This is a genomic window from Streptomyces sp. JLBJ103, assembly GCF_058215575.1.
Genome location: NZ_CM177089.1, coordinates 1,765,206 through 1,880,235, shown reverse-complemented (window position 1 = coordinate 1,880,235; position 115,030 = coordinate 1,765,206). Strand labels below are relative to the sequence as shown.

Here is a 115,030-nt window from a genome sequence, read left to right as displayed (position 1 = left end):
GGAGCCGCGCCGCGAGGACGGCTGACCCGGCGGCCCGTCGTGGTGGGTCGAAGGATGTAGTCCGCTTTCCCCCTTGCGTAGGACCCCGCGCTCCGCAGCGCCGGTGAGGATGAACGGGTGCGGCACTCGGTACGGGTGCCGCGTCCGGGTCGGATACGGGGGAGTGGACAGATGACGGAATCCAGGCGCGGTATGCCCGGCGCCTCACGCATGGGGGCGCTGGGCCGGGCGCTGACCGGCGGGCTCATCATGGCGACGGCGCTGGGCGCCGGTACCGGGCTGGGCCCGGCCGCCGCCGACGCCGTGGGGGCGTCGGGACTGGTGGCGCGACTGATACCGGCGGCGCTCGTCACGGCCGTCGCGCTTTCGCTGGTGGCCGTGGCGCACCGGGGGTTGTCGCCGCGGCGGCTCGGGTTCGGCGGGCCGTGGGCGAGCGCGGGCGCCCTCCTGACCGGGGTGGGCGCCACGGCGGCAGCGGCGGCGCTCGTCCTGGGCACGGCGACGGCCGGGGGTCTGCTGCGCTGGTCGGACCCGGATCCCGGTGCGCTGGCCGGGTTCCTCGCCTCGAACGCGGTGGTCGCGTTCCTGCTGGAGGCGCTGCCGGAGGAGACGACCCTGCGCGGCTACACCTGGACCTCGCTGCGCGGACGGTTCGGCGGTACGGTCACCGCGCTGGCCACCACGGCGGTCTTCCTGCTGGTCCCGGGGGCGTCAACGGTCGTGGCGGCCGGGGCGGCGCGGCTGGTCGGCGAGGACGCGGGGCCGATCGGCATCGCGCCCGACGGGCAGAACCCGGTCGACTACCTGATTCTGATGGTGGTGTTCGGGCTGACCCTGGTCGCGGCGCGGACGGCTCTCGCACGGGCTCCGCTGTGGACCTCCATCGGTGTCCATCTGACCTTTCTGACCGTCAACCGGATCGCCCTGGAGGGCGACAAGCGCCACGCGGGCTGGTACGTCGAGCACGGCGCGGGGGCGGCGGGGCTGCTGGTGCCGGTGTATCTGCTGGTCGTCGCGGCCGGGTTCGCGCTGTGGGGACGGCGGACACGCCGTCGCCGCCGGGAGGGGACGGCGCACGCGGCGGACGTGCGTGGCCCGGCCAGGGTCGGCGCGGTGCGCTGACGGGCCGGGCGTCAGCCGGAGCTCGGTGCGTCGGGGCGCGCCCAGTCGGCGCGGACATGGCGCAGATGTTCCTGGAGCAGGACCGCCAGCCGGGCGGTGTCCCGTTCGGCGACGGCGGCCAGGATGGCGCGGTGCTCACCGGCCGCGCCCCCGAGGGAACCGCGGGCGGCGAGCGCCTCCAGACCGTACAGCCGGGTCCGGTCGCGCAGCGCCGCGACCGTGTCGACCAGGCGCTTGTTGCCGCCGAGGGCCAGCAGTTCGAGGTGGAAGCGGCGGTCGGCGTCGAGGAGCCGGGGGACGTCGCGCGCCTCGGCGGCGGCCTCGATGTCCTCCGCCATCGACTCCAGGCGGCGCAGATCCGCCGGTCCGGCGTGGGCGGCTGCCTTGAGGGTGCCGGGGATCTCCAGGAACAGCCGCATCTCGTGGATCTCGTCGAGGTCGTGCTCGCTCATCGGGACGACGCGGTAGCCGCGGTTGCGGACGGGCTCCATCAGGCCCTGGCTGACCAGGGTCAGCATGGCCTCGCGCACCGGACTGCTGGAGACGCCGAGCCGGGTCGCCAGGGCCGCCGCCGAGTAGATGTCGCCGGGGCGGATCTCACCGGAGACGAGGGCCTGCCGCACCATCGCGAGGATCTGGTCGCGCAGGCTGGTGCGGTGCAGCGGTGCGGATTCCCTGGTGCGGTGCAGCTGTGCGGATTCCGGCTCGGCCACCCTCTGCCTCTCCTCCGTCCCTGCCATCTGCCCGTATGCCACCGGCCCTTGACTTCGGGGCGAGCGGCTTGCATCGTACCCGGCACCAGTAGCCGGTAACCGATTACTCATAGGTAGCAGGCAGTATCATCCCGACCCCTCAGCCGCCTCACGTCAAGGACGCCATGCTGCACTTCACCGCCGAGGAAACCGTCCGTGCGCTGCCGTTCGACGCACTGGTCCCCGCGCTGCGCCAGGGATTCGCCCGTGGTGCGCACACGCCGGCCCGGCACCACCACACCCTGGACGAAGCGAGCAACGCCATCCTGCTTCTCATGCCGTCCTGGACGACCCGGGGAACCTGGGCCGAGGGCGACTTCGTGGGCGTCAAGCTGGTCAACGTCTTCCCCGGCAACGCCGACCGGGGGCGCCCGGCGCTGTCCTCCGCCTACCTCCTCGCCGGCGCCGAAACCGGTGAACACCTCGCGCTGATCGACGGCAACGAGCTGACCCGGCGCCGTACGGTGGCCACCTCCGCGCTCGCCGCCTCCTTTCTCGCCCGTCCGGACAGCGCGACCCATCTGGTCATCGGCGCGGGGCATGTCGGCAGCCTCGCGGCGGCCGCGTACCGCGGTGTGCTCGACATCCGGACCGTGCTGATCCATGACCGCACCCCCGCACGCGCCGAAGCGTTGGCCGAGCGGCTGCGCGCCGAGGGCATGGACGCGCGGGTGGCCCCGGACCTGGCCGAGGCCGCGGCGTCGGCCGACGTCATCAGCTGCGCGACCCTGGCCACCGAGCCGGTGGTGCGCGGCGCATGGCTGCGGCCGGGCACCCACCTCGATCTGATCGGCAGCTTCCGACCCACCATGCGGGAGGCGGACGACAGTTGTGTACGGCGGGGCTCGGTCTACATCGACACCCCTGTCGCTCTGGAGGAGTCCGGCGATCTGACCCAGCCGATCGCCTCCGGTGCGCTGAGCCGGGACGCCGTGGTGGGCACCCTGCCGCAGCTGTGCAGGGAGGAGGTACCCGGCCGCCGCGACAGCGAAGAGATCACCGTGTTCAAGTCCGTCGGCAGTGGGCTCGCCGATCTCGCGGCGGCGGCACTGGTCTACCGCGGCGCGGGGGCGTCGGCTGCGTGAGGCGCCCTGTGCGAGGTGCCGTTACACCTCGTGCAGGGCGGTCCGCGCGGTGTCGACGAACTCCGTGAGCGCCTGCCAGAACGGCCGGTAGGCGTCATCGAAGCGGCCCACCGCCTCCGCGTCGCCGGAGCGCATCGCGCCCAGGGCCCGGTGGAACGGACCGGTCGCCTTCTGGAGCGCGTTCGCCGCGGCGGCCACCGGCGCCGGGCCCTCCAGCTCCACCACCCGGACGCAGCGGCGCATTTTGCCGTACTCGTCGCGTTCGCGCTCGGCCAGTTCGTCGAGGACCTCGGGGCGGCGCCGGGCCTCACCGGTCCGGTCGGCCGCGGACACCTCCCAGTACAACTCGCAGATGCCATGGGCCCGTTCGATGAGATCGAGATAAGCCGTGCGCCTGCTGTCGCGCAGCCGCTCCGCCCGCTGCGTGAGCGCCGCGGTGTCCGCCTGTATCCGGGCCGCGCGGGTGTTGCCGCGGCTGGTGACCCAGCTGGCCACGACAGCGGTGCCACCGGTGAGGGCGGCGATCCAGAAGGTGCTGTCAGCCACGGCCGTCCCGCGCCGCGCCCTCGGTCAGCAGGGTGTCGAACCCGCCCTCGCGCGCGAGCCGTTCGAGGTCGTCGAGGGCGCCGCGGGCCCGCGCGGCGGCGACCGGGTCGCGCTCGGTGAGTCCGCTCTCCAGGAACTCGTCCTCGTCCAGCCGCAGCACGGCCGTCCGGTCCGCCGAGACCCACAGGTCCAGGTCGAGGTCGGTGACGACCAGGGTGTCCGGCTCGACGACGGTGGGCCGGGTGATGTCGCAGTACCAGCCCTTGAGCGCACCGGAGGCCGACCGGACCTCCTTGACCGCGTACCAGCGGTCGCGCCAGTAGTGCTCGGTGAAGACGTCACCGCTCTCGAAGCGGACGAAGCCGAAGTCGCGGACCGCCGCACCGGCCCAGGGGGCGCGCACGGTCACCCGGGTTCCGTCGTCGGCGACCACGGTCGCGGGGTAACGGACGTCGGGGCGGGGGTGTTTGACGAGTCTGACCGTGATCTCGCCGCCGGGTGCCAGGATGCCGGGCGCCGTCGTGATGTCCGTGCCGCTCATGGTGTGCTCGTTCTCCCCGTGCCGCTCGTCGCTGTTGCCGCCGCCGAGCATTCCGTACGCATGGTCACACCGGCCACTCCATTTCCTGGCGGATCTTCCTGCTCAGAGTCATCTTCAGCAACCGCCCTTATCCCCCGATGGTAGGAAGATACGGAAGGCGTAACGGTTCGCCGGTATATTCCAGGGATATGTTCCGGGCATGAGCGCATCGGGGCTGCTGCCCAGGACCGAACTGCGGCCCACTGTCTCCGAGTTGAGGCTGTCGGCCTTCAAGAGGCACCGCCGTGCCGCCTTCCCGCTGGGCCCGCTGACCCTGATCTCCGGTCCGAGCGGCAGCGGCAAGTCCGGTGTGCTGGAGGCGTACGCGGCGCTCGCGCGGCTCGCGGGCGGCGCCCGGCTCCCGGAGGTGTTCCGCGACCCGGCGGCGTACATCCCGCGCTGGGCCCGCCCGGACCGGCAGGGGCGGCGCGGCTTCCGGATCGGCTGCACGGTGGACGGCCCGGTCGGGCCGGTACGGCTGGACGTCGCCGTGCAGGCCGAGCCCGAGCTGCGGATCGTGGGCGAGCGGCTGACCGGCGCGGGGGAGACCCTGCTGGAGACGGCGCTGCGCGATCCGGGGCGGCGCTGCGTCCAGGCCGCCTGGCACACCGCGGGGGCGGTCGCGGTCACCCGCGCTCCGCTGCCCGACGACCGGCTGGCCACCTCGCTGCTGCCGCTGCGGGTGGCGGGCACCACGGAGGGGCAGCGGCTGGCGCTGTCCGCCGCCGAGCAGGTGGTCATCGCGCTGCGCTCGGTCTTCCCCTGCGATCCGAGGCCGGAGCGGATGCGGGCACCGGCGCCGCCGCGCGACGGCCGGTTACGCGGTGGCTGCGACAATCTGGCGGCGGTGCTGCGGCGGACCAGCCGGGAGTGTGGCAGCCGGCACGCGGCGCTGGTCGCGGCGGTCCGGGCGGGGTGCGCGGGACCGGTCGAGGGCCTGGTGACGGAGGGGCGCGCGGACGGGGTGGTGCGCGCCCTGCTGGAACAGGGCCCGCTGGGGGTCATGCCGGTGGAGCGGCTGGGGGACGGCGAGCTGCGGTACATCGCGCTCGCGCTGGTGCTGCTGACCGGACCGGGGGTGCTGGCGGTGGACCCCGCGACCGATGTGCTGCCCGCGCGTCAGGTGCTGACGGTGCTGGCCGACGGGTTCGACCGTTGTCTGGACCGGCGGCAGGCCCGGGAGCTGCTGGGGGTGGCGGCCCGGATGTGCGCACGGGGGCACATCCGGCTCGTGGGCACGGTGGGGGCGGTGGGGGATGTGACGGGGGCGCTGGGGGGCGCCCCCGTCACGGTGGTAAACCTGGGGCGTGAGCGAGTCTGCTGAGAGCCAGTCCCCTGGGAACCAGTCGCCGGGGAGTCAGTCTGCTGAGCGCCGGTTGCCCGAGCGCCGGTTCCCTGAGCGCCGGTTCCCTGAGCGCCGGTCCCCCGAGCGTGGGGATCGATCCGACGGCCTCGATGTGGCGGGGTTGCAGCGCAGGCTGGCCGCCTTCGCGGCGGCGCGCGACTGGCAGCAGTACCACACCCCCAAGAACCTCGCGGCGGCGCTGAGCGTCGAGGCGTCGGAGCTGGTGGAGATCTTCCAGTGGCTGACGCCGGAGCAGTCGGCACGGGTGATGGCGGACGCGGGGCAGGCGGCCCGGGTCGAGGACGAGGTCGCCGATGTGCTGGCCTATCTGCTCCAGTTCTGCGAGGTGTTGGGGATCGACGCGCTCAACGCGCTCTCCGCGAAGATCGACCGCAATGAGGCGAGGTTCCCGACGACGGCCCCCACAGGCCCCGTTCATCACTCTCAGTAGTGAGCAGGTTATCCACAACGCAACTGTTGTCAACAGATTCCTGAATTCCCCTAGCTTTTCGGCCTGTTAGTTATCACTCTGGGTAGTGGAGGAGTGACGGGTGCGAGAAGTCCGTTGAGAGGGGAACGGGGCATGGACGCGATGCGGCTGATCGGTGTCACGCGGCACGCCCTGGCCAAGGCCGGGAGCGTGCACGACATCGTGGCCGAAGCCTGGCAGGTCCAGGCACTGGCAGAAGCGGTCGGCGGATATTTCGTGGTCAGCGGCCCGGCGGCGGCACGGGCCGAGGCGCGAGGGCTGTGCGAGGCGGGCGGCAGGGCGCGGGGAGCCCTCTTCCACCCCGCGTTGCACCACCCCGCGCTGCACAGCGGCGGTTTACGGGCCGCGCAGCTGTCGGAAGTGAGGGATCCCAAAGCGGTGCTGCTCGCGCTGGGGGATCTGCTCGCGGAGGCGGGGTTCGCCTTGGTCGGAGTGGCCTCCAGCACCGAGGAGGAGGCGCTGTACTGGCAGTGCGTGGAGGCGATCGACGCGGCCGACGAGGCCAGGGACCGGGTGCACGGCATGCTCAGGCACCTCACGGTGCGGGAATGGGGTGGAGAGTGGGGCGGCGCGGCATGACGAGGCAGGATGGAGCGCATGGATCTCCGCATCTTCACCGAGCCCCAGCAGGGGGCGACCTACGACACCCTGCTGACCGTCGCCAAGGCCACCGAAGCCCTGGGCTTCGACGCCTTCTTCCGCTCGGACCACTATCTGCATATGGGCGATGTCGATGGGCTGCCGGGCCCGTCCGACGCGTGGATCACCCTGGCCGGGCTGGCCCGAGAGACCCGGCGGATCCGGCTCGGCACCCTGATGACCGCCGCCACCTTCCGGCTGCCGGGCGTGCTCGCGATCCAGGTGGCGCAGGTCGACCAGATGTCCGGCGGGCGGGTCGAGCTGGGGCTGGGCACGGGCTGGTTCGAGGAGGAGCACCGGGCCTACGGGATCCCGTTCCCGAAGGACAAGTTCGCCCGGCTGGAAGAGCAGCTGGAGATCGTCACCGGTCTGTGGGAGACACCGGTCGGCGAGACCTTCAGCTACGACGGAGCCCACTACCAGCTGGTCGACTCACCCGCGCTGCCCAAGCCCGCCCGGAACAGGCCGCCGGTGCTGATCGGTGGTCATGGGGCCACCCGCACCCCGCGGCTGGCCGCCCGGTTCGCAGATGAGTTCAATATCCCCTTCGCCTCGGTCGAGGACAGCGTGCGGCAGTTCGGGCGGGTGCGGGAGGCGGCCGAGGCCGCCGGCCGCAAGGGGGACGACCTGGTGTACTCCAATGCGCTGGTGGCCTGCGTCGGCAAGGACGACGCCGAGGTCGCGCGGCGGGCCGGGGCGATCGGCCGGGAGGTCGAGGAGCTGAAGGCGAACGGTCTGGCGGGCTCCCCGGCCGAGGTCGTCGACAAGATCGGCCGCTATGCGGAGGCCGGAGCGTCCCGGATCTACCTCCAGATCCTGGACCTTGACGACATCGACCACCTGGAGCTGATCTCCTCCCAGGTCCAGGCCCAGCTGGGCTGACCGGCCGACCGGCCAACCCCGCTGTCCGGCCGACCGGCCGACCGCACCACCAGGAGCACCTGTGATGTCCGCTCGTTCGACCACCTTCGCCGCCGCACTGGAAGGCCGCACACCGCTGATCCTCGACGGTGGGCTGTCCAACCAGCTGGAGGCGCAGGGCTGCGATCTGTCCAACGACCTCTGGTCGGCCCGGCTGCTCGCCGACGACCCCGGGCAGGTCGAGGCCGCACATCTGGCCTATGCGCGGGCGGGCGCACAGGTGCTGATCACCAGTAGCTATCAGGCGACTTACGAGGGGTTCGCGCGCAGGGGGGTGAGCCGGGAAGAAACGACGGAGCTGCTGCGGCGCAGTGTGCGACTGGCCCGGAGCGCGGCCGAGCGGGCGGGCGGTGGGGGGTCGGGTCCAGCCGGTGCCCCGGGGGCCGGTCCGGTGTGGGTGGCCGCGTCCGTCGGCCCGTACGGCGCGATGCTGGCGGACGGCAGTGAGTATCGCGGGCGCTATGGGCTGGGAGTGGAGGAGCTGGAGCGGTTCCACCGGCCCCGGATCGAGGCGCTGGCCGGGGCCGGACCGGATGTGCTGGCGCTGGAGACCGTGCCGGACCTGGACGAGGCAGGGGCGCTGCTGCGGGCCGCCGAGGGGTGCGGAGTGCCGGTCTGGCTGTCGTACACCATCGCCGGGGAAGCCACCCGGGCCGGACAGCCTCTGGGCGAGGCGTTCGCCCTGGCCGCCGGGAATGACCAAGTGATCGCTGTTGGCGTCAACTGCTGTGCACCGGAGGACGCCGACCGGGCCGTGGAGATCGCGGCCGACACCACCGGAAAGCCGGTGGTGGTCTATCCGAACAGCGGAGAGGAGTGGGATGCCGGAGCGCGTGGCTGGCAGGGACGGCCGACGTTCGGCGCGGCCCGGGTGCGGGCATGGCGGGAGGCCGGGGCGAGGCTCATCGGGGGCTGCTGCCGGGTGGGACCGGACCGGATCGCCGAGTTGAGCGCCGTGCTGGGTGAGCGGTGACGGCCGAGTTGAGCGCCGTGGGGGGCGCGCATGTATGCCGAGTTGGGCGCGGTGCGGGGCCGCCGGGTTGAGGACCATGGGGTGGGAGCCGTGGCCGTTTTGCTGAGAAACCATTAGCAGCCCGCCCGTCGCGCGGTGATACTCGGACGGGTGTTCTTGACAATAACCACCACCGGCACTGACGAGAGCCCCGCGACCGACCTCGGGTTTCTGCTGCACAAGCATCCCGACAAGGCGCAGCGGTTCTCCACCTCCCATGGCACGGCGCATGTCCTCTACCCCGAGGCGACCGCCCAGCGCTGCACCGCGGCGCTGATGCTGGAGGTGGATCCCGTGGCGCTGGTGCGGCGGGGCCGGGGCAAGGGCCGGGGCGGAGCGCCCGACTCCGCGCTGGCGCAGTACGTCAACGACCGTCCGTATGCCGCCTCCTCGCTGCTGGCGGTGGCACTGAGCAGTGTCTTCTCCAGCGCACTGCGGGGGCAGTGCAAGGCGCGGCCCGAGCTGCCGGAGCGGCCGCTGCCGCTGCGGATCGAGGTGCCCGCGCTGCCCGCCCGCGGGGGAGCCGAGCTGGTCCAGCGGCTGTTCGCGCCGCTGGGGTGGGCGGTGACGGCCGAACCGGTGGCGCTGGACGAGGAGTTCCCGGAGTGGGGCGACTCCCGGTATGTCCGGTTGGTGCTGGAGGGCGAACAGCGGCTGGCCGACGCGCTGCGCCATCTGTATGTGCTGCTGCCGGTGCTGGACGACGCCAAGCACTACTGGGTCGCCCCGGACGAGGTGGACAAGCTGCTGCGGTCCGGCGAGGGCTGGCTGGAGGGCCACCCCGAGCAGCGGCTGATCACCAGCCGCTATCTGACCCGCCGCTGGTCGCTGACGCGCACCGCGCTGGAGCGGCTGGAGCTGGCCCGGCTCGCCGAGGCGGATGACACCGAGGTGGAGGAGATCGACAACGCGGTGGCCGAGTCAACGGCCGAGTTCGAGGGCGAGTCCACGGGCGAGTCAGCGGGCGAGTCCGTGGCCGAGTCCGTGGAAGAGGAGGAGGGGACACAGAAGACCGCAGGAGGTGTGAGCGGGGAGACGGCGGAGGCCGCCGGGAAGCCGGTGCCGCTGGCCGTACAGCGGCGCGAGGCGATCCTCGACGCCCTGCACGGGACCGAGTCCGCCCGGGTGCTCGATCTCGGCTGTGGCCAGGGCCAGTTGCTGGCCGCTCTGCTGAAGGACGCACGGTTCACCGAGATCGTCGGTGTCGATGTCTCGATGCGCGCGCTGAACGAGGCGGCGCGGCGGCTGCGGCTGGACCGGATGTCCGAACGGCAGTCGGCCCGGCTGAAACTGATGCAGGGTTCGCTCGCATACACCGACGGCAGGCTGCGTGGCTATGACGCCGCGGTGCTCTGCGAGGTGATCGAGCATGTGGATCCGCCGCGACTGCCCGCCCTGGAGTACGCCGTGTTCGGTGCCGCGCGGCCCCGGGCCGTCCTGGTGACCACGCCCAACGTGGAGTACAACGTGCGCTGGGAGACCCTGCCCGCCGGGAAGTCGCGCCACCCCGACCACCGCTTCGAGTGGACCCGGGAGGAGTTCCGGAGCTGGGCCCACGAGGTCGCGGAACGCCACGGCTACACCGTGGAGTTCCGTCCCGTCGGCCCCGACGACCCCGAGGTGGGACCGCCCACCCAGCTCGCCCTGTTCCGCCTCGGCGCCGACGGCACGAAGACCGACCGCACGAGCACCGACGAACAGCGCACCGACCACAGCACCACCGAGACCACCAGCACCACGACCGCGAAGGAGGCGGCCGCATGACCGACGCCGACGTCACCACCGTCAAGCGCAGCCTCGCCGTGCCCGACCTGTCCCTCGTGGTCCTCGTCGGTACCACCGGCTCCGGCAAGTCCACGTTCGCCCGGCGCCACTTCCTGCCCACCCAGGTCGTCTCCTCCGACGTCTGCCGCGGGCTGGTCGCCGACGACGAGAACGACCAGAGCGCCACCCCCGACGCCTTCGACCTGCTCCACTACATCGCGGGCAAGCGGCTGGCGGCCGGGCGGCTGACCGTCGTGGACGCCACCAACGTCCAGTCCGAGGCCCGTCGCAGCCTCATCAGACTCGCGCGCGAGTACGACGTCCTCCCCGTCGCCATCGTCCTCGACATGCCCGAGGGCGAATGCGCCCGGCGCAACGCGGCGCGGCCCGACCGCGCGGAGATGCCCGCCCATGTCATTCCGCGCCAGCGGCGTGAGCTGCGCCGCTCCCTGAAGTCCCTGGAGCGCGAGGGCTTCCGCAAGGTGCACATCCTGCGCGGCCCCGAAGAGGTCGAGGCCGCCGAGATCACCACCGAGCGCCGCTACAACGATCTGCGCCACCTCACCGGTCCGTTCGACATCATCGGTGACATCCACGGCTGCCGTTCCGAGCTGGAGACTCTGCTCGGCAAGCTGGGCTACGCCCTGCGCCGTGACGAGCGCGGTCGCCCGGTCGACGCCACCCACCCCGAGGGCCGTACCGCGGTCTTCGTCGGCGACCTCGTCGACCGCGGGCCCGACAGCCCGGGGGTGTTGCGCCTGGTGATGGGGATGGTGGCCTCCGGCGCGGCGCTGTGCGTCCCCGGCAACCACGAGAACAAGCTCGGCCGCTATCTCAAGGGCCGCAAGGTCCAGGTCACCTACGGCCTTGCCGAGACCGTGGAGCAGCTGGAGCGGGAGCACACGGAGGACCCGGAGTTCGGCGACCGCGTCCGGGTCTTCATCGAGTCGCTGGTCAGTCACTACGTACTGGACGGCGGGGCGCTGGTGGTGTGCCACGCCGGGCTGCCCGAGAAGTACCACGGCCGCACCTCGGGCCGGGTCCGCTCGCATGCGCTGTACGGGGACACCACCGGTGAGACCGATGAGTTCGGTCTGCCGGTGCGTTACCCCTGGGCCCAGGACTACCGGGGCCGCGCCGCCGTCGTCTACGGCCACACCCCGACCCCCGTGGCCTCCTGGCTCAACAACACCATCTGCCTGGACACCGGCTGTGTCTTCGGCGGCCGGATGACCGCGCTGCGCTGGCCGGAGCGGGAGCTGGTGGACGTCCCGGCCGAGCGGATCTGGTACGAGCCGGTCAAGCCGCTGACCAACGAGGCCCCCGGCGGCGCCGAGGGCCGTCCGCTGGACCTGGGCGATGTGCAGGGCCGCCGGGTGGTGGAGACCCGGCACATGGGCCGGATCGCGGTGAAGGAGGAGAACGCCGCGGCGGCGCTGGAGGTCATGAGCCGCTTCGCGGTCGACCCGCGATTGCTCGGTTATCTCCCGCCCACCATGGCGCCGTGCGCCACCTCCTCGGAGGACGGCTATCTCGAGCACCCGGCAGAGGCGTTCGCCGCCTACCGCGCCGACGGGGTGCGCGAGGTGATCTGCGAGGAGAAGCACATGGGCTCCCGCGCGGTGGCCCTGGTCTGCCGTGACGAGGAGGTCGCACGGAAGCGTTTCGACGCGCCGGACGGGGTGTCCGGCATGGTGTACACCCGCACCGGGCGGCCGTTCTTCGACGACCCGCGGCTGACCGGGAAGATCCTGCGACGGCTGAGCCGCGCCATCGACAGCGCCGGTCTCTGGCAGGAGCTGGACACCGACTGGCTGCTGTTGGACGCCGAGCTGATGCCGTGGTCCCTCAAGGCCAAGGGGCTGCTGCGCAACCAGTACGCGGCGGTCGGCGCCGCCTCGCGCGCCGTTCTCCCCGGTGTGCTCACCGCGCTGGAGAACGCGGCGGCGCGCGGTGTCGAGGTGTCCGACCTGCTCGGCAAGCAGCGTGAACGAGCGGTGGACGCGGCCGCGTTCACCGAGGCGTATCGGCGCTACTGCTGGCCGGTCGGCGATCCGCAGCGCGGGTGGCCGGGCGAGGAGCGGGAGGCACCGAGGGGCCGCCGCACCGTCGGATCGCGGGGCACGGACGGTCTGGACGGCATCCGGCTGGCCCCGTTCCAGATCCTGGCGGTCCAGGGCCGCAGCCTCGCTGCGCTCCCGCACGACCAGCAGCTCGCGATGATCGACCGGATGATCGAGGCTGAGGGGCTGGACGCCGACGCGAACAACTCCATCTGCGCCTACGTCCCGAAATATGTGAACCGGCTGCTCGCTCCCACCCGCCGTCTGGTCGTCGACACCGAGGACGACGCGTCCATTGCCGCCGGTGTCCAGTGGTGGCTGGACCTCACGGCGGCGGGCGGCGAGGGCATGGTCGTCAAGCCGCTCCAGGGCTTTGTGCGCAAGGGCGACGGCCGACTGGTCCAGCCGGGCGTCAAGTGCCGTGGCCGCGAGTATCTGCGCATCATCTACGGCCCGGAGTACACCCGTCCGGAGAACCTGGACCGGCTGCGTGTGCGCCACCTCGGCCACAAGCGCTCGCTGGCGCTGCGGGAGTACGCGCTCGGCCTCGAGGCGCTGGACCGGCTGGCCGACGGTGAGCCGCTGTGGCGCGTCCACGAGGCGGTCTTCGCGGTGCTTGCGCTGGAGTCCGAGCCGGTGGACCCCCGCCTCTAGAGTCCCTTTTCAATGGGGGCGCCCGGCCTTGCCACCCGGGCGCCCGGCCTTGCCACCCGGGTGCCCGGCCAGACCGCCGGAGCTCGCCCGCCGCGGGCTCCGGCGGCCCTGGCGGCCCCCGCGTACTGCCGCCCGGAGCCCCGGGCGCGGACGCGGACCATTGACGTGACCGTGTCGGCTGCCTAGCGTGCTGCTCGATCCCATCGTTCTCCATCCCATCGTTCTTCATTCCACCGATCTCCATCCCACCGGTTCTCCGCGAGCGTGACGACCAACGAGCAGAGCGGGGAGGGCGGATGAGTCTCTTCGAGGACGGACGGCCGTTCCTCCACGCGCTTCCCGCCGACGACCGGCGTGCGCTGCTCGCCCTCGGCAGCCCCCGGGTCTACGACCCTTCCCAGGTCGTGCTGCGCGAGCACGACCGCACGACCTTCGTCGTCGCCATCACCTCCGGCTGGGCCACCGTCTCGGTGGAGACCGAGCGCGGCGTCCGGCTGATCCTGGCGCTGCGCGGAGCGGGCGAAGTCGTCGGGGACCAGGCCGCGGTGGACCACGGCTCGCGCAGCGCCACCGTCACCGCGCTCGGCCGGATGGAGGCGGTCGTGGTCTCCGGCGACCGGTTCCGCGCCTATCTGGCCGCCCGTCCGGTGGCCACCATGCTGATCATGCGTCAGTTCAGTTCCCGGCTGCGCAGCTCCGACGGTGAGCGCCGCTCGCTGGCCTCCGAGAAGGTGCTTCAGCGGCTCGCCGCCCGGCTGGTCGAACTCGCCGAGCGCACCGGACACTCCGGTCCCGGCGGCGCCATCACCGTCGATCTCCCGCTGCCGCAGCACGACATCGCCGCCGCGGTGGGCTCGACCCGGGAAGCGGTGGCCAAGGCGCTGCGGCTGCTGCGCGACCAGCGCGTCGTACAGACCGCCTCGCGCCGCTTCGTGGTGATGGACCTCGGACTGCTGCGGCTATTGGCCGAGGGGCGCGCGACGGGTGAGCAGATCCCGGCACGCCCCCGCGATTGAGCGCGGGCGCGTACGCCCCGCCCGTTTCCGCGACTGTGTAAACGGCTACAGCCCCCGCACCGCTCCCCGGGCACGCTGGACACGCACAGGGGAGCCGGACCGTGTGCGACGGGGGTGCACACGGCCCAGCGCCCGGCACCGGAGAGGGGCGGCGGGACGGGCAGGGGGAGAGAGTCCCGCCGCCCGCTTCGGGCCCCGGAGCCCAAACGGTCCGGCACCCAGGAGGGCTGACGCCCAGGGGTCCGGTGCCCCGGCAGGTCCGGTGCCCCGGCAGGTCCGGTGCCCTGGCAGGTCCGGTACCCCGCGCCGCGGCGCTCCCGCGCCCGGTGAGACGACAACGGGCCCGCTCCCGGCCATACGGGGGCCACGGCGGCGAAGGACGGCGGGCGATGAGCGGAACCGAGAACATCGACGTCACGGTGGACAACACCGGCATACGGCGGCTGGACATCCCGAAGGGCGGTCCGCTGAACGGCGCGGGCGAGGCGGGCGGCGCCCGCACCGCGCGCGAGGCCCGTGCGCATCTGCACCTCACCGACTGTCCGGCGCCGTTCCTCGCCGACGACGCCCGCTCCACCCTCGCCGAAGGGCTCGTTCCGCACGAGGAGTTGGCGCGGCTGCACCGGCTCTACCGCACCGGCCCCGGCCACCCGGGCTTGCGTGAGCAGCTGCGGCGCACCCGCCTTCTCGCGTTGTGCGGCGAACCGGGCACCGGCCGCGCCTGGACCGGGCTCGCGCTCCTGGCCGAACGCGCCGAGCTCGCCGGAGGCGGTGTCACCCGCCTCGCCCCCGGAATCCTCCTCGGTACCTCCGCCGTGCGGGAGCTGCAACGCGGCCACGGCTATCTCCTCGAACTGCCCACCGCGGCCGTCGTGTCCAGCGTCACCATGCCGCCCGGCACCCTGCTGGACCGGCTGCGCGCCCGGGTCGTCGAGTGTGGGGCGTTCGCCGTTGTCCTGATCCCCGGCGGACCGGTGGCCGAACGGCTGTTGGGCGACCGCCGTCACGCACTGCCCCATGAGCCGCCCGCCGCCGCCGACGTCCTCGAGGCCCATCTCGCCGAGCTGCTCGCCGACGCCCCCGCCGAACTGCTGGAGCTGGCCCGCACCACCGCCGCCCGGCCCGAGGTGGCCGAGGCCCTCGGCCTGGACGAGCTGCGCCCCGGCGAGGCGGCCCGGCTCGCGGGTCATCTCGCCGCCCACGCGCGGGGCGGGATGTCCGATGAACGGCTGCTGGCGCACTGCCGGTCGTTCGCCCCGCGCCAGGCCCGTGCGTGGTTCGCGGCGCCCGGCCGCGCGGACACCCTGCCGGCGGCCCTGCCCGAACTGCGCGCCGCCGCACTGCGGATCGCGCTCGCCGTCTTCAACGGCTCGGCGTACAGCCTCACCGCGGAGGCCGCCGAGCTGTTGACCTGGGAGCTGGCTGTCACCCTCGACCCCCAGCACGCCCCGGGTCGCCCGCTGTTCACCGCCCGCCCCGGGGTCGCGCCCGCCACGGCCCGCGCGGTGTGCGGGGACGGCGTGGAGGACCTTGCGGAAGCGTCCGTACCGGTCCGCGCCGTGTGGTTCCGGGGGCGGCGGCTGGCGCCCGCGGTGCTGTATGAGGTGTGGGACGGCCACCACAACCTCCGCGGCCCGACGGCCCGTTGGCTGCGCGCGCTGTGCGACGACCCGCGCCCGCAGGTGTGGGTGCGGGCCGCGGTCGCCGCGGGTGTGCTGTGCGCCCGCGACTATCTCTACGGTCTGACCGAGCTGCTGCTGCCGCTGGTGCGCACCGACAGCCCGGTGCAGCGGATGGCGGCCGCCACCGCGCTCGCCGAGGCCGCCCGCGCCCCGGAGGTGCGCCCCGTCGTGGACGGCCTGCTGCGCGCCTGGGCACGCGGCGACGACGAACGCGAGCGCGAGACGGCGGCGCTCGCCCACGGCTACGGCCTGGCGGCGGGTTCGGTCCCGGCGTCCCTGGCCGAGCTCGGCCGGATCGCCTGCGCCGACGGCGGCGTCACCACCTCCTACGGCGTACTGCGGCTGCTGGCCGGTACCGAGCCGGAAGTGGTACTGGACGGGCTCACCCACTGGCTGCGGGACACCCGGCGGCCCCGGCGCGACCTGGCACTGCTGACGGCGCTGCGCGCGGTCACCACCCGCACCTCGCATCTGTGGGGGCTGCGGGAGGTGCCGGAGCTGGAGCCGTACACCGCCTGGCCGTTGGCCACGGCGCTGCTGGCCGCCCGGCCCGGCTGCGCGCCCCAGCTGTCCGAACTGCTGCGGGCCGCGCTCACCTGGGCCCGGTCCGCCGGTGCCGCCGAGGACGCGCTCGTCGGCTGGATCCGGCGGGCGGCCCGCGACGAACGGCAGCTGGCGGTGTTGTGCGGCTTTCTGCCCCGGCTGGCGCAGGACGGTGACGAGCCGCTCGACGTCCGGGCGGCCACACGGATACGGGAGGTGCTGGAAGCGCTGTGAAGGAAGGAACGGGGATGGTGAAGGAGATGGACCGCACCACCGGTGCGGAGGAGGAGACCGGGCACCGCGCCCACACGGAGACCCGGAACACGGAGACCCGCGGCCGCACGGAGAGCGGGCACCGCGCCCACACGGAGACCGGGCAGCCGCCCGGCACGCACGGCGGCGAGCGGGGCGCCGCGCACCCCAGTACCCCCGCCCGCCGGTTCTCGGTGACCGGCGCCCGCCGGCTGCGCGAGGTGCTGCGCCACGGCGGGGACGCCCTGGCCGTCGCGCTGCGCGAAGCCGACGATGGCGTTCTGCTGAGCACGCTCGACGAGGGGCTGCCCGCCGAGCGGGTCACCCGGATCGTGGTCGAGCTGGTGCGCCGGGCGCCGGAGCGGGGGCCGGAGCTGGCGGACGCGGTCTGCGAGAAGGTGCTGCTGGCCCATCTCTATCTCGACGCCCCGGCCGGTCCGGCGGTGGGCGAGGCCGGACGGGGAGCCGCCGCGGATCCGGACACCCGGCTGCGGGTGCGGAACGCGCTGATGCTCTACGAGGGTCTGGTGCGCCCGTACGCGGACCGCGGGGCCGTGCCCGAGCTGATGGTGTGTGTCCTGCCCGGCCTGTGGAGCGCGGGCGACGGCGCGGGCCGCGAGGTGGTGCGCCGGGTCATCGGCACCCGGCAGCCCACCGGCTTCGGCGAGAAGGGCTGGAAGGCGCTGTTTGCCGGAGTCGCCGAGGAGTGCCGGGAGCTGGAGGACGCGGCGTGCCGGGCCACCCGACGGGAGGCGCGGCGGCGCCGGTGGCGGTCGCGGCGCGGGGACGACGACGGCGGCCGGATCGATCTGCAACCGGGCCAGCTGTGGGTTTCCGCCCTGCTGGGCTTCATCGCCGTCGCGCTGGTGCTGATCGTGGTGCTCGCCGCGGGCTGAGCCCGGCCGCCCCCGGCCCCCGGACGGCCCCCGGGCGGTCCGCGGCGGACCCGCGTACGGCGCCGTCGGCCGGGGCAGGTACCGGCCAAGATCGGAGATATGTGTGTCGCGGGACGTTCACCGTGGGCCCGCAGCGGCGAAGATGGGTGCATGGGATTCCATGTGGACTCCGAGGCCGGGCGGCTGCGCCGTGTCATCCTGCACCGCCCCGATCTGGAGCTGAAGCGGCTCACTCCGTCCAACAAGGACGCTCTGCTCTTCGACGACGTCCTGTGGGTGCGTCGGGCCCGCCAGGAGCACGACGGGTTCGCGGATGTGCTGCGCGACCGCGGTGTCGAGGTCCATCTCTTCGGTGATCTGCTCACCGAGAGCCTCGCGGTTCCGGCCGCGCGGTCACTGGTGCTGGACCGGGTCTTCGACGAGAAGGAGTACGGCCCGCTCGTCACCGACCATCTGCGCGCCGCCTTCGACGAGCTGACCGCCCCCGAGCTCACCGAGGCGCTGATCGGCGGGATGACCAAGCGGGAGTATCTGGCGCGGTACCCGGAGCCGGTCTCCGTCCGTTTCCACGCCATGGAGCCCGACGACTTCCTCGTCAATCCGCTGCCGAACCACCTCTTCACCCGGGACGCCTCCGCATGGGTCTACGACGGCGTCTCGATCAACGCGATGCGCTGGCCCGCCCGCTGGCACGAGACGGTGCACTACGAGGCCGTCTACCGCCATCACCCGCTCTTCGCCGACGAGGACTTCCACGTCTGGTCGGAGGGACAGGCGGCCTACCCCTCCACGATCGAGGGCGGCGATGTGCTGGTGATCGGCAAGGGCGCGGTGCTGATCGGCATGAGCGAGCGGACCACCCCGCAGGCGGTGGAGATGATCGCGCACCGGCTGTTCGCGGCCGGTTCGGCCCGCACCATCGTGGCCCTGGACATGCCCAAGGGGCGGGCCTTCATGCATCTCGACACCGTGATGACGATGGTCGACGGCGACACCTTCACCCAGTACGCGGGGCTCGGGATGCTCCGCTCGTACACCATCGAACCGGGTGCGGGCAGCCATGAGCTCAAGGTCACCGACCATCCGCCGGAGCATATGCACCGCGCGATAGCCGCCGCCCTCGGGCTGGATTCCATCCGGGTGCTCACCGCCACCCAGGACGTCCACGCGGCCGAGCGCGAGCAGTGGGACGACGGCTGCAATGTGCTCGCGGTCGAGCCGGGTGTGGTGGTCGCCTACGAGCGGAACGCCACGACCAACACCTTCCTGCGCAAGTGCGGGATCGAGGTCATCGACATCCCGGGCAGTGAGCTGGGGCGGGGCCGCGGCGGTCCGCGGTGCATGAGCTGTCCGGTCGAGCGCGCCCCCGTGGACGGGTAGGCCCTGTCCTGGCATCGCACCAACGAAGACCCCCCTCCGCATATATACGGCCCTTCGTATATGCTTCCATGGTTCCTGGCCGCGGTATCGCCGCCGCAGCCGTGATCCACCGTGACCGAGGAGCCCACCCCATGGCGATTGACCTCACCGGCCGCCATTTTCTGAAGGAGCTGGACTTCACCGCCGACGAGTTCCGCCGGCTGGTCGGCCTGGCCGCCGAACTGAAGGCGGCCAAGCACGCGGGCGCGGAGGTGCGGCGGCTCCAGGGCAGGAACATCGCCCTGATCTTCGAGAAGACCTCGACCCGCACCCGCTGCGCCTTCGAGATCGCGGCCGCCGACCAGGGCGCCTCGACGACCTATCTGGATCCGGTCGGCTCGCAGATCGGGCACAAGGAGTCGGTCAAGGACACGGCACGGGTGCTGGGCCGGATGTTCGACGCCATCGAGTACCGGGGCCATGGCCAGGGTGTGGTCGAGGAGCTGGCCGCCCACGCCGGGGTGCCCGTCTACAACGGCCTCACCGACGAGTGGCACCCCACCCAGATGCTCGCCGATGTGCTCACCATGAGCGAGCACAGCGACAAGCCGCTCCACGAGATCAGCTACGCCTACCTCGGCGACGCCCGCTACAACATGGGCAACTCCTACCTCGTCACGGGCGCCCTGCTGGGCATGGACGTCCGGATCGTGGCGCCCCGGCTGCTCTGGCCGGACAACACCATCGTGGAGCTGGCCCGTCAGCTGGCCGCCGCCTCCGGTGCCCGGGTCTCACTCACCGAGGACGTCGAGGAGGGCGTGCACGGGGCGGACTTCGTCGCCACCGATGTGTGGGTGTCGATGGGGGAGCCCAAGGAGGTGTGGGACGAGCGGATAGCGCTGCTGGGTCCGTACGCCGTGACGATGGACGTGCTGCGCGCGACCGGGAACGACGCGGTGAAGTTCCTGCACTGCCTCCCCGCCTACCACGACCTGGGCACCGACGTGGGCCGGGAGATCTACGAGCGGCACGGGCTGACCTCGCTGGAGGTCACCGAGGAGGTCTTCGAGTCGGCGCACTCCGTCGTCTTCGACGAGGCGGAGAACCGGATGCACACCATCAAGGCGGTGCTGGTCGCCACGCTCAGCACGCCCTGAGGCCCCCGGTGCGGAAGGTGCCGGGCCCGGCGGTCAGCGGGTCCGGGGCGGGAGGGTGAACCAGACGGCCTTGCCGAAGTCGGTGGGGCGGTAGCCCGCGTCCGCGCTGAGGGTGCGGATCAGCAGCAGTCCGCGGCCGCGTTCGGCCAGGCTCGGGGTGCCGTCGGGGAGGTCGGCGCCGTCGGGTCTCTTGGGGCCCTCGGGGCGGCCCGGACCGTCGAACCCACCGGGCGGGGTCGGGTCCTGGTCATGCACCTCGACCTGCCAGCCACCGGTCGGTACCAGCTCCACCACCAGCTCTATGGGCTCGTCGCCGTCGGTGTGCTGCACGGCGTTGGCGACCAGTTCGGCCGTCAGCAGCTCCGCGGTGTCCCCGTCCACGGGGGCACCGATGTCCGCCAGGGTGTTACGGATCAGCGCACGGGCCAGCGGAACGGCGGCCGTCGTGTGCGGCAGTGCGAAGCGCCAAGTGGCGGCACGGAGGGGTTCGGGCAACGTCCTGGTCCAGTCGTCAGCGGAGCCTTGCGGCCGGGCGCACGGCTCTCCCCCCGGGTGAGTCCGGGGGGAGATACCGCAGCCCTTGACGGTATGAAGCGGACGATAGTGCCGGAAGGGACCGTGGACCACTCTTGCCGGGACTTATGACCCGACGGGCGACGTCCGCACGACGCCGACTTATCGCGTACTCGTGACGACAGTCATGATGCGGTGATAGCTTCAACTGGCAGGCAGCAGCCGTCAGGCCGAAGGAGGCCAGGGCCCATGAGTCCGTTCACCGGCTCCGCGTCCCGCACCGACAAGTGGCGCCATCTGCGCCTCACGCTCGACGACGGCGTGGCGAACGTCACCCTCGCCCGCCCCGAGAAACTCAACGCGCTCACCTTCGGCGCCTACGCCGATCTCCGCGACCTCCTCGCCGAGCTGGCCCGCGAGGGCTCCGTCCGGGCCATGGTGCTCGGCGGCGAGGGCCGCGGCTTCTGCTCCGGCGGAGATGTCGACGACATCATCGGCGCCACCCTCGCCATGGACACCCGGCAGCTCCTGGACTTCAACCGGATGACCGGACAGGTGGTGCGCGCCCTGCGGGAGTGCCCCTTCCCCGTGGTGGCCGCGGTGCACGGGGCCGCGGCAGGTGCGGGCGCCGTTCTCGCGCTCGCCGCCGACTTCCGGGTCGCCGACCCCACGGCGCGCTTCTCCTTCCTCTTCACCAAGGTCGGGCTCTCCGGCGGTGACATGGGTGCCGCCTACCTGCTGCCGCGCGTCGTCGGGCTCGGCCACGCCACCCGGCTGCTGATGCTCGGCGAGCCGGTGCGCGCCGCCGAGGCCGAGCGCATCGGGCTGATCAGCGTGCTGGCGGACGAGGGTCAGGCACAGCAGCGGGCCGAGGCGCTGGCCCGGCGGCTCGCCGACGGGCCCTCCCTCGCCCTCGCCCAGACCAAGGCGCTGCTCACCTCCGAGCTGGACATGCCGCTGTCCGCGTCGATCGAGATGGACGCGGCGACCCAGGCGCTGCTGATGAACGGCGCGGACTACGCCGAGTTCCACGCCGCGTTCACCGCCCGCCGCGAGCCCCGGTGGCAGGGCCGGTGACCGCCGGACGACCGGCCCGGATCGCCGTCGTCGGCGGCGGGCCCGGCGGTCTGTACGCGGCGGTGCTGCTGGCCCGGCTGGATCCCCGGCGCGAGATCACCGTCTGGGAGCGCAACGCGCCCGACCGGACCTTCGGCTTCGGGGTGGTCCTCTCCGACGAGACCCTGGGCGGTATCGAGCACGCCGACCCGGCCGTCCATACCGAGCTGTGCCGTGAGTTCGTCCGCTGGGACGACATCGACGTCGTGCACCGCGGCCGGGTGCTCACCTCCGGTGGCCACGGCTTCGCCGCGCTCGGTCGGCGGCGGCTGCTGGAGATCCTCCACCAGCGCTGCCGCGAGCTCGGCGTCCGGCTCCACTTCCGGACCGCGGCGCCCTCCGCCGCGTCCCTCGCCCGCACCCACGATCTGGTGATCGCCGCGGACGGAGTGCACAGCGCCATCCGCCAGGCCCACGCCGACGCCTTCCGCCCGCGGCTCACCACCCACCGCTGCCGCTACATCTGGCTCGCCGCCGACTTCGCCCTGGACGCCTTCCGCTTCGAGACCGCCGAGACCGAGCACGGCGTGCTGCAACTCCACGGCTACCCCTATGCCCGCCCGTCACCCGACCGCCACCCCTCATCGATGCCCTCCGGGCAACCCTGCTCCACGGGCGCCAGCACCGTCATCGTCGAGGCCCGGGAGGAGGTTTGGCGCCGGGCCGGGCTCGACCGCTGCACCGAGCAGGAGTCCACGGAGATCTGCGCCAAGCTCTTCGCCGACGCCCTCGGCGGCCGCCCGCTGCGCGGCAACGGCTCGCCGTGGACCGCGTTCCGCACCGTGGTCAACGAGCGCTGGTCCCACGGCAATACGGTGCTGCTCGGCGACGCCGCCCACACCGCGCACTTCTCCATCGGCTCGGGCACCAAACTGGCCGTCGAGGACGCCCTCGCGCTCGCCGCCTGCCTCCAGGAGCACCCGGAACTGCCCGACGCGCTCGCCGCGTACGAGGCCGAGCGCCGCCCCGTCGTCGAGTCCACCCAGCGGGCGGCCCGCGCCAGTCTGGAGTGGTTCGAGAATCTGGGGCTCTATCTCGGCCAGCCGCCCCGCCAGTTCGCGTTCAACCTGCTCACCCGCAGCCGCCGGGTCACCCATGACAATCTGCGGCTGCGCGACACCGGCTTTGTCTCGGCGGTCGAGCGGGAGGCGGAGGTGCCGGACGGCACGCCGCCGATGTTCACCCCCTTCCGGCTGCGCGGACTCACCCTGCGCAACCGCGTGGTGGTGTCCCCGATGGACATGTACTCCGCGCAGGACGGCATCCCCGGCGACTTCCACCTCGTCCACCTCGGTGGGCGTGCCCTCGGCGGTGCGGGCCTGGTCATGACCGAGATGGTGTGTGTGAGTCCCGAGGGACGGATCACCCCCGGCTGCGCCGGACTGTACGAGGACGCCCAGGAGACGGCCTGGCGCCGGATCGTGGACTTCGCCCATGCCCAGTCCCCGGGCGTGGCCCTCGGCGTCCAGCTCGGCCACAGCGGACGCAAGGGCTCCACCCGGCTGATGTGGGAGGGCATCGACGACCCGCTGCCGGACGGCAACTGGCCGCTGGTGGCCGCCTCACCACTGCCCTACCGCCCCGGCGTCAGCCAGATACCGACGGCCCTGGACACCGCCGGACTCGCCGCCGTCCGCGACCAGTTCGTCTCGGCCGCGGAACGGGCCGCCCGCGCCGGATTCGACCTGCTCGAACTCCACTGCGCCCACGGCTATCTGCTCTCCGGCTTCCTCTCCCCGCTGACCAACCTGCGCACCGACGCCTACGGCGGCTCGCTTCGGGCCCGGCTGCGCTATCCGCTGGAGGTCTTCGACGCCGTCCGCGCCGTCTGGCCCCGCGATTCCCCCATGACGGTGCGCATCTCCGCCACCGACTGGGCCGAGGGCGGTACCACCGCCGAGGACGCGGTGGCCATCGCGTCGGCCTTCGCCGCCCATGGCGCCGACGCCATCGACGTCTCCACCGGTCAGGTGGTCGCCCACGAGCGCCCCGACTTCGGGCGCTCCTACCAGGCGCCGTTCGCCGACCGCATCCGCAACGAGCTCGGCGTTCCCGTCATCGCCGTCGGGGCCATTTCCTCCTGGGACGACGTCAACTCCCTGATCCTGGCGGGGCGCGCCGACCTCTGCGCCCTGGCCCGCCCCCATCTCTACGACCCCCACTGGACCCTGCACGCGGCGGCCGAGCAGGAGTACACCGGACCCGGGGCGCCCTGGCCGCTGCCGTACCAGGCGGGCAGCCGGAAGCCGCCGACGGGGCGTACGGACGGGCCCAAACCGCGGCTCGCGCTGGAGGAGCCCTAGGTGTCTTGCCCTGTGAGGTTGGGGACGCGGCTGGCGGGTGGTTGGCCCTTCAGCGCGGTGTGTCCGCGGTGGTGATTGTAGGTGTGCAGCCAGCCGGGGAAGGCTTCGCGTCGCTCGGTCTCTGATCGGTAGGGGCGGGCGTAGGCCCATTCGTCGAGCAGGGTGCGGTTGAGGCGTTCGACCTTGCCATTGGTCTGGGGGCGGTAAGGCCGGGTTCGCTTGTGGGTGATCCCAGCCGCCGCGAGGGCTTCGCGCCAGTCGCGTGAGCGGTAGCAGGCGCCGTTGTCGGTCAGAACCCGCTCGACGGTGATCCCGCACGAGGTGAAGAATGCCTGGGCCCGGGTCCAGAAGGCCGTCGCGGTCTCCTTCTTCTCGTTGCCGAGGATCTCGCTGTAGGCCAGGCGGGAGTGGTCGTCGACGGCGGTGTGGATGTAGCTGTAGCCGGCGTTCTTGCGGGTCTTGCGCCCCGCTTGGCGGCCCAGCATCTTGTGGCCGCCACCGTCGGGGATGTTGCCGAGCTTCTTGATGTCCACGTGGATCAGTTCGCCCGGCCGGTCGCGTTCGTAGCGGCGTATGACGTGTCCGGTGGCCCGGTCCAGGTGTGTGAGCCGGGCCAGCCGGTAGCGGGTCAGCACGCGGTGCACGGTCGAAGGCACCAGGCCCAGCAGGTGGGCGATGCGGGCCGGGCCCCACCGGCGCTGGAGGCGGACCTTGATGATCCGGCGTTCGGTGCGGGTCGGGGTACGTCGTGGGCTCGTGTGTGGCCGGGAGGACCGGTCGGTCATACCTGTCTCGCCGAGCAGACAGTAGCGGTCCGCCCATCGCTGGGCTGTGGTCGGTGAGACCTGGAAACGTTCGGCGGCACGGCGCAGGGTCCAGCCGTCCTCGACCACACAGCGGGCGAGGCGAAGACGGCCGGTCTCAGTCAGGGGTGCATTACGGTGGGGCAAGAGGGCCTTCTCGGTGCTCGGTGGAGATGTCGCAATCCACACCGAAGCCGGAAGGCCCTCACTCGTTCAAGACCACCAAGCCGTGCCGTCCATCACCAACCTCTGTGGACAGAACACCTAGGGCCCGTCGTCAAAGGGGCCGCCCTGCTCCCGACGCCTGGCACGGCACCTCGCCGCGTTGTCGAAGTCGCCCGAGTACGCCCAGTACGAGGGCGATCCTCCGCCTTGCGAGTCACCGCACCAGACGCCGCTCGCGGCCGGACGCCCCCTTTGACGACGGACCCTAGGCCGGCCGGGCCGGTTAGAGCCCGACGGACCCTAGGCCGTCCCCGCCAGCGCGGCCTCGGCGTATCCGGCGCCGGTGTCCCGCAGCAGTTCGTCCAGGCGCGCGAAGACCTCGGCGGCGCGCACCCCGGGCCAGTCCTCGGGCAGCAGCGCGGCGGGCAGACCCGGGTCGGCGTAGGGCAGCAGCCGCCAGGAGTCCAGGGCCAGCAGATGGTCGCGGTAGGCGGCCTCGGCGGCTTCGGCGTTCTCGGGTGACGGGCCGCAGCTGCTCCACCGGCGCAGCACCGGTTCGTGGTCGGTGAGGAACGCACGGTGCAGGGCGGCCAGTTCGTCCAGGTCCCACCAGCGGCGCACGGCCTCCGCGGTGGGGGTGAACCCGGCGTGGGTGCCGCGGAAGAGGTCCACGTACGGCGCGAGGCCCAGGCGTTCCAGGGTGTGCCGGGTCTCGTCGTAGAGCCGGTCCGGGGCGATCCAGACGCCCGGCGCGGCGGTGCCGAAGCCCAGCCGGGAGAGCCGGGAGCGCAGCAGATGCCGCTTGTGGCGCTCCTGTTCGGGGACGGAGAAGACGGCGAGCAGCCAGCCGCGCTCGGCGGTGTCCGCCTCGGGTCCGCCGTAGATGCGCCGGTCCCCGTCGTCCAGGAGTTGCCGGGCGTCGGCGGACAGCGAGTATCCGGCGGCCCCGGCGGCAGTACGGTCGGCGACCAGCAGTCCGCGCCGCTTGAGCCGGGAGACCGCCGAGCGCACCGACGGCGGATCGACGCCCACCGCGCCCATCAGCCGGATCAGCGCGGCGATCGGCACCGGCCCGGCGGGGCGGTCGGCGCTGCCGCGCCCATAGGCGCCGTAGTAGCTGACGATCAGGGAGCGCGGGGTGTGCTGGCCGGTCACGCGCTTACTGTAGAGCGCCTTCGCGCAGCCGGTAGCGCTGGAGCTTGCCGGTGGCGGTCCGGGGGAGGGCGTCGAGGAAGACAAAGACGCGCGGGCACTTGTAGGGGGTGAGTTCCGCGGTGGTGAACTCCTTGAGCGCGGTGACGGTTTCCTCGGTGTGCGGGACTTCCGGACGCAGCACCACATGGGCGACGACCACCATGCCCCGGGTGGCGTCCGGCCGTCCGGTGACCGCGGCTTCCACCACATCGGGGTGGCGCAGCAGGGCGTCCTCGACCTCCGGGCCCGCGATGTTGTACCCGGCAGAGATGATCATGTCGTCGGCGCGCGCGACATAGCGGAAGTAGCCGTCGGGCTCGCGGACATAGGTGTCGCCGGTGAGGTTCCAGCCGTCGCGGACGTACTCCCGCTGCCGGTCGTCCGCCAGATAGCGGCAGCCGGTCGGTCCGCGTACCGCGAGCAGCCCCGGTTCGCCGTCCGGCACCGGACGCAGCGCGCTGTCCACCACCCGCGCCTCGAAGCCGGGGACCGGAACGCCGGTGGTGCCAGGACGTATCGCGTCGTCGGCGGCGGCGATGAAGATATGCAGCAGTTCGGTGGCACCGATGCCGTTGATGATCCGCAGACCGGTGGTCCGGTGCCAGTCGTGCCAGGTGGCGGCGGGCAGATTCTCCCCGGCGGAGACACAGCGGCGCAGTGAGGAGATGTCGTACGCGCCCGGGGCGGTGTCGATCCTGCCCAGCATCGCGCGGTAGGCGGTGGGCGCGGTGAACAGCACCGAGATCCGGTGGCGCGCTATGTCGGCCAGCAGCCGTTCGGGGCCGCCCCAGTCGGCCAGCAGCGTCGACGCCCCGGCGCGCAGCGGGAAGACGACAAGACCGCCGAGGCCGAAGGTGAAGCCCAGGGGCGGGCTGCCCGCGAACACGTCGTCGGGGGTGGGCCGCAGCACTTGGGCCGAGAAGGTGTCGGCGATGGCCAGCACATCGCGGTGGAAGTGCATACAGCCCTTGGGGCGTCCGGTGGTTCCGGAGGTGAAGGCGATCAGCGCGACATCGTCGGCGGAGGTGGCCACCGCCGCGTACTCCGCGGGTGCGTGAGCGGCCAGCTGGATCAGGTCGTCGGGGTCGTCACCGCCGTAGCGGGTGGTCCGCAGCTCCGAAACCCCGGCCTGCTCCAGTTCCCCGGCGCACCGGACGTCGCACAGAGCATGCCGTATCCGGGCGATCTCGCAGATGGTCGCCAGCTCACGGGAGCGCTGGGCGGCCAGTACGGTCACCGCGACCGCGCCCGCCTTCATCACCGCCAGCCAGCAGGCCGCGAGCCACGGGGTGGTGGGGCCGCGCAGCAGCACGCGGTTGCCGGGCATCACCCCGAGGGTGGTGGTGAGGGTGTGCGCGATCCGGTCGACATGGCCGCGCAGATCGCCGTAGGTCCATACCTCGCCGTGGCCGCCGCGCAGGGCGGGCCGGTCGGGGCCGTACCGCTCCAGGGTGCGGTCCAGCAGCTCGGTGCCGCAGTTGAGGCGGTCGGGGACGCGCGGTCCGGGCAGGCCGAGCAGCAGCTCGGGCCACTGGCCGACGGGCGGGAGATGGTCACGGGCGAAGGTGTCGGTGTGTCCCGACGGTGTGAGCTCCATCGTGAAGCGCCCCCTCTGCCTGCCCGATATGTCTGTCGCATGGCTGCCTGAAGTCGCTGAGTCAGCGTAACGTGATGGTGACGACAGTCAATATCCCGCGATAAGGGTTGTGGTGAGGGAGGGTGCCCCGTGTCGTCATTCGCACTGGACCCGGAGCGGCGTCACTGGTGCGCACAGCTGCGCACACTGGCCCGCGATCGGCTGCGTCCGCTCGCGGAGGGCGGTACGCCCGGCCGTCTCAACCGTCCGCTGACCGCCGCGCTCGGCGAATTCGGCCTGCTGCGGCGGCTGTTCCCGGCCCGAGCGCCGGTCCGTGCGCTCGATCTGTGCCTGCTGCGCGAATCGCTCGCCATGGAGTGCACCGAGGCCGAGACCGCGCTAGCCCTCCAGGGGCTCGGGGCCTATCCGATCGTGCTGTCCGGAACCGAGAAGCAGCACGCGCGCTGGATGCCCGGGGTGCGGGAGGGCCATGTGGTGGCGGCCTTCGCGCTGAGCGAGCCGCAGGCCGGATCCGACGCGGCGGCGCTGACCCTGCGGGCCGAGCGGGACGGCCCCGGCGGCTGGCGGCTGACCGGCGAGAAGTGCTGGATCTCCAACGCTCCCGAGGCCGACCTCACCGTGGTGTTCGCCCGCACCACCGAGGACGCGGGTTCCTACGGGGTCACCGCCTTCCTGGTGCCCGCCGAGCGCCCGGGGCTCGGCGGTGAGCCGCTGGAGATGCTCAGCCCGCACCCCATCGGGCGGCTGGTCTTCGACGGAGTCCCGGTCACCGCGGAGGACGTACTCGGCGAACCCGACGCGGGCTTCGGCGTCGCCATGCGCACCCTCAACCTGATGCGACCGAGTGTGGGCGCGTTCGCGGTCGGTATGGCCCAGGCGGCACTGGACGCGGCGATGGCGCACGCCGAGCGGCGTACGGCCTTCGGCGGACCGTTGAAGGACCTCCAGTCCGTCGCCCACCAGCTCGCCGAGATGGCCACCCGCACCGAGGCCGCCCGACTGCTGGTCTACGCGGCGGCGAGCGCCTACGACGACGACGCACCCGATATCGCCCGCCGCGCCGCCATGGCCAAGCTGCTGGCCACCGAGACCGCGCAGTACGTCGTGGACACCGCCGTGCAGATCCACGGCGCCCGAGCCCTGCAACGCGGCCATCTGCTCGAACACCTCTACCGGGAGGTCCGCGCCCCGCGCATCTACGAGGGCGCCAGTGAGGTCCAGCGCGCCATCATCGCGAAGGAGTTGTACCGGTGACGGAACTGACAGGTGCCGTATCGCGCCTCAACCCCGCCGAGCTGTCCCCGCCCACCGGCTTCAGCCACGCCGTCACGGCGCTGGGCGGACGGCTGGTGTTCCTGGCCGGGCAGACCGCTCTGGACGGCGCGGGGAAGATCGTCGGTGACACCCTTCCCGTCCAGTTCCGGCAGGCGCTGGCCAATCTGCTCACCGCGCTGGCGGCGGCGGGCGGCGCCCCCGCCGACCTCGCCCGGCTGACCGTGTACGCCACCGATGTCGCGGACTACCGCGCCCACGCCCCCGAACTCGGCCGTATCTGGCGGGAGATGGCGGGCCGCGACTATCCGGCGATGGCGGTCATCGGCGTCGTCCGGCTCTGGGACGAGGAAGCCAAGGTGGAACTCGACGGCATCGCCGTCCTTCCCTAGGGCCCACTTGTTTCGTTATTCCGTAATAACGTAATCTCTGGTCATGGCTTCCGACTCGTTGCAGCAGCGGATCGCCGCGCTCGAGGAGCGGGTGGCGCGGCTGGAGTCCGCGCGGGACGCCGCCGGTGACACGGAGTCAGCGTCGCGGGAGGACACGTTCTGGGCGCTCGAAGGGCTGCGCCGCCGGCTCGCCGGACGCGGTCAGGTGCTGTTCACCGGTGCGCTCGACCTGCCCACCGGTGAGCACTACGAGTGGCAGCAGGGCGCGTTCGCGGACGGGCTGCTCGCCGCCGACTGGTCCGAACACGCCGCGTCCTACGCCGCGCTGGGACACCCGGTGCGGCTCACCCTGCTGTGCGCGGTGCTGCGCGGTACACGGTCGGCGACCGAACTCCAGGAGGTGGCGGGGCTGAACACGACCGGTCAGCTCTACCACCACCTGAAGCAGCTCACCGCGGCCGGCTGGCTCCAGGCCGAAGGCCGTGGCCACTACCACGTGCCCGCGGGCCGGGTGGTGCCGCTGCTGGTGCTGGTGTCGACCGTGGTGCCGCCAGGAAGCCGCCAGGAAACGGACTGACGGGGGAGTACCTCATGAATCGAAGGACCTTTCTCATGACCGCGACCGCCACGGGCGCGTCGGCCGCGGGCGCGGCGCTGCTGCCCGGCAGCGCGTCGGCGTCCGGCGGACTGTCCGCCCGGGTGCGCCGCGCGCTGGACAAGGCGCTGGCATCCGGCGCCCCGGGCGCGGTGTGCGGGGTCATCCAGGACGGACACACCTATGTGGCGGGCGCGGGCAGGCTGCGGGCCACGGGCGGACGCGCGGAAGTGCCGGACGGCAGCACGGTGTTCCAGCTCGGCTCGATCGGCAAGACACTCACCGCCACCGCGCTCGCCCGCGCCGTCCACGCGGGCAGCACCCGCCTCGACGCACCGCTGACGCTGCCCGCGCGGTTCCCCGTTCCGCGCAAGGGCGGCCGCCGGATCACCCTGGCCGATCTGGTCACCCACAGCTCCGGTCTGCCCGCGCTGCCGCCGAACCTGTTCACCGGGGCCGATCCGTACGACCCCTACGCCCACTACACCCTGGACGACCTCGCCGAGGGGCTGGCGAAGACGGAGCTCGTGACCGTACCGGGGAAGACCTACCGCTACTCCAACCTCGGCTTCGGACTGCTCGGCCAGGCACTGGCCTTCGACGGTGTGGACGCGATGCTGCGGCGCCGGGTGACCGGTCCGCTGCGCCTGCGGGACACCAGGACGACCCTGACGGCCGACATGGCGGCCCGCAAGGCCGTCGGCCACCTCGAGGGGAAGCCCGTACCGGACTGGCACGATCGGGTGCTCAGCGGCGCGGGCACCTCGATGTACAGCACCGCCGATGACATGCTGCGCTATCTCGGCGCCCAACTCCGCCCGGAGGGCTCGCCGTTCCGCGAGGCGATCGAGCTGACCCAGCGCCCGCGGTTCACCGCGGACGACCGGCTGCGGCTCGGCCTCGGCTGGCATCTCAGCCCGTTGCCCAACGGCCGCACCATGACCTGGCACAACGGCGGCACCGGCGGCTTCAGCAGCTGTGCGGCGTTCAGCCGGAAGAGCGGCACGGCGGTGGTGATGATGGTGAACACCGCCAGCGAGGAGACCGCGGACCAGGCCCGCCCGGTGGACGCCCTCACCATGAAGCTGCTGCGCGAACTCGACGCGGCCTGATCCGGCCCCCGGGGTCGCCCGCACACGGGGGCGGGCGGACGCCGCGCCCTTCCGGCCCGCTTCTCGCGTTCCGGAAGGGGTGCGGCGGCGCTCATCCGGCGGGGTGTCAGATGTCGCGGAAGGTCTCGATCTGCGCGCCGATCGAGTTCAGCCGCTCGGCCAGATCCTCGTAACCGCGGTTGATCACATAGACATTGCGCAGTACCGAGGTGCCGGGCGCCGCCATCATCGCCAGCAGCACCACCACCGCGGGCCGCAGCGCGGGCGGGCACATCATCTCGGCCGCGCGCCAGCGGGTCGGGCCCTCGACCAGGACCCGGTGCGGGTCGAGGAGTTTGACGTGGGCGCCCAGACGGTTCAGCTCGGTCAGATAGATGGCACGGTTGTCGTAGACCCAGTCGTGGATCAGCGTCGAGCCCTGCGCGGAGGCCGCGATGGCCGCGAAGAACGGCACGTTGTCGATGTTGACGCCGGGGAACGGCATGGGGTGGATCTTGTCGATGGGGGCCTGGAGCTTGGACGGCCGGACTGTCAGATCGAGCAGCCGGGTACGGCCGTTGTCCGCCGGGTACTCGGAGGAGCGCTCGTGGTCCAGGCCCATCTCCTCCAGGATGGCCAGCTCGATCTCCAGGAACTCCACCGGCACCCGGCGGATCGTCAGCTCGGACTCCGTCACCACGGCCGCGGCCAGCAGGCTCATCGCCTCCACCGGGTCCTCGGAGGGGGCGTAGTCCACGTCCCGGTCGATATCGGTGACACCGTGCACGGTGAGGGTGGTGGTGCCCACCCCTTCGACCTTGACCCCCAACTCCTCCAGGAAGAAGCACAGATCCTGGACCATGTAGTTGGAGGAGGCGTTGCGGATCACCGTGACCCCGTCGTGCCGGGCGGCGGCCAGCAGCGCGTTCTCGGTGACGGTGTCACCGCGTTCGGTCAGCACGATGGCGCGGGTGGGGAAGACCGAGCGGTCGACCTGCGCGTGGTACATCCCGTCGGTGGCGGTCACTTCGAGGCCGAAGGGGCGCAGCGCCGTCATATGGGGCTGCACGGTACGGGTGCCGAGGTCGCAGCCGCCCGCGTAGGGAATCCGGAAGCGGTCCATCCGGTGCAGCAGCGGCCCCAGGAACATGATGACGCTGCGTGTCCGGCGGGCGGCCTCGGTGTCCATGGCGCCGAGATCCAGTTCGGCGGGCGGCACGATCTCCAGATCGGCCCCGTCGTTGATCCAGCGGGCGCGGACGCCGATGCTGCCGAGTACTTCGAGGATGCGGTAGACCTCCTCGATCCGGGCGACCCTGCGCAGCGTCGTACGGCCGGAGTTGAGGAGCGAGGCGCACAACAGCGCCACACAGGCGTTCTTGCTCGTCTTGACGTCGATGGCACCGGAGAGTTGGCGGCCGCCCACCACCCGCAGATGCATCGGACCGGCGTAGCCCAGAGAGACGATCTCGCTGTCCAGGGCCTCCCCGATCCTGGCGATCATCTCAAGACTGATGTTCTGATTCCCCCGCTCAATGCGGTTGACCGCGCTCTGGCTGGTGCCGAGCGCCTCGGCGAGCTGTGACTGGGTCCAGCCTCGGTGCTGTCGGGCGTCACGGATGAGCTTGCCGATACGTGAGAGATAGTCGTCAGTCATACCTCGGAGGCTATCTCAGATATGAGATGCACAAGCGACTGGAGGGTTCGGTGAGTCGCGGTCTGTCCAGCCGAGATTTGTTCTACTAGTATGCGAACAAGGGGGTTGCCAATGATTCGTTCCGCGCGCCGCGCCATCGTTGTCGCTTCGCCGTTCCTGCTGGCCTGGGCCGGTGTGCTGGGGATCTTCGCCGCACTCGCCGACCGGCTGCCGGATCCGCTCGCCACCCACTTCGGGAGCTCCGGTCACGCCGACGGATTCACCGGTCCGGGTGCCTTCCTCTCGGTGGTAACCGCCCTCTTCCTCGTCCCCGGAGCGGTCGTCGGATGGCTCGCCTTCCGGTCGCGTACGGCGCTCGGGGCGCGGCGGGCGCTGGTCGCTGTCGGTTACGGAACGCCCGCCCAGCTCGGCTGTGTCTTCGGGCTGCTGCTCCTCGCCAACGCGGACGCCGGAGCCGAGGGCTCCGAACCGGCGGAGCTCCCGCTGTGGCAGCTGGCGGTGTCCTTCGCCGTCGGGGCGGCCGTCGGCTGGGTCGGCTGGCTGCTCGCGGGCCTGGACCCGGTGTCCCCGTCCGGGGACACCGACCCGGGGCGCGGACCCCGACTTCCGCTCGCCGAGGGGGAGTTGGCCAGCTGGACGCAGACCGTCGGATCGCCCGTGCTGATCGGCGTGGGCGGGGCCACCGCCGTGCTCGGCGGGGCGCTGGCCCTGGCCACGGGCCCGGCGGCCGGACTGCCGCTGGCCGCCATCGGTGCCGTCACCGCCCTGCTGTCCGGCTGCCGGGTGACCGTCGACCGCCGGGGCCTCACCGTCACCGCCCGGTTCGTCCCGCGCCCCCGGCTGCGGGTGCCGCTGGAGCGGATCGAGCGGGCCACCAGCCGTGAGTTCCGCGCCATGGAGCTGGGCGGCTGGGGCTACCGGTCGGCGGCGGGGCGCAGCGGTCTGGTGCTGCGCTCGGGCGAGACGCTGTGTCTGAGGTTGGCGGCCACCGGCAAGGAGTTCGTGGTGACGGTGGACGACGCGGCCACGGCCGCCGCGCTGCTCAACACCCTTGCCGAGCGCGACCGGACGGCCACTCCGGGAGAGCGGGGCTGAGATGCTGTTCCGCGTCGACCCCGGATCCCCCGTCCCGCTGGGCGACCAGATCGCCGCCTCGGTCCGCGGGGCCATCGCCGACGGCACCGTACGCCCCGGCGAGCGGCTCCCCGCGGCCCGCGCGCTCGCCGACTCCCTCGGCGTCAATGTGCACACGGTGCTCCGGGGATATCAGCGGCTCCGCGAGGAGGGATTGATCGAACTGCGCCGTGGCCGCGGGGCGGTGGTCACCGGCGACCAGTCGCCCGGCCGGGCCCGCCTGCTGGAGGGCGTCCAGGGCCTGGTGTCCGAGGCGCGGGCGCTGGGCCTGTCCGACGAGGAGGTCCTGTCACTGGTGAGGACCCGCCTCGCGGGCGGCTGAAGCCTGTGCCCGGAGCGCCCTTGTGCGGAGCGTCGGCCGTTCGTGCGTGCCGCTCCTGCGTTCCGGCGTTCCCGCGCGGCGATCGCGTACCCCATGCCGTTCCTGGCGGCGCCCGCCCGTCACGCGTACCGCTTGCCGTCCCCCGTCACCAGCGCCGCCAGTGACCGGGCCGGGCCGTCCACCGCCGCGCCGTGGAGGAGCTCGATGCGGTGGGTCAGCCGCGGCGCGATCAGGGGGACCGTGACGATGCCGGGAGCGCCCTCGGTGGCGGTGTGCGGCACCAGGGCCAGGCCGTGTCCCGCGGCGGCCAGTGCCAGCAGCCCCCGCAGCTCGGTGCCCTGGTAGGTCAGCGTGGCGCGGAAGCCGCCGGTGCGGCCCAGGGCGCGCAGCCGCAACAGCGGCATCGCGGTGTCCGGTGCGTCCAGCCAGCGGCTGTCGGCGAGGTCTGCCAGCCGCAGTCCGAGCCGCCGGGCCAGCGGATGGCCCTGCGGCAGTGTGATGACGAGCGGGCTGTCGGCGACCGGGACCGCGGTGAGCGCTCCGGCGGCGGGCGGTGGAAGCGGATCGGAGGGGGTGGCCGGGCCGTCCACCAGACCGAGGTCCAGCGCTCCGCGCGCCACCGCGGCCGGGACCTCCTGGCGGCCCAGGATCCGCACGGTGGTCCGGACGCCGGGGTGGATCTTCCGCAGCTGCTCCAGCGCCGCCGCGATCCGCGGGGTCAGGGCCAGCGGCGAGGCGCCGAGCGTCAGCCGGGTGGTCCCGGACCCGGCCAGCCGCTCGACCTCCGCGCGGGCCGCGTCCAGCCGCAGCAGCAGCGGACCGGCGTGGTCCAGCAGCCGTGCCCCCGCGGTGGTGAGCGTCACCGGCTGCCGGGTGAGCAGCGGGGCACGCAGATCCGCCTCGAGCGTCGCGATGTGCCGGGACACCGCCGACGGGGTGGACCCCAGTTCGTGGGCGGCCTCGGAGAAGGAGCCGCAGCGGGCCACGGAGACGAACGTACGGAGCAGGTGCGGATCCATGGGGAGCAGTATCGCGGCGGCCACGGGCCCCGGGGTCCGGAACTCGAAGCCGCCCGGGCCGAGTTCGCGCGGTCCGGACCGACGTCCCGTGCACCGCGAAGCGGAACGGTCCGCTCACCGCGGGAACGGGGCCGGTCCCGGTCCGGCCATTTCCGGCCGCTACCGGACGTCGCCGGACGCCGCCGGACGTGACGGACGCCGCACCGGTACCACCCCGCCCGGTCCGCCCGCCACCGCGACCTGCGGTGCGTACCCCCGGCGATCACCCGTACCGGTGAACGAGCCACCCAGTACGACACCGCCCGGCGGCAGGGCTGAGCTGACCGCGCGGGGGTGATGTACTAGAGTTATCTCGACATCGAGATATCTGCTGAAGGTGCACCGCCTTCCCCCGCGCCGGTAAGGGTTACCTAACTTAGCCCTACCTTAGCGGACGGGCGCGCGCAGGCGACGGCAGCATTGCGGTGGTACGCGCGAATTCATGCATGAAGGAGACTGTCGTGTCGGCGAACAGCTTCGACGCCCGCAGCACCCTGCAGGTGGGCGACGAGTCGTACGAGATCTTCAGGCTGGACAAGGTGGAGGGGTCCGCCCGCCTGCCGTACAGCCTGAAGGTGCTGCTGGAGAACCTGCTCCGCACCGAGGACGGCGCGAACATCACCGCCGACCACATCCGCGCGCTGGGCGGCTGGGACTCGCAGGCCCAGCCCAGCCAGGAAATCCAGTTCACGCCGGCCCGCGTGATCATGCAGGACTTCACCGGTGTGCCCTGTGTCGTCGACCTCGCCACCATGCGTGAGGCCGTCAAGGAGCTCGGCGGCGACCCGGCGAAGATCAACCCGCTGGCCCCGGCCGAGCTGGTCATCGACCACTCCGTCATCGCCGACCGCTTCGGCACTCCGGACGCCTTCGCCCAGAACGTGGAGCTGGAGTACGGGCGCAACAAGGAGCGCTACCAGTTCCTGCGCTGGGGCCAGACCGCCTTCGACGAGTTCAAGGTCGTCCCGCCCGGCACCGGCATCGTCCACCAGGTGAACATTGAGCACCTGGCGCGCACCGTCATGGTCCGCAACGGACAGGCGTACCCGGACACCCTCGTCGGCACCGACTCCCACACCACCATGGTCAACGGCCTCGGTGTGCTGGGCTGGGGCGTCGGCGGTATCGAGGCCGAGGCCGCCATGCTGGGCCAGCCGGTGTCGATGCTGATCCCGCGGGTCGTGGGCTTCAAGCTGACCGGTGAGCTGCCCACCGGCACCACCGCCACCGACCTGGTGCTCACCATCACCGAGATGCTGCGCAAGCACGGTGTGGTCGGCAAGTTCGTCGAGTTCTACGGCGAGGGTGTCACCGCCATCCCGCTCGCCAACCGCGCCACCATCGGCAACATGTCGCCGGAGTTCGGCTCCACCGCGGCGATCTTCCCGATCGACGGCGAGACCATCAACTACCTCAAGCTCACCGGCCGCAGCGCCCAGCAGCTCGCGCTCGTCGAGGCGTACGCCAAGGAGCAGGGCCTGTGGCTGGACCCGGCCGCCGAGCCGGACTTCTCCGAGAAGCTGGAGCTGGACCTGTCGACGGTCGTTCCGTCGATCGCCGGTCCCAAGCGTCCGCAGGACCGCATCATCCTGGCCCAGGCCGCCGAGAAGTTCGCCCAGGACGTCCGGAACTACGTCTCGGACGACGAGGAGACGGGCAAGGAGTCCTTCCCGGCCTCCGACGCCCCGGCCGTTGACCACAACGGCATGCCGACCAAGCCGACCCCGGTGATCGCCCCCGACGGCAGCCAGTACGAGATCGACCACGGCGCCGTCACCGTCGCCGCGATCACCTCCTGCACCAACACCTCCAACCCGTACGTCATGGTCGCCGCCGCGCTGGTGGCCAAGAAGGCGGTCGAGAAGGGCCTGACCCGCAAGCCGTGGGTCAAGACCACCCTGGCCCCCGGGTCCAAGGTCGTCATGGACTACTACGACCGCGCCGGGCTTACCCCGTACCTCGACAAGCTGGGCTTCAACCTCGTCGGCTACGGCTGCACCACCTGCATCGGCAACTCCGGCCCGCTGCCGGAGGAGGTCTCCAAGGCCGTCAACGACGCCGACCTCGCCGTCACCTCGGTGCTCTCCGGCAACCGCAACTTCGAGGGCCGGATCAACCCGGACGTCAAGATGAACTATCTGGCGTCCCCGCCGCTGGTCGTCGCGTACGCCATCGCGGGCTCCATGAAGGTGGACATCACCAAGGACGCCATCGGTATCGACAAGGACGGCAAGCCGGTCCACCTCGCCGACATCTGGCCCTCCGAGCGGGAGGTCGAGGAGGTCGTCGCCTCCGCCATCGGCCAGGAGATGTTCAGCACCAGCTACTCCGACGTCTTCGCCGGTGACGCCCAGTGGCAGGCGCTGCCCGTGCCGACCGGCAACACCTTCGAGTGGGACCCGGAGTCCACCTACGTCCGCAAGCCCCCGTACTTCGAGGGCCTGACCATGGACCCGGCCCCGGTCGAGGACGTACGCGGCGCCCGGGTGCTGGCCAAGCTGGGCGACTCGGTCACCACCGACCACATCTCCCCGGCCGGTGCGATCAAGGCCGACACCCCCGCCGGCACGTACCTCACCGAGCACGGTGTCGAGCGGCGTGACTTCAACTCCTACGGTTCCCGCCGGGGCAACCACGAGGTCATGATCCGCGGCACCTTCGCCAACATCCGGCTGCGCAACCAGATCGCGCCCGGCACCGAGGGTGGCTACACCCGCGACTTCACCCAGGACGGGGCGCCGGTCTCCTTCATCTACGACGCCTCGCAGAACTACCAGGCCGCCGGCATCCCGCTGGTCATCCTGGCGGGCAAGGAGTACGGCTCCGGCTCCTCCCGCGACTGGGCGGCCAAGGGCACCGCGCTGCTCGGCGTCAAGGCCGTCATCGCGGAGTCCTACGAGCGCATCCACCGCTCGAACCTCATCGGCATGGGCGTCCTGCCGCTCCAGTACCCGGAGGGCGGTTCGGCGCTGTCGCTGGGCCTGACCGGCGAGGAGACCTTCGAGATCACCGGTATCACCGCGCTCAACGACGGTGGCATCCCGGAGACGGTCAAGGTCAAGGCGGGCGAGGTGGAATTCGACGCCAAGGTGCGCATCGACACCCCCGGCGAGGCGGACTACTATCGCAACGGCGGCATCATGCAGTACGTGCTGCGCTCGCTGATCCGCAAGTAAGCACGCGGCTTCACGCCAGCCATACGGCTTCCGGCGGCAGCCAGGACGGGCCGCACCCCCGCGCGGGGGTGCGGCCCGTCCGCGTACCGGGCGTCCGTGATCCCCGTGATCCCCGTGATCCCCGGGATCCTAGGATTCAGAGGAACGTCCCCGAGGGGATGTACGGCGCCGGCGGCGGCATACCGCGCAGACACACATAGCCGCCGGTGGACAGCTCAAGACCGGCCTCGAGACCCACGTCCACCGCCCACTGCTGCTCGGCCGTCAGCCCCGCGACCCGGGCGTCGGCGCCCTCCGGCAGACACAGCAGCGCCGCCGTCAGCAGCCGCTTCGCCAGCCGCCGCGAGGTCGCGGCCAGCAGCTCGACCTTGCCGTCCGCGCCGACGTAGCAGTAGCCGCTGCCCGCCAGGTCGTCCACCACCAGCAATCGCCGCTGGGCCAGCAGCAGTTCGTGGTCGACGCCATGGGCGCCGCCCCGGGTACGGCGGTCCACCGAGTCCAGCAGATCCCGGTGGCGGGCCACCCCCTCGTGCACCGCGCCGTCCGGCGGGGACAGCCGCTCCTTGGTCTCCGGTCCGACGGTGCCGCGCAGCCGCATCGCCGGATGCAGGGTGAACCCCGCCCGCCGGTAGCTCGCCACCGCGCGCGGATCCTCGGATCCGCAGATGATGCCGCGCAGACACCCCCGTCCGTACAGCAGCGTCGCGGCGAGCAACTCCCGGCCGACGCCCTGTCGCTGGGCCCGTGGCAGCACCGCGAACATCGAGAGCGCCCAGGTGCCCTCGCGGCGCGTGGACAGCGCCGCGCCGAGCGGGATTCCGTCATCGTCCACGGCGAGCCAGCAGCCGCCCGGATCGGAGCGGGCGAGATGCCGGTTCCGGTCGTGCCTCTCGGCGATGTACTCCGGTGGCCGGCCGTCCAGGCCCGCGAGGGCGGCGGAGTCCCCGAACGCGGCCGAGACCACCTCCCATACCGCCGCGGCGTCCTCGTCGGTGTCGTGCAACTGGCGGAGGATCATGTCTCCATCCTGCCCAATCGACGGGCGCGAGGGGCGTGATGACCGGGCGCACCGAGGCACCGTGTCCGCGCACAGCGAATCTGCCGACAGCAGGGAACGCCGGGCCGGACCACCCTGGGCGGGCAGAGTCGCCATCATGAGACTTCTGATGCTGGGCGGTACGGAGTTCGTGGGACGCGCGGTGACCGAGGAGGCGCGGGCCCGCGGCTGGGAGATCACGGTGTTCCACCGCGGCCGGCATGACCCGCCACCGGGGGTCACCGCGCTGCACGGCGACCGGACCGCGCCCGACGGACTGGCCGCGCTGGCGCGGGGCGCTTGGGACATCGTGGTGGACACCTGGTCGGGCGCGCCGTCGGCGGTGCGGGACGCCGCGCGGCTGCTCGCCGGGCGCGCCGGACACTACGTCTACGTCTCCACCCGCTCGGTGTACGCCGATCCGGCCCCGGCCGGACTGGACGAGAACGGCCCGCTGGTGGACGCGTGCCCCGACGCGGACGACGGCGACTACGCGACCATCAAGCGGGGCGGGGAGCTGGCCGCGTGCGCGGCCTTCGGCGACCGTGCCCTGCTGGCCCGCGCGGGGCTGATCATCGGCCCGTACGAGAACATCGGGCGGCTGCCGTGGTGGCTGAACCGGATCGCCCGCGGCGGCCCGGTGCTCGCCCCCGGACCGCGCGACCTGCCACTCCAGTACATCGATGTGCGCGACCTCGCCCAGTGGGTGCTGGACGCCGCCGGCCGTGGACTCGGCGGTGCGTACAACCTCGTCTGCGCGCGAGGGCACACCACGATGGGGGAGCTGCTGGAGACCTGTGTCCGGGTCACCGGGTCGGACGCCGAACTGCGCTGGACCGATCCGGAGACGGTGCTGGCCGCCAGGATCGAGCCGTGGAGCGAACTGCCGATCTGGCTGCCGCCGGGGGAGCCGCACGACATGATGCACAGCGGCGATGTGTCCAAGGCGCTCGCCGCCGGGCTGCGCTGCCGCCCAATCGCCGACACCGTGGCGGACACCTGGAGTTGGCTGAGCGCGCTGGGCGGGGTGGCTCCGCACCGGCCGGACCGCCCGTCGGTGGGCCTGGACGCGGAGCGGGAGGCGGAGGTGCTGCGACGGGTGTGAGACCGCCGGGCACCGCGGGACAGCACGGCCGTCCGGCGCCGGGAGCGGCGCCGGACGACCGTGCCACGGCGATCAGGGACCTCAGCCGAGCAGCTCGACCTCGGCGAGGGTGGCCCTGCCGTCCGCCACCAGGCGGTAGTGGTCGTAACGACCGGGCGCGCGGACCGAGAACACCCGGGTCTGCCGGTCCCATGCGAAGGACTGGCCGGAGCGCCGGTCCAGCTCCTGCCAGTGCGCACCGTCGGCCGTCCCCTGGAGCACCCAGCCGGACGGCGCCTTGCGGCGGTCCGACGAGGTCAGGGTGTACTGCACCGCACGTCCCGGGTCCTTCACCGGCAGCCCCACCGAGGTGAACGGGGCGTCGGTGCCGGAGGTGTTGTCCAGCAGGGCGGTGCCGCGGCCGGGCACCGTCAGATCACGGCGCGGGGTGGGCACCTCGTCGTCCTGGGTGATGGAGGAGGGCGCCGCGTTCTTCCCCGTGCCCCAGCGCGAGGGCTTCGGGCCCATGGTGAACTCCAGCGTGCCGCCCCGGGCGAGGATCCTGTGCGGCAGCGCGGTGGAGTGCCAGGGCTTGCCGTTCACCCTCAGGCCCTGGACGTACACGTTCTCCGCGCTGTTGCGGGGAGCGGTGACCACCAGGTCGCGGCCGTGTCCCAGATGGACGGTGGCCTTGGTGAACAGCGGGGAGCCGACCGCGTACTCCGAGCCGCCCATCACCAGCGGGTAGAAGCCCAGCGCGCTGAAGACGTACCAGGCCGACTGCTCGCCGTTGTCCTCGTCACCGTGGTAGCCCTGGCCGATCTCGCTGCCGGTGTAGAGCCGGGAGAGCACCTCGCGCACCGTACGCTGGGTCTTCCAGGGCTGTCCTGCCGCGTCGTACATATAGGCGGCGTGGTGGGCGACCTGGTTGCTGTGCCCGTACATACCCATGCGGACGTCCCGCGCCTCGGTCATCTCGTGGATGACGCCCCCGTAGGACCCGGCGAACTCGGGGGAAGCGGTCTCCGGGGTGGCGAAGTAGGTGTCCAGCTTCTTCGCGAGCCCGGCGCGGCCGCCGTAGAGGTTGGCCAGGCCCCGGCTGTCCTGGGGTGCGGTGAAGGCGTATCCCCAGCCGTTGGTCTCGGTGTAGTCGTAGCCCCACACCCGCGGGTCGTACGTCGCGGACGGCAGCCGCCACTTTCCGTCGGCGTCCCGGCCCTGGAAGAACCCGGCCCCGGGGTCGAAGAGATGGACGTAGTTCCGGGCCCGGTTCAGGAAGTACTCCGATTCCTCCTTGTAGCGCGCCTTCTTGGTCTTGGCGTAGAGCGCCTTGCCCATCTTCGCGATCCCGAAGTCGTTGAGACAGCCCTCCAGCGCCCAGGACAGCCCCTCGTGGGTCTCGGTGCTGGTGTAGCCGAGGAAGACCGAGGTGGCCATCCCCTTGCGGCCGACGCCCGGCGAGGCCGGGACGGTGGTCGCGTTCTTCAGCGCGGCCTCGTACGCGGCCTCGGCGTCGAGGCCGACACCCTTGAGGTAGGCGTCCGCGAAGGCCACGTCCGAGCTGGTGCCGGTCATCAGATCGGCGTAGCCGGGGGAGGACCAGCGGGAAATCCAGCCGCCGTCCTTGTACTGCTGGACGAAACCGTCGGCCAGCTCCGCCGCCCGGCCGGGGGTGAGCAGGGAGTAGGCGGGCCAGGTGGTGCGATAGGTGTCCCAGAAGCCGTTGTTGACGTAGACCTTGCCGTCGACGATCTTCGCGCCGGTGCGGGTCGGGGTGTTCTCGCCGGTGGGCTCGGAGAAGGGGCTCGCGTACTGGTACCGCGGTTTTCGGGCGGTCCCGGTGTTCTCGGAGCCGGAGTTGGGATACAGATACAGCCGGTAGAGGCTGGAGTAGAGCGTGGTGAGCCGGTCGGGGTCGGCCCCCTCGACCTCGATCACCCCCAGCACCCGGTCCCAGGCCCGCCGCGCGTCCCGCTCGACCTTCGCGAACGAGGCCGACGCCGGGATCTCCCGCTCGAGGTTGGCCCTGGCCTGGTCGACGCCGATGAGCGAGGTGGCCAGCCGCAGGGTGACGGTACGGTCCTTCCCGGGCGCGAAGCGGAAGTAGCCGGTGACGTCCTTGCCGCCGCCGCCCGGCAGTTTGCCGCTCGCGGTCACGGGCGCGTCGAAGACGCCGTAGACGAACATCCGGGTGGCACCGGTGGACAGTCCGCTCTTCACGTCGGAGTAGCCGGTGACCACACCGTGCTCGGCGTCGAGCGTCAGCCCGCCGTCGCCCGTGACGTTGTCGAAGAGGACGCTCGCCCGCTCGCCGGGGTAGGTGAAGCGCATCATCGCCGCGTGGTCGGTGGGCGCGATCCTGGTCTTCAGCCCGTTCTCGAAGGTCACCCCGTAGGCATACGGCCGGGCGGTCTCGCGGTCATGGCGGAACGGCAGGGCGCGGGCGGTCCGTGAGGCGTCCGGCACCCCGGAGGCTATGGACGGCATCAGCTGGAAGGTCTGCCGGTCGCCCATCCAGGGGCTGGGCTCATGGGAGGCGCCGAACGCCTGGATGGTGGGGAGGTTGTCGGCGTTGTTGGCGCGGGCGTACTGGTACAGCCAGTCCGTGGAGCCCGCGTTGGTCATCGGTGTCCAGAAGTTGAAGCCGCCGGGCACCGCGGTGGCGGGGAAGGTGTTGCCGCGGGAGTAGGAGCCGCTGGAGTTGGTGCCGCGGGTGGTCACGGCGTAGTCCGAGAGATGGGCCCGAGGCTTCGAGGGCTTCCCGGGGGCCAGCGAGATGTCGTCCACCCAGCCCTGGAACCGCGCCGGGCCCTTGGGGGAGTCGTACGCCACCAGGATCCGGTCGACCGTCCGGCCCGCGGCGACCGCGCCGATCCTCGACTCCTTGTGGTTCCACTGGTTGACGTAGAGCGTCTTGGAAGCAGCCTGGCCCTGGGGGCTCAGCCGGGCGCCGTGCTGGTCCACCGCACCGGCCAGCTCGCTGAGATAGCTGCCGTCGGTGAAGGCGAGATCGACCGAGACATGGGTGGCCGGATAGTTCAGGTCGGTCTCCGGCATCGAGGGGAAGATCCGGTAGGACAGCACGGTGTTCCGGGTGACGACGGTGTCCACGTCGAAGAGCTTGTTGTACGAGTACGCCCGGCCGCCCGGCTTGTGGGTGCCCGCGTAGCGCAGGGCGTGGGTGCCGGTGAAGCCCGCGCGGGCCTTGGCGGTGGCGGACCCGGCCGGGCCGCGGTCCACCTGGCTGCGCATGTCGGAGGGGGCGGGCGGGGCGGTGCTGCCGTCCGCCAACTGCACCTCGGCGAGCTGGACGAGGTCGTCCCCGGCGGTACCGCTGATCTCCAGCCGGAAGTGCCGGTAGGCGGTGGCGTTGTCGAAGCCGAACTCGCGGGTCTGCTGGCGCGAGCCGAACGTTTCGTCCTTCCGGCTGTCCAGCGTGGTCCAGTCGGAGCCGTCGGCGGAGCCCTTGAGGGTCCAGTCCTCGGGGTCCCGGCCGGGGGCGTCATTGGCGGAGGTGAGGGCGTAGCGGACGGCCTTGACGGGTTCGCTCAGCTCGAACTCCAGCCAGGCGGTCTTCTCGAACACCAGCCACTTGCTGGTGAGCTCGCCGTCGACCAGGTTCTCCTTGGCCTCCCCGGCGGAGGCGTTCTCACCGCTGGCCCGGACCTCGGTCACCTTGTCGGTGACATTGCCGGGGATGCCGGAGGCGTATCCGCCGTCGACCCCGGACGCCTTCTTCTTCCCGTCGGGGCCGGTCTCGACCGTATTGCGCCAGTCCGGCCGGGGGTCGTCCGGCTCGAAAGACGAGGCGAACCTCCGGTCGGTGTGGTCCGGGGTGTCCGGGCCGTGCGGGGCGGCGGCCACGGTCCCCCGCGCCGTCACCGCCAGCAGAACGGCCGTCAGCAGGGCGGCCGTTCGTCCGGCTCTCCGTCGTCGCGGTGGTCGTCCCTGTCGCATGCGCCGCCTCCCCAAGCGTCTGACAACGTTGTCAAGTTGCATCGCGCAGAGACAAGTAGGACGGCCGGGGGAGGGAGGTGTCAAGAACGCGGCGGGGACGGCCTCCGGTGGGGAGCGGAGCGGCCGCGGGGCCCACGCACCGCGGGCCGTACGCCCGTTGGGGGGTACGGCCCGCGGCCATCAGGGTGATTGTGGAGCGCGGTCAGCTTGCCGAGTCGGACTTGGTGCCGAGCGAGAGCCGGCACTTCTTCGCCTTCTTGGAGCTGTCCGCCTGGAGGCCGATGACCTTGATGGTCTTCTCGGCGTTGCCCGCCACCGGGGCGTCGGACTCGGTGCCCGTGGTCACCACATCACCGGCGCTGTCGACGAAGCCGACCAGCAGGCTGTAGTAGGCGGTGGTGGAGCTGGAGTTGCTGATTTTGATGTTGGCGTAGGGCTTGCCGTCCGAGCCCCAGCCGCAGGTGCCCATCTTGGCGTCCGAGGTGACCAGCCCGGATCCACCGGTGGGACTGTCCGTGGGGTCGTCGTACGGGTCGTCGGTGGGGTCCTCGGTCGGCTCTTCGGTGGGCTCGACGGGGAGCTGGGCCATGCCCTTGCCTATCGCCGCGCCGCCCTTGGCGTCCCCGGCCGACGAGCCGCCACCGTCGGAGCCGCACCCCGCGGTCAAAGCGAGTGTCGCGGCCACGACAACGCTGGTGGTCAAGGGGAGCTGCTTCCGGGGCACAGGGACCGCCTCTCGAGTGATCATGCGCACGGCGGCACGCCGTACGGGCTGTGGCCCCCTACGGTATGTCGGGCAGGTCTCAACTCGGGAAAGACTGTTACCCAATGAAGATTCAATCTTGCCCAGTTGATACCAAGTGGACTATACCTGTCGCCCCAGGGGGAGGGCCGTACTGCCGCCCACTTCGCGCGGGCCCCGGCGGGCCTCCGCAGTCCCCGGCGCACACCCAGCAATACTCCGCTTCACGCTTCAACTCACCCGCGGTGTCGGGCCCCTCGCCGGAGGCGAGATGTACGGGAGACCGTTACACCGCCTGAGTCCTGACGAAGGCGAGGACTTGAGCATGGGATCCACACCAGATGTCGGCCGTCGTGATCTGATCAAGCGGTCAGCGGCGCTCGGGCTGATCGCCGTGCCGTCCGTCAGCGTGCTGACTGCCTGCGCGAGCGGCGGTGACGACGATTCCAACAAGGTCGACAAGGGCAAGAAGACGGCGAAGAACCCGCTTGCCGTCAATGAGAGCGCCGGGCTCGACGTCGTCATCTTCGACGGCGGTTTCGGGCAGCAGTACGCCAAGGACGCCGAGAAGGAATACAGCAAGGCGTTTCCGAAGACCGCGGGCAAGGTCAAGCACTCCGCCACCCAGAAGATTCAGACGACCCTCCAGCCGCGGTTCAACGGCGGTACCCCGCCGGACCTCATCGACAACTCCGGCGCCGAGCAGATGGACTTCGGCACCCTGGTCGGCAAGAAGCAGCTGACGGATCTCACCCCGCTGCTGGACGCGCCCTCCGTCGACGACCCCAAGAAGAAGGTCCGCGACACCCTGCGCCCCGGTGTCGTGGAGATGGGGCAGTTCGACGGCAAGCAGGTCTGGATCCTCTACTACGCCTACACCGTCTACGGCGTCTGGTACTCCAAGAGCAATCTGGAAAAGCTCGGCGTGGAATACCCCGAGACCTGGGACGACATGCTCGCGGTCTGCGCCAAGGCCAAGAAGAAGGGCATCGCCGGCTGGACCTACCCGGGCAAGTACCCCTACTACCTGCCCTTCAGCCTGTACCCCTTCATCGGCAAGATCGGTGGCGCCGGCGTCCTGGACGCCATCGACAACCTGGAGCCGAACGCCTGGAAGCACCCGGCCGTCAAGGCCGCCTTCGAGGCGTACTACGAGCTCTACCGGAAGGGTTACATCCTCAAGGGCACCCCGGGCCTGACCCACATCGAGTCCCAGACCGCGTGGAACCAGGGCAAGGCGCTGTTCATCCCGAACGGCTCCTGGGTGGAGAACGAGGCGAAGAAGACCACGCCGAAGAACTTCCAGATGGCCGTGGGCGCGCCCTCCAGCCTGGACAGCGGCGACAAGATGCCGTTCGGCACCCTGTGGGCCTCCGGCGGTGAGCCCTTCATCGTGCCCAAGTCGGCGAAGAACCCCGAAGGCGGTATGGAACTGCTGCGCATCATGCTGGGCGAGAAGTCCAGCAAGAACTTCGTCCAGCAGGTCTCCTCGCTCACCTCGCTCAACGGCGGCACCGAAGGGCTTTCCCTGCCGCCGGGTCTGGCGTCCGCGCAGGAGGCCCTGAAGAAGGCCGGGAAGAACGTCGTCAACCCGCGGCTCCAGGACTGGTACGTGGCGCTCCAGAAGCAGCAGATCGGCGTCGGCGTGCTGGGCGAGATGATGGCGGGCCGGATGACCCCGGCAGAGGCGATCAAGAAGATTCAGAAGTTCGCCGACGCGACGCTCAAGGACGACGCGGTCAAGAAGTACAAGCACGTCTGATGGGATTCGATGCGTCACCAGCGGTAGTGGCCGCGGGGGAAGACCGAGGTCGGTGAGATGCAGAAGGTCAGGACTCAGACCGGTGCGCCGGGCGTGCGGAAGGAAACGCCCGGACGCGCCAGGGGCACCCATCCGAAGGTGGCCCAGTGGTTCCGGAAGTACGGCTTTGTCACCGGTTTTCTGGTGCTGCCGGTCTCGTTGTACGCGGTCTTCGTGATCTCGCCGTTCATCCAGGCCATCCTGTACTCGTTCACGGACTGGACCGGTCTGAGTTCCGACTTCAAGATGGTCGGGTTCGACAACTACGACTGGCTGCTCCATGACGACCTCTTCTGGACAGCGGTCGGACACAATGTCCTGCTGCTCCTGGTCGTACCGCTGGTGACACTCGGCCTCGGCCTCTTCTTCGCCTTCATGCTCAACGTCGGCGGCCGGAGCCGGAAGAACGCGGCCGTGTCCGGGGTGCGCGGATCGAAGTTCTACAAGGTCGTCTACTTCTTTCCGCAGGTGCTGTCGATCGCGATCGTCGCCCTGCTGTTCCAGTTCACCTACAACCCGCGCAACGGGGCACTCAATGCCTTTCTGGGCGGAATCGGCCTGGACTCGCTCGAGCAGGAGTGGCTGGCCGATCCCCAGCTGGCCCTGTGGTGCCTGATGGTCGTGATGGTCTGGTGCAACGTCGGCTTCTACGTCGTCCTGTTCTCCGCCGGGATGAGCTCCATCCCCAAGGACTTCTACGAGGCGGCGCTGCTGGACGGCGCGAACCGGATCACGACCTTCTTCAGGATCACCCTGCCGCTGCTGTGGGACACGGTCCAGACCGGCTGGATCTACATGGGCATCCTCGCCCTCGACGCCTTCGCCGTGGTCCAGATCATGACCGTGGGACCGGGCGGACCCGCCGACTCCACCCAGGTGCTGGGCTACTACGTCTACACCAAGACCTTCCGCGACGGGCAGGCGGGCCGTGCCACCTCGATCGGGGTGGCGATGCTGATCGTCACCATGATCTTCGCGGTCGTCGTGTCCAAGCTGGGCCGGCGCGAACGGCTGGAGTACTGATGCCCGGGCCATCCATCGCAGACCACGACCGCCGCCCGACCGCCGATCCGGGGGTATCGCAATGACCTCACCAGCACAGCCCTCGGAGCTCCGCGGCGCCGCCGAGGAGGACGCCGCACCCCGTGAGCCCGCCGGGGATCAGCTGACCCCGCGCTCCGCCCCCGAGCGCGTCGGCAGCGAGGGCAAGGTCCTCAATGTCTTCTCCCACGGGATGCTGGTGCTCTGGGCGCTCCTGGTCACCATGCCGCTGCTGTGGGCGGTGATGAGCTCTCTGAAGACCGACAAGGAGATCTTCACCTCTCCCTGGGGGCTGCCCGGCAGTCTGCACTTCGACAACTGGTCGCGCGCCTGGAGCAAGTCCAACATCGGCGACTTCTTCCTCAACACCGTCGTGGTGGTGGGGTGCTCACTGGTCGGCACCATGCTGCTTGGCGCCATGGCGGCGTATGTCCTGGCCCGCTTCGAGTTCCCGGGGAAGCGCGTCATCTACTTCATGTTCGTGGGCGGGATGAGCTTCCCGATCATCCTGGCGCTGGTGCCGCTGTTCTTCGTGATGAAGAACCTGGCCCTGCTGAACACCTTCCACGGGCTGATCCTGGTCTACATCGCCTATTCGCTGCCGTTCACCGTCTTCTTCCTGACCTCGTTCTTCAAGACCCTGCCGAGTTCGGTGGCGGAGGCCGCCCTGATCGACGGGGCCTCCCAGACCCGTACCTTCTTCCAGGTCATGCTGCCGATGGCGAAGCCGGGCCTGATCAGCGTCGGGATCTTCAACTTCCTGGGGCAGTGGAACCAGTACATGCTGCCGACGGTGCTGAACACCGAGGAGGACAAGCGGGTGCTCACCCAGGGTCTGGTGCAGCTCGCCGCCAGTCAGCAGTACAAGGGCGACTGGTCGGCGCTGTTCGCCGGGCTGGTGCTGGCGATGCTGCCGGTGCTCGGTGTCTACATCATCTTCCAGCGGCAGGTGCAGGCCGGTCTGACGGCGGGCGCGATCAAGTAGACCCGTCTCCGGCACCTGATCACGGGGCGTCCCCGCCGTTCGGCGGAGGCGCCCCGTACCCTTGCGGACAAGCGGGCGCCCCGGTGTGGAACGTCGTACATCAGTGCACTGATCACACGGTGCGGCGCCGCGCCTGCCGTCATGACCGTGAGCCGTTCGGAAGGTGTCAAGGACTTGACGCGGAACAACCGGGGCGGCTCATCTTAGAGTTCACATGTTGGAGACACTGTCGGGCCTCACTGCTGCGGCCCGGCCGGCGGAGCGGCCGTCGTGCCGCCCGTGAAGGCGGGAGTGGATGGCGTGGAGACTCCGGGATCGCAGTCGTCGCTGCACCGGGCCAACCTCGAGCGGGTGGTGCGGGCGGTGCGCATGGCGGGCTCGCTCACCCAGGCGGAGATCGCCCGGAGCACGGGGCTGTCCGCCGCGACCGTCTCCAATATCGTCCGGGAGCTCAAGGACGGGGGAACGGTCGAGGTCACGCCCACATCGGCGGGCGGCCGCCGGGCCCGCAGCGTCTCCCTGAGCGGGGACGCGGGCATCGTCGTCGGTGTGGACTTCGGCCATACGCATCTGCGCGTCGCCATCGGCAACCTCGCCCACCAGGTGCTGGCCGAGGAGTCCGAGCCGCTCGATGTGGACGCGTCCGCCTCGCAGGGGATGGACCGTGCCGAGCAGCTGGTCAGCAGGCTGGTCGCGGCCACCGGGCTGCGCCAGGACAAGGTGGTCGGCGTCGGTCTCGGCGTGCCCGCGCCCATCGACGTCGAGACCGGCACGCTGGGCTCCACGGCGATTCTTCCGGGCTGGGCGGGCACCAATCCGCGGGACGACCTCGCCCAGCGGCTCGGGGTGCCGGTGCACGTCGACAACGACGCCAACCTGGGCGCCCTCGGCGAGCTGGTGTGGGGCTCCGGGCGCGGCGTCGCCGACCTCGCGTACATCAAGGTCGCCGACGGTGTCGGCGCCGGTCTGGTGATCAGCGGCCAGATCTACCGCGGCCCCGGCGGTACGGCGGGCGAGATCGGGCACATCACCCTGGACGAGTCGGGCCCGGTCTGCCGCTGCGGCAACCGCGGCTGTCTGGAGACCTTCACCGCGGCCCGCTATGTGCTGCCGCTGCTCTACTCCAGCCATGGCATGGATCTGACCGTTGAACGCATGGTGCAGCTGGCCCGCGAGGGCGACCCCGGCTGCCGACGGGTGATCGCGGACGTCGGGCGCCATATCGGCAGCGGAGTGGCGAATCTGTGCAATCTGATCAACCCGAGCCGGGTGGTGCTGGGCGGTCAGCTCGCCGAGGCGGGTGAGCTGGTGCTCGCGCCGATCCGGGACTCCGTGTCCCGGTACGCCATCCCCAGCGCCGCACGGCAGCTCTCGGTGATGCCCGGGGCGCTCGGCGGTCGGGCCGAGGTGCTGGGCGCGCTGGCGCTGGTGCTCAGCGAGATGGGCGATTCGACACTGCTGGACGGGGTTTCCGGCGCGGTTCCGGCCGGAGCGCCTGCCCTGACCTGAGCACTTTTGTCCGGTCACGCTGCGTCTATGCGGTGTCGTCCCGCTGCGTTCACTCAGATAACGAATGGCACCGTTGCCATCTCGTTAAGGATTTACTTCTTGACGTCATGCGGGCGGCCGAGTTGACTTCCAGCCACCTCGGCCGCTTGGACGCGGCCTCGTCAGGGAGGCACCCGCAAAATGAACGCAACGATGCGCCGCGTCGCCATCGCCAGTGCTGTCGTGTCCATGGCGGTCTCTCTCGCCGCCTGCGGTTCGGCGAAGGAAGCCGGCAATGACAAGTCGGACCAGAAGAAGAAGACCGGTCCGCTCACCATCGGCCTGCTCCTGCCGGAGGACCAGACCGCGCGATACGAGAACTTCGACCGGCCGCTGATCACCAAGAAGATCAAGGGGCTCTGCGCGGAGTGCAAGGTCGTCTACGTCAACGCCAAGTCCGACACCGCGCTCCAGCAGCAGCAGGTCGACTCGATGATCACCAAGAAGGTCGACGCGATCATCCTGGACGCGGTGGACTCCGAGGCCATCGCCAGCTCGGTCAAGAAGGCCGACGAGGCTGACATCCCGGTCGTCGCCTACGACCGGCTCGCCCAGGGCCCGATCTCCGGGTACACCTCCTTCGACAACGAGAAGGTCGGCAGGGTCCAGGGCGAGGCGCTGCTCAAGGCGCTGGGCAACAAGGCCAAGGACGGCAAGGTCGTCATGCTCAACGGCTGGGAGGCCGACCCCAACGCCGCCATGTTCAAGAAGGGCGCGCTCTCCGTCCTCAAGGGCAAGGTGGACATCGGCAAGCAGTACGACGTCGACCGCTGGCTCGCGGACAAGGCCAACGAGGCCATGAACGGCGCCATCTCCTCCCTCGGCAAGAACAACATCGTCGGCGTCTACTCGGCCAACGACACCATGGCCGGTGGCGCGATCACCGCGCTCCGGAGCGGCGGCGTGGACCCGCTGCCCCCGGTCACCGGACAGGACGCCGAACTCGCCGGTGTGCAGCGCATCCTGGCCGGTACCCAGTACATGAGCGTCTACAAGCCGTACGAGCCGGAGGCCACCGCCGCCGCCGAGATGGCCATCGCGCTCGGTCGCGGTGACAAGCCCAACGAGTCCAACACGGTGGACAGCCCGACCACCAAGGGGATCCCGGCCACCCTGATCACCCCGGTCTCGCTGACCAAGGACAACATCAAGGAGACCGTCATCAAGGACGGCCTCTACAAGGCAAGCCAGATCTGCACGGCCAAGTACAAGGCCGCCTGCGAAGCGGCCGGTCTCCTCAAGTAGCAGCCCCGGAGGGGCCGCCCGCGACCCCGGTGCGGCGGGCGGCCCCGCGACGGCCCCCTGACACCCCCCAGCCGAGGGGAGAGAGCGCTCTCCCCTCCGTCAAGCAGCAGGGTTCCCCCTGCCCGGAACGGAGATGGCCATCGTGCCGAACGAACCCGTGTTGGCGTTGCGCGGGATCTCCAAGCGATTCGGCGCTGTTCAAGCGCTGAGCGATATCCACCTGGAGGTCCATGCCGGTGAAGTTGTCGCCCTGGTGGGCGACAACGGCGCGGGCAAGTCCACCCTCGTCAAGACCATCGCCGGAGTCGGCCCCGCCGACGAGGGTGTGCTCGCCTGGCAGGGCAAGCCGGTCCAGATCAGCCGGCCGCACGACGCCCAGGACCTGGGCATCGCGACCGTCTACCAGGACCTCGCCCTCTGCGACAACATCGACGTCGTCGGCAACCTCTTCCTCGGCCGCGAGATCCTGCGCGGCGGCGTGCTGGACGAGGTCGAGATGGAGCGCCGCTCCCGTGAGCTGCTCCAGACCCTGTCGATCAGGATCCCCAGCGTTCGGATCCCGATCGCCTCGCTCTCCGGCGGCCAGCGGCAGACCGTCGCCATCGCCCGCTCGATGCTGGGCGAGCCCAAGCTGGTGATCCTGGACGAGCCGACCGCCGCCCTGGGCGTCGAGCAGACCGCCCAGGTTCTGGACCTGGTCGAGCGGCTGCGCGAGCGCGGTCTCGCCGTGATCCTCATCAGCCACAACATGGCCGACGTCAAGGCCGTCGCGGACCGGGTCGCGGTGCTGCGCCTGGGCCGTAACAACGGCACCTTCGATGTCCGTTCCACCTCTCAGGAAGAGATCATTTCCGCCATCACCGGCGCCACGGACAACGCCGTGACCCGTCGCAAGGCGCGCACCGGGGAGGTCGCGAAGTGACCACCAACGTCCGCAAGAACAACGGCGGTAGCCACGCCAAGCGCGGCCCGGCCGACGCCAACCCGGTCGCGAAGGACGCGGTCACCGCGGTGGACCCGCGGCTGCTGGTGCGTCAGGAGGGCTTCAAGGGCTATCTGACCGAGTTCGCCCGCAAGATGCGCAGCGGTGATCTGGGCGCGGTCCCGGTCATCGTCGGCATCGCCATCATCTGGGCGGTCTTCCAGGCGAAGGACAATGCCTTCCTCTCGCCCAAGAACCTCTCCGATCTCTCCATCCTGATCGGCGGCACCGGCATGATCTCGGTCGGGATCGTGTTCGTCCTGCTGCTGGGTGAGATCGATCTCTCCGTCGGCTCGATCAGCGGTCTGGCCGCGGCCACTCTGACGGTGCTCAACGTGAACCACGGGGTGCCCGAGGGGATAGCCGTGATCGCCGCCCTGGGCGCCGGTGCCGTCCTCGGCGCGCTCCATGGTTTCTTTTTCGCCAAGATCGGCGTCCCGGCCTTTGTCGTCACCCTGGCCGGTCTGCTGGCCTGGAACGGACTGATGCTCCAGGTGCTCGGTACCACCGGCACCATCGGCATCGACGACGACAGCTTTGTCCGCACCCTCACCGATCACTACTTCAGTCAGCTGATCGCCGCGTACGGGGCGGCGACGGTCGCGGTGGCGGGCTTCTTCCTCGCCCAGTTCATCGACAGCAGGCGGCGCAAGGCGGCCGGTGTCCCCTCCCGGCCGCTGAGCGAGATCGTGGTGCGCACCGCGGTGCTCGCCGCGATCGTGTTCACCGCGGCATGGCGGCTGAACGAGTACAAGGGACTGCCGCTCGGCCTGGTGATCTTCGTGCTGGTGCTGGTGCTGCTGGACTTCGTGGTCCGCCGCACCGCCTACGGCCGCAAGGTGATCGCGCTCGGCGGCAGCGTCGAGGCGGCGCGCCGCGCGGGCATCAACGTCGCGGCCGTACGGATGTCGGTCTTCGCCCTCTCCGGGCTGATGGCCGCCTTCGGCGGACTCATGATCGCCTCCCGGGTGGGCTCCGCCAGCCAGCAGGCCGGTACCGGCAACCTGCTGATGGAGGCCATCGCGGCCGCGGTCATCGGTGGCACCAGCCTCTTCGGCGGCCGGGGCTCGGTCTGGTCGGCGATGCTCGGCATGCTGGTCATCGGATCGATTTCATCCGGTATGAACCTTCTGGGGGTCGCCAACTCGGTGCAGTACATGATCACCGGTGGGGTGCTGCTGGCCGCCGTCGTGATCGACTCGGTGTCGCGCAGAACACAGCGCTCGGCAGGACGCGGCTGACCCGCCGCGCCCACAGGACCCGGCCCGGCACCGCCCCGCGAGGCGGTGCCGGGCTCGTCCGTTCGCGTGACCGACATCGCATGGGCCGGGGTCTCCGGCACGGAGCGGAACACTAGACTCGGGCGGACGGCAAGGCTCGATGGAGACGCTCGAAGCAAGGAGGCACGGGTGCTGCTGACCCGCATCAGGGGACCGCGCGATCTGGACCGGCTCGCTCCGGAGGAGCTGAACCAGCTGGCCGCGGAGATCCGCACCTTTCTCGTCGACGCCGTCTCCAAGACCGGTGGCCACCTCGGCCCGAACCTCGGTGTGGTCGAGCTGACCATCGCCCTGCACCGCGTCTTCGACTCGCCCCGGGACAAGGTGCTGCTGGACACCGGCCACCAGTCCTACGTCCACAAGCTGCTCACCGGCCGACAGGACTTCTCCAGGCTCAAGAGCAAGGGCGGGCTGTCCGGTTACCCCTCGCGCGCCGAGTCCGAGCACGACGTCATCGAGAACAGCCACGCCTCGACCGTTCTCGGCTGGGCCGAGGGCCTGGCCAAGGCCAATGAACTGCTCGGCAAGCAGGACCATGTGGTCGCCGTGATCGGTGACGGCGCGCTCACCGGCGGGATGGCCTGGGAGGCGCTGAACAACATCGCCGCCGCCAAGAACCGTCCGCTGGTCATCGTCGTCAACGACAACGAGCGCTCCTACGGCCCGACCATCGGCGGTCTCGCCAACCACCTCGCCACGCTGCGCACCACCGACGGCTACGAGCGCTTCCTCGCCCGCGGCAAGGACCTGCTGGAGCGCACCCCGGTCGTCGGCAGGCCGCTGTACGAGACCCTGCACGGCGCCAAGAAGGGGCTGAAGGACTTCATCACCCCGCAGGGCATGTTCGAGGACCTGGGGCTGAAGTACGTCGGACCGATCGACGGCCATGACATCGAGGCGCTGGAGTCCGCGTTGCAGCGGGCCAAGCGGTTCGGCGGCCCGGTCATCGTGCACTGCCTCACCGAGAAGGGCCGCGGCTACCAGCCCGCCCTCCAGGACGAGGCGGACCGCTTCCACGCCGTCGGCAAGATCCACCCGGACACCGGGCTGCCGATCTCCGCGGGCGGCGCCGACTGGACCTCGGTCTTCGGTGACGAGATGGTCAAGCTCGGTGAGGAGCGCGAGGACATCGTGGCCATCACCGCGGCCATGCTGCACCCGGTGGGGCTCACCGAGTTCGCCAAGCGGTTCCCGGAGCGGGTCTACGACGTCGGCATCGCCGAGCAGCACGCCGCCGTCTCGGCGGCGGGCCTGGCCACCGGCGGTGTGCACCCGGTCTTCGCGGTCTACGCCACCTTCCTCAACCGCGCCTTCGATCAGGTGCTGATGGATGTGGCCCTGCACAAGTGCGGGGTGACCTTCGTCCTGGACCGGGCCGGGATCACCGGGACCGACGGGGCCTCGCACAACGGTATGTGGGACATGTCGATCCTCCAGGTCGTCCCCGGGCTGCGGATCGCCGCCCCACGCGACGCCGACCAGGTACGCGCCCAGCTGCGCGAGGCCGTGGCGGTCGACGACGCGCCGACCGTGGTGCGCTACTCCAAGGGCGCGGTGGGCCCGGCGGTGGCCGCCGTCGGCCGGATCGGCGGGATGGACGTACTGCGCGAGCCCGCGCGGGCCGATCGCGAGCGGCCCGATGTGCTGCTGGTATCGGTCGGGGCGCTCGCCCCGATGTGTCTGGAGGTCGCCGACCTCCTCGACAAACAGGGCATTTCCGCCACGGTGGTGGACCCGCGCTGGGTCAAGCCGGTCGACGAGGAACTGCCCGCGCTCGCCGAGCGCCACCGCGTCGTGGTCACCGTCGAGGACAACAGCCGGGTCGGCGGTGTGGGTTCCGCCATCGCCCAGGCGCTGCGCGACTCCGGTGTCGATATGCCGGTGCGTGACTTCGGCATCCCGCCGCGCTTCCTGGACCACGCCTCCCGCAAGGAGGTCATGGCCGAGATCGGGCTGACCGCACCGGATATCGCCCGGCAGGTCACCGGCCTGGTCTCGCGGATCGGCAACCGCGACGACAACGAGACCGCCGAGGCCACCGGAGCGGACCGGGACGCGCAGGTGACGCAGCCGACGTCCGCCGGTGAGCCGGTGCGCGACTAGGCCCTGTCCTGCCGATCTTCGCGGGCCTGCGACGTCTGACACCGCGCCTCGCCGCGTTGTCGGGATCTTCCGAGTACGCCCAGTACGAGGACGACCCTCCGCCTTGCGATCCACGGCACCAGACGCCGCGGGCTGATCCACGAAGATCGACAGGACAGGACCTAGGCCGCCGCGACACCTCCCCGCCGGGCCGGTCGGAGCCTTCGTGCTCCGACCGGCCCAGCGCGTATTCCACGGGCCCGCCCCATCGGGTGAATCGGCGGGCGCCCGGAGTGTGCCCCGCCCTGCTCCCCACCGGTTGGCTGAACCATGGGCGCGCACGGGGCACGGGCAGGCGTGGAGGTGGCACCGGTGAGCGAGCAGAAACCCGACCGCGGCTCCGGAGGCCGCGGCGCCGAGGTCAAAGCCCGGCCGGACTTTCTGCGGACCAAGTCCGTCGAGCAGTCCATCCAGGACACCGAGGAGCCCGAGCACGCGCTGACCCGGTCCCTCTCCGCCCTGGACCTCACCGTCTTCGGCGTCGGCGTCATCATCGGGACCGGCATCTTCGTCCTGACCGGAGCCGTCGCCAAGGAGCAGGCGGGCCCCGCGACCGCCCTCGCCTTCGTCGTCGCGGGTGTCGTCTGCGCGCTCGCGGCCCTGTGCTACGCGGAGTTCGCCTCCACCGTGCCGGTGGCCGGATCGGCGTACACCTTCTCGTACGCCTCGCTCGGCGAACTGCCCGCCTGGATCATCGGCTGGGACCTGGTGCTGGAGTTCGCGCTCGGCACCGCCGTGGTCGCGGTCGGCTGGGCCGGGTACATCCGCTCGCTCATGGACAACGTCGGCTGGCACCTCCCGCTCGCCCTCTCCGGCCCCGACGCGGCCCACGGCTTCGCCTTCGACCTGCTCGCCTTTCTGCTGGTACTCGTGCTCACCGCGATCCTGGTCCTGGGCATGAAGCTGTCCGCCCGCGTCACCACCGTGGTCGTGGCGATCAAGGTGACGGTGGTGCTGCTCGTCATCGTCGCGGGCTCCTTCTTCATCACGGCGGAGAACTGGAGCCCCTTCATCCCCGAGCCCCAGGGCAAGGTGTCGGGCTCCGGGCTGACCGCGCCGCTGATCCAGCTCATGTTCGGCTACGCGCCGACGACCTACGGCGTCCAGGGCATCTTCGCCGCCGCCGCGGTGGTCTTCTTCGCCTTCATCGGCTTCGACATCGTGGCGACCGCGGCCGAGGAGACCCGCCTTCCGCAGCGGGACATGCCGCGCGGCATCCTCGGCTCGCTCTTCATCTGCACCGTGCTCTATGTCGCCGTGTCCGTGGTGGTCACGGGGATGCAGAAGTACACCCGGCTGTCGATCGACGCCCCGCTCGCCGACGCGTTCAAGGAGACCGGGCACCCCTTCTACGCGGGCCTGATCAGCTTCGGCGCGGCCGTCGGCCTCACCACGGTGTGCATGATCCTGTTGCTCGGCCAGACCCGGGTGTTCTTCGCGATGAGCCGCGACGGGCTGCTGCCGAGGGTGTTCTCCAAGGTGCACCCGGAGTTCGCCACGCCCTACCGCTCCACGATCCTGCTGGGCGTGATCATCGCCATCGTCTCGGGCTTCACCAGCATCTCCGAACTGGCGTCGCTGGTGAACATCGGCACCCTCTTCGCCTTCGTCGTGGTCGCCCTCGGCGTGATCATCCTGCGCCGCACCCGCCCCGATCTGCACCGCGCCTTCCGCACCCCCTGGGTGCCGGTGCTGCCGGCCGTCTCGGTGGCGGCCTCGCTGTGGCTGATGCTCAATCTGCCCGCCGAGACCTGGCTGCGGTTCGGGGTGTGGATGGTCATCGGCTTCGTCGTCTACTTCCTCTACGGACGCCACCACAGCCGGATGAACCCCCGGGCCCGCCGCTGACCCCTCACCTCCCGGGCCGTACCGCCCGCGGGCCGACGACCTCCGCGCCCAACTCCCGTACCCGGGCGCGCAGGCCCCGGTCGGCGGTCACCACCAGGCACGGGCGGCCCGGCTCCCGCTCCGCGACGACCTCCACGATCCGGTCGTCGCCGCTGCCCGGCGCGGTGTCCACCCGGACCCCCGCCACCGGCTCCACCCCGCGGGCCGCGCCCTCGACCACCAGGACGATGTCCAGCGGCGGACGGGTCGCCCACGCGGGGCCGCCCGCGCCCTGGGCAAGCCCGTCGAGCGAGAGGGCGGCCAGCCGGTCGCGCAGCCGCTCGGCGGCGCCGCGGCGGTCGCGCCACCAGCCGTCGGGCACCGAACCGACCACATTCGCCGCGTCCACGACCACCAGACCGGCGGCCGGAGCGGGACCGGAGTCAGAACCGTTCATAGACCAGGCAAAATACTATGGACGGGGTAGGGCACACGGGGAAGGTTGGCGGCAGGCCATGGCGTTGCGGTTGCTCCGCGGCAAGGACGGCAGGCTCACGGCCTACGCAGCGGTGGCGGGAGGTGTTGCCCGCTGGACCGAGGACCGCCCGGGAGGGCCGTCGTGGACGGGCCCCTGGCCGATAGCGGCCCCGGACGTCAGCGCGGTGACGGCCGCTCAGGGTGCCGACGGCTATGCGCATCTGGTGGGGCTGCGGCGCAAGCCCGGACCCAAGGGCGAGCCCCCACGGGTCGATGTTGTCCACGCCACCCAGTACCAGACGGGCCGTCCGCTGACCGCGTGGCACGCGCTCGGCACCCCGCACCCCAAGGACCGCGGCAAGGCGGCGCGCACCGGCGCCCCCGCCGTGGCCGTGGACTCCGCGGGCTCGGTGCATGTCTTCGTGCGCAACGCCGGGCGCGGAGTGAGCTGCCGCCGCCAGGACGCCAAGGGCAAATGGGGCGGCTGGACCGATCTGAAGGGCACGGACGTACTCGACGGGCTGTCGGCCGCCGCGACCGCCGACGGCCGGGTCGAACTGCTCGCCCCGGCTGGTGCGGACGCGGCGCTGCGCTGGTACCAGCCGGAGCCCGGCGGCACCCTGCGGCGCGGTGAGGACATACCCGCGCGCGTCCAGGCGTGGTCCGCCTCCGCGGTGGAGAGCAGCCGGGACACGGTCACCCACTACTGGCGGGACGCGGACGGCGGCGGGCTGTTTTCCTGGCGCCCGGACACCGATGCCCTCGCCTCCCTGGGCGGCGAGGGAGGCGCCGGGCCGGTCGCCGTGCTCCGCGCGCCGGTGGACGGCCACGACTGCACCGTGCTGGCCCAGCGCGACACCGGGAGCGGCCGGGTGTCCGTCGCCGCCCATCCGTCGGAGGACGAGGCGGCGGGCATGTGGTGGACGCCGTCGGGCGAACAGGGCGCCCACGACCCGGCGCTGGCCCTCGACGGGCTGGGCCGGGTGGTGCTGGCCGCCGTCTCCCTGGACGGCGCGCTGCTGGTGGCCCGTCAGAAGACCGACGAACGCGGCCTGGCCCTCCGGGCCTGGACCCGCGTCGGCGGCCGCTGAGAGGGCCGCTGGAGGTCCGGGAGGCGCCGGACACGCCGACGGGCGCCGGACGGAACGGACCGTCAGGGGTCCATCCGTCCGGCGCCCGTGGATCAGGGCCGGGAAAGCCGGGCCGCCGGGACCAGGCCGGGACTACGCCGGGACGCTGGCCACGCCCGGAGCCAGGAACCGCTTCCCGTTCACCCGCTCCGAAACGCCCTCGCGGTCCAGGTACGGCGTGATGCCGCCCAGGTGGAAGGGCCAGCCCGCACCGGTGATCAGGCACAGGTCGATGTCCTGGGCCTCGGCGACGACGCCCTCCTCGAGCATCAGGCCGATCTCCTGCGCGACGGCGTCCAGCACCCGGGCGCGCACCTGCTCCTCGGTCAGCACGGTGTCGCCCTGCCGCATCAGCGCGAGCACCTCCGGGTCCAGCTCCGGCTTACCGGAGTCATGGACGTAGAAGCCGCGCTTGCCCGCCTCGACCACGCGCTTGAGGTTCTCCGAGACCGTGAAGCGCTCCGGGAACGCGCCGTGCAACGTCTCGGAGACATGCAGACCGATGGCGGGGCCGACCAGCTCCAGCAGCACCAGCGGGGACATCGGCAGCCCGAGCGGCTCGATGGCCCGCTCCGCCACGTCGACCGGGGTGCCCTCGTCGATGACGTTCTGGATCTCGCCCATGAAGCGGGTCAGGATCCGGTTGACGACGAACGCCGGGGCGTCCTTGGTCAGAACGGCGGTCTTCTTCAGCTTCTTGGCCACGGCGAAGGCGGTGGCCAGCGATGCGTCGTCGGTCTGCTCCCCGCGGACGATCTCCAGCAGCGGCAGTACGGCGACCGGGTTGAAGAAGTGGAAGCCCACGACCCGCTCGGGGTGCTTGAGCTTGGACGCCATCTCGGAGACCGACAGCGAGGAGGTGTTGGTGGCGAGGATGGCGTGCTCCGGCACGACCGCCTCGACCTCGGCGAACACCGTCTGCTTGACGCCCATTTCCTCGAAGACGGCCTCGATCACGAAGTCGGCGTCCCCGAACGCGGCGGCCTTGTCCAGGGAGCCGGTGACCAGGGCCTTGAGCCGGTTGCCCTTGTCCTGGTTGATCCGGCCCTTGAGCAGCAGCTTGTCGATCTCGCCGTGGACATAGCCCACGCCCTTGTCCACCCGCTCCTGGTCGATGTCGGTCAGCACGACCGGCACCTCCAGACGGCGGGCGAACAGCAGCGCCAGCTGCGAGGCCATCAGACCGGCGCCCACGACGCCCACCTTGGTGACCGGGCGGGCCAGCGACTTGTCCGGCGCGCCGGCCGGGCGCTTGCCGCGCTTCTGCACCAGGTTGAAGGCGTAGATACCGCTGCGCAGTTCACCGCCCATGATCAGGTCGGCCAGCGCCTTGTCCTCGGCGTCGAACCCACGGGTCAGATCGCCGTTGCGGGACGCGTCGATGATGTCCAGCGCGCGGTACGCGGCCGGGGCCGCGCCGTGCACCTTGCTGTCGGCGATGGCGCGGCCACGGACGACGGCCTCGTGCCAGGCGTCGCCGCGGTCGACCTCGGGCCGGGAGATCTCGATCTCGCCCTTGAGGACGGCCGCGGTCCAGATCAGCGACTGCTCCAGGAAGTCCGCGCCCTCGAAGATCGCGTCCGCGATGCCGAGTTCGTAGACCTGCTTCCCCTTGAGCTGCTTGTTCTGGTTGAGCGAGTTCTCGATGATCACCGAGACCGCGCGGTCGGCACCGATCAGGTTCGGCAGCAGCGCGCAGCCGCCCCAGCCGGGCACCAGGCCGAGGAAGACCTCGGGCAGCGAGAAGGCGGGCAGCGCGGCCGAGACCGTGCGGTAGGTGCAGTGCAGCCCGACCTCGACACCGCCGCCCATCGCCGCGCCGTTGTAGTACGCGAAGGTGGGCACGGCCAGCGAGGACAGCCGCTTGAAGACCGCGTGGCCGCCCTTGCCGATGGCGAGCGCGTCCTCGTGGCTCTTGAGCAGCTCCACGCCCTTGAGGTCGGCGCCGACGGCGAAGATGAACGGCTTGCCGGTGAGGCCCACACCGACGATCGAGCCGTCCGCGGCCTCCTTCTCGACCTGGTCCAGCGCCGTGTTGAGGTTGGCGAGCGAGGCCGGGCCGAAGGTGGTCGGCTTGGTGTGGTCCAGGCCGTTGTCCAGGGTGATGAGCGCGAAGCGGCCCGCGTTCTGGGGGAGGTCGAGGTGGCGGACGTGCGCCTGGGTCACGACCTCGTCCGGGAACAGCTCGGCGGCTCCCTTGAGAAGCTCTGCGGTGGTGGTCACTTGTTCCCCTCGAAGTGCGGGTTCTCCCAGATCACGGTGGCGCCCATGCCGAAGCCGACGCACATGGTGGTGATGCCGTAGCGGACCTCGGGCTGCTCCTCGAACTGGCGGGACAGCTGGGTCATCAGACGGACACCGGAGGAGGCGAGCGGGTGGCCGTAGGCGATGGCGCCGCCGTACTGATTGACGCGCGGGTCGTCGTCGGCGATGCCGTAGTGGTCCAGGAAGGACAGCACCTGCACGGCGAACGCCTCGTTGATCTCGAACAGACCGATGTCGTCGATGGTCAGCCCCGCCTTGGCGAGGGCCTTCTTGGTCGACGGCACCGGGCCGTAACCCATCACCTCGGGCTCGACACCCGCGAAGGCGTAGGAGACCAGCCGCATCTTCACCGGGAGCGCCAGCTCACGGGCGACGTCCTCGGCGGCCAGCAGCGAGGCGGTGGCGCCGTCGTTGAGACCGGCGGAGTTGCCCGCGGTGACCCGGCCGTGCGGACGGAACGGGGTCTTCAGCCCGGCCAGGTTCTCCAGCGTGGTGCCCGGGCGCATCGGCTCGTCGGAGGTGGCCAGGCCCCAGCCGGTCTCGCCGCCCTCAGGGCTGGTGCGGCGCACCGAGATCGGCACCAGGTCCTGCTGGATCTTGCCGTTGGCGTACGCCTTGGCGGCCTTCTCCTGGCTGCGCACCGCGTACTCGTCGGCGCGCTGCTTGGTCAGATGCGGCAGCCGGTCGTGGAGGTTCTCCGCGGTCATGCCCATGAACAGGGCCGACTCGTCGACCAGCTTCTCCGAGACGAAGCGGGGGTTGGGGTCGACCGCCTCGCCCATCGGGTGGCGGCCCATGTGCTCGACACCGCCCGCGATCACCGCGTCGTAGGCGCCGAAGGCGATGGAGCCCGCGGTGGCGGTCACGGCGGTCATCGCCCCGGCACACATCCGGTCGATGGAGTAGCCGGGGACGGACTGGGGCAGCCCGGCGAGGATGCCCGCGGTGCGGCCGAGGGTCAGGCCCTGGTCGCCGATCTGCGTCGTCGCGGCGACGGCGACCTCGTCGATGCGCTCCGGCGGCAGATCCGGGTTGCGGCGCAGCAGCTCCCGGATGCACTTGACGACCATGTCGTCGGCGCGGGTCTCGTGGTAGATGCCCTTCGGGCCCGCCTTGCCGAATGGGGTGCGGACGCCGTCGACGAAGACGACGTCCCTAGCGGTACGAGGCACGTTGGCTCTCCTCCAGGTGCGGGATGGCACTGCTGCGGGCACGCCGATGACGGCGCGTCTCCACACCCTCATGCTACTTATGAGTAACCACCGTGCCCAGTCCCCGCCGCCGGAGCGTCGAAGGTCACAGACCCGACCGGCCGCACACCCCGCCGGACCCCGTGCCCCAGCTCAGGCCGGAGCCGCCTCCAGCGCCCCGGTGAGCACCTCGGCCACCTGGTCGATCTGCCAGGCGCGTGCGCCATGGCCGGCCAGCACGGTGGCAACGGCCTCCGTGGTGGACTCCGCCGGGGGCTCCCAGCACAGCCGCCGGACGGTGTCCGGGGCGATCAGGTTCTCCTGGGGCAGATTCAGCCGCTCGGCCAGCGTGCTCACCGCGGCGCGGGCCGCGGAGAGCCGCGCCGCCGCGGCCGGGTCCTTGTCGGCCCAGGCCCGGGGCGGCGGAGGACCGGCCACCGGCTGGCCCGGCTGGGGGAGTTCGGCCTCCGGCAGGGTCCGCGCCCGGTCCACCGCGGCCTGCCACTGCTCGAGCTGGCGACGGCTCATCCGGTGGCCGAAACCGTTCAGCGCCGACAGCGCCCGCACGCTGGTCGGCACCGCGAGCGCGGCCTCGACGATCGCCGCGTCCCCCAGTACCTTGCCCGGGGACACATCGCGGCGCTGGGCGATCTGGTCCCGCGCCGTCCACAGCTCGCGCACCACGGCCATCTGCCGGCGCCTGCGGACCTTGTGCATCCCCGACGTACGCCGCCAGGGGTCCTTGCGCGGCGGAGCGGGCGGGGCCGCGGCGATCGCCGCGAACTCCTGGTGCGCCCAGTCCAGCTTCCCCTGGCGGGTCAACTCCTCCTCCAGCGCGTCGCGCAGGTCCACCAGCAGCTCCACATCGAGCGCGGCGTAGTGCAGCCAGGGCTCGGGCAGCGGACGGGTGGACCAGTCGACGGCGGAGTGGCCCTTCTCCAGGCCGTAGCCGAGGATGTTCTCGACCATGGCGCCGAGTCCCACCCGGGCGAACCCGGCCAGCCGGCCCGCGAGTTCGGTGTCGAAGAGCCGGGCCGGGACCATGCCTATGTCGCGCAGACATGGCAGATCCTGGGTCGCGGCGTGCAGCACCCACTCGGCGTCGGCGATGGCGGCCCCCAGCCCCGAGAGGTCGGGGCAGCCGACGGGGTCGATCAGTGCGGTCCCCGCTCCGGCACGGCGCAGCTGGACCAGATAGGCCCGCTGTCCGTAGCGGTAGCCGGAGGCACGCTCTGCGTCGACGGCCACCGGTCCGTGGCCGGCGGCGAAGGCCGCCACGACCTCGGCGAGGCCGTCCGCGTCCGCGGTGACGGGCGGGATGCCCTCGCGCGGCTCCAGCAAGGGGACCGGCGCCGGGGGGAGGTCGTCCGGAGGAGCGCCCCCGGTGGTTCGCAGTGTCGTCTCTGCTGCGGTCTCTTGGGCGTCGGTCACCTGTCAAGGGTAGCTGTGCACGCCGGGTACGCAGGGCGCCCGTCGACGGAACGTTCCGTCGACGGGCGCGGGAGCGGGCGGGGCGGCGCGGTGGCCGGGCGGGGGTGCGGCTCAGTGAATGATCCCGGTACGCAGTGCGACCGCGACCATTCCGGCCCGGTCGCCGGTGCCCAGCTTGCGGGCGATCCGGGCGAGGTGGCTCTTCACGGTGAGGGCGGACAAGCCCATCGAGACGCCGATGGCCTTGTTGGACTGGCCCTCCGCAACCAGCCTCAGCACCTCGACCTCGCGCCCCGACAGCTCCCGGTAGCCCCCGGGGTGGCCGGGCGCGCCCGGCGGGCGGCGGTGCATCCGGGCGGCGGCGCCGAGCGGGGTGGCGCCCGGACGGCCCGGGAGGCCCAGGTTGGTGCGGGTGCCGGTGACGACATAGCCCTTGACCCCTCCGGCCAGGGCGTTGCGCACGGCGCCGATGTCGTCGGCGGCGGACAGGGCGAGGCCGTTCGGCCAGCCCGCTGCCCGGGTCTCGGACAGCAGCGTGAGGCCGGAGCCGTCGGGGAGGTGGACATCGGCGACGCAGATGTCCCGCGGGTTGGCGATACGGGGACGGGCCTCCGCGATGGACGACGCCTCGATGACGTCGCGCACCCCTAGGGCCCACAGATGACGGGTGACGGTGGAACGGACGCGGGGGTCGGCGACGACGACCATGGCCGTCGGCTTGTTCGGGCGGTAGGCGACCAGGCTGGACGGTTGCTCGAGGAGAACAGACACCAGGCCTCCTGGGGAAGTGGTGGGACGGGTCACCACGTCCTTCGGCACCGATACGGCCCGGCTTTAGAGAATGATCACGATTTGGTGAGTAACAATTCGGGCAATTAGGACGGCTTTTCGATCACGGGTGTTCTTTTTCGGAGGCTCGGCCCTGTCCGGCCACCGCGAGGTGCCCCGCCGGGCGCTGACGCCCGGCGAGTGAGCCGAAGGGGGTTGAGGTGCCCCGGAGGTGAACCGGGCCCGGAACGTCAGCGCGGCTGCGGGCCGCGGCGCTGGGGCAGCGAGACGATGCCCGCCTCGGCCGCTCCCGCCGGGGGCAGCCCCGCGATTTGGCACAGCAGATCGCACCAGGCGGCCAGATGTGCCCCGGTGTCCGGCACGCCCGGCACCCCCGGCTCGCCCGCGTCCCCGCCCGGCCGCTCCTCCGGCCGTCGCCCGGGGCGGGCCGGTTCGGGGGCCGGATGTTCCGAGGGGGTCCACGAGGCGCGGATCTCGATCCGGGTCGAGGGCTCCCGCTCGCTCATCGCGCCGAAGTAGTGCGAGCTCGCGCGGGTCACCGTGCCGCTGGGCTCGCCGTAGGTCAGCCCGCGGGCCTCCAGCGCGCCGGTCAGCCAGGACCAGCACACCTCGGGCAGCAGCGGATCGGCCGCGATCTCCGGCTCCAGATCCGCGTGGACCAGCGTGACCAGGCGGAAGGTCCCCTGCCAGGCGTCGTGCCCGGCCGGGTCGTGCAGCAGGATCAGCCGCCCCTCCGCCAGCTCCTCGTCCTCGTCCGCGCCGTCCGCGGTGACCACGGCCTCCAGCGCGTACGAGAAGGGGGCGAGCCGACGCGGTGGTGGGGTCGGGTCGATCTCCACCTCGGGCCGCACCCGCACACCGCGCAGCCCGGCGACCGCACGCCGGAAGGCGGGCGGGGTGCCCTCCCCGCCCGCGTCCGCGCCGTCCGCGCCGTCGGCGCCGCCGGCGCCGTCAGCACCGTCAGAGAGCTGTCCTTGAACCGCTGCCATGCCCGGAAGACTAGGCGCATCGAGGGCCTCAACCGGGGAGGAACACCCGGGTTGGCGGGTCACTCGTTCGGCCCGTGCGAAGATTTGGGACATGAGCGCCACAGAGCGGCCCTCGGGCCAGCAGCAGACCGGTCGCGACGCGGCCCGTGCCACCGTCGATTCGGCATTTCTGCGGGCCTGCCGGAGGGAGCCGGTGCCGCACACGCCGGTGTGGTTCATGCGGCAGGCCGGGCGCTCGCTCCCGGAGTACCGCAAGGTCCGCGAGGGCACCGCGATGCTGGAGTCCTGCATGCGGCCCGACCTGGTCACCGAGATCACCCTCCAGCCGGTGCGCCGGCACCAGGTGGACGCGGCGATCTACTTCAGCGACATCGTCGTACCGCTCAAGGCCATCGGTCTCGACCTCGACATCAAGCCCGGCGTCGGCCCGGTCGTGGAGCAGCCCATCCGCACCCGCGCCGATCTGGAGCGGCTGCGTCCGCTCGAGCCCGACGATGTGAAGTACGTCACGGAGGCCGTCGGGATGCTCACCGGCGAGCTGGGTGCCACCCCGCTCATCGGTTTCGCGGGCGCGCCCTTCACGCTCGCCAGCTATCTCGTGGAGGGCGGCCCCTCGCGCAACCACGAGCACACCAAGGCCCTGATGTACGGCGACCCCGAGCTGTGGGCCGATCTGCTGGACCGGCTCGCCGACATCACCGCCGCCTTCCTGAAGGTCCAGATCGAGGCGGGCGCCTCCGCGGTCCAGCTCTTCGACTCCTGGGTCGGCGCCCTGGCCCCGGCCGACTACCGCCGCAGCGTGATGCCCGCCTCCGCGAAGGTCTTCGACGCCGTCGCCGGATACGGCGTACCGCGTATCCACTTCGGCGTCGGCACCGGTGAGCTGCTCGGGCTGCTGGGCGAGGCCGGGGCGGATGTCGTCGGCGTCGACTGGCGGGTGCCGCTGGACGAGGCCGCCCGCCGGGTGGGGCCCGGCAAGGCGCTCCAGGGCAATATCGACCCCGCGGTGCTCTTCGCCCCGCGCGAGGCGGTGGAGACCAAGGCGGCCGAGGTGCTGGACGCGGCGCAGGGCCTGGAGGGGCATGTCTTCAACCTCGGCCACGGGGTGCTGCCCACCACCGACCCGGACGCCCTGACCCGGCTCGTGGAGTACGTCCACACCCGCACCGAGCGGTCGGTCTGACGGTCCGACGGCCGGAACCACGGCCGGGGTGCCGCGCGTCGTTGTGATCATGAATGACTTGGACGCCGCCGCCGTCGAGGAACTCGCGGACACCTGGGACGGGATCCGCGAGGACTACGACACCGTCGAGAACGACGACTACGACCGGGCGGCGCTGGACTGCGCCGCCCGGCTCGCGGCCGATCCGGGCGGTCCGTCGGCGTACGTCTGGACCCTGGGCCTGGTGATGATGGCGCCGTACGTCGGCTATCTGCCGGGCAAGGGGGTGGCCACCGCCGTGACGGACGCTCTCGCCGACACCGACGGCGCCCTGCGGGACCGGCCCTGCGACCACGCCTCGCATCCGTACCAGACGCACTACGACGACAATGACGAGGAACTCGCCGAGGAACTGCGGCTGATAGCCGACGAGACGGCGGACGAGGAGCCGTCGGCGCCCCGCGACGAGTGGCGCTGTCCGCGTAATGTGGCTGGTTTCGCACGTATCGCTCGGGACATCGTGGACGCCGGTTCGGCCGAGGACATCCCGCCGCGGCTGCCGATGGAGGCCCGGAACGCGATCGACGACCTGTCGGCGCTTCTGCACGGCTATCCCAAGCCGTGGACCGACATCAACGACGAGGTGGAGTCGGCGGGACGGGGTCTCCGCTTCGCCGACGATCCGCTGGACAAGGCCGGGCATGTCATGGTCGTGCGGGCGGTGACCTGGTACGCCGTCTCCGGGATGATCCGCGCCAAGTCGGTCCTCGACTGCCTGGTCGAGGTACTGGAGGAGACACTGCCCGAGTTCGACGGCGCCGCGTGCGGACACGAGACGCACCCGAAGCTGCCCGACAGCGGACCGGACGCCGCGGAACTGGGCATCGTCCTGAGCAGCCCCGGCGGACGGGGCGTCTTCGAGTACCAGTGGGGGAACAAGGGCAAGCTGGAGACCCTGCTGTGCCCGGCCTTCATCGCCGATCACGCGCGGGAGACCCTGGAACTGCTGCGGACCCGCCGCGAGGAGCTGTTCGGATGCCCGGACACCTCGTCCCTGGACGCCGAGTACCTGCGCCCGGACGGACGGCTGGAGATCGCGACGCTCGTGGAGCGGATCGAGGACAAGCACTGGAACGAGCCGTTCGCGCTGGGCCTCGGGCTGTGGGCGGCCCGCCGGTACGCCGAGGTCACCGATGAGCGTGAGCAGACCGTGCTGCTGCTGACCGCCGGTCAGACGATGCGGATCGCCTACCCGGACCCGCCGGTCTCGGTGCTCCGCGAGATCGTGCCGGTGCTGCGGAGCACCGTCGCGGCCCGGCCCGAGGGCCAGTGCTCGCACCCGGCCCATCCGCCGATGGAGCGGGGGGAGTTCCGCGGCGGGCTGGCGCATCTGTACGCCCCCGAGGAGCACCCGGCGCCCGAAGAGGTCCTGAGCCCCGACGCCTGGACCTGCCCGTGGTTCCTGGCCGGGTACGCGGAGGACCGGCTGAGCTCTCTGGAGCGGCTGTTGGACGGGGCCTAGAGGCGCCCCTACGCGGCCTCCGCCGCCCGCACCGCCGCCACCGCCTTGCGCGCCGCCACCTGCACCGGGTCCCACACCGGTGAGAACGGCGGCGCGTAGCCCAGGTCCAGCGCGGCCACCTGGTCCACCGTCATCCCCGCGGTCAGCGCGACCGCCGCGATGTCCACGCGCTTGCCCGCGCCCTCCCGGCCCACGATCTGCGCGCCGAGCAGCCGTCCCGTACGGCGCTCGGCGAGCATCTTCACGGTCATCGGGCGGGTGCCGGGGTAGTACCCGGCCCGGCTGGTCGACTCGGCCGTGACGGTCACGAACCGCAGTCCCACGGCCGCCGCCTCCGCCTCCAGCAGCCCGGTGCGGGCGATCTCCAGGTCGCAGACCTTGCTGACCGCCGTGCCCACCACACCGGGGAAGGTGGCGTAACCGCCGCCCACATTGGTGCCGATGACCTGGCCCTGCTTGTTGGCGTGGGTGCCCAGGGGGATGTGCCGGGTGCGGCCGGAGACCTGGTGGAACACCTCGACGCAGTCGCCGCCCGCCCAGATGTGCTCATGGCCACGGACCCGCATCGCCAGATCGGTCAGCAGCCCGCCGGACTCGCCCAGCGGCAGCCCCGCCTCGCGGGCGAGCCGGGTCTCGGGGGCCACGCCGAGGCCCAGCACCACCAGTTCGGCCGGGTATTCGCTGACCTTTGTGGCCACGCCCCGCACTCGGCCGTCCTCACCGGTCAACACCTCGGTGACCTCCGCTCCGGTGACGGTGTCGATGCCCATTCCGGTCATCGCCTCCCGCACCAGCCGCCCCATGTCGGGGTCGAGTGTGGCCATCGGCTGCTCACCCCGCTCCAGGACGGTGACCCGGCAGCCGCGCCGGATCAGGGCCTCGGCCATCTCCACCCCGATGTAGCCCGCGCCGACCACGACCGCCCGCTCGACCCGGGTGCCCTCCAGGGTGTCCAGCAGGGCCCGGCCGTCGTCCAGGGTCTGCACTCCGTGCACCCCGGGCGCGTCGATCCCCGGCATCGAGGGGCGGCGCGGCCGGGCACCGGTGGCGATCACCAGATCGTCGTAGCCGTACCAGCGCTCGCCGTCGCCGCGCGGATCGAGATCCCGGACCAGGACCCGCTGTCCGGCCGGATCGACCTCGATGGCCTCGGTGCGCAGCCGGACGTCGATACCGCGCCCCCGGTGGGTTTCGGGCGTCCGGGCGACCAGGGCGCCGGGGCCGTCCACGTCGCCGCCGACCCAGTAGGGGATGCCGCAGGCCGAGTACGAGGTGAAGTGGCCGCGCTCGAAGGCGAGGATCTCCAGATCGCCCCGGCTGCTGAGTCTGCGTGCCTGGGACGCGGCGGACATCCCCGCCGCATCGCCCCCGATGATCACCATCCGCCGCGCCGCCATGGCCCGTGCCCCTCCGCCGCCGTATGTCCGACTCTGCGGGGACCACGCTACGTGCCTGCCGGGCCCTCGCGGACGAGGCCGTGGAGCATGGCACTGGTTAGCATCAGCGCTCCGTCGATGGCGACGGCCTGCGCCCGGCTTCCGCCATGGTCGAAGCGGGTGCCGCTGAGGGCCGGGCTGGTGATGAAGAGCAGGACCGACATCACCCACAAGGAGGGCTTGCTGTGGGTGTGCGGATACCCGGCGAAGACCAGCACCAGCCTTCCCCCGGAACAGGGGGCGGCAAGGGCTCCTTCCGTCAGCCGGAAAGGTCCGCCGGCATCCCGTCGCCCCAGGCGGCGGCGAGGGTGCGGGAGATCCCCTGGGCGGCCACCCGCACCGCCGGAACCAGCGCCGGAGCCCGCCCTCCCGCGGCCGGTACGACCACCGAGAGCGAGGCCACCACCTCGCCGCCCGGTCCGCGTACCGGGGCCGCCACCGACAGCCCGTCCTCGGTGATCTGACGGTCGCTGATGGCCACCCCGGTGCGCCGCACCTCGGCGAGGGCGGCCCGCAGCCGGGCGGGGTCCTGGATGGTGAACTCGGTGAAGCGGCGCATCGGCCGGGCGCACACCCGCTCCAGCAGCCGCGGCGGACCGTAGGCGAGCAGCACCAGACCAACGCCCGTGGCGTGCAACGGCAGCCGCCCGCCGACGCGGGTGCGCACCCGTACCGCGGACCGCCCCGAGATCAGCTCCACGTAGACCACGTCCAGCCCGTCGCGCACGGCGAGCTGGACGTTCTCATGGGTGGCCTCGTACAGGTCCTCCATGAACGGCAGCCCCGCCTCGCGCACCCCGACCCCGCGCGGTGAGAGCGTCGCCACCTCCCACAGCCGCAGCCCGATGTGGTACGCCCCGGTCGTGTCCCGCTCCAGGGCGCCCCACCGCGTCAACGAGGCGACCAGCCGGTGCGCGGTCGCCAGCGGCAGTCCGGCGCGGCGGGCCAGGGAGGTGAGCGAGAGCGAGCGGTGGGTCGCGTCGAACGCGTCCAGGACGGCCAGCACCCGGCCCGCGACCGAACGGCTTTCGGACGGGCCACCCTCCTCGGGGGCGTCGACGGCCGGGGGACTCGGCGCCGTCATGACAGGGGGAGGCCGACGTAGTTCTCGGCCAGCTCGGCGGAGGCGGTGGGGGACGTGGCGATCCGGTCCAGCTGGGCGACCTGGATGCGGTCCTCGAAGGGGCTCTGGTCCGGGCGCCGGTGGAGGGTGTCCGTCATGAAGAACGAGAAGCGCTCGGCCTGCCACACCCGGCGCAGACATGTTTCGGAGTAGCCGTCCAGCAGTTCGGTGGAGCCGGTGCTGTGGCGGTGGATGAGGGCGCGGGCCAGGGTGAGGACGTCGGAGACGGCCAGGTTGAGCCCCTTGGCGCCGGTGGGCGGCACGATATGCGCCGCGTCGCCCGCCAGGAAGAGGCTGCCGTGGCGCATCGGCTCCTGGACGAAGCTGCGCATCGGGGTGACCGACACGGCGGTGATCGGGCCGCGCTCCAGCGGCCCGGCCCCGTCCACGTCCGCGCCCAGACGGACGCTCAGCTCGTCCCAGATCCGCTCATGAGACCACTCGGCGGGGTCCGTGCCGTTGTCCACCTGGAGGTAGAGCCGGGAGACCTGTGGGGAGCGCATGCTGTGCAGCGCGAAGCCGCGCTGGTGCCGGGCGTAGATCAACTCCTCGCAGGACGGCGGCACATCGGCCAGCACCCCCAGCCAGGAGTACGGATAGGTCCGCTCGAAGGTGCGCACCCGCTCGGCCGGGACCGCACGCCGGGCGATGCCGTGGAAACCGTCGCAGCCCGCCACGACCTCGCAGACCAGGGTCCGTTCGCGGCCCTCGTGGCGGAAGCGGATCTCCGGTGCGGCGGAGTCCGCCTTCTCCACGGCCAGCGCCTCCGCCCCGAACAGCAGCGGCGGTCCGGCCTCGCCGTCCTCGCCCAGCTGGAGCGCGATCAGATCCTTGACCATCTCGGTCTGGGCGTAGACCGCCACCGACCGGCCGCCGGTGGCCGCGGGGAAGTCGATGCGGTGCCGACGGCCTTCGAAGCGCAGCTCGATGCCGTGGTGGATCAGCCCCTCGCGGTCCAGCCGCGCGCCCGCGCCGCATGCGCGCAGCGCGTCCACCGTGCCCTGCTCCAGGATCCCGGCCCGCTGGCGCTGCTCGACGTAGGCCCGGTCCCGGCTCTCCAGCACCACACAGTCGATCCCCGCCCGGTGCAGCAGCTGGGCGAGCAGCAGACCGGAGGGGCCCGCGCCGATGATGCCGACGGTCGTGCGCATCGCTGATGTCCCTTCGTCCGGGCCGGTGTGATGCGAGACGGCCGCGGCTCTTGTTCGCCCAGTGAAATTTAGTTCATAATCTGCTTATGGTGAGTCTCAGCCCGGTGCCCCCGCCTGTCAATGGCCCCGTCGGGCCGCTCGAGCGCGGCCTCGCCGTGCTGCGCGAGCTGACCCGGCAGGCCGCGCACGAGGGCCGCGCCACCGTCCGGCCCGGCGATCTCGTCCGTGGTACGGGGCTCGCCCGGTCCGTCGTCGACCGGGTGGTGGCCACCCTCGAGCAGCTGGGGTACGTCACGCTCGACGGGCGCGACATCGGCCTCGCGGCCCGGCTGATGGAGCTGGGCAACGCGTATCTCGCGGCCTGCGGACTGCCCGACGCGCTGCGGCCGTTCGCCGAACGGCTCGCGGACCGGCTGGACGAATCGGTCTCGGTGGCCGTGCCCGACGGCGACGGAGTGCGCTTCGTCGTCCAGGCCACGCGTCGCCGCACCATGTCCCTCGCCTTCCGGATCGGCGAACTGCTCCCCGCCGAGCGCTGCGCCCCGGGCGCGCTCTTCGCCGCGGGCTGGGACGGGCCGGCCTGGGCCGCCTGGCACGCCCGCCGCGCCGCTGATCCGCTGAACACCGCCTTCCCGGCCGTCCCGCCCCTCCGGTCGTCCACCGCGGACGGCGACTTCGAGGCCCGCGCCGAGGCCGCGGCCCGCGACGGCTGGTCCATCGACGACCAGCTGATCGAACCGGGCCTGGTGGCGGTGTCGGTACCGGTCCGGGACGCGGCGGGCCGTACCGTCTGCGCGGTCAACGTGGTCAGCCACACCAGCCGCCACGACGCCGCGGCGCTGCGCGGCGCCGTCCTGGACCCGCTGCGGGCCGAACTCCCGGCGATGGAGGCGGCGTTGGCCGCACCGCGGGGGAGGGGTGAGGTGGCGCCGTCCGGCCCGGTGGGCGCCCCGGGGGAGGACCCCGCGCGGGCGGTCAAACGGGAGCTGGGGGCCGGGTTCCTCCAGTCCCTCGCCCGGGGGCTCGCCGTCCTGCGGGCCCTGGGCACGGCCGACGCCGCCACCGGCGGGCTCGCCCTCACCGCCGTCGCCGGGGCCACCGGGCTGCCGCGGGCCACCGCCCGCCGTTCGCTGCTGACCCTCGTCGAGCTGGGCTACGCCGCGGCCGACGACCGGGGCTTCCGGCCGCTGCCGAAGGTGCTGGAGCTCGGCTACGCGCCCCTGGCCGACCTCACCTTCACCGACCTGGCCGCGCCGCATCTGCGCGAACTGGTCCGCACCGTCCAGGAGTCGGCGTCCCTGGCCGTGCTCGACGGCGGCGACATCCGGTACATCGCCCGGGTGCCCACCGTACGCATCATGAGCGTCAACATCACCATCGGCACCCGCTTCCCCGCCTATGCCACGTCCATGGGGCGGGTGCTGCTCGCGGGTCTTGACGAGCGGGCCCGCGCCGCGTATCTCGCGGGGGCGGCCCCCGAGCCGCTGACCCGGCACACCGTGACCGCCGTGCCCGAACTGGCCCGTCTGCTGGAGCGGACGGCGGCCGACGGATACGCGCTGGTGGACGAGGAGTTGGAGGAGGGGCTGCGGTCGCTCGCCGTGCCCGTACGGGGCGCGGACGGGCGGGTGGCGGCCGCGCTCAACGTGGCGACCCACGCGGGTCGCGGCACCGTGGAGAGCACCCGCCGTGAACTCCTCCCGGCGCTGCGCGCCGCCGCCGCCCGGATCGAAGCCGACCTGGCCGTCGCCGCCGCCTACCGTCCGCTCGGGACGGGTTCCCCGGAGCCACCCGCGCCCCGCGGCCCGGGACCGGGGTCTGAGACAGTGGGGGCATGAGCGCAGCGAGCACCCCTGGGGCGGGGCGTACCGGTCATGTGGTCGTCATCGGCGGTGGAATCTCCGGTCTGGCGGCGGCCCACCGGCTGCTGGCGGCCGGGGCGCGGGTGACCGTCCTGGAGGCGTCGGAGCGGCTCGGCGGCAAGCTGCTGGCGGGGGAGGTCGAGGGTGTTCCCGTGGACCTCGGCGCCGAGTCGATGCTCGCCCGGCGGCCGGAGGCGGTGGAGCTGGCGCGCGCGGTCGGCATCGGTGAACGGCTTCAGCCCCCGGCGACCGCGAACGCCTCCCTGTGGACGCGCGGCGAGCTGCGGCCGCTGCCCAAGGGGCATCTGATGGGCGTGCCCGGGGATCTCGCTCCGCTGGCCGCCTCCGGGGTGGTCTCGGACGACGGGCTCGCGCGGATCGCCCAGGAGGAGACCCTGCCGGCCACGGAGGTCGGCGAGGACGTGGCGCTCGGCGAGTTCATCGCCGCGCGGCTCGGCCGGGAGGTCGTCGACCGGCTCGTCGAGCCGCTGCTCGGCGGGGTGTACGCGGGCGATGTCTACCGCACCTCGATGCGGGCCTCGGTGCCCACCCTCTTCGAACTGGCCCGCTCCGACCGCCCGCTGACCGAGGGCGTACGGGAGCTGGTCGAGCGGGCGGCGAGTCGCCAGGGCGGCCCGGTCTTCATGGGCATCGAGGGCGGCATCGGCCGGCTGCCGCTCGCGGTGGCCGACGCGGTGCGCGCGGCGGGAGGCGAGATCCGCACCCACACCCCCGTACGGGAGCTGCGGCGGACCGCCGACGGCTGGACCGTCGCCACCGACAGCGGCGCGATCATCGCCGACGCGGTGGTGCTGGCCGCCCCCGCACCCGCCGCCGCGCGGCTGCTCGCCGCCGACTCCCCGGCCGCCTCCGCCGAGCTGGCCACCGTCGACTACGCCTCCATGGCACTGGTCACCATGGCCTTCCGCCGGGCGGACGTGGACGCGCACGCCCGGGGCAGCGGCTTCCTGGTGCCACCCGTCGACGGTCACACGATCAAGGCGGCCACCTTCTCCAGCCGCAAATGGGGCTGGCTGCGGGACACGGACCCCGAGCTGTTCCTCCTGCGTACCTCGATCGGGCGGTTTGGGGACGAGGACGACCTGAAGCGCGACGACGCCGATCTGGTAGGGCTGTCGCTCGCGGATCTCGGCGAGGCGGTCGGCCTGGCCGCCCGGCCCGTCGCGGCCCGGGTCGACCGCTGGGACGGCGGACTGCCCCAGTACCCCGTGGGCCATCTGGACCGGGTCGCGCGGATCCGTGCGGAGGTCGCCAAGCTGCCGGGGCTGGGTGTGTGCGGCGCGGTCTACGACGGCGTCGGCATCCCCGCCTGCATCGCGAGCGCCCGCCGCGCGGCCGATGAGCTGCTCGATCACCTCGGGGCCACCCTGGGGCCGGGCGGCGGACGCCGAGAGCGAGAATAGGGAGTATGACTGCTGCTCCTGAGAAGACTCCCCACGCCGGCAAAAAGGCCAAGGACCTCAACGAGGTCATCCGCTACACCCTGTGGTCGGTGTTCCGGCTGCGCGATGTACTGCCGGAGGACCGTACTGGCTACGCCGATGAGGTCGAGGAGCTCTTCGCCCAGCTCGCCGCCAAGGATGTCACCGTGCGCGGCACCTACGACGTCTCCGGGCTGCGGGCCGACGCGGACATCATGATCTGGTGGCACTCGGAGACCTCCGACGCCCTCCAGGAGGCGTACAACCTCTTCCGCCGCACCCGGCTGGGGCGGGCGCTGGAGCCGGTGTGGTCGAACATGGCGCTGCACCGCCCGGCGGAGTTCAACAAGTCGCACATCCCCGCCTTCCTCGCGGACGAGCGGGCGCGTGACTACGTCAGCGTCTACCCCTTCGTGCGCTCCTACGAGTGGTATCTGCTGCCCGACGAGGAGCGCCGCGCGATGCTCGCCGACCACGGCAAGATGGCGCGCGGCTACCCGGACGTGCGCGCCAACACCGTCGCCTCCTTCTCGCTCGGCGACTACGAGTGGATCCTCGCCTTCGAGGCGGACGAGCTGCACCGCATCGTCGACCTCATGCGCCATCTGCGCGGCTCCGAGGCGCGCCGCCATGTGCGCGAGGAGGTGCCGTTCTACACCGGACGGCGCAAGGAGGTCTCCGAGCTGGTCGCCGGGCTCGCCTGACGGCGCCACCCGCACCGCGCCCGGCACCCGAGGGGTGCCGGGCGACCGGAGCGTCAGGGCCTCACGGGGTCCCGGGCAGCGCGGCGGGCTGCTTGCCGGAGTCGGGCAGCGGGGCCGCTTCCGGCCGTGGTTCCGGCTCCGCGCGGGCGGCGCAGTCGGCGCTCCGGCCGGGGGTCTTCCCGGTCAGCAGATAGGTGTTGACATGTCGGTTGACGCAGGTGTTGGGGCCGCCCCACAGTCCGTGCGTCCCCGCGTTCCGCTCGGTCACCAGGGAGGAGCCGGGCAGCCGCCGCCACAGCTCCTTCGCCCCCGCGTAGGGGGTGGCCGCGTCACGCTCGGCGGACAGCAGCAGCACCGGCGGCAGGGTGCCGCGGCCCGGTCCGGTGCCGAGGCCGATGCCGATGTCAACGGGGCGCTGGTGGCCCAGCGGCCAGTACGCGCACGGCAGGTTCATCGCGACGTTGTCCCAGGTCTCGAACGGCGCCCGGCGGGCCAGCGCGGTGTTGTCGCGGTCCCAGGTGGACCAGGTGCGCGGCCAGGGGGCGTCATTGCACTCCACGGCCGTGTAGACGGCGTTGCCGTTCTCCTCGTCCGCCGCCGTGGCGGGGTCCGGCGCGGCCAGGTCGGCCAGCGGGGTGGGATCGCCGCGCAGATAGGCGGCCAGCGCCCGGGCGCTCGGGTCCCAGTAGGCGTCGTTGTAGCCGGTCCGCAGGAACGCGTGCTGGAGCTGGGCGGTGCCCACCGGGCCCGCGGGCTCCCGCGTCAGCCGCGCCCGCGCTTTCTCGTACGAGGCGAGCACCCGCTCCGCGGTGGTGCCGAGGTGGTAGACGCCGTCATGACGGGCCACCCAGGCGCGCCAGTCCCGCCAGCGGTGCTCGAAGGCGAGTGACTGCTCGAGGTTGTTGCGGTACCAGATCTGCCAGGGGTCGGGGTTGACCACACTGTCGAAGACCATCCGGCGCACATGGCCGGGGAACAGCGTGGCGTACACCGCGCCGTAGTACGTGCCGTACGAAGCGCCCATGAACGTCAGCCGCCGCTCGCCGAGCGCGGCGCGCAGGACATCGAGGTCGCGGGCGTTGTTGAGGGTGCTGTAGTGCGCGAGCGCGGACCCCGCGCGGCGGGCGCAACCCCGGGCGTACGCCCGCGCCCGCGCCACCATGCGCTTTTTGAAGCCCGCCGACGGACGGGGCGGGGAGCTGGTGGGCGCCTTGGCGAAGGCCGTGGGCGACTGGCACGACAGCGGTGCGGAGCGGCCGACCCCGCGGGGTGCGTAGCCGACGAAGTCGTACGCCTTCGCCACCCGCCGGAACTCCTCCTCGGTCGCGTACGAGGGGAAGGCCATTCCGGAGGCGCCGGGTCCGCCCGGGTTGTAGACCAGCGCCCCCTGGCGCCGGGCCTTGGGTCCGGTGGCGCGCACCCGGCTGACGGTGAGCGAGATCTTCGGGCCGTCGGGCCGGGCGTAGTCCAGCGGGACCGAGACCGTGCCGCAGGTGATCGGGGCGGTCAGCTGCTCGGCGCGGGGGCAGCGGCCGAAGTCGATCCCGCGGACCGCGGCCCGCCGGGCGGCGAGCGCCACGCCCTGGGCCTCGGCCGCACGGCCGAGGGGAGCCGCGGCCAGCGCGGGGGAGGCGGGTGAGGTGGACCAGGCGGGCGCGGCGGCGAGCGGAGTGGCGGCGGCCACGGCGGTGGCGGTCCCGGCGGGCGCGGCGGCCCGGGCCTGGACGACGGCGGTGCCGGCCGTGCCGGCGGTGGCGGCTGTGGCGCCGGTGGCGGCCGTGGCGCCGGTGGTGTGCGGTCCGGCGGGCGCGGCCAGCGGACGGCCGGTGGCGGGGGTGGCGAGAAGCGCGGTCATCCCGAGCGACAGGGACAGCGGTCCGAGGATGCCGTACAGCGCTGCTGCTCTCACAAGCCATCCCTTTCCGCGGTGCGCGATGATGCGTTACGCGATAAAAGGCATATTTCGTGGGGTTGTTGGCTGTGTAAAGCACCGCGCGGCGGTGTCGGGGTCATTGACCCCAATGCGCCTTCAGCGCCGCGCGCAGCGCGGGGTCGGAGAGCGCGGCGGTGCCGTGGACCGCGACCGCGGTGAGCAGCTCACCGTCGTCACCTCCGGCGTCGGCCGCGCCGCCGCCACGCCGGGCGGGGGCCCGCCGCGGCGGGATGTCGATCCGGCCCAGGAGCTGCTGTCCGGCCGGGGACGCCCACCGCGAGTAGGGATGCACCTCGACCCGGGCGATCACCAGACAGCTCGCGGTGAGGACCAGCGGCAGCACGAACCACGCGGCCACCGGCCCGTGCCCCGGTGCGGGCGGCACCAGCAGCAACGCGCCCGCCGCCGACAGCAGGACCAGCGCACACGCCGCCCCGACCTGCCGCACCGCGGACGCCACGTTCGACCGCTCGGCGGCGGAGACCGCGAGCCCGGCGCCCACCAGCCGGTCGGCCAGCGCCCGTACCGGTTCGGTGGCGGCGAGGGCGGTCCGGACGGCCGGTACCGGCGACTGGCCCTCCGGACCTATCGCGGAGATCACCGAGCGCTCCAGATCGTTCCGGCCCTCGGGGTCCACGACCGTGACCCAGCCGGTGTGCGCGAGCAGCAGCCGTCGCTCGCGGTACATCGTCAGCAGCGCGAGATCGCCGACCCGGTGCGGGCCGCCCGCCAGAAAGGCCGTCTCGTACAGGCCCAACGCCGCCGAGCGCACGGCCGGGTCGGGATCCAGGGGATGGGCGGCGGCGACCGCTGCCCGGCACAGCCGGGCGCAGCTGACGACCGCGACACCCCAGGCGACGAGCAGGAACGGGACCCACAGCATGGCCGAGTTTCTACTGGACCTGGCGCGTGTGCGCCACAGTTTTCACGATGTGGAACGGGAGGGGCGGTTTCCGCTCCCCTTGCGGTGACCGCTCCGCGCGGCTCCGGACGGCTCAGCCGCCGCCGCAGCCTCCGCCGCCACCCCCGCAGCCCCCGCCTCCACCGCAGCTGGAACCACCACCGCAGCTGGATCCACCGCCGCAGCTGGAACCTCCGCCCCCGCCGCACGACGAGCCGCTGCCGCAGGACGAACCGCCGCAGCCGGAGCCGCCCCCGCCGCACCACGAGCCGCCGGAGGAGTCCGAGGAGGGAGCGTCCCCGCTGGAGGACCCCGGCACGCTGCCCGACGTCCTGTTCGCCTCCAGCAACTGGTCCCGCAGCGCCTGGTCCTCGGCCAGGGCGGCCGCGCCGCCCAGCGCGACCGCGACCGCCACGGCGGCCGCGGCCTGGGTGGCGTACCCGTAGTGATGGCCCGGTCCGGGGTCCCCCGGTCCGAACTGCCCCGGGTGGTGGTCCGGCAGGGCGGCGGTCGTGGGAGTGGTCGAGACGTCCGCGGTGTACGTCCGAAGCGCCCGCCGTCCGGCGCCGGTCACCCGGCGCTTGCTCGCGGTCGCGCAGGCCCCGCCGATCACGAAGCCGAGGAACAGCGCGGGGAGGACCTCGACGATGAACGGCAGCTCCTGCAAGCTGTCGCTGTCCTGCTGCGACGTCGCCCAGCCGGCCACCAGCACCCCCGACCAGCTGGCCACGATCTGCGTGATGGCCCAGCGCCGCCAGAAGCGGGTGGCCTCGGGCCGCACCATCAGCCCGCGGCGCGCCAGCCCGTCGCCGATCGCCTGCACCTCCAAACTGCGCATCAGCTTCCGGCGCAGCAGGGCCAGTCCGCCGTGCGGCGCCTGGGCGCAGTACCTGAGCAGCGCGTTCTCGACGGGGTGGTGCGCGACCGGCTGCCGCACTGAGACCACCCCGGGCCCGCCGACCGCCAGCCGTCCGTCCTCGTGCATCGTGCTGATCACGGTGTCCGCCACCCGGCCGGGCCCGCCCGCCAGGAACGCCGCCTCCAGGACGTCGTGCGCCCGAGCGTACGCCTGGCCGTCGGCCGCCCCGCGGGAGCGGACGGTACCCACGATGAGGGCCACCGAAGACACCGCGACCGCCGCGTATACCAGCACCCCTGTCGTATCCATGTCTCTCACCTTCCGCTCAGCGCGTGGCGCAGGGCGCGGGCGAACCGCGTCGCGGGGTTCACCGGCAGCGGGGCGGGCCCCGACCGCTCCTTCCACCACTGGGTCAGCCGCCGCCGTGCCGCCGGGTCCCGGGGCAGGTCGTCGGCGAGCAGGTACTCGGCGAACGACAGGGCGTCGCGGCGGTAGCCGCCGGTCATCGGGCGGCGGTCCGCGTACGACAGGAACGCCGGGCGGAATCCGTCGCCCAGGATCTCCGGCAACTCGGGCGCCACATGGGCGATCACCGAGGCCCGTTTGGCCGTCAGCGCCGTGCTCTGGACGCGCAGCCGCCGCCGGTCGAAGCCCTCGGGGGCCGGAGTGCCCGCGACGAGGGCGGACAGCAGGGAGGTCTGGGTGAGCGCGAGCCGCTGCCGGGCGGCGTCGAGCGCGGCCTCGCCGGGGCCGTCGGTCACCGGGGGAGCGTCCGGGGACGCCTCCGGGGTGCACGGGGTCGCGGTTCCGGTCGCCGTCACCGCGCGGATCGCGTCGAGTTCGCCCGTCAGCTCCTCGGCCGCCGGGAAGTCCTCGTCGCGCTCCAGCAGTACGCCGGGCGGTACGGTCCGCGCGCACAGCTCGGCGAGGACATCGAGCACGGGCTGGGTCACCGGGTGGGCATGGCTGTCGTGCCAGACCCCGTCGCGTTCCACACCGCCCGCCACATGGACATAGGCGATGGCCTCGGTCGGCAGCTCGTCCAGCGCCCTGGCCGGGTCCTCGCCCCGGTTGACGTGGTTGGTGTGCAGATTGGCGACATCGATCAGCAGCCGCACCCCGGTCCGTTCCACCAACTCGGCCAGAAACTGCCCCTCCGTCATCTCCTCGCCGGGCCAGGAGATCAGCGCCGCGATGTTCTCCAGCGCGAGCGGCACCGGCAGGGCGTCCTGCGCGATCCGGACGTTCTCGCAGAGCACGTCGAGCGCGTCCCGGGTGCGGGGCACGGGCAGCAGGTGGCCCGCCTCGATCACGGGTGACGCGGTCAGCGGGCCCCCGGCCCGTACGAACGCGATGTGCTCGGTGACCAGGGGCGCGCCCAACGCCTCCACCCGCTCGCCGAGGGCCTTGAGCCGCTCGGGGTCGGGCGGTTCGGCGCCGCCCAGGCCCAGTGAGACGCCGTGCGGCACCACGGTGGTCCCGCGCTCGCGCAGCCGCTCCAGCGCGTCGGGCATATGGCCGGGGCAGACGTTCTCCGCGACCACCTCCACCCAGTCGATGCCGGGCAGTCCCGCGATCTCATCGGCGATTTCCGGTCGCCAGCCGATTCCGGTACCGAGGCGCACCATGGCTCCCCCTCCTCGTTCCGTCCCGCGTTCCGCGCGGTGTGTTCTCGCGTGCCGGGGTGATGACCCCACAGGGAGAGGACGAATCCCCCGGCCGTCCGGTTCAGAGGTTCATTTGAGCTTCTGACGTGCACCCCGGGAGGTGCCGCCGGGGCTGGGGGCGCGGTCGGCCCGGCCGCCCTGGCCGCCCGTCTCCGGGCCCACGCGGCGGGGGTGCCCGGGTGGGGCGAATGGTCACCGGGCGTCCCGAGTTGCCGAATACCGTCACTGTTACAAAATTTTGGCCCCCTGCGGCGACAGGTGTTCGGAGGGGAAAATAGGATTGTGTGGTCTTGGGGGATGGAAGGTCACCTCTTTGTGCCGCGCCCGCGCGCGGAGTGAGCGTGGGGGAAGAAGTGCAGGGCAGCAGCGACAGCAACGCGGCGGGGAAGCACCGGAAGCACCGCCGTGCCGCTCCGCCGAAGATCCGCCGCGGACCGGCTTTCCCGGGCCGCCGTCGTCGTTTGGCCGCCTCGGGGCGCAGGCTCATGCTGCTGCGTCGCTGGGCGGCGGGGAGCGTCCGGCTGAACTATCCCCGGGCGGGCCGGAGGGGGGTGTGGCGCTGGCTGCCGTCATGGCGTCAGACGTCCTTGTTCTTCCTCTTCTGTCTGGGAATCATGACCGGGCTGCTGAGCTTTCTCTATATGCGGACCGACATACCCAAGGACCTGAACGACTTCGCCACCCAGCAGGACAATGTCTACTACTGGGCCGATGGCAGCGAGATGGCCCGCACCGGACCGGTCAACCGCCAGGAGGTCCCCCTCGACAAGGTGCCGGAAAAGGTCCAATGGGCTGTGCTGGCCGCCGAGAACGCCAGTTTCTACTCCGACAGCGGGGTCTCTCCCGCTGGGCTGATGCGTGCCGCGACCCGGATGGTGGCCGGCGGGGAGACCCAGGGCGGCTCCACCATCACCCAGCAGTATGTGAAGAACGCCTATCTGAATCAGCGCCAGACGTTCTCCCGCAAGCTCACCGAGATGTTCATCGCGATCAAGCTGGACGACCGGATGAGCAAGGAAGAGATTCTCGAGCGGTATCTGAACACCAGCTGGTTCGGCCGTGGCACCTACGGTATTCAGCGGGCCTCCTACGCGTACTACGGCAAGGACGTCTCGCGGCTGAATCCGAGTGAGGGCGCGCTGCTCGCCTCACTGCTCAAGGGCGCCGGGTCAATGGACCCCACCCTCGGCGAGAAGAACCGCCAGCGCGTGGTGGATCGCTGGAAGTGGGTGCTCGACCGCATGGTCGAGATCGGAAAGCTCTCACCCGAAGAGCGCGCGAAGTACACCAAGTTCCCCGAGCCCAAGGCGCCGCCCAAACCCGAGGGGCTGACCGGACAGGTCGGATATCTGGTGGAGACCGCCCGTGTGTATGTCAGTTCCCACACTGATGTCTCCGACGCCGACTTCGATCTCGGCGGGTACCAGATCCACACCACCTTCGAGAAGCCGAAGGTGGACGAGCTGGCCAAGGCCGTGAAGAAGGCGCGCGCCTCGTTCGATCCGAAGAACCGGCGCGGCGACCGCCATGTGCGGATCGGCGCCGCCTCCGTGGCACCGGACGGCAGGATCGCCGCGCTGTACGGCGGTCCGGGCTATCTGGAGCAGGGGTTCAACGACGCCAACGCCTCCAATGTGCCCGCCGGTACGGCCTTCACCCCGTTCGTCTACGCCGCCGCGTTGCGCGACGGGGTACTGCTCGACCGCGACCGCCCGCGTAAGCCCGTCTCCCCCACCAGCCTCTACGACGGCAACAACAAGGTGGCCGTACGGACGCCCGAGGGGCCGTACTGGGACCGCAGCGGGAAGATCGTGCGGGCGGCCAACGACGGTGACAAGTCCTTTGGGCAGGTCAGCCTGCGTCAGGCGATCGTGCAGTCGATCAACACCCCGATGATGCAGCTCGGTATGGACGTCGGCCTGGACCGGGTTCGTCAGGCGTCCATCGACGCGGGGATGCTGCCCAGCAGCTTCGGTGCCCGGGTGCCCGCGTTCTCGCTCGGCACCGCCACCCCCAGCTCCATCCGGATGGCCAGCGCCTACGGGACGTTCGCCGCCAAGGGCATGCACGCCCCGCCGTACTCGGTCAGCGGACTCACCCGAAACGGGGAGAAGTTCCAGCTGCGGAAGGACCGTACCCAGCGGGCGTTCAGCGAGACGGTCGCGAACCAGGTGGACGACGCGCTGCGCGGCGCCGTCCAGAGCGGGACGGGCTCGGCGCACGCGGCCGGCACGGCCGGATCCGATGTGGCCGGGAAGCGCGGGATGGCGCAGGACGGCACCTCGGCCTGGTTCGTCGGCTACACCAAGAAGCTGTCCACGGCGGTGTCGCTGTCGCGGGTGGACCCCAAGACCCAGGAGCTGTTGCCGCTCGAGGACTTGGGCGGGGCGGGTGCGGTCCCCTCGGTGGACACCTATCCGCTGTCCATCTGGACGCGCTATATGACAGCTGCCGCCCGCGAATGAGACGCGATCACCCCCGGGGCGGATTCCCCGGGGGTGCGGGAGGAGAAGAGGCCGGACCGGCTATTTCCTGGTGAAGGTGCGCCAGTCCGGGGATTCCGCGGAATCCAGCATCCGCAGTTTTGCCAGTACTGCCGGGTCCTGCACATCGAGCCAGTCGGCGAGCTGCTTGAACGACACACACCGCACACCGTCACGACGGCAGACGTTCCGCATCACGTCCTCGATGGCCTTCATATAGATGCCGCCGTTCCAGGTTTCGAAGTGGTTTCCGATGAACAGCGGGGCGCGGCTGCCGTGATAGACGCGCTCGAAGCCGTTCATATAGGCCTGGCGGGTCAGCCGCTCCCACTCCGCGTATTTCGACGGATCGCCCTCGGTGCTGTCGCCGGACTGTTTGTCGAGGAAGTTGAAGTCCATCGACAGGACCTGCTTCTCGGTCTCCGGGTACGGCACCAGCTGAAGCGGGAAGTTCCAGATGCCGTTGAGCTTCGAAGGCCATATCTGGAAGTCGCCCGGTGAACTGGCGTCATAGCGCCAGCCGAGCGACTTGATCGCCGGGAGCAGATTCTTCTGTCCCTCCAGGCACGGCGCGCGCCCGCCCGTCAGCTCCACGTCGTAGTCGAAGGGCAGCGGTTTGATGTCGGAGAAGCCGGTGTTGGTCTTCCAGTTCTTCACAAACGAATACGCCTGCTCGGTCTCGCTCTTCCACTCCTCGGTGGTCCAGTCCTCGCCGCCCTTGGTGCCGCAGAAATGGCCGTTGAAGTGGGAGCCGATCTCATTGCCCTCCTGCCAGGCGCCGCGCAGCTGTTCCAGCGTCTCCCGGATGTGCTCGTCGGTGGGGAAGGAGATGGCGGCCGACCCCTGCTTGTGCTGCGGCGGCCGGTACAGATCGCTCTTCGACTTGGGCAGCAGATACATACCGCTCAGGAAGAACGTCATCGTGGCATTGCTCTCCTTGGCGACCCGACGGAAACGCGAAAAGAGATGGTCGTCTCCCTCCAGCGCCCCGTCCCAGGAGAACACCACGAACTGCGGCGGTTTCTCGCCCGGTTTGAGCTTCCGCGGCTTCAGCTGTTTCGGCTGCGGGCCGGTGTAGGAAGTGGAGCCGTCACCGAGGACCTTGACCTTGCCGTCCCAGTCGGCGTACTTCTCCTTCTTCTTTTTCGCCTCCTTGGGCAGACGGTCCGGCCTCGGGGAGGCGGCGGCCGCCGGGAGGTCTCCGTCCCGTGTGTCCCCCGTGTCTCCGCGCGAGGTCAGGGCTATGAGTAGCGCCACGACGACCGCCACAGCCGTGAGTGCTCCGAGGGGCCCCACCACGCCGTGGGCGCTCCGCGCGTTCAAAACCTTCCACGCCTTCATGATCTTCAGCGCCTTCAACGGGCCCGCCCCCAGCACCAGTCCAGATGTAACCCCCGCTCTAGTATCACAGAAATATCACGTGCCTTTCACATCGGTCACCTCACCATCCGGTCAGCAGCAGATGGTTGATGAGAAGTGCCACCGCGGCCTGGACCATGAGCCAATGACGCCGGTCCCGCACGGGCAGCAACGCGGCCCCGGGCAGCAGCCAGAGGAGGAACGGCAGCCAGATCCGCTCGGTCTCCGCCTTGCTCATACCGGACAGATCGGCGACGGTCAGCGCGAGCAGCGCGGCGAAGGTCAGCACCACCAGACCGTCCGGCGCGCCCGAGCCGCCGCCGCGCAGCCGCCGTACCGCACCCGGGGCGGCCACCGCCACCCGGCGCGCCCCGGCCACACAGGCCGGACCGGCGGCGACTCCCGCGACGGCGAGATTGGCCCACACCCAGTAGGCGTACGGCCGGTCCGCGGCGACGCCCTGGTAGTAGCGGTCCACCAGCAGGTCGTACCCCTCCCACCACGCGAACCCGGACAGCGTGAACACACCCGCCACCGCGACCACTCCGGCCAGCGCCCAGGGCAGCGGCTTGGCCGTACGGGCGAGCACCAGCACGGCCAGGGCGGGCAGCGCCAGCAGGGTGAGCCCGTACGAGAGATACGCGGTGAACCCCAGCAGCAGCCCCGCCGCCAGCGCCACGGCCCCCGGGGCGCGCACCGTACGCCGCGCCGCCAGCGCCAGCAGCGCCAGCCCCCACGCCGCCACGGCCGCGAAGTAGCCGTCCGCCGAGGCCCCCACCCACACCGCCGTCGGGGCCAGCACCAGGAACGGCGCGGCGGTGCGCGCCGCCCGTTCCTCGCCCAGCGCGCGCAGGGCGACCAGCACCGCGGCCGCCGCCGAGCTCCCCGCCGTGACGCAGAACGTCCCCGCCCACGCCCCGCCGCCCAGGCCCAGCCGGTCCAGCCCGACGAAGGTGAGCACCGCGCCCGGCGGATGGCCCGCGATATGCGCCGGCCAGTGGTCGGGCTGGGTCAGCAGGATGTGATCGGTGAACCCGCGCAGCGCCGCGCCGATGTCATCGAACCGGTCCACCCCGCGCAGATACTCATGGCGCTGGGTCAGCCGCTCGGCCACGCCCCGGCCCCAGCCGTCGACCAGCGCCAGCGACCATGTCCACACCATGGCCGTCCCCCACACCGCCGCCAGCAGCCCGCGCCACGGCAGCCGCAGCGCCAGCCGCGGCCCGTGGACGACGACGGCCACGGCGACGGTCAGGGCGGCGGGTGTACCGGGCCCCACATGGGGCAGCCAGTCGGCGTACAGCGGTGCCCAGTCGACGTACAGGGAGTGGTCGGCGCGCTGGATCAGGGTGCCCACGACGGCGGCCACCGCGAAGAGGACGGCGCCCGCCACGGCGGTCAGCACATCCGGGCGGCGGCCGGCCCGCCCGGGGTCCGCGGCGGGACGGGGCTCGCCGGCGGTGCGGACGGGGAGTTTCATGGTGCGGAGGGGGAATTTCACGGTGCGGAGAGGGAGTTTCACGACGTCACGCTAAGTCGCGGGACCGGGCGTCGGGCGGTCGCGGCGCGCCTTGTCATCGAACCGTCAGATCCTGGCGGCACGCTCGGAGCCGACGGCCCTGACGTCAGACTTTTGTCATCGGTCCAAGCCCCCGGAAAGCGCCCGAGCGGCCCTACGGTCGAGCCATGAGCAACCCTCCCCACCTCGGCCGCGGGCGCCGCACCCCGTGGCGGAGCCCCCTGCGCGGCCCCTGGCTGACCTCCGTCTTCGGCCTGGTGCTGCTCGTCGGCATCCCCGTGCTCTTCGTGACCGGTCTGCTGTCGTACGCCGCCTACAACCCCGATCTGTCCCCGGTCAACGACAAGACACCGGACAAGGGGCTGCTCGGCTTCTACCTCTTCTCCTGGCCGACGCACCCCTCCTGGATCTACCGCGTCAACCAGGGGGTCCACGTCACGCTCGGTATCGTGCTCGTCCCCGTCCTGCTCGCGAAGCTCTGGTCGGTCATCCCCAAGCTCTTCGAGCGCCCTCCGGTGCGTTCCGTGGCACACGGGCTGGAGCGGCTCTCACTGCTGGCGCTGGTGGGCGGCGGGCTCTTCGAATTCGCCACCGGGGTGCTCAACGTCCAGCTGGACTACATCTTCCCGGGCTCCTTCTACCCGCTGCACTTCTACGGCGCGTGGATCTTCATGGCCGCTGTTGTCGTCCATGTGGCCCTGCGCTTCCCCCGGATGGTGCGTGCGCTGAAGGGCCGTGATCTGCGGGCGGAGCTGCGTACGCCGGTCTCCCGCACCCGGCCCGAACCGCCCGACGACACCGGTCTGGTGAGCCCCGACCCGGCCCCGCCCACGATGTCGCGCCGCGGTGCGCTCGGGATGGTCGGCGCCGGGTCGGCCGCCCTGCTGGTGGTGACGGCGGGCCAGAGCATCGGCGGCCCGCTGCGCGAGACCGCGCTGCTCGCCCCGCACAACCGCGAACCCGGCCGCGGCCCCAACGGCTTCCAGATCAACAAGACCGCCGCGGCCGTCGGGATCCGCGCCCGCGACATGGGCTCCGACTGGCGGCTGGTGGTACGCGGCGGGGACCGCGAACTCGTCCTCACCCGGCAGCAGGTACTGCGGCTGCCTCAGCACGGCGCACAGCTGCCCATCGCCTGTGTGGAGGGCTGGTCCACCCCCGACCAGCGGTGGGAGGGGGTACGGCTGGCCGACCTCGCCGCGCTCGTCGGCCACCGCGACCGACCGCCGGGCGTCCTGGTGGAGTCCGTACAGCGGCACGGCTCCTTCCGCACCGTCGCCCTGCGCGACAACCAGGTCCGCGACCCGCGCTCACTGCTCGCCCTGAAGGTCAACGGCGCGGATCTGTCACCGGATCACGGCTATCCCGCGCGCATCATCGTCCCCGGCGCGCCGGGTGTGCAGAACACCAAGTGGGTCGGGCGGCTGAGCTTCGGGGAGACGCTGTGAGGGGCCGTTACGGGGCGTCCCCGTGGCATCTGCTGTTGCTGCTGTGCTCCTTCGCGCTGACCGCCTACGCCGGTGTCCGGCTGCTGAGCGGCGACTGGTTCGGCATCGCGCTCTGGATCGTGGGCGCGGCCCTTCTGCACGACCTGGTGCTGCTGCCGCTGTACGCGCTCGCCGACCGGGCGGTCAGCGCGGTCCTGCCCGCTCCCGCCGTCTGGATCAACCACATCCGGGTACCCGCCTTCGTCTCCGGGCTGTTGCTGCTGGTCTGGTTCCCGCTGATCCTGGGCGAGCAGACACGGCGCTACGAACGCTCGACCGGGCTGTCGGCCGATGTCTTCCTGCGGCGCTGGCTGCTGATCACCGCGGTGCTGTTCGCCGTGTCGGCCCTGTGGCTGGCCCTGCGGCGGTGGCGCGAACGCCCCGACCGCGCGCCGGAGGTGAGCCGCTGACGGCTCCTGGCCCCTTGTGACGCAGCGCCCGCCCGCGCCGCCCCGCCGTCCGGCGGGGGCGCGGGCGGGCGCTTGCCTGCTGCGGGGAGGCGGTGCGCCTGCGGTACGTGGTGGGGTGCGCTTCGGGCGTTCGCTGTCGACGGGACCGTCCGTCAGCGTGGCGCGACGGGTGGGGCCGGGTACCTCCGGTGGGCCGGAGGCCGTGGTAGCGGTTCGGGCGCTTCGGCGGGGGCAGTCGTATGCGGTCGCGCGCCGTGGGCTCCGCACGCCGCGACGGGCGGGGCACCCGCGTGCGGTGGCGAACGTGCGCCGTGGGCAACGCGCTTCGGAACGGGCGGTGGGGTCGGGGTTTGGTGGTGGCCGCGCCACGACCGGGCGACAGGCGACAGGCGGGCCGGGGCGGTGGGCCGGAGGCCGTGGTAGCGGCCGGGCGGTCCGGGTGAGCGGGCGTATGCGGGGCCGCGTGCCATGGGCCATGCGTGCCGCGATGGACGAGCCACCCGGGCGCGTACCCGAACGTGGGCCGGAGGGGCGGCCATAGGCCGGTCGGCCGTGCGGGTGGGAGGACACCGCACCGCCGACCGGAGTCGCGGGGCCGGACAGGGCTCAGCGTTCGGTGGCCGCGCGGGGGCCGGGCGTCGCGCGGCGCAGGGCCACGAAGTCGCGGTCGAGCGCCGACCAGCGCTCGACGGCGGTCCAGCCCGCCGCGCGGGCGTGGCGCAGCAGGGCCGGGGTGCCCACCCGGGCCCAGGGGAAGTCCGTGCCGACGCCGCCGCGTCCGTCGTCCACCCGTACCCGGACCCGTTCGTCGATGTCCTCCGGCGCCACTTCCACCAGCAGCAGTCCGTCCGGGGCGAGGACCTGGCCGACTCGGGTGAGCAGGGCTCGCGGATCGCCGCCGATGCCGATGTTGCCGTCGATCAGCAGCGCCGTACCCCAGCGCCCCTCACCCGGCAGCGGCTCGAACACCGAGCGGCACAGGGCCGGGCCGCCCGCCCCGACCGTGCGGGCGACCGCCGCGCGGCTCACATCGATGCCCAGGCAGGGACGGCCGAGCAGGGCCAGCGCGACCACCAGCCGTCCGGGGCCGCAGCCGATGTCGAGGACGGAGCCCCGGCACCGCTTCAGCACGGTGCGGTCGGCGGCGTCGGCGTCCGCGCACCAGCGTTCGACCTCCAGCGGCAGCAGGGACCCGTCGGCACGGCGCAGGAACAGCGGTCCGCGTCCGGCGCGCAGCGCCCGCGTATAGGGGTCGGCACGCCAGGAGGCGGGGTTTCCCCGGCCGTTGGAGCCGGTGAACCGCTCGCGCAGTGCGGTGTCCGTCGCCGCCCCGTTCCGTATGGACCCGGCCGCGGTCATCGGGTGGCCGCCCGTGCCGACAGCCGGGCGAGGGTGCGGGCGAACCGGCCACCCGGGGCGGCGGCCGCCACCTTGAGGGCGTCGCTCGCCGTGTCGACGTCGCGCAGCGTCGGCAGATCGCGTACCCGCAGCCCGGCGTCGGTGAGCCGACGCCGTTGTACGGCACCGGTGGTGGCGGTGGACATCGGCACTCCGCGCAGCAGCCCGGGGTCCGGTTCGGCCAGCCCCAGGGCCCAGAAGCCGCCGTCGGCGGCCGGGCCGAACCAGGCGTCGCAGCCGGTCCAGCCGTCGGCGTCCAGCACCGGGGCGAGGAGGGCGGGGGTGATCTGCGGGGTGTCCATGCCGACCAGCAGGGTGGGTCCCCGGCAGCCCTCGAACGCGCCGGCCAGCCGCTCGTCGAGACCGCCGCCGCACTGCGGCACGACCTCGATGCCCGGTGGCAGCCAGCTCCCCGGACGGCCGTCGAGCGCCAGCACCCTGCGCCGCGCGGGCATCTCGGCCACGGCCCGCAGGGTGTCGGTGAGGGCGGCCTCGGCGAGTGCGGCGGCCTCCGCCGGGGTGTACGGGGGAGTGAGCCGGGTCTTCACCCGGCCCGCCACCGGCTCCTTGGCGATGACGAGCAGGGTGATCCCCCCTCCCGCCCCGTTCCGCGCGGGGCTCAACGGGCCGCCCCCGCCCGGCCGTTCGCGCCGATGCCGGACGCGGCAGGCTGCCGCAGCACCGCCCGCATATCGCGGACCGCGTGCCAGGTGCCCCGCCAGGTGCCGGTGACCTTCGACCTCCCCGCGCGCGGCAGATACGGCACATCGCGTTCCTCGATCCGCCACCCCGCGTCGGACGCCCGCACCACCATTTGCAGCGGATAGCCGCTGCGCCGGTCGGTGAGGTCGAGGTCCAGCAGCGGTTCGCGCCGTGCGGCCCGCAGCGGGCCGAGGTCGTGCAGCCCGAGGCCGGTCCGGCGGCGCAGCATCCGGGCAAGGGCGAGGTTGCCGAGCCGGGCGTGCACCGGCCAGGCGCCCGGCCCCTGCGGACGGCGGCGTCCGAGCACCAGGTCCGCACCGCCCTCGGCGAGGGTGGTCACGAAGCCGGTCAGCAGCCCGGGGTCGAGCGTGGCGTCGCAGTCGCAGAAGCAGACGAACTCCGCCTCGGCGGCGAGCAGTCCGGCGTGGCAGGCCGCTCCGAAGCCACGGCGGGGTTCGTGCACGACGGTCGCGCCATGGGCGCGGGCGACGGCGGCCGAACCGTCGGTGGAGCCGTTGTCGACGACGATGGCGCGCCAGCCGTCGGGGATGCGTGCCAGCACCCAGGGCAGGGCGGCGGCCTCGTCCAGGCACGGCAGGACAACATCGGCACGGGGGACGTCGGCTCGGGGAACGTCGGCACGGGGAGGGATCGCAGGTCTCACGCGCTCCACACTACGAAGAACAAAGCGGCATTTCGGACTTCGTGTCCTTACGAAACACGGACGCCACCCCGTCCCCGCCCGCCCCGGGGTGGGCCCGGGTCCGGCCCGGTGCGAGGGTGGGGGCATGCAGCAGACCCCTACCCCCGGCCGGGTTCTCGTGGTGGACGACGACCCGACCGTCGCCGAGGTCGTCGCCGGATACCTGGACCGCGCCGGTTATGACGTCGACCGGGCCGCCGACGGCCCCGAGGCGCTCGCGCGTGCCGCCGCCCGCTGGCCCGATCTGGTCGTCCTCGATCTGATGCTGCCCGGCATGGACGGACTCCAGGTGTGCCGCGCCCTCCGCGACAAGGGGCCGGTGCCGGTCATCATGCTCACCGCGCGCGGTGACGAGGACGACCGGATCCTCGGCCTGGAGATCGGCGCGGACGACTATGTGACCAAGCCGTTCAGCCCGCGCGAACTGGTGCTGCGCGTGGAGTCCGTACTCCGCCGCAGCCGGACCGGCCCGCGTGCGGTTCCCCTCGGCGGGGCGCCCGCTGGGGCGCCCGGCGGCGCGGGCGGCGGTCCCGCCCGGCCGGACCGGGTGCTCCGGCGCGCCGGGATCACCCTGGATCCCGCCGCCCGCCGGGTCACCCGGGACGGCCGTGAACTCGCCCTCACTCTGCGCGAGTTCGACCTGCTCGCCCATCTGCTGCGGAACCCCGGTGTGGCCTGCACCCGCGAGGAGCTGATGCGGGACGTCTGGGGCTGGGACTTCGGCGATCTGTCCACCGTCACCGTCCATGTGCGACGGCTGCGCGGCAAGATCGAGGACGATCCGGGCGCGCCGCGCCTCATCCAGACGGTCTGGGGCGTCGGCTACCGCTTCGACGCCCCGTCCGAGACCGCGCGGCACGAGGGCTGACCGCCATGCATGACGCACTGCTGATAGCCCTGTTCGCGTTCCTCGGCGCCGCGGCGGCCGGTCTGCTGGGCGCGCTGGCGCTACGGCTGCTGCGCGGACGCTCCGTCGCCGTGTCCCTCGCCGTCGTCGCGGCAGTCACGGTGACGGCCATGCTCGCGGGCACCCTCGCCGTCGCGTGGGCCATGTTCCTGTCCCCGCACGACCTGACGGTCGTCACGACCGTCTGCGCCATGGCCGCCGTGGTGTCGATGGCCACCGCGCTGCTGCTGGGCCGCTGGGTCGTGGCGCGCAGCAACGCGCTGACACAGGCCGCCCGCTCCTTCGGCGACGGCGGCGACTTCGCCGCCCCCGACGGCCAGGCCACCGCCGAACTCGCCGCCCTCAGCCGCGCGCTGGCCGACACCAGCGCAAAACTGGCCGATTCGCGGACCCGCGAACGGGCCCTGGAGTCCTCGCGCCGTGAGCTCGTCGCCTGGATCTCCCACGATCTGCGTACCCCGCTGGCCGGGCTGCGCGCGATGTCCGAGGCGCTGGAGGACGGGGTGGTCCCCGACCCGGAGCGCTATCTGCGCCAGATCCGCACCGAGGTGGAACGGCTCAACGGCATGGTCGGCGACCTCTTCGAGCTGTCCCGCATCCACGCCGGGGCGCTGTCCCTCAGCCTCACCCGGATCTCCGTCCACGACCTGGTCGGCGACGCACTCGCGGGCGCCGATCCGCTGGCGCGGGAACTGGGCGTACGGCTGATCGGCGATCCCGTCGACGCCGTTCCCATCGAGGCCGACGGCAAGGAGATGACCCGCGTCCTGGGCAATCTCCTGATCAACGCCATCCGCCGCACCCCGGCCGACGGTACGGTCGCGGTCGCCGCCCGGCGGGAGGCGGAGCATGTCGTGCTGTCGGTCACGGACGGCTGCGGCGGCATCCCCGAGGAAGACCTCCCGCGCGTCTTCGACACCGGCTGGCGCGGCAGCCACGCCCGTACGCCTCCGGCAGGCGCGGGCCTGGGCCTCGCCATCGTCCGCGGCATCGTCGAAGCCCACGAGGGCCATGCGGCGGTCCACAATGTCGACGGAGGCTGCCGCTTCGAGGTCCGCCTCCCGGCGGCGCGCGGGTAGCCGGGGCGGCGCCCGGCCCGGGGTGATGGGCGACGGCCGCGCCGCCGGGAGGCGCGCCGCTCCCGTACGCCCCGCCGGGTCTCGACGCCGCCGGGGGCCGCACGGCGCATCGGTGTGGCACCGAGGCCGCGGGCCCACGGCCCGTACGGCACCGCCATCGCGCACCGGCCCCCGGGGGGCGGGCGACCGGGGCGCCGTCCGGCACGAAGGGGCTCGCACCCTGCCGCCGCGGGCCCCCCGCGGGGTGCCAGGCGCCGCGGGCCCGATGAAATCCGCCGGACAGGCCAGGGGAAATCCCCCGGACAGGCCCAGGGCCCGTCGTCGAAGGGGCCGCCCCGGGCGCCCCTGTTGACGACGGCCCCTACGGGACCGGGTCGGGCCGGAGCCCGGCCGCGCGCTGCGGGGCGCGGGCGAACTCGGTCATGCCCGCCACGAAGGGCACCGTCGCCCGCCACCCCAGCCGCTCCCGGATCCGCAGCGACGAGGCGGTGATGTGGCGGACGTCCCCCAGCCGGTAGTCGCCGGTGACCACCGGCGCGGGGCCGCCATGGGCGTCCGCCAGGGCCGCGGCCATCTCGCCCACCGTGTGCGGCTCGTCGCTGCCGGTGTTGTACGCGGTCAGCGCGCCCACGGGCGCCGCGGCCGCCCCGTCCGCCGCCGCCTCCAGCGCGGCGACATTGGCCGCGGCCACATCGCGTACGTGGATGAAGTCCCGGCGTTGTCCGCCGTCCTCGAAGACGGTCGGCGCCTCCCCGCGCGCGAGCGCCGAGCGGAAGAAGGAGGCGACACCCGCGTAGGGGGTGTCGCGCGGCATCCCCGGCCCGTAGACGTTGTGGTAGCGCAGGGACACCGCGCGGCCGCCCGTCGACCGTGCCCACGCCGCCGCCAGGTGCTCCTGGGCCAGCTTCGTCGTGGCGTACACGTTTCGAGGATCGGCCGGGGCGTCCTCGCCGACCAGACCCGCCGCCAGCGGGGTGCCGCACTCCGGGCAGGGCGGTTCGAAACGCCCCGCCGCGAGATCGGCCTCCGCGCGCGGTCCGGGGCGTACCCAGCCGTGGCGGGGGCAGTCGTAGCGCCCCTCCCCGTACACCACCATCGACCCCGCGAGCACCAGCGTCCGCACCCCGTGCTCGGCCATCGCCGCCAGCAGGACGGCCGTACCCAGGTCATTGCAGCCGACGTAGTCCGGCGCGTCCGCGAAGTCCTTGCCGAGGCCGACCATCGCCGCCTGGTGGCAGACCGCGTCCACCCCGCGCAGGGCCGCGGCCACCGCCCCGCGGTCCCGTACGTCGGCGTGGATCCACCGGGCGTCGGGCAGCGGCGGCGGTGCCGGGTGGGCGGCCGGGAGCAGGGCGTCGAGGACGACCGGCTCATGGCCGTGGGCGGTGAGAGCGGTGACGATATGCGAGCCGATGAAGCCCGCGCCTCCGGTGACCAGTACGCGCATGGTGGCGACGCTAGGCCCGGGAGGACCGCGTGGCCCGGGTACGCGCCGTGCCGTCACCGGTCCGTAAGGACTCCCGGGACCCGCGTCGTACGTCCGAACCCCGTCCGTGATGCGACCCCGCCACTCCTGCGCGATCCTGTGATGACCAGCGTTGAGAGGCAACGATGCCGATGCGCACCACAGGTCTGACATCCCGCACGCTGACCGCCCTCCGCGCCAAGAGGCCCTATCCGGCGGTCACCATCACCCTCCCGACCCTCCGCCGCGAAACCCACAACGCACAGGACTCGGTGCGGCTGCGCAACCTCGTCGCCGAGGCCAAACGACGACTGGAGGCGGCTCCCGACGTCCCGCGCGGGGCCCGTTTCGACATCAGCGGGCAGCTCGACCGCGCCGTGGCCGACACGGACCTCCGTTACGCCCTGGACTCGCTGGTGATCTTCGCGGCGAAGGGCGAGTACGAGGTCTGGTCACTGCCGAGAACGGTGCCCGAGCGCGTCGTGTTCAGCGACACCTTCCTCACCCGCAACCTGGTCGCGGCGCGCGAGCGGAGCCGCCCGTACTGGGTGCTGGCCGTCTCCTCGGACCGCACCGCGCTGTGGGGCGGCTCCAACGGCTCGCTCCAGCAGGTGCGCGCGGCCGGATTCCCGATGGAGCCCGAGCCGGGCGACAACGAGGACGTGGAGCGCGAGGAGCGGATCGGCGACGCGCCCGGCATCTACGACGACGAGCGCACCCGGCAGTATCTGCGGCAGGTCGACACCGGGCTGGACTCCCTGCTCGCGACCGATCCCCGCCCGCTCTATCTCGTCGGGCTCGCCCCCGCGCTGAGCCTGCTGGACGAGGTGGGCTCGGCGGCGAAGGCCGCCGTGAGCCGGGTGCCCAAGGGCGGACTGGCCGGTGGCCCCGCCAGGGCGCTGGCCGAGGCGCTGCGCCCGGCGCTGGGCGAGCAGGCGGCCCGCCACACCGAGCGCGTCATCCGGCGCACCGAGCAGGCCCAGGGTCGGCGTGCCTGCGCCGCGGGCCTTGAGGAGGTGTGGCAGGTGGTCCGGGAGGGCCGGATCGATCTGCTGGTCGTCGAGGAGAACTACCAGCAGCCGGTGCGGGTCACCGACGAGCATCTGGTGCCGGTCGACGCGGCCGAGATGAGCGCCGCCGAGCACGGCCCGGCGGTTCAGGAGGACATCGTGGACGAGATCATCGAGGCCGCGCTGGACACCGGCAGCGAGGTCGCCTTCGTCCCGGACGGCGCCCTGTCCGGATACGACCGCATCGCGGCGGTCCTCCGCTTCTGAGCGGTCAGCGGGTCCCCCGAAGTCTGCCTCTACGTCGATTTCCAGCCATCTGGCACCCCACTATGCCCGGTTTCATGCCGATATAGCCATCACTTCATCTCGCATTTTCGGTCACACAACACACACAACAGGGACCCTCCGGCGTTGCCTTCCACTGTCAGCGTGGCGGCCACTCACGTCTTCCGGACGTCGCTCCGAACGCCACGAATGCCACGCACACCACCCGCACGCAACCGAGGAACTGAGAGCAGCATGACGGCCACCACCGCGCGAGCAGCGCAGCGTCCCCGCAGCCTCAATGACGTCAAGGGGTGGTTCCCCAGCCTTGACCAAGTGCTCTTCGACCGCTTCCTGAGCCGCCAGAAGCGCCACGAGCAGCACGGGGACCTCCTGGAGATGGGCGCCTACATGGGCAAGAGCGCCATCTTCACCGCCGCCTATCTGCGCGGCGACGAAAGCTTCACCGTCTGCGACCTCTTCGACGCCGACGCGCCGGACGAGCGGAACGCGGCGGAGGCCCGCAAGTCCTACGCCACCCTCACCCGCACCGCCTTCGAGCAGAACTACCTGGCCTTCCACGACGACCTGCCCCGTGTCATCCAGGGGCCGACCTCCGTGGTGCCGCGCCATGTCGGCCCGGACAGCTGCCGCTTTGTGCATGTCGACGCCTCGCATCTGTACGAGCATGTGGCGGGCGACATCGACACCGCGCACACCGCGCTGGCCCCCGGCGGCCTGGTCGTCCTCGACGACTTCCGCTCCGAGCACACCCCGGGCGTCGCCGCCGCGGCCTGGGAGGCAGTGTTCAACCGGGGGTTGCGGCCGGTGTGTCTCAGCACCCAGAAGCTCTACGGCACCTGGGGCGACCCCGGGCCGTTGCAGGACGAGCTGCTCGCGGACGAGGAGTGGCGGTCGACGATGCACACGAGCGTGCAGGAGATCGCGGGGCGGCGGGTGCTGCGGTTCTCGGGCAAGCCCCCGAACCCGGCCGCGCCGCGCTCCCGCTACGCCGATGTGGCCCGGGAGTCCTCCGCGGGTTCCTCCGGCTCCGTGCCGGCTCCGGGCCGCCCCGCGCCCTCCCCGGTCCGCCGGCTCGCCGCCGATGTGCTGCCGCCGGTGGTCACCCGCGCGATCCGCCGCAGGCGCCGTACCACCGGCTGAGCAGCGACACCGGTCGCCGGCCATCCGTCGCCGCGGCGGTCAGCGCCGCCGTAGCGCCGGATGGTCCGCCACCACCGTGCAGGACCCCGGGGCGACCTCGGTGAAGCCCGCGTCCCGCACCACCGGCAGGCCGCTCGCCGTCAGCTCCTCCCACCGCTCCGGCGAGGGGGTACGCACCGCCAGCGGAAAGCCCGCCGCGCGCCAGGCCGCCCGCGCCGGGCCCGCCAGCTGCCACCAGGCGAGCTGTGCACCGTGCCCGGCCTGAGCCATCGCCTTGCCCGCCGACATATCGATATGCGGGTTCATCCACAACACCGGCCCGGCCGGGTCCGGCGCGGCCGGTGGTTCCGGGTCGTCCAGTTCGGTGCCGGACACCTGGAGTTTGACCAGCTCCTTCGGCCAGCCGTCCAGCGGCACCGGCGGAAACACCCGTACCTCGGCCGCCGGAGGGGTGCCCACGTTGTCGTCCCCGGACCCGCCGTCGTGTGCGCGCCCACCGCGCCCCGTGAGCGTGATGCCCGGCAGCGTCCCTGCGCGCCGCCACTCCGCGCCGCGCGCCCGTCGTACGACCTTGCGGATCCGGGCGTCCTGCCAGGCCCGTACGGCCTCGGCCCACTCGCCGTCCGCCGCGGTCGCCCGCTCGTCCGACAGCAGCACCAGCACGGCGCGGGCCGCCGTCTCCAGGGCGTCGGTACGGGCCGGGGGCGCGGCCTTCTCGATCCGGACCACCAAGGGCAGGACGAACTGCGGCGCGGCGTCCCGGTCGGACTCCACGGGACGGGACGGGCTGGTGCGCGGGCCGGCCTCGGAGCGGGGCGCGGAGTGGGATTCGGAGCGGATCCCGGAGTGGGTTTCGGAGCTGGTCACGCGCCTCAGTCTGCCAGCAGGGCGCCGGTCCCGGGCCGGGCCGGATATTGCCGAAGAATCGGTAACCCGGGAATTATGTGTACATGCAGAGTGATCTCTTCTCTCCGGAGTACATGGCCCAGTTCGCCACCGCGCCGGGAATGACTCTCCAGAATCCGAAGTCGATCAAGTACGCGGTCAACGGCGAGTGTTATGCCCGCCAGGGCGCCATGGTCGCCTTCCGCGGCAACCTCGCCTTCGAGAGGCACGGCCAGGGCGTCGGTTCCTTCCTCAAGCGCGCGGTCACCGGTGAGGGTCTGGCCCTCATGGCCGTCCGCGGCCAGGGCGAGGCGTGGTTCGCCCATGAGGCGGCCAACTGCTTCCTGGTGGACCTCGCCCCGGGCGACAGCATCACCATCAACGGGCGCAACGTCCTGTGCTTCGACTCCTCCCTCGCCTACAAGATCGAGATGATGAAGGGCGCGGGGATGACGGGCGGCGGTCTGTTCAACACCGTCTTCAGCGGCAGCGGACGGCTCGGCCTGATATGCGAGGGCAACCCCATCGTCATCCCGGTCACCCCGACCGACCCCGTGTGCGTGGACACCGACGCCGTCGTCGGCTGGACCACCACCCTGCGCACCTCGCTGCACCGCTCGCAGAGCATCGGCTCGATGCTGCGCGGAGGTTCGGGCGAGGCCGTCCAACTCCGGCTGGACGGGGAGGGGTTCGTGATCGTGCGCCCGAGCGAGGCCAAGCCGGAGAAGAGCGGCGGCAACTGACCCGTGACGGCGGCCGATCCGCCGGTTGCCTATGCTCAACCGCCATGAGACTGCGAGGAGTCGGCCGCCGCTACGGCCTGCGTGGGCCCTGGGTGCTGCGCGGCGTCGACCTTGAGCTGGCGCCCGGTTCGCTGACCCGGGTGGAGGGCGCCAACGGCAGTGGGAAGTCCACGCTGCTGCGGCTGCTCGCCGGGATCGACGCACCGAGCACGGGCAGCATCACCGGCCGCCCGCGCACCGCGTACGTTCCCGAGCGGTTCCCGGCCGAACTCCCCTTCTCCGCCCGCGGCTATCTCACCCATCTGGGCCGGATCCACGGGCTGGGGCGGGCGGCGGCGGAGCGTGGGGCGGGGGAGTGGCTGGAACGCTTCGGCGCGGCCGAACACGCCGACACCCCGCTCGCCGAACTGTCCAAGGGCGCCAGCCAGAAGGTGGCCGTCGCGCAGGCGTTGCTCGGCGCCCCCGGGCTGCTGGTCCTCGACGAGGCGTGGACCGGCCTCGACCAGGCCGCGCGCACCGTACTGGACGCGGCCGTCGCCGAGCGGGTCGCCGACGGCGGCGAGGTGGTCTTCGTCGACCACGACCCCCGGCGGCTGTCCGGTGCCGCCGACGCGGTGTTCCGCGTCGCCGACGCCCGGCTGACCCCACGGCCTGCCGTCCCAGCACCAAACGCCGCTTCGGCGCCGGGAGTTCAGCGCGGGGACGCTGCGGAGAGCGAGCACGTACCGCAGGAGCCGCGACCGGTCCCGACGGGCGAGGCGGGCCCGCGGGTGGCGGTCGTCGCCGAGGGCCTGGCCGACGCCGACCTGCCGCCGGACCTGCCCGGCGCGCCGCACCGCGAGCCCGGTCCGCCAGGGTGTGCTGCCGCCGGCCGAGCACCGCTTGCGGGCGGCTCCGCGCGGCGCACCGTACGGCTGAGCGTTGGCGCGGCCCACTCCGATGCCTTGCTGCGGGCCCTGCTCACCGCCCGGCCACCGTGGCACATCCGCTCCGTGGCGGAGGTGCCGCACACGCGGTCCGGGGCACCGACGACGAGGCCGGAGGTCTCATGACCGCGCTGCTGCGCTACCAGGCCGCGCTGCTGGCCCGCTCACAGCGCTGGCTGCCGCCGGTGCTGCTCTACGCCGCGTTCATGGTGATCACGGTGCATGCCGGGGACCCGATCCTCGACTCCTTCGGCTATGCCGCCGCCGCGCTGCTCCCCGTGACGGCCTGGCTGGTACGGGTGTGCGCCACCACCGAGCCCGCCGCGGCACGCAACTGCGCGGCCGCCGCGGCCGGACCCGGCCGAGTGCATCTGGCCAGTCTGCTCACGGCGCTCGGCGCGGCGCTCGCGCTGGGCACCGTCGGGTCCCTGTACGTCGCCCTCCTCAGCGACCCGCGCACCGCGGATCACCAGATCGGGATCCCGGTGGTGAAGGCGACCGCCGCGGGGCTGCTCGCCGCGTTCGCCTGCGCGCTGCTCGGCACGGCCGTCGGCGCGCTGTGCAACCGGCCGCTGCTGCGCAGCCCCGGCTGGGCCATCTGCTCCACCGCGGTCACCGCGCTGCTGGTGCTGGTGGCCGGTGCCTCGCCCGCGAACGCCGCGGTGTCGGGGCTGGTCGAGGGGTCGCGGAGCGGCGCCGTACCGCTGCCCCTGCTGCCGCTGGCCGTGACCGGCGCGGCCGCCGCCGGGGCGACCGCGCTGGCCTGCGTTCTCAGCTCGCGCCGGACGTGAGGTACGTCAGGGGGCGGGACCCTAAGCGGCCTCGCTGAAGTCCGGTGCGGTTCGGGTGCGCCCCGAAGAGGCGCGGGGCTGTGTCGATGTTCGGCTCCGCCCGTGTCGATGTGCGGCTCCGCCGCGTGGGCGACTGGCCACGACGCGGCCGCAGACGCATGACGGCACCTCGCGGCACTTCCCGCGGAGCGCTTAGTGCTGCCAGGGCCCCGTCACGGCGAAGGTGGTCCCCGGGGTGTAGCAGTTGACGTACATCGTCCGGCGGTCCGGGGCGAAGGTGACGCCCGCGAACTCACCCCACGCCGGCTCCTCCGGGGTGCCGATGTTCTGCCGTCCCCGGGCCATCGGATAGACCTCGCCGCTCCGGGTCAGCCCGAAGACGTGCTGGGCGCCCTCGCCGTCCTCGCAGACCATCAGGCCGCCGCTGGGCGCCAGCGTGATGTTGTCCGGGGACTCGCCGGGCAGTTGGAGGTCGGTGTCCGGGCCGAAGACGATCACCAGGGTGAGCCGCCGCCGCTGCGGGTCGTAGCGCCAGATCTGGCCGTAGTGGTCGGCCGCCGAACCGTCCGCGCTCTTGGCGAAGCTGGAGACGAAGTAGACCGACGACCCGCCCCAGTAGCAGCCCTCCAGCTTCTGGGCGTGGGTGATGCCGCCGGAGCCGAAGTCCTGGAAGCGGATGGGGGTTTCCCTGGCGAGCGGATCGGGCACCGTCACCCACTCGATGTGGTCGAAGGTGGTGCCGGTCTCCTGGACCGTCGACAGGTCGCGTACCCCCGGCACCCGCATCGCCTGGAGCTCTCCGCCCGCGTGCAGCGAACCGGCACCGCCCAGCGGCTTCTTCGGCCGGAACCGGTAGAACAGCCCGAACGGCTTCTCGAAGGCGTCCTCGGTCTCGTAGACGATGCCGTTGCGCGGGTCGACCGCGATGGCCTCGTGCTGGAAGCGGCCCATGGCGGTGAGCGGCACGGGGTCCGTGCGGCGCGGGTCGTAGGGGTCGACCTCGAAGATGAAGCCGTGGTCCTTGGTGTAGCCCTTGGTTCCGGCCCTGTCCTCGGTCTCCTCGCAGGTCAGCCAGGTGTGCCAGGGGGTGGGCCCGCCCGCGCAGTTGACCGCGGTGCCCGCGATGGCGACGCGTTCGGACAGGACGTGGTTGCGGGAGTCGAGCTCCAGGGCGGTACAGCCGCCCAGGCCCCCCGGGTCGTAGGTGAGGCCCTTGACGGCGGGGACGCGGATCGCCGCGTCCACGCGGTTCTCATGGTTGCGGACCAGATGGGTGCGGCTGTGCTTGCCGCTGGAGCGGCCGGGGAAGGCGGCCATGCCGTCGCAGTGGCTGGGGACCTTGCCCTCCCCGGAGCGCAGTTCGTCGCCCTCCCGGGACAGCACCCGGTAGCGGAACCCCTCGGGGAGGTCGAGCAGGCCGTCGGGGTCGGGGACGAGCGGGCCGTAGCCGCCGCCCGCGGTCCCGTCGGCGGAATCGGACCCGGCGGCCGCGGCCGTACCGGCGAAGAGCTCCGGGATGCTTCCGGTGAAGGCGATCGAGGCGCCCAGCGCACCGGTGCGTCCCAGGACCTGACGTCGTGTCGCTGACATGCGGTAACTCCCTGCTGGCGGACAGGAAATCGGACCGCACGTGTGTATCACGCGTACGCGCGCGCGGGAACCATCTGATCCATGTCGGCTGCGCGCGTCGCCCCGATACCACCCGTTCCGGGGCCCGGTGGCTCAGTGCCCGCCGCGCCCCTCGGCGAGACCCTTGGCGTCCCTGGCCAGCGCCGTGAGCCGGGATATCGCCCGGAAGTACTTCTTCCGGTAGCCGCCGCGCAGCATCTCCTCGCTGAACAGCTGGTCGAACGGGACACCGGACGCCAGCACCGGCACCTCGCGGTCGTAGAGCCGGTCCGCCAGTACCACCAGGCGCAGCGCGGTCGACTGGTCCGGCACCGGGCCGACCCCGGTCAGACACACGGCCTGGACGCCGTCGCACATCGCGCCGTAGCGGCTCGGGTGCACCCGGGACAGATGCTCCAGCAGGGAGGGGAAGTCGTCGAGCGAGGCACCGGCGGTGCGGTACGCCGCGCGCGTGACCGTGTCGTCGGAGTGCGGGGTGGGGGCCTCGGGCAGTCCGCGGTGCCGGTAGTCCTCGCCGTCGATGCGCAGGGTGTGGAACCGGGCGGACAGCCCCTGTATCTCCCGCAGGAAGTCGGCGGCGGCGAACCGGCCCTCGCCCAGCTTGCCGGGGAGGGTGTTGGAGGTCGCGGCCAGCGCCACACCCGCGTCCACCAGCTTGCCGAGGAGCGTGGAGACCAGCACGGTGTCGCCCGGGTCGTCCAGCTCGAACTCGTCGATGCACAGCAGCCGGTGGCCGCTCAGAGTCTGCACGGTCTGCTGGAAGCCGAGCGCGCCGACGAGGTTCGTCAGCTCCACGAAGGTGCCGAACGCCTTGAGCTCGGGGGCGGCCGGGGTCGCGTGCCAGAGGGAGGCCAGCAGATGGGTCTTGCCGACGCCGTACCCGCCGTCCAGATACATCCCGCGCGGGCCGCTCGGGGCGGCGGGCCGGGACTCCCGCCGGAACCAGTTCTTACGCCGGCCGTCCTTCGCGCTCGCCCCGCCGAGCCCCTCGGCGAACCCGCTGAGGGTCTTGACGGCCTCGGCCTGGCTGGGCTGATCGCGGTCCGGTATGTAGTTGTCGAAGCTGACCGTGGCGAAGCGGGGCGGCGGCACCATCTCGGAGACCAGGCGCTCGGCCGGAACGTGCGGAGCGCGGGCGGTGAGGGCGACCGGGGCTTCGGCGGCTATCGGGCCTGCCGAGCCGGAAGTGGTGGTTGGTGCAGACACGGAAGTCCAGGGTAGTCGCTTTTCAGGGAGCCTCTGTCCGAGAGGGAGGCATGTCACACTGCGCCGTATGCGACGCCTGTTCCCGTTGTCCACCGAGCCCACCACCGGATCCGCCGCGCCCCGCGGCCCCGAGGACCGTGAATGGGGGCTGGACGAGCTGGCCGACGCCTATGCCTACCCGGACCGGCCGCCGGGCTCCACGGGCGCCTTTCTGCGGGCCAACATGGTCTCCTCGCTGGACGGCGCCGCCCATCACGACGGCCGTTCGCAGCCGCTGTCGTCCGCGGCCGATATGCGGATCTTCGGGGTGCTGCGCGGGCTCGCCGACGCCGTGGTCGTCGGCGCGGAAACCGTGCGCCGGGAGGGATACCGCCCGGCGCGGGCCCGGGAGGCGTTCGCCGAGCGGCGGGCGGCGCTCGGGCAGGCCCCCGCGCCCGCCATCGCCGTGGTCAGCGCGAGCCTGGACCTCGACTTCTCGATGCCGCTGTTCACCGAGCCGCTGGTGCCGACGCTGATGGTCACCGGCGGCCGGGCGTCCGGGGAGCGGCTGGCCGCGGCCCGCGCGGCCGGGGCCGAGGTGGTGCTCGCCGGGGACCGGGAGTCGGGGCGGGTGGACGCCGCGGCGATCGTGGCCGCCCTCGCCGAACGCGGCCACACCCGGCTGCTGACGGAGGGCGGACCCAGGCTGCTGGGGCTGTTCACGGCAGCCGGGGTACTCGACGAGCTGTGTCTGTCGGTGGCGCCCATGCTGGCCGCGGGGGATGCGGCGCGCATCGTCAACGGTCCCGCTCTGGTGGAACCGGAACGATTCGCTCTTGCGTCGGTTCTGGAAGAAGCCGGTTTCCTTTTCACCCGCTACCGTCGGATTTACCAATAATGTTGCAGTAAACGCGTAAACGGACTGGATTCCTGGATTCCGGTATTGGATCCGTGAATGGAGAAGGGCGCCTGCCGTGTTCACGAGCATTTTGATGATCGAGAAGCCCCTGACCCCTGCCGACGTGGAGTTCGTCACCACCTTGCACGGCGACGATCCGGTCTCCTTCATCGTGCTGATGCAGCCGCGAGGCAGTAAGGACCGGCTGCTGCGGGCCATTGACGACATCGCGCTGGGCGAGCTGGAGCAGGCCGCCCAGGAGCGTGAGGAACCGGAGGGCAGCGAGGCGCTGGAGCCCGCCGAGCGCGCCCTCACCCACTCGGTGGCGGCCCTGGAGAAGGCCGGATGCCAGGCCAGAGGCCATGTCGTCCAGCGCCGCCCGCTGGATGTCCTGCGCGGGGTCGTCGAGGAGACCGGCGCCGACGAGGTGATCGTGCTCACCGCCCCCCACTTCGTGGAGGAGTTCTTCCACCGGGACTGGGCCTCCCGCGCCCGCCACACGGTGGGCGTCCCCGTGCTCAAGCTGTTCTCCCACGCCGTCGACGAGGGGCAGCCGACGGGAGGCTGAGCCGGGCGGTCACGGCCTTGGGCGGGGCCGGTCGGCGCGGGGTGCGAGAATCGGGCCGACAGCTCGAACTGCGAACCAGGGAGACCCGTACATGGCACCGGCCGGCACCGCCTCCGACGCGCTGGATCGACCGCACTTCATCGGCATCGGCGGCGCCGGGATGTCGGGCGTCGCCAAGGTGCTCGCCCAGCGCGGCGTACAGGTCGCGGGCAGTGACACCAAGGACTCCCCGACCGTCGCCGCGCTGCGCGAAGCGGGCGCCACCGTGCACCTCGGCCACGCCGCCGAGCACATCGCGCCCGACGCCACCAGCGTCGTGATCTCCAGCGCCATCCGCCCCGACAACCTGGAACTGGTCACCGCCATCGAGCGCGGCATCCCCGTGGTGCACCGCTCCGACGCCCTCGCCGCGCTGATGGATGGCGCCCGGCCGATCGCGGTGGCGGGCACCCACGGCAAGACCACCACCACCTCGATGCTCGCGGTCTCCCTCGGCAGCCTCGGTCTCGACCCGACCTACGTCATCGGCGGCGACCTCGACGCGCCCGGCTCCAGCGCCCGCCACGGCAGCGGCGAGATCTTCGTCGCCGAGGCCGACGAGAGCGACCGCAGCTTCCACAAGTACGCCCCCGAGGTCGCCATCGTCCTCAATGTGGAGCTCGACCACCATGCCAACTACGCCTCGATGGATGAGATCTACGAGTCCTTCGAGACCTTCGTGGGCCGGGTCCGGCCGGGCGGCGCGCTCGTCATCTCCGCCGACCACGACGGCGCCCGTGAACTGACCTCCCGGGTGAAGGGCCGCGAGGGGCTGCGGGTGCTGACCTACGGCGAGGACGAGAGCGCGGACGTCCGGGTGCTGGACATCGTTCCGCACGGTCTGACCAGCCAGGTCACCGTGCGGCTCGCCGAGGTCCTGGGTGGTGCGGAGCTCACCTTCGCCGTCTCCGTCCCCGGCCGCCACTACGCGCTCAACGCGGTGGCCGCCCTCACCGCGGGCGCCGCCCTGGGCGTCCCCGCCGCCGACCTCGCCCCCGCGCTCGCCGTGTACACCGGCGTCAAGCGGCGGCTCCAGCTCAAGGGCACCGCGGCCGGAGTGCAGGTCATCGACTCCTACGCGCACCACCCCACCGAGATCGCCGCCGACCTGGAGGCGATCCGCGGCGGCGCCGGTGCGGGGCGGGTTCTGGTGGTCTTCCAGCCGCACCTGTTCAGCCGTACGCAGGAGCTGGGCACCGAGATGGGCGAGGCCCTGACGCTCGCCGACGCCTCCGTCGTCCTCGACATCTACCCCGCCCGCGAGGACCCGGTCCCCGGCATCACCAGCGCCCTGGTGATCGACGCCGCCGCGCGCCGGGGCGCCGATGTGACCGCCGAGCACGACCGGGCCGCGGTTCCCGGGCTGATCGCCGGAATGACCAAGCCCGGAGACCTTGTTCTCACCATGGGCGCGGGCGATGTCACCGACCTCGGTCCGGAGATCCTCGCCCGTCTGGAGAGCTCGGAGAGCCCGGAGAGCCCGAGCCACGAGAGCTGAGGAGGTCCGTCGATGGGGTACGAGATCGACAAGCCGGAGGAGCAGTGGCGCGCGGAGCTGAGCCCGGAGGAGTACCAGGTCCTGCGCGAGGCCGGTACCGAGCGCGCCTTCACCGGTGAGTACACCGACACCAAGACGACCGGCGTCTACTCCTGCCGGGCGTGCGATGCCGAGCTGTTCCGCTCCGACACCAAGTTCGAGAGCCACTGCGGCTGGCCGTCCTTCTACGACCCGGCGGACTCCTCCGCCGTCGAGCTGATCGAGGACCGCTCCCACGGCATGGTCCGCACCGAGGTGCGCTGTGCCCGGTGCGGCTCCCACCTGGGGCATGTCTTCGCGGGCGAGGGTTACCCGACCCCGACCGACCAGCGGTACTGCATCAACTCCATCTCGCTGCGGCTGACGCCCCGGGAGAGCTGACGCAGTGGGCCGGGCCCCGGGCCGAACGGCTTCGGGCTCGGCCCGGGGCGTCAGCCCGTCCCGTGGCGCAGGACGGCGGCCGACTCGGGCGGCAGCCGCAGGACGCCGTCCGCGCCCGGGAGTTCGACCGGCCGCCAGGCGGCCACCACCTCGGTGACCGCACCGGGCCCGGTCCCGAGCGGGATCCTCGCCGCGCGGTCAGTTGGATTGACGAGTACGTGGAGGGGGCCGCGGGGGCCGCGGGGGCCGCGCCGGAAACCGAACCAGCCGTCGTCCGCCGCGGTCGGCACCCCGCCGGACGGCTCGGACGCCGGCCAGCCCGGATCCGTGAGCGCCGGCTCCGTGCGGCGCAGTGCGATCAGCCGCCGGTGCCAGTCGAGGAGTTCCGTATGCGGCTCCCGCTCCGGCTCCGACCAGTCGAGGCAGGACCGCAGCCGGGTGGCCGGATCCTGTGGGTCGGGAATCTCCGCCTCGGCCCAGCCGTGGGCGGCGAACTCACGGCGGCGTCCCCGCCGTACCGCCTCGGCCAGCTCCGGGTCCTGATGGTCGGTGAAGTACTGCCACGGCGTACCGGCGCCCCACTCCTCGCCCATGAACAGCATCGGTGTGAACGGCGAGCACAGCACGAGGGCCGCCGCGCAGGCCAGCAGACCGGGGGAGAGGATGGCGGAGAGCCGGTCGCCGATCGCGCGATTGCCGATCTGGTCATGGGTCTGGGCATAGCCGAGCAGCCGGTGGGCGGGGGTGGTGAGGGTGTTCAGCGGGCTGCCGTGCGCCCGGCCCCGGAAGGCCGAGTGGCTGCCGTCGTGGAAGAAGCCACCGGTCAGCGTTTTGGCCAGGGCATCGGCGCCCGCGGCGGCGAAGTCGGCGTAGTAGCCCTGGCGCTCACCGGTGAGCAGGGTGTGCAGAGCATGATGGAAGTCGTCGTTCCACTGCGCGTGCAGACCGTGGCCGCCGGACTCGCGCGGTGCCGTGGTGCGCGGATCGTTCAGATCGGACTCACCGATGAGGAACAGGGGGCGGCCGGTCCGGGCGGCCAGCGCGTCCACGGCGGCGGACAGTTCGGCGAGGAAGTGGCGCGCCCGGGTGTCGTGCAGTGCGTGTACGGCGTCCAGCCGCAGCCCGTCGAGCCGGAAGTCGCGCAGCCAGGCGAGCGCGCTGCCGATGAAGTACGCGCGGACCTCGTCGGAGCCGGGGGCGTCGAGGTTGACCGCGGCGCCCCAGGGGGTGTGGTGGGTGTCGGTGAAGTACGGGCCGTAGGCGGGGAGATGGTTGCCGGAGGGCCCCAGGTGGTTGTGGACCACGTCGAGCACCACACCGAGGCCGTGGCCGTGGGCCGCGTCGACGAAGCGGGCCAGGCCCTCCGGACCGCCGTACGGCTCGTGCACGGCCCAGGGGGCCACACCGTCGTACCCCCAGCCATGGGTCCCGGGGAACGGACAGACGGGCATCAGCTGCACATGGCTGATGCCCAACGCGGCCAGATGCGGCAGCCGTTCGGCCGCCGCGTCGAAGGTGCCCTCCCGGGTGAAGGTGCCGATGTGCAGCTCGTAGAGGACCGCGCCCGGCAGCGGCCGCCCGGACCACTCCCGCTCCCAGGGGAAGCGGGAGTGGTCCACCACGGCGCTGAGGCCCTCGGGGCCGTCCGGCTGGCGGCGGGACCGCGGATCGGGCAGCGGCGGGCCGTCGTCGAGTGCGAAGCCGTAGGCCGTCCCGTGCCCGCCGTCGGCCTCGGCCCGCCACCACCCCTCCCGGGCGGGATCGCGCTCCATGGGATGTGTCACGCCCTCCACATGGAGCCCGACCCGCCCGGCGTGCGGCGCCCATACCTCGAAAAGCACCGGCGTCTCCTCATCTCGTGGCCGCTGACCTCGTGGCCTCGCCCGGGGTTCCGACCATGCTGGAGGACGCGGTGCCGGGCGCGCAGCAGGACAGCACCGGTCAACCGGCAGGACCGGCCAACCGGGTCAGCCCGTCCGGTCAGCCGTCAGACGAGGTTGATGACCTCCTGGGTGACCGGGTAGCCCGCCTTGGCGAAGTTGGCGGCCATGGGGGCATTGCCCTGGTCGGTCGCGGCGGCGATGGTGGTGGCGCCCCGTTCCACCAGGTCATGGGTGCACTCCACCAGCAGGTCGTAGGCGTAGCCGTTGCCGCGGTGCTCGGCGACGACCCCGATGTAGCCGACGCAGGGGCCGGCCGGATTGTGCGCGGGCACCTGGACGCCGGCGATCTCCCCGTCGGGGGTCCACGCCAGCCGCCACCACTCGCGCGGTGACGGACACCAGCTGAGGAAGTCCATCAGCTCACGGACGGCGGCCTCGACACCGCCTTCGGCGATGGCCTTCAGATCGTGTGCGTCGAGGGTGCCCGGCATGATCCGGCGCAGCACCTCGGCCACCACCGCGTCATCGGGCTCCGGCCGGAACTCCAGCCGCCCCGGCCGCTCCGGAAGCCCGTGGCCGGGCGTCCACTCGTAGCGGAAGCGCTCCACCAGCGGGGTGAGCCCGCCCGCCACGGCGGCGTCGACACGGGCCTGTGCCGCCGCCCGCTCCTCGGGACGGTCGCGCCAGCCGGGCGGGACCATCAGGGTGTACTCGGCGTGATGCGGGGCGGTGCGCAGCAGTTCGGCCCCGGCCTCGTCCTCGCCGTCGGCGAAGTCGAACCAGTCCAGGGCGACGGGCTCGGTGCCGCCCGGCGCCGCCCACCAGGCGGCGCGGGCCACGACGCGCTCGTCACGCAGGGCCACCCAGGTCCACTCGGGGCGGTACTCCCCGCCCTCGCCGACGGTGACGTAGGTACGGCCGAAGCGGCCCCGGCCGACGAGCGCGGGGTCGGACAGGGTGTGGAACAGATCGGCGTCGCTCTCGGTGAGCGCGCGGATGACCAGGTCGGTCATGGAAATCCTTCCGGGAAAGCGATGCGCTCCCGGGTCGGATACCTGATCAGACGCGGATACGCCCTGCGGACGGGGGGCGGGAGCGCGGAACGGTCGTCATGGTGTCCATGGCTCTCGCCTCCTTCCTGATCAAGGGCGTGCCCGCACTCTAGAAGCGCCGAAGGACTCATGTCCACAGGTTTTTTATGTCCACACGTCTTTTCGAGCGTCAGGGGTCGAGGAGACCCGCGTCGTGGGTCAACAGGGCGATCTGGACACGGTTGTTGAGGCCCAGCTTGGTCAGGATCCGTGACACATGGGTCTTGACGGTGGGGACGCTCAGGAACAGCGCGGCGGCGATCTCCGCGTTGGACTTGCCCTCGCCGACAGCGACCGCCACCTCCCGCTCCCGGTCGTTCAGCCGGGTCAGCTGCTCCCGCGCCCGGTCCCGGCGGGGATCCGGTCCGGAGCCCGCCACATGCTCGATCAGCTGCTGGGTCACCGCCGGGGACAGCACCGGATCGCCCTCCGCGACCCGCAGCACGGCCGCCACCAGCTCGGCGGGCGGGGTGTCCTTGAGGACGAAGCCCGCGGCTCCGGAGCGCAGGGCGCGCAGCACATGCTCATCCGCGTTGAAGGTGGTCAGGATGATGACCTCCGGGGGCTGTTCGCGCCGCCGCAGTGCCTCGGTCGCGGCCAGACCGTCCACGGTGGGCATCCGGATGTCCATCAGCACGACGTCCGGAGCGTACTGGTCCACCAGGGCGGCGACCTGCGAACCGTCGGACGCCTCGGCCACGATCTCGATGCCGCAGGCGCCGCCCAGCATCAGCCGCAGCCCGGCGCGCACGAGCGCGTCGTCGTCGACGAGCAACACCCGGACGGGGGCGGATCCTTGGCCCGGTGCGACGGGCGGGGTGGACGCGGGGGCCGGGGTGGGCGCGGGGGAGTCCGGCGCGGAAGCACTCATGCGGGCCACGGTAGCCATGCGTAGAGCCGGAAGTCGCCGCTCTCCGACGGGCCGCTCTCCAGCCGCCCGCCGGTCAGCTCCGCCCGCTCGGCGAGCCCGATGAGGCCCTGGCCCGCACCGGGGATCGCCGAGGGCGCGGAGCCGGAGCCGGAAGCGTCGGCGGCGGGGGTGGCCACGGGAGACGGGACGGCCGTCGGGGCGTCGGATCCCCGCTCTCCGGTGGGCACGGGCTGCTCCCCGGTGGGCACGGGCTCACGCACCGCACGTGATCGGTGGACCCGTTGGGGGACGGCGCCGGGGACGGTGCGGTGGAGCGGATTGCGGATCTCCACGGTCAGCCCTTCGCCCCTCCTCCCGGCCGTCACCACGGTCACCTCGGCGTACGGGGCGTGCTTACGGGCGTTGGTCAGCCCCTCCTGGACGATCCGGTACGCCGTGCGGCCCGCGGCGCCCGGCACCGCCTCCGCCGCCGCGGTGCCGCTGATCCCGTCCCGCAGAGTGACCCGCATCCCGGCCTGCCGCGACTCCTCGACCAGCCGCGGCAGATCGGTGAGGGCGGGCTGTGGGCGGTCGGGGGGAGCCGGATCCCCGGGATCGCTGTCCGAGGCCCGCAGCACCCCGATCACCTCGCGCAGATCCTGGAGCGCCTGATGGGCACTGCTGCGGATCACCCCGGCGGCGCGGGCGACTTCATCGGGGGAGGCGTCCGAGCGGTACTCCAGCGCGCCCGCGTGCACGCTCAGCAGAGAGAGCCGGTGCGCGAGCACATCGTGCATCTCCCGGGCGATCCGCTCACGGGTGAGCCGCTGGATCCGCTCGGCGCGCAGCGCCGCCTCGGACTCCGCACGCAGCGCGCGCTCCCGCAGCGATTCGAGCAATTGGCGGCGTGAGCGCACGAACATGCCCCAGCCGATGACCCCGCCGATCAGCATCGCGCCCAGCAGTACTGACTCGAGGTATTCCAGATCCGGGTCGGGGCGCAGGGCGGGGGTGATCAGCAGCTGCGCCACGGCCGCCACCCCGACCAGCGCGACGGTGCGCAGGGTGCGGTGGACGGCGACGGTGAACAGCGCCACCAGCAGCGGCCCCGATACGTAGAACGCGACGGTGCCGACGGCCAGCAGGGTCAGCGCGAGCCCCACCGGCCACCGGCGCCGCTGCCAGAGCGCGAGGCAGGCCAGCGCCCCGGCAAGCACATCGGCGAACAGCGCGTTGTCCGACATCGACGGATCCTCGGCCATCGGTGCGGAGGCGAAGAGCGAGAAGAACGCCGCCAGCACGATGATGCTGGGGTCGACGAACCAGTCGCGTACGGTGCGGCGCGGTGGACGCGTGGTCGATGAGCTGCCCATGCGGACGAGGGTATTGACGGGCGGGGGTGGGGGCGCCGCTCTCGGCAAGGGAAGCGACCAAAGTCGGACGGCGCGATACCTTCGGCCGATCCGCCGCCCCGCACCTGTTGCCTAGCCTCGAAGCATGAAGAAGGTACTGGAGGGGGCGGGGTCGATCCTCGTGTTCTGGGGCCTCGCCGGGCTGGTGCACGAGCTGGTGGGCTGGTTCCGGTTCTGGGGCTTGCTGGGCCATCTGCCCTGGGTCGACGGTCACGAGTGGATCGCGAGCGCGGTGATCCTGGTGCTCGGCGTGGTCCTGGTCATGATTGCCGAGGGGATGGCCGGGCGTCCCCAGGGCCCGAAGATATCCGCGGCGGCGGAGACCGGTGCATCGGTCAGTGCTGATGGAGACCGCGCCCGGCCAGAGTGAGGTAGGTCTCGCCGACCGCCTCGGAGAGGGTGGGGTGCGGGTGGATGTGCTGGGCGACATCGGCGGGTTCGGCGTCCCAGCCCACGATGAGCTGACTCTCCGCGATCATCTCCGAGACATGCGGGCCCACGAGATGAACGCCGAGAATGCGTCCGGCCGGTGCCGATACCGGCGCCGATGCCTGTACCGGTGCCGATCCCGCTGAGACCGCCGATCCGGATCCTGCCGCCCGCTCGGCGACGACCTTCACCATGCCTCCCTGCCCGTGCACCATGCCCTTGGCGATGGCGGTCAGCGGCATGGTGTTGACCACCACCCCATCGTCGCCCGCCCGGGCTCGGGCCGCCGCCTCCGAGAGGCCGACGGAGGCGGTCTGCGGACTGGAGTAGGTCACACGGGGCACGGCGTCGTAGTCCACGGGGCGGGGTGTGCCGCCCGCCAGGGTCTCGGCCACCACCAGCCCCTCCGCGAAGGAGGCATGGGCCAGTCCGAGGGAAGGGGGAGGGAGTAGATCGCCCACGACATGGATGCCCGGCACCGCGGTCTCCAGCCGCGACCAGTCGGCGGGGGCGAGGAAACCGCGCTCGTCGGTGGTGAGTCCGGCGGCGCCCAGTTCCAGTCCGTCGGTGACCGGGGCACGGCCGACGGCCACCAGCAGCCGTTCGACCTCCAGGGTCCGTACCTCGCCACGGGGCGTGCGGACGGTGGCGCGCACCCCGTCGTCGTACGGCTCGGCCTCCTCCAGCCGGGCGCCCGTCAGCACCTCGATTCCGCGCCGCTTCAGCCCGCGGGTCAGATGGCGGCTGACATCGGCGTCCTCCAGCGGCAGCAGCCGGTCCGCCGCCTCGACCAGGGTGACCCGCGCCCCCATGGAGCGGTGCAGGGAGGCGTATTCGACCCCGATGGCGCCTCCGCCCAGCACCAGGACGGAGGCGGGGAGACCGGGGGCGAAGAGGGCGTCATCGCTGGTGACGACCCGTCGGCCGTCCGGTGCCAGACCCGGGAGGGTGCGGGGCCGGGAGCCGGTGGCCACCACGATGCCGCGGCGTGCGGTCCACTCGCTCACCCCCTGCCCGTCCCCGGTGCCGGGAGTTCCGTCCGGCCCGGTGGCGGTCACCGGGGTGACGCGGACCGTGCGCGGGCCGGTCAGGGCGGCGGAGCCGCGCACCACACGGACCCCCGCGTGGGCGAGAGTTCCCTCCACCCCACGGTGGTTGCGGGCCACGATGTCATCGCGGGTCGCGGTCAGGGCGGACCAGTCCACCGCGTCCAGGGACGCCTTGACGCCCCAGCGTTCCCGGGCCTCCGCGATGCCGTCGACCAGTTCGGCGGCGTGCAGCATGGCCTTGCTGGGGATGCAGCCGCGGTGCAGACAGGTGCCGCCGATCAGCTCGCGTTCGGCGAGGACCACTTCCAGGCCCAGGGCGGCGGCGCGCAGTGCGGTGCTGTAGCCGCCGGTGCCGCCCCCGATGACGATGACGTCGGTTTCATCCATGGACGTAAGCCTCCGCCCGGGGCGTGGTATGAGTCCAAGGCATAGCTTTTATGATTCCGATGGATTCTCTGCATGACGGATCTGCACGGCACAGGGGGAGCGGATGAGTCTGCGGCAGATGGAATATCTGGTCACGGTGGTCGAGGAGGACTCCTTCACCGCCGCCGCCGAACTGCTGGGGGTCAGTCAGCCGACGCTGTCCCACCAGGTCAAGGCCCTGGAGGCGGAGGTCGGCGGACCGCTGCTTGAGCGGCTCTCGCGCGGGGTGCGGCTGACGGCCATGGGGCGTGCCTATCTGCCGCACGCCGAACGGGCGGTGCGCAGCGCCCGGCAGGCGCGGCGCGCGGCACAGGCCGCCGCCGGAGCCGAAGGTGGCGAACTGCACATCGCCACCCTGCACGCCCTGGCGGTCGGCGTCCTGCCCGAAG

The 115,030-nt window shown here is 72.2% G+C and carries 96 protein-coding genes (2 of these 96 only partly in view); 56 read left to right on the top strand and 40 right to left on the bottom strand.

Going from position 1 to position 115,030, the window contains the following annotated elements; all coding sequences use genetic code 11:
- A protein-coding gene (locus AC4BEG_RS08060; RefSeq protein ID WP_490705218.1) for a class I SAM-dependent RNA methyltransferase crosses the window boundary here: on the top strand, positions 1-25 show its 3' portion. Its footprint begins 1,319 nt before the window's first position; the window shows 25 of its 1,344 coding nt (coding positions 1,320-1,344); the start codon falls outside the window, past its left edge; its stop codon occupies positions 23-25.
- A gap of 146 nt (positions 26-171) precedes the next feature.
- Positions 172-1,122 carry a CPBP family glutamic-type intramembrane protease gene (locus AC4BEG_RS08055; RefSeq protein WP_490705217.1) on the top strand — a complete coding sequence of 317 codons (951 nt, stop codon included), beginning with the start codon at positions 172-174 and terminating at the stop codon, positions 1,120-1,122.
- Between the two features lie 11 nt (positions 1,123-1,133).
- Here the strand turns inward: AC4BEG_RS08055 and AC4BEG_RS08050 are convergent, their stop codons facing one another.
- Entirely contained in the window at positions 1,134-1,835 is a 702-nt protein-coding gene (locus AC4BEG_RS08050) for a GntR family transcriptional regulator (protein ID WP_490705216.1), read from the bottom strand.
- A gap of 164 nt (positions 1,836-1,999) precedes the next feature.
- Between AC4BEG_RS08050 and lhpI the strand changes: the two genes are divergently transcribed.
- Complete coding sequence (lhpI, locus tag AC4BEG_RS08045) at positions 2,000-2,959, top strand: bifunctional Delta(1)-pyrroline-2-carboxylate/Delta(1)-piperideine-2-carboxylate reductase (protein WP_490705215.1); 960 nt, start codon at positions 2,000-2,002, stop codon at positions 2,957-2,959.
- Between the two features lie 21 nt (positions 2,960-2,980).
- Here lhpI and AC4BEG_RS08040 read toward each other — a convergent pair whose 3' ends face one another.
- Positions 2,981-3,505, bottom strand: a complete 525-nt coding sequence (locus AC4BEG_RS08040; protein ID WP_490705214.1) for a hypothetical protein — start codon at positions 3,503-3,505, stop codon at positions 2,981-2,983.
- Complete coding sequence (locus AC4BEG_RS08035; protein WP_490707022.1) at positions 3,498-4,046, bottom strand: ribonuclease FAU-1 family protein; 549 nt, start codon at positions 4,044-4,046, stop codon at positions 3,498-3,500. Before AC4BEG_RS08035 ends, AC4BEG_RS08040 begins: the two co-directional genes overlap by 8 nt.
- A 199-nt stretch (positions 4,047-4,245) precedes the next feature.
- On the opposite strand from AC4BEG_RS08035, the gene AC4BEG_RS08030 reads away from it, so the two are divergent.
- The 12 genes from AC4BEG_RS08030 to argF all read left to right on the top strand — a co-directional run bounded on the left by AC4BEG_RS08030 (position 4,246) and on the right by argF (position 19,878).
- A complete protein-coding gene (locus AC4BEG_RS08030) occupies positions 4,246-5,409 on the top strand; it encodes an AAA family ATPase (RefSeq protein WP_490705213.1) in 1,164 nt (387 codons plus the stop codon).
- Positions 5,410-5,542: 133 nt separating this feature from the next.
- A complete protein-coding gene (locus AC4BEG_RS08025; protein ID WP_490705212.1) occupies positions 5,543-5,881 on the top strand; it encodes a nucleotide pyrophosphohydrolase in 339 nt (112 codons plus the stop codon).
- A gap of 132 nt (positions 5,882-6,013) precedes the next feature.
- A complete protein-coding gene (locus tag AC4BEG_RS08020; RefSeq protein ID WP_201878617.1) occupies positions 6,014-6,499 on the top strand; it encodes a DUF6099 family protein in 486 nt (161 codons plus the stop codon).
- A gap of 18 nt (positions 6,500-6,517) precedes the next feature.
- Positions 6,518-7,441: an LLM class F420-dependent oxidoreductase gene (locus AC4BEG_RS08015; RefSeq protein WP_490705211.1), complete on the top strand. Its 924-nt coding sequence runs from the start codon at positions 6,518-6,520 to the stop codon at positions 7,439-7,441.
- A gap of 64 nt (positions 7,442-7,505) precedes the next feature.
- Positions 7,506-8,453, top strand: coding sequence for a homocysteine S-methyltransferase (gene mmuM / locus AC4BEG_RS08010; protein ID WP_490705210.1), 948 nt, complete (start codon positions 7,506-7,508; stop codon positions 8,451-8,453).
- Positions 8,454-8,603: 150 nt separating this feature from the next.
- Complete coding sequence (locus AC4BEG_RS08005; protein ID WP_490705209.1) at positions 8,604-10,256, top strand: 3' terminal RNA ribose 2'-O-methyltransferase Hen1; 1,653 nt, start codon at positions 8,604-8,606, stop codon at positions 10,254-10,256.
- On the top strand, positions 10,253-12,973 hold the full coding sequence (locus AC4BEG_RS08000) for a polynucleotide kinase-phosphatase (protein WP_490705208.1): 2,721 nt from the start codon (positions 10,253-10,255) through the stop codon (positions 12,971-12,973). Before AC4BEG_RS08005 ends, AC4BEG_RS08000 begins: the two co-directional genes overlap by 4 nt.
- Positions 12,974-13,269: 296 nt before the next feature.
- A complete protein-coding gene (locus AC4BEG_RS07995; RefSeq protein WP_201878643.1) occupies positions 13,270-13,989 on the top strand; it encodes a Crp/Fnr family transcriptional regulator in 720 nt (239 codons plus the stop codon).
- A 389-nt stretch (positions 13,990-14,378) separates the two neighbouring features.
- Positions 14,379-16,448 carry a hypothetical protein gene (locus AC4BEG_RS07990; RefSeq protein WP_490705207.1) on the top strand — a complete coding sequence of 690 codons (2,070 nt, stop codon included), beginning with the start codon at positions 14,379-14,381 and terminating at the stop codon, positions 16,446-16,448.
- 14 nt (positions 16,449-16,462) lie between these two features.
- Entirely contained in the window at positions 16,463-17,362 is a 900-nt protein-coding gene (locus AC4BEG_RS07985; RefSeq protein WP_490705206.1) for a hypothetical protein, read from the top strand.
- A gap of 150 nt (positions 17,363-17,512) precedes the next feature.
- Positions 17,513-18,742, top strand: coding sequence for an arginine deiminase (locus tag AC4BEG_RS07980; RefSeq protein WP_490705205.1), 1,230 nt, complete (start codon positions 17,513-17,515; stop codon positions 18,740-18,742).
- A 131-nt stretch (positions 18,743-18,873) separates the two neighbouring features.
- The gene (argF, locus tag AC4BEG_RS07975) at positions 18,874-19,878 is read left to right on the top strand and encodes an ornithine carbamoyltransferase (protein WP_490705204.1); all 1,005 of its coding nucleotides are present in this window, start codon (positions 18,874-18,876) and stop codon (positions 19,876-19,878) included.
- A 33-nt stretch (positions 19,879-19,911) separates the two neighbouring features.
- On the opposite strand, the gene AC4BEG_RS07970 is transcribed toward argF, so the two are convergent.
- A complete protein-coding gene (locus AC4BEG_RS07970; protein ID WP_201878650.1) occupies positions 19,912-20,373 on the bottom strand; it encodes an ATP-binding protein in 462 nt (153 codons plus the stop codon).
- Positions 20,374-20,640: 267 nt separating this feature from the next.
- Here AC4BEG_RS07970 and AC4BEG_RS07965 point away from each other — a divergent pair, with 267 nt between their 5' ends.
- Positions 20,641-21,468 carry an enoyl-CoA hydratase family protein gene (locus AC4BEG_RS07965; protein WP_490705203.1) on the top strand — a complete coding sequence of 276 codons (828 nt, stop codon included), beginning with the start codon at positions 20,641-20,643 and terminating at the stop codon, positions 21,466-21,468.
- Entirely contained in the window at positions 21,465-23,810 is a 2,346-nt protein-coding gene (locus tag AC4BEG_RS07960; protein ID WP_490705202.1) for a bifunctional salicylyl-CoA 5-hydroxylase/oxidoreductase, read from the top strand. The genes AC4BEG_RS07965 and AC4BEG_RS07960 overlap by 4 nt, the downstream gene beginning before the upstream one ends.
- Here the strand turns inward: AC4BEG_RS07960 and AC4BEG_RS07955 are convergent.
- From AC4BEG_RS07955 to AC4BEG_RS07945, 3 genes are all read right to left on the bottom strand, one after another.
- Positions 23,807-24,760 (bottom strand): IS481 family transposase, encoded by a 954-nt coding sequence (locus AC4BEG_RS07955; protein WP_490704309.1) that lies wholly within the window; start codon positions 24,758-24,760, stop codon positions 23,807-23,809. The genes AC4BEG_RS07960 and AC4BEG_RS07955 overlap by 4 nt on opposite strands.
- A gap of 318 nt (positions 24,761-25,078) precedes the next feature.
- Positions 25,079-25,933: a PaaX family transcriptional regulator gene (locus tag AC4BEG_RS07950; RefSeq protein WP_490705201.1), complete on the bottom strand. Its 855-nt coding sequence runs from the start codon at positions 25,931-25,933 to the stop codon at positions 25,079-25,081.
- Between the two features lie 4 nt (positions 25,934-25,937).
- Positions 25,938-27,569, bottom strand: a complete 1,632-nt coding sequence (locus tag AC4BEG_RS07945) for an AMP-binding protein (RefSeq protein WP_490705200.1) — start codon at positions 27,567-27,569, stop codon at positions 25,938-25,940.
- A gap of 129 nt (positions 27,570-27,698) precedes the next feature.
- Between AC4BEG_RS07945 and AC4BEG_RS07940 the strand changes: the two genes are divergently transcribed.
- The 4 genes from AC4BEG_RS07940 to AC4BEG_RS07925 are packed head-to-tail and all read left to right on the top strand — an operon-like array spanning position 27,699 to position 30,940.
- A complete protein-coding gene (locus AC4BEG_RS07940) occupies positions 27,699-28,823 on the top strand; it encodes an acyl-CoA dehydrogenase family protein (protein WP_490705199.1) in 1,125 nt (374 codons plus the stop codon).
- Positions 28,824-28,828: 5 nt separating this feature from the next.
- Positions 28,829-29,233 (top strand): RidA family protein, encoded by a 405-nt coding sequence (locus AC4BEG_RS07935; RefSeq protein ID WP_490707021.1) that lies wholly within the window; start codon positions 28,829-28,831, stop codon positions 29,231-29,233.
- A gap of 43 nt (positions 29,234-29,276) precedes the next feature.
- Positions 29,277-29,810, top strand: a complete 534-nt coding sequence (locus AC4BEG_RS07930) for an ArsR/SmtB family transcription factor (RefSeq protein ID WP_490705198.1) — start codon at positions 29,277-29,279, stop codon at positions 29,808-29,810.
- A 35-nt stretch (positions 29,811-29,845) separates the two neighbouring features.
- Complete coding sequence (locus tag AC4BEG_RS07925; protein ID WP_490705197.1) at positions 29,846-30,940, top strand: serine hydrolase domain-containing protein; 1,095 nt, start codon at positions 29,846-29,848, stop codon at positions 30,938-30,940.
- 106 nt (positions 30,941-31,046) lie between these two features.
- Here AC4BEG_RS07925 and AC4BEG_RS07920 read toward each other — a convergent pair whose 3' ends face one another.
- On the bottom strand, positions 31,047-32,576 hold the full coding sequence (locus AC4BEG_RS07920; protein ID WP_490705196.1) for a helix-turn-helix domain-containing protein: 1,530 nt from the start codon (positions 32,574-32,576) through the stop codon (positions 31,047-31,049).
- Between the two features lie 111 nt (positions 32,577-32,687).
- Between AC4BEG_RS07920 and AC4BEG_RS07915 the strand changes: the two genes are divergently transcribed.
- Together AC4BEG_RS07915 and AC4BEG_RS07910 are read left to right on the top strand one after the other, a co-directional pair.
- On the top strand, positions 32,688-33,671 hold the full coding sequence (locus AC4BEG_RS07915) for a DUF1648 domain-containing protein (protein WP_490705195.1): 984 nt from the start codon (positions 32,688-32,690) through the stop codon (positions 33,669-33,671).
- Between the two features lies 1 nt (position 33,672).
- Positions 33,673-34,032, top strand: coding sequence for a GntR family transcriptional regulator (locus AC4BEG_RS07910; RefSeq protein ID WP_490705194.1), 360 nt, complete (start codon positions 33,673-33,675; stop codon positions 34,030-34,032).
- 119 nt (positions 34,033-34,151) lie between these two features.
- Here AC4BEG_RS07910 and AC4BEG_RS07905 read toward each other — a convergent pair whose 3' ends face one another.
- Positions 34,152-35,051 (bottom strand): LysR family transcriptional regulator, encoded by a 900-nt coding sequence (locus tag AC4BEG_RS07905; protein ID WP_490705193.1) that lies wholly within the window; start codon positions 35,049-35,051, stop codon positions 34,152-34,154.
- Positions 35,052-35,551: 500 nt separating this feature from the next.
- Between AC4BEG_RS07905 and acnA the strand changes: the two genes are divergently transcribed.
- The gene (acnA, locus tag AC4BEG_RS07900) at positions 35,552-38,266 is read left to right on the top strand and encodes an aconitate hydratase AcnA (protein ID WP_490705192.1); all 2,715 of its coding nucleotides are present in this window, start codon (positions 35,552-35,554) and stop codon (positions 38,264-38,266) included.
- A gap of 136 nt (positions 38,267-38,402) precedes the next feature.
- Here acnA and AC4BEG_RS07895 read toward each other — a convergent pair whose 3' ends face one another.
- Entirely contained in the window at positions 38,403-39,284 is an 882-nt protein-coding gene (locus AC4BEG_RS07895; protein WP_490705191.1) for a GNAT family N-acetyltransferase, read from the bottom strand.
- Between the two features lie 136 nt (positions 39,285-39,420).
- On the opposite strand from AC4BEG_RS07895, the gene AC4BEG_RS07890 reads away from it, so the two are divergent.
- Entirely contained in the window at positions 39,421-40,407 is a 987-nt protein-coding gene (locus tag AC4BEG_RS07890; RefSeq protein WP_490705190.1) for an NAD-dependent epimerase/dehydratase family protein, read from the top strand.
- An 81-nt stretch (positions 40,408-40,488) separates the two neighbouring features.
- On the opposite strand, the gene AC4BEG_RS07885 is transcribed toward AC4BEG_RS07890, so the two are convergent.
- On the bottom strand, positions 40,489-44,343 hold the full coding sequence (locus AC4BEG_RS07885; protein WP_490705189.1) for a GH92 family glycosyl hydrolase: 3,855 nt from the start codon (positions 44,341-44,343) through the stop codon (positions 40,489-40,491).
- Between the two features lie 202 nt (positions 44,344-44,545).
- Entirely contained in the window at positions 44,546-45,046 is a 501-nt protein-coding gene (locus AC4BEG_RS07880) for a hypothetical protein (RefSeq protein ID WP_490705188.1), read from the bottom strand.
- Between the two features lie 364 nt (positions 45,047-45,410).
- Between AC4BEG_RS07880 and ngcE the strand changes: the two genes are divergently transcribed.
- From ngcE to AC4BEG_RS07835, 9 genes are all read left to right on the top strand, one after another.
- Entirely contained in the window at positions 45,411-46,847 is a 1,437-nt protein-coding gene (ngcE, locus tag AC4BEG_RS07875; protein WP_490705187.1) for an N-acetylglucosamine/diacetylchitobiose ABC transporter substrate-binding protein, read from the top strand.
- 57 nt (positions 46,848-46,904) lie between these two features.
- Positions 46,905-47,909: a carbohydrate ABC transporter permease gene (locus tag AC4BEG_RS07870; RefSeq protein WP_490705186.1), complete on the top strand. Its 1,005-nt coding sequence runs from the start codon at positions 46,905-46,907 to the stop codon at positions 47,907-47,909.
- Between the two features lie 61 nt (positions 47,910-47,970).
- A complete protein-coding gene (locus tag AC4BEG_RS07865; protein WP_490705185.1) occupies positions 47,971-48,912 on the top strand; it encodes a carbohydrate ABC transporter permease in 942 nt (313 codons plus the stop codon).
- A 300-nt stretch (positions 48,913-49,212) separates the two neighbouring features.
- Positions 49,213-50,421, top strand: coding sequence for an ROK family transcriptional regulator (locus tag AC4BEG_RS07860; protein ID WP_490705184.1), 1,209 nt, complete (start codon positions 49,213-49,215; stop codon positions 50,419-50,421).
- Between the two features lie 180 nt (positions 50,422-50,601).
- Positions 50,602-51,705, top strand: coding sequence for a substrate-binding domain-containing protein (locus AC4BEG_RS07855; RefSeq protein ID WP_490705183.1), 1,104 nt, complete (start codon positions 50,602-50,604; stop codon positions 51,703-51,705).
- Positions 51,706-51,838: 133 nt separating this feature from the next.
- Positions 51,839-52,627, top strand: coding sequence for an ATP-binding cassette domain-containing protein (locus tag AC4BEG_RS07850; RefSeq protein WP_490705182.1), 789 nt, complete (start codon positions 51,839-51,841; stop codon positions 52,625-52,627).
- A complete protein-coding gene (locus tag AC4BEG_RS07845) occupies positions 52,624-53,928 on the top strand; it encodes a sugar ABC transporter permease (protein WP_490705181.1) in 1,305 nt (434 codons plus the stop codon). The genes AC4BEG_RS07850 and AC4BEG_RS07845 overlap by 4 nt, the downstream gene beginning before the upstream one ends.
- Before the next feature lie 168 nt (positions 53,929-54,096).
- Positions 54,097-56,070 carry a 1-deoxy-D-xylulose-5-phosphate synthase gene (gene dxs / locus AC4BEG_RS07840; protein ID WP_490705180.1) on the top strand — a complete coding sequence of 658 codons (1,974 nt, stop codon included), beginning with the start codon at positions 54,097-54,099 and terminating at the stop codon, positions 56,068-56,070.
- Positions 56,071-56,421: 351 nt separating this feature from the next.
- Positions 56,422-57,957 (top strand): amino acid permease, encoded by a 1,536-nt coding sequence (locus AC4BEG_RS07835; protein WP_490705179.1) that lies wholly within the window; start codon positions 56,422-56,424, stop codon positions 57,955-57,957.
- A gap of 4 nt (positions 57,958-57,961) precedes the next feature.
- Here the strand turns inward: AC4BEG_RS07835 and AC4BEG_RS07830 are convergent, their stop codons facing one another.
- Positions 57,962-58,393 (bottom strand): NTP pyrophosphohydrolase, encoded by a 432-nt coding sequence (locus tag AC4BEG_RS07830; RefSeq protein ID WP_490705178.1) that lies wholly within the window; start codon positions 58,391-58,393, stop codon positions 57,962-57,964.
- Between the two features lie 58 nt (positions 58,394-58,451).
- On the opposite strand from AC4BEG_RS07830, the gene AC4BEG_RS07825 reads away from it, so the two are divergent.
- A complete protein-coding gene (locus AC4BEG_RS07825; RefSeq protein ID WP_490705177.1) occupies positions 58,452-59,504 on the top strand; it encodes a PLL family lectin in 1,053 nt (350 codons plus the stop codon).
- 132 nt (positions 59,505-59,636) lie between these two features.
- Here AC4BEG_RS07825 and AC4BEG_RS07820 read toward each other — a convergent pair whose 3' ends face one another.
- The 5 genes from AC4BEG_RS07820 to AC4BEG_RS07800 form a co-directional block, all read right to left on the bottom strand.
- Entirely contained in the window at positions 59,637-61,766 is a 2,130-nt protein-coding gene (locus tag AC4BEG_RS07820; protein WP_490705176.1) for a 3-hydroxyacyl-CoA dehydrogenase NAD-binding domain-containing protein, read from the bottom strand.
- Positions 61,763-62,980 (bottom strand): thiolase family protein, encoded by a 1,218-nt coding sequence (locus AC4BEG_RS07815; RefSeq protein WP_490705175.1) that lies wholly within the window; start codon positions 62,978-62,980, stop codon positions 61,763-61,765. The genes AC4BEG_RS07820 and AC4BEG_RS07815 overlap by 4 nt, the downstream gene beginning before the upstream one ends.
- A gap of 171 nt (positions 62,981-63,151) precedes the next feature.
- A complete protein-coding gene (locus AC4BEG_RS07810) occupies positions 63,152-64,429 on the bottom strand; it encodes a ribonuclease D (protein WP_490705174.1) in 1,278 nt (425 codons plus the stop codon).
- 111 nt (positions 64,430-64,540) lie between these two features.
- Complete coding sequence (locus AC4BEG_RS07805) at positions 64,541-65,200, bottom strand: LuxR C-terminal-related transcriptional regulator (RefSeq protein WP_490705173.1); 660 nt, start codon at positions 65,198-65,200, stop codon at positions 64,541-64,543.
- A gap of 248 nt (positions 65,201-65,448) precedes the next feature.
- Positions 65,449-66,207, bottom strand: coding sequence for a DUF3000 domain-containing protein (locus AC4BEG_RS07800; RefSeq protein ID WP_490705172.1), 759 nt, complete (start codon positions 66,205-66,207; stop codon positions 65,449-65,451).
- Positions 66,208-66,298: 91 nt separating this feature from the next.
- Between AC4BEG_RS07800 and hemE the strand changes: the two genes are divergently transcribed.
- Positions 66,299-67,390 (top strand): uroporphyrinogen decarboxylase, encoded by a 1,092-nt coding sequence (gene hemE, locus AC4BEG_RS07795; RefSeq protein ID WP_490705171.1) that lies wholly within the window; start codon positions 66,299-66,301, stop codon positions 67,388-67,390.
- A 49-nt stretch (positions 67,391-67,439) separates the two neighbouring features.
- Positions 67,440-68,891, top strand: coding sequence for a hypothetical protein (locus tag AC4BEG_RS07790; protein ID WP_490705170.1), 1,452 nt, complete (start codon positions 67,440-67,442; stop codon positions 68,889-68,891).
- 8 nt (positions 68,892-68,899) lie between these two features.
- Here AC4BEG_RS07790 and AC4BEG_RS07785 read toward each other — a convergent pair whose 3' ends face one another.
- The 4 genes from AC4BEG_RS07785 to AC4BEG_RS07770 are packed head-to-tail and all read right to left on the bottom strand — an operon-like array spanning position 68,900 to position 72,601.
- Positions 68,900-70,288 (bottom strand): FAD-dependent oxidoreductase, encoded by a 1,389-nt coding sequence (locus AC4BEG_RS07785; RefSeq protein WP_490705169.1) that lies wholly within the window; start codon positions 70,286-70,288, stop codon positions 68,900-68,902.
- Between the two features lie 47 nt (positions 70,289-70,335).
- The gene (locus tag AC4BEG_RS07780; RefSeq protein WP_490705168.1) at positions 70,336-70,545 is read right to left on the bottom strand and encodes a hypothetical protein; all 210 of its coding nucleotides are present in this window, start codon (positions 70,543-70,545) and stop codon (positions 70,336-70,338) included.
- A 41-nt stretch (positions 70,546-70,586) separates the two neighbouring features.
- On the bottom strand, positions 70,587-71,411 hold the full coding sequence (locus tag AC4BEG_RS07775; RefSeq protein ID WP_490705167.1) for an IclR family transcriptional regulator: 825 nt from the start codon (positions 71,409-71,411) through the stop codon (positions 70,587-70,589).
- Positions 71,408-72,601: a 4-hydroxybenzoate 3-monooxygenase gene (locus AC4BEG_RS07770; RefSeq protein WP_490705166.1), complete on the bottom strand. Its 1,194-nt coding sequence runs from the start codon at positions 72,599-72,601 to the stop codon at positions 71,408-71,410. Before AC4BEG_RS07770 ends, AC4BEG_RS07775 begins: the two co-directional genes overlap by 4 nt.
- Before the next feature lie 86 nt (positions 72,602-72,687).
- Between AC4BEG_RS07770 and AC4BEG_RS07765 the strand changes: the two genes are divergently transcribed.
- Genes AC4BEG_RS07765 through hemQ form a run of 3 tightly spaced genes read left to right on the top strand, consistent with a single transcriptional unit; the run spans position 72,688 to position 76,609 of the window.
- Positions 72,688-74,439: an IclR family transcriptional regulator domain-containing protein gene (locus AC4BEG_RS07765; protein ID WP_490705165.1), complete on the top strand. Its 1,752-nt coding sequence runs from the start codon at positions 72,688-72,690 to the stop codon at positions 74,437-74,439.
- Positions 74,436-75,887 (top strand): protoporphyrinogen oxidase, encoded by a 1,452-nt coding sequence (gene hemG / locus AC4BEG_RS07760; protein ID WP_490705164.1) that lies wholly within the window; start codon positions 74,436-74,438, stop codon positions 75,885-75,887. The genes AC4BEG_RS07765 and hemG overlap by 4 nt, the downstream gene beginning before the upstream one ends.
- 5 nt (positions 75,888-75,892) lie before the next feature.
- Entirely contained in the window at positions 75,893-76,609 is a 717-nt protein-coding gene (hemQ, locus tag AC4BEG_RS07755; protein WP_490705163.1) for a hydrogen peroxide-dependent heme synthase, read from the top strand.
- Positions 76,610-76,670: 61 nt separating this feature from the next.
- Here the strand turns inward: hemQ and AC4BEG_RS07750 are convergent, their stop codons facing one another.
- From AC4BEG_RS07750 to AC4BEG_RS07735, 4 genes are all read right to left on the bottom strand, one after another.
- Positions 76,671-78,518 carry an alpha/beta hydrolase gene (locus AC4BEG_RS07750; RefSeq protein ID WP_490705162.1) on the bottom strand — a complete coding sequence of 616 codons (1,848 nt, stop codon included), beginning with the start codon at positions 78,516-78,518 and terminating at the stop codon, positions 76,671-76,673.
- A 100-nt stretch (positions 78,519-78,618) separates the two neighbouring features.
- Positions 78,619-79,425: a TIGR04222 domain-containing membrane protein gene (locus tag AC4BEG_RS07745; protein ID WP_490705161.1), complete on the bottom strand. Its 807-nt coding sequence runs from the start codon at positions 79,423-79,425 to the stop codon at positions 78,619-78,621.
- Between the two features lie 112 nt (positions 79,426-79,537).
- The gene (locus tag AC4BEG_RS07740) at positions 79,538-80,611 is read right to left on the bottom strand and encodes a TIGR04222 domain-containing membrane protein (protein ID WP_490705160.1); all 1,074 of its coding nucleotides are present in this window, start codon (positions 80,609-80,611) and stop codon (positions 79,538-79,540) included.
- A 5-nt stretch (positions 80,612-80,616) separates the two neighbouring features.
- Positions 80,617-81,930 (bottom strand): MbnB/TglH/ChrH family RiPP precursor modification enzyme, encoded by a 1,314-nt coding sequence (locus tag AC4BEG_RS07735; protein WP_490705159.1) that lies wholly within the window; start codon positions 81,928-81,930, stop codon positions 80,617-80,619.
- Between the two features lie 380 nt (positions 81,931-82,310).
- Here AC4BEG_RS07735 and AC4BEG_RS07730 point away from each other — a divergent pair, with 380 nt between their 5' ends.
- A complete protein-coding gene (locus AC4BEG_RS07730; RefSeq protein ID WP_490705158.1) occupies positions 82,311-84,434 on the top strand; it encodes a transglycosylase domain-containing protein in 2,124 nt (707 codons plus the stop codon).
- Between the two features lie 60 nt (positions 84,435-84,494).
- On the opposite strand, the gene AC4BEG_RS07725 is transcribed toward AC4BEG_RS07730, so the two are convergent.
- Both AC4BEG_RS07725 and AC4BEG_RS07720 read right to left on the bottom strand, forming a co-directional pair.
- The gene (locus AC4BEG_RS07725) at positions 84,495-85,793 is read right to left on the bottom strand and encodes a polysaccharide deacetylase family protein (RefSeq protein WP_490707020.1); all 1,299 of its coding nucleotides are present in this window, start codon (positions 85,791-85,793) and stop codon (positions 84,495-84,497) included.
- A 100-nt stretch (positions 85,794-85,893) separates the two neighbouring features.
- Entirely contained in the window at positions 85,894-87,291 is a 1,398-nt protein-coding gene (locus AC4BEG_RS07720; RefSeq protein ID WP_490707019.1) for a hypothetical protein, read from the bottom strand.
- Between the two features lie 206 nt (positions 87,292-87,497).
- On the opposite strand from AC4BEG_RS07720, the gene AC4BEG_RS07715 reads away from it, so the two are divergent.
- Positions 87,498-88,778: a molybdopterin-dependent oxidoreductase gene (locus AC4BEG_RS07715; RefSeq protein WP_490705157.1), complete on the top strand. Its 1,281-nt coding sequence runs from the start codon at positions 87,498-87,500 to the stop codon at positions 88,776-88,778.
- Entirely contained in the window at positions 88,775-89,227 is a 453-nt protein-coding gene (locus AC4BEG_RS07710; protein WP_490705156.1) for a hypothetical protein, read from the top strand. The genes AC4BEG_RS07715 and AC4BEG_RS07710 overlap by 4 nt, the downstream gene beginning before the upstream one ends.
- A 606-nt stretch (positions 89,228-89,833) precedes the next feature.
- On the opposite strand, the gene AC4BEG_RS07705 is transcribed toward AC4BEG_RS07710, so the two are convergent.
- Genes AC4BEG_RS07705 through AC4BEG_RS07695 form a run of 3 tightly spaced genes read right to left on the bottom strand, consistent with a single transcriptional unit; the run spans position 89,834 to position 91,991 of the window.
- Positions 89,834-90,586, bottom strand: a complete 753-nt coding sequence (locus AC4BEG_RS07705) for a methyltransferase domain-containing protein (RefSeq protein WP_490705155.1) — start codon at positions 90,584-90,586, stop codon at positions 89,834-89,836.
- Positions 90,583-91,248, bottom strand: a complete 666-nt coding sequence (locus AC4BEG_RS07700) for a TIGR04282 family arsenosugar biosynthesis glycosyltransferase (RefSeq protein WP_490705154.1) — start codon at positions 91,246-91,248, stop codon at positions 90,583-90,585. Before AC4BEG_RS07700 ends, AC4BEG_RS07705 begins: the two co-directional genes overlap by 4 nt.
- Entirely contained in the window at positions 91,245-91,991 is a 747-nt protein-coding gene (locus tag AC4BEG_RS07695; RefSeq protein WP_490705153.1) for a glycosyltransferase family 2 protein, read from the bottom strand. Before AC4BEG_RS07695 ends, AC4BEG_RS07700 begins: the two co-directional genes overlap by 4 nt.
- Positions 91,992-92,115: 124 nt before the next feature.
- On the opposite strand from AC4BEG_RS07695, the gene AC4BEG_RS07690 reads away from it, so the two are divergent.
- The gene (locus AC4BEG_RS07690; protein ID WP_490705152.1) at positions 92,116-92,898 is read left to right on the top strand and encodes a response regulator transcription factor; all 783 of its coding nucleotides are present in this window, start codon (positions 92,116-92,118) and stop codon (positions 92,896-92,898) included.
- A 5-nt stretch (positions 92,899-92,903) separates the two neighbouring features.
- On the top strand, positions 92,904-94,016 hold the full coding sequence (locus AC4BEG_RS07685) for a sensor histidine kinase (protein WP_490705151.1): 1,113 nt from the start codon (positions 92,904-92,906) through the stop codon (positions 94,014-94,016).
- 361 nt (positions 94,017-94,377) lie between these two features.
- On the opposite strand, the gene AC4BEG_RS07680 is transcribed toward AC4BEG_RS07685, so the two are convergent.
- Positions 94,378-95,463 (bottom strand): NAD-dependent epimerase/dehydratase family protein, encoded by a 1,086-nt coding sequence (locus tag AC4BEG_RS07680; protein ID WP_490705150.1) that lies wholly within the window; start codon positions 95,461-95,463, stop codon positions 94,378-94,380.
- Between the two features lie 170 nt (positions 95,464-95,633).
- Between AC4BEG_RS07680 and AC4BEG_RS07675 the strand changes: the two genes are divergently transcribed.
- Both AC4BEG_RS07675 and AC4BEG_RS07670 read left to right on the top strand, forming a co-directional pair.
- Positions 95,634-96,758, top strand: coding sequence for a baeRF3 domain-containing protein (locus AC4BEG_RS07675; protein ID WP_490705149.1), 1,125 nt, complete (start codon positions 95,634-95,636; stop codon positions 96,756-96,758).
- A 252-nt stretch (positions 96,759-97,010) separates the two neighbouring features.
- Complete coding sequence (locus AC4BEG_RS07670) at positions 97,011-97,919, top strand: class I SAM-dependent methyltransferase (RefSeq protein ID WP_490705148.1); 909 nt, start codon at positions 97,011-97,013, stop codon at positions 97,917-97,919.
- A gap of 39 nt (positions 97,920-97,958) precedes the next feature.
- On the opposite strand, the gene AC4BEG_RS07665 is transcribed toward AC4BEG_RS07670, so the two are convergent.
- Positions 97,959-98,759, bottom strand: a complete 801-nt coding sequence (locus AC4BEG_RS07665) for a peptidyl-tRNA hydrolase (RefSeq protein WP_490707018.1) — start codon at positions 98,757-98,759, stop codon at positions 97,959-97,961.
- A 110-nt stretch (positions 98,760-98,869) separates the two neighbouring features.
- On the opposite strand from AC4BEG_RS07665, the gene AC4BEG_RS07660 reads away from it, so the two are divergent.
- The 3 genes from AC4BEG_RS07660 to AC4BEG_RS07650 are packed head-to-tail and all read left to right on the top strand — an operon-like array spanning position 98,870 to position 101,264.
- Entirely contained in the window at positions 98,870-99,547 is a 678-nt protein-coding gene (locus AC4BEG_RS07660; RefSeq protein ID WP_490705147.1) for an AIM24 family protein, read from the top strand.
- Between the two features lie 44 nt (positions 99,548-99,591).
- Positions 99,592-100,599, top strand: coding sequence for an ABC transporter ATP-binding protein (locus AC4BEG_RS07655; RefSeq protein WP_490705146.1), 1,008 nt, complete (start codon positions 99,592-99,594; stop codon positions 100,597-100,599).
- Entirely contained in the window at positions 100,596-101,264 is a 669-nt protein-coding gene (locus AC4BEG_RS07650; protein ID WP_490705145.1) for an ABC transporter, read from the top strand. The genes AC4BEG_RS07655 and AC4BEG_RS07650 overlap by 4 nt, the downstream gene beginning before the upstream one ends.
- 192 nt (positions 101,265-101,456) lie before the next feature.
- Here AC4BEG_RS07650 and AC4BEG_RS07645 read toward each other — a convergent pair whose 3' ends face one another.
- Positions 101,457-102,854, bottom strand: a complete 1,398-nt coding sequence (locus AC4BEG_RS07645) for an alkaline phosphatase PhoX (RefSeq protein WP_490705144.1) — start codon at positions 102,852-102,854, stop codon at positions 101,457-101,459.
- Positions 102,855-102,986: 132 nt separating this feature from the next.
- Positions 102,987-104,099 carry a cell division protein ZapE gene (gene zapE, locus AC4BEG_RS07640; RefSeq protein ID WP_490705143.1) on the bottom strand — a complete coding sequence of 371 codons (1,113 nt, stop codon included), beginning with the start codon at positions 104,097-104,099 and terminating at the stop codon, positions 102,987-102,989.
- 67 nt (positions 104,100-104,166) lie between these two features.
- On the opposite strand from zapE, the gene AC4BEG_RS07635 reads away from it, so the two are divergent.
- From AC4BEG_RS07635 to msrB, 4 genes are all read left to right on the top strand, one after another.
- The gene (locus AC4BEG_RS07635; protein WP_490705142.1) at positions 104,167-104,976 is read left to right on the top strand and encodes a pyrimidine reductase family protein; all 810 of its coding nucleotides are present in this window, start codon (positions 104,167-104,169) and stop codon (positions 104,974-104,976) included.
- A 94-nt stretch (positions 104,977-105,070) separates the two neighbouring features.
- Positions 105,071-105,544, top strand: coding sequence for an indole-3-glycerol phosphate synthase (locus tag AC4BEG_RS07630; RefSeq protein ID WP_201877578.1), 474 nt, complete (start codon positions 105,071-105,073; stop codon positions 105,542-105,544).
- A 91-nt stretch (positions 105,545-105,635) separates the two neighbouring features.
- Positions 105,636-107,081, top strand: coding sequence for a UDP-N-acetylmuramate--L-alanine ligase (murC, locus tag AC4BEG_RS07625; protein WP_490705141.1), 1,446 nt, complete (start codon positions 105,636-105,638; stop codon positions 107,079-107,081).
- A gap of 12 nt (positions 107,082-107,093) precedes the next feature.
- Complete coding sequence (msrB, locus tag AC4BEG_RS07620; RefSeq protein ID WP_201877576.1) at positions 107,094-107,501, top strand: peptide-methionine (R)-S-oxide reductase MsrB; 408 nt, start codon at positions 107,094-107,096, stop codon at positions 107,499-107,501.
- Positions 107,502-107,551: 50 nt separating this feature from the next.
- Here the strand turns inward: msrB and treZ are convergent, their stop codons facing one another.
- From treZ to AC4BEG_RS07600, 4 genes are all read right to left on the bottom strand, one after another.
- Entirely contained in the window at positions 107,552-109,342 is a 1,791-nt protein-coding gene (gene treZ / locus AC4BEG_RS07615; protein WP_490705140.1) for a malto-oligosyltrehalose trehalohydrolase, read from the bottom strand.
- Between the two features lie 146 nt (positions 109,343-109,488).
- Positions 109,489-110,397 (bottom strand): GNAT family N-acetyltransferase, encoded by a 909-nt coding sequence (locus tag AC4BEG_RS07610; protein WP_490705139.1) that lies wholly within the window; start codon positions 110,395-110,397, stop codon positions 109,489-109,491.
- Between the two features lie 208 nt (positions 110,398-110,605).
- Positions 110,606-111,346: a response regulator transcription factor gene (locus AC4BEG_RS07605; protein ID WP_490705138.1), complete on the bottom strand. Its 741-nt coding sequence runs from the start codon at positions 111,344-111,346 to the stop codon at positions 110,606-110,608.
- Positions 111,343-112,698 (bottom strand): sensor histidine kinase, encoded by a 1,356-nt coding sequence (locus AC4BEG_RS07600; protein ID WP_490705137.1) that lies wholly within the window; start codon positions 112,696-112,698, stop codon positions 111,343-111,345. The genes AC4BEG_RS07605 and AC4BEG_RS07600 overlap by 4 nt, the downstream gene beginning before the upstream one ends.
- 124 nt (positions 112,699-112,822) lie before the next feature.
- Here AC4BEG_RS07600 and AC4BEG_RS07595 point away from each other — a divergent pair, with 124 nt between their 5' ends.
- Entirely contained in the window at positions 112,823-113,107 is a 285-nt protein-coding gene (locus AC4BEG_RS07595) for a hypothetical protein (protein ID WP_490705136.1), read from the top strand.
- Here AC4BEG_RS07595 and AC4BEG_RS07590 read toward each other — a convergent pair.
- Entirely contained in the window at positions 113,073-114,602 is a 1,530-nt protein-coding gene (locus AC4BEG_RS07590) for an FAD-dependent oxidoreductase (protein WP_490705135.1), read from the bottom strand. The genes AC4BEG_RS07595 and AC4BEG_RS07590 overlap by 35 nt on opposite strands.
- 103 nt (positions 114,603-114,705) lie before the next feature.
- Here AC4BEG_RS07590 and AC4BEG_RS07585 point away from each other — a divergent pair, with 103 nt between their 5' ends.
- Positions 114,706-115,030 carry the 5' portion of a LysR family transcriptional regulator gene (locus tag AC4BEG_RS07585; protein ID WP_490705134.1) on the top strand. The gene runs 593 nt beyond the window's last position, so only the first 325 of its 918 coding nucleotides appear in the window; its start codon is at positions 114,706-114,708; its stop codon lies off the right edge, out of view.

Bases quoted from the DNA above. Each gene is read 5' to 3' on its own strand.
- AC4BEG_RS08055 (WP_490705217.1), top strand. From the start codon at position 172: ATGACGGAATCCAGGCGCGGTATGCCCGGCGCCTCACGCATGGGGGCG.
- lhpI (WP_490705215.1), top strand. From the start codon at position 2,000: ATGCTGCACTTCACCGCCGAGGAAACCGTCCGTGCGCTGCCGTTCGAC.
- AC4BEG_RS08035 (WP_490707022.1), bottom strand. From the start codon at position 4,046: ATGAGCGGCACGGACATCACGACGGCGCCCGGCATCCTGGCACCCGGC.
- AC4BEG_RS08030 (WP_490705213.1), top strand. From the start codon at position 4,246: ATGAGCGCATCGGGGCTGCTGCCCAGGACCGAACTGCGGCCCACTGTC.
- AC4BEG_RS08020 (WP_201878617.1), top strand. From the start codon at position 6,014: ATGGACGCGATGCGGCTGATCGGTGTCACGCGGCACGCCCTGGCCAAG.
- AC4BEG_RS08015 (WP_490705211.1), top strand. From the start codon at position 6,518: ATGGATCTCCGCATCTTCACCGAGCCCCAGCAGGGGGCGACCTACGAC.
- mmuM (WP_490705210.1), top strand. From the start codon at position 7,506: ATGTCCGCTCGTTCGACCACCTTCGCCGCCGCACTGGAAGGCCGCACA.
- AC4BEG_RS08000 (WP_490705208.1), top strand. From the start codon at position 10,253: ATGACCGACGCCGACGTCACCACCGTCAAGCGCAGCCTCGCCGTGCCC.
- AC4BEG_RS07995 (WP_201878643.1), top strand. From the start codon at position 13,270: ATGAGTCTCTTCGAGGACGGACGGCCGTTCCTCCACGCGCTTCCCGCC.
- AC4BEG_RS07990 (WP_490705207.1), top strand. From the start codon at position 14,379: ATGAGCGGAACCGAGAACATCGACGTCACGGTGGACAACACCGGCATA.
- AC4BEG_RS07985 (WP_490705206.1), top strand. From the start codon at position 16,463: ATGGTGAAGGAGATGGACCGCACCACCGGTGCGGAGGAGGAGACCGGG.
- AC4BEG_RS07980 (WP_490705205.1), top strand. From the start codon at position 17,513: ATGGGATTCCATGTGGACTCCGAGGCCGGGCGGCTGCGCCGTGTCATC.
- argF (WP_490705204.1), top strand. From the start codon at position 18,874: ATGGCGATTGACCTCACCGGCCGCCATTTTCTGAAGGAGCTGGACTTC.
- AC4BEG_RS07965 (WP_490705203.1), top strand. From the start codon at position 20,641: ATGAGTCCGTTCACCGGCTCCGCGTCCCGCACCGACAAGTGGCGCCAT.
- AC4BEG_RS07945 (WP_490705200.1), bottom strand. From the start codon at position 27,569: ATGGAGCTCACACCGTCGGGACACACCGACACCTTCGCCCGTGACCAT.
- AC4BEG_RS07930 (WP_490705198.1), top strand. From the start codon at position 29,277: ATGGCTTCCGACTCGTTGCAGCAGCGGATCGCCGCGCTCGAGGAGCGG.
- AC4BEG_RS07925 (WP_490705197.1), top strand. From the start codon at position 29,846: ATGACCGCGACCGCCACGGGCGCGTCGGCCGCGGGCGCGGCGCTGCTG.
- AC4BEG_RS07920 (WP_490705196.1), bottom strand. From the start codon at position 32,576: ATGACTGACGACTATCTCTCACGTATCGGCAAGCTCATCCGTGACGCC.
- AC4BEG_RS07915 (WP_490705195.1), top strand. From the start codon at position 32,688: ATGATTCGTTCCGCGCGCCGCGCCATCGTTGTCGCTTCGCCGTTCCTG.
- AC4BEG_RS07910 (WP_490705194.1), top strand. From the start codon at position 33,673: ATGCTGTTCCGCGTCGACCCCGGATCCCCCGTCCCGCTGGGCGACCAG.
- AC4BEG_RS07905 (WP_490705193.1), bottom strand. From the start codon at position 35,051: ATGGATCCGCACCTGCTCCGTACGTTCGTCTCCGTGGCCCGCTGCGGC.
- AC4BEG_RS07895 (WP_490705191.1), bottom strand. From the start codon at position 39,284: ATGATCCTCCGCCAGTTGCACGACACCGACGAGGACGCCGCGGCGGTA.
- AC4BEG_RS07890 (WP_490705190.1), top strand. From the start codon at position 39,421: ATGAGACTTCTGATGCTGGGCGGTACGGAGTTCGTGGGACGCGCGGTG.
- AC4BEG_RS07885 (WP_490705189.1), bottom strand. From the start codon at position 44,343: ATGCGACAGGGACGACCACCGCGACGACGGAGAGCCGGACGAACGGCC.
- ngcE (WP_490705187.1), top strand. From the start codon at position 45,411: ATGGGATCCACACCAGATGTCGGCCGTCGTGATCTGATCAAGCGGTCA.
- AC4BEG_RS07870 (WP_490705186.1), top strand. From the start codon at position 46,905: ATGCAGAAGGTCAGGACTCAGACCGGTGCGCCGGGCGTGCGGAAGGAA.
- AC4BEG_RS07865 (WP_490705185.1), top strand. From the start codon at position 47,971: ATGACCTCACCAGCACAGCCCTCGGAGCTCCGCGGCGCCGCCGAGGAG.
- AC4BEG_RS07855 (WP_490705183.1), top strand. From the start codon at position 50,602: ATGAACGCAACGATGCGCCGCGTCGCCATCGCCAGTGCTGTCGTGTCC.
- AC4BEG_RS07850 (WP_490705182.1), top strand. From the start codon at position 51,839: ATGGCCATCGTGCCGAACGAACCCGTGTTGGCGTTGCGCGGGATCTCC.
- AC4BEG_RS07830 (WP_490705178.1), bottom strand. From the start codon at position 58,393: ATGAACGGTTCTGACTCCGGTCCCGCTCCGGCCGCCGGTCTGGTGGTC.
- AC4BEG_RS07825 (WP_490705177.1), top strand. From the start codon at position 58,452: ATGGCGTTGCGGTTGCTCCGCGGCAAGGACGGCAGGCTCACGGCCTAC.
- AC4BEG_RS07800 (WP_490705172.1), bottom strand. From the start codon at position 66,207: ATGGCAGCGGTTCAAGGACAGCTCTCTGACGGTGCTGACGGCGCCGGC.
- hemE (WP_490705171.1), top strand. From the start codon at position 66,299: ATGAGCGCCACAGAGCGGCCCTCGGGCCAGCAGCAGACCGGTCGCGAC.
- AC4BEG_RS07790 (WP_490705170.1), top strand. From the start codon at position 67,440: ATGAATGACTTGGACGCCGCCGCCGTCGAGGAACTCGCGGACACCTGG.
- AC4BEG_RS07785 (WP_490705169.1), bottom strand. From the start codon at position 70,288: ATGGCGGCGCGGCGGATGGTGATCATCGGGGGCGATGCGGCGGGGATG.
- AC4BEG_RS07775 (WP_490705167.1), bottom strand. From the start codon at position 71,411: ATGACGGCGCCGAGTCCCCCGGCCGTCGACGCCCCCGAGGAGGGTGGC.
- AC4BEG_RS07770 (WP_490705166.1), bottom strand. From the start codon at position 72,601: ATGCGCACGACCGTCGGCATCATCGGCGCGGGCCCCTCCGGTCTGCTG.
- AC4BEG_RS07765 (WP_490705165.1), top strand. From the start codon at position 72,688: ATGGTGAGTCTCAGCCCGGTGCCCCCGCCTGTCAATGGCCCCGTCGGG.
- hemG (WP_490705164.1), top strand. From the start codon at position 74,436: ATGAGCGCAGCGAGCACCCCTGGGGCGGGGCGTACCGGTCATGTGGTC.
- hemQ (WP_490705163.1), top strand. From the start codon at position 75,893: ATGACTGCTGCTCCTGAGAAGACTCCCCACGCCGGCAAAAAGGCCAAG.
- AC4BEG_RS07745 (WP_490705161.1), bottom strand. From the start codon at position 79,425: ATGCTGTGGGTCCCGTTCCTGCTCGTCGCCTGGGGTGTCGCGGTCGTC.
- AC4BEG_RS07740 (WP_490705160.1), bottom strand. From the start codon at position 80,611: ATGGATACGACAGGGGTGCTGGTATACGCGGCGGTCGCGGTGTCTTCG.
- AC4BEG_RS07735 (WP_490705159.1), bottom strand. From the start codon at position 81,930: ATGGTGCGCCTCGGTACCGGAATCGGCTGGCGACCGGAAATCGCCGAT.
- AC4BEG_RS07725 (WP_490707020.1), bottom strand. From the start codon at position 85,793: ATGAAGGCGTGGAAGGTTTTGAACGCGCGGAGCGCCCACGGCGTGGTG.
- AC4BEG_RS07720 (WP_490707019.1), bottom strand. From the start codon at position 87,291: ATGAAACTCCCCGTCCGCACCGCCGGCGAGCCCCGTCCCGCCGCGGAC.
- AC4BEG_RS07715 (WP_490705157.1), top strand. From the start codon at position 87,498: ATGAGCAACCCTCCCCACCTCGGCCGCGGGCGCCGCACCCCGTGGCGG.
- AC4BEG_RS07705 (WP_490705155.1), bottom strand. From the start codon at position 90,586: ATGACCGCGGCCGGGTCCATACGGAACGGGGCGGCGACGGACACCGCA.
- AC4BEG_RS07690 (WP_490705152.1), top strand. From the start codon at position 92,116: ATGCAGCAGACCCCTACCCCCGGCCGGGTTCTCGTGGTGGACGACGAC.
- AC4BEG_RS07685 (WP_490705151.1), top strand. From the start codon at position 92,904: ATGCATGACGCACTGCTGATAGCCCTGTTCGCGTTCCTCGGCGCCGCG.
- AC4BEG_RS07680 (WP_490705150.1), bottom strand. From the start codon at position 95,463: ATGCGCGTACTGGTCACCGGAGGCGCGGGCTTCATCGGCTCGCATATC.
- AC4BEG_RS07675 (WP_490705149.1), top strand. From the start codon at position 95,634: ATGCGCACCACAGGTCTGACATCCCGCACGCTGACCGCCCTCCGCGCC.
- AC4BEG_RS07670 (WP_490705148.1), top strand. From the start codon at position 97,011: ATGACGGCCACCACCGCGCGAGCAGCGCAGCGTCCCCGCAGCCTCAAT.
- AC4BEG_RS07660 (WP_490705147.1), top strand. From the start codon at position 98,870: ATGCAGAGTGATCTCTTCTCTCCGGAGTACATGGCCCAGTTCGCCACC.
- AC4BEG_RS07655 (WP_490705146.1), top strand. From the start codon at position 99,592: ATGAGACTGCGAGGAGTCGGCCGCCGCTACGGCCTGCGTGGGCCCTGG.
- AC4BEG_RS07650 (WP_490705145.1), top strand. From the start codon at position 100,596: ATGACCGCGCTGCTGCGCTACCAGGCCGCGCTGCTGGCCCGCTCACAG.
- AC4BEG_RS07645 (WP_490705144.1), bottom strand. From the start codon at position 102,854: ATGTCAGCGACACGACGTCAGGTCCTGGGACGCACCGGTGCGCTGGGC.
- AC4BEG_RS07635 (WP_490705142.1), top strand. From the start codon at position 104,167: ATGCGACGCCTGTTCCCGTTGTCCACCGAGCCCACCACCGGATCCGCC.
- AC4BEG_RS07630 (WP_201877578.1), top strand. From the start codon at position 105,071: ATGATCGAGAAGCCCCTGACCCCTGCCGACGTGGAGTTCGTCACCACC.
- murC (WP_490705141.1), top strand. From the start codon at position 105,636: ATGGCACCGGCCGGCACCGCCTCCGACGCGCTGGATCGACCGCACTTC.
- msrB (WP_201877576.1), top strand. From the start codon at position 107,094: ATGGGGTACGAGATCGACAAGCCGGAGGAGCAGTGGCGCGCGGAGCTG.
- AC4BEG_RS07610 (WP_490705139.1), bottom strand. From the start codon at position 110,397: ATGACCGACCTGGTCATCCGCGCGCTCACCGAGAGCGACGCCGATCTG.
- AC4BEG_RS07605 (WP_490705138.1), bottom strand. From the start codon at position 111,346: ATGAGTGCTTCCGCGCCGGACTCCCCCGCGCCCACCCCGGCCCCCGCG.
- AC4BEG_RS07600 (WP_490705137.1), bottom strand. From the start codon at position 112,698: ATGGGCAGCTCATCGACCACGCGTCCACCGCGCCGCACCGTACGCGAC.
- AC4BEG_RS07595 (WP_490705136.1), top strand. From the start codon at position 112,823: ATGAAGAAGGTACTGGAGGGGGCGGGGTCGATCCTCGTGTTCTGGGGC.
- AC4BEG_RS07590 (WP_490705135.1), bottom strand. From the start codon at position 114,602: ATGGATGAAACCGACGTCATCGTCATCGGGGGCGGCACCGGCGGCTAC.